74 protein-coding genes and 1 tRNA gene are annotated in these 85,481 nt (G+C 69.0%); 32 read left to right on the top strand and 43 right to left on the bottom strand.

Annotated features, from left to right (window positions below; translation table 11 throughout):
- Positions 1-479: acetoacetate decarboxylase (locus tag BWR60_RS28975; protein WP_179221994.1), on the bottom strand; the 479-nt coding region annotated here is incomplete at its 3' end.
- Positions 480-724: 245 nt separating this feature from the next.
- Between BWR60_RS28975 and BWR60_RS28970 the strand changes: the two genes are divergently transcribed.
- Positions 725-892, top strand: a complete 168-nt coding sequence (locus tag BWR60_RS28970; protein ID WP_088155561.1) for a YdcH family protein — start codon at positions 725-727, stop codon at positions 890-892.
- A gap of 80 nt (positions 893-972) precedes the next feature.
- Here the strand turns inward: BWR60_RS28970 and BWR60_RS28965 are convergent, their stop codons facing one another.
- Positions 973-1,566, bottom strand: a complete 594-nt coding sequence (locus BWR60_RS28965) for a DUF1013 domain-containing protein (RefSeq protein WP_088155559.1) — start codon at positions 1,564-1,566, stop codon at positions 973-975.
- Positions 1,567-1,712: 146 nt separating this feature from the next.
- Positions 1,713-2,714, bottom strand: coding sequence for an NAD(P)H-quinone oxidoreductase (locus BWR60_RS28960; protein WP_088155557.1), 1,002 nt, complete (start codon positions 2,712-2,714; stop codon positions 1,713-1,715).
- A 191-nt stretch (positions 2,715-2,905) separates the two neighbouring features.
- On the opposite strand from BWR60_RS28960, the gene BWR60_RS28955 reads away from it, so the two are divergent.
- From BWR60_RS28955 to BWR60_RS28945, 3 genes are all read left to right on the top strand, one after another.
- Entirely contained in the window at positions 2,906-3,088 is a 183-nt protein-coding gene (locus BWR60_RS28955) for a DUF1192 domain-containing protein (RefSeq protein WP_088155555.1), read from the top strand.
- 55 nt (positions 3,089-3,143) lie between these two features.
- Complete coding sequence (locus BWR60_RS28950; RefSeq protein WP_088155553.1) at positions 3,144-3,926, top strand: 3-hydroxybutyrate dehydrogenase; 783 nt, start codon at positions 3,144-3,146, stop codon at positions 3,924-3,926.
- Positions 3,927-4,103: 177 nt separating this feature from the next.
- Positions 4,104-4,565 carry an Hsp20 family protein gene (locus BWR60_RS28945; protein ID WP_088155551.1) on the top strand — a complete coding sequence of 154 codons (462 nt, stop codon included), beginning with the start codon at positions 4,104-4,106 and terminating at the stop codon, positions 4,563-4,565.
- 335 nt (positions 4,566-4,900) lie between these two features.
- Here BWR60_RS28945 and BWR60_RS28940 read toward each other — a convergent pair whose 3' ends face one another.
- A complete protein-coding gene (locus BWR60_RS28940) occupies positions 4,901-6,796 on the bottom strand; it encodes a propionyl-CoA synthetase (protein WP_088155549.1) in 1,896 nt (631 codons plus the stop codon).
- Between the two features lie 167 nt (positions 6,797-6,963).
- On the opposite strand from BWR60_RS28940, the gene BWR60_RS28935 reads away from it, so the two are divergent.
- Together BWR60_RS28935 and BWR60_RS28930 are read left to right on the top strand one after the other, a co-directional pair.
- Complete coding sequence (locus tag BWR60_RS28935; protein ID WP_088155547.1) at positions 6,964-8,583, top strand: acyl-CoA synthetase; 1,620 nt, start codon at positions 6,964-6,966, stop codon at positions 8,581-8,583.
- 79 nt (positions 8,584-8,662) lie between these two features.
- Positions 8,663-9,313 (top strand): peptidylprolyl isomerase, encoded by a 651-nt coding sequence (locus tag BWR60_RS28930; protein WP_088155545.1) that lies wholly within the window; start codon positions 8,663-8,665, stop codon positions 9,311-9,313.
- A 13-nt stretch (positions 9,314-9,326) separates the two neighbouring features.
- Here BWR60_RS28930 and BWR60_RS28925 read toward each other — a convergent pair whose 3' ends face one another.
- Positions 9,327-10,271 carry an NAD-dependent epimerase/dehydratase family protein gene (locus tag BWR60_RS28925; RefSeq protein WP_088155543.1) on the bottom strand — a complete coding sequence of 315 codons (945 nt, stop codon included), beginning with the start codon at positions 10,269-10,271 and terminating at the stop codon, positions 9,327-9,329.
- A 110-nt stretch (positions 10,272-10,381) separates the two neighbouring features.
- Here BWR60_RS28925 and BWR60_RS28920 point away from each other — a divergent pair, with 110 nt between their 5' ends.
- On the top strand, positions 10,382-10,963 hold the full coding sequence (locus BWR60_RS28920) for a TetR/AcrR family transcriptional regulator (protein WP_218823729.1): 582 nt from the start codon (positions 10,382-10,384) through the stop codon (positions 10,961-10,963).
- A 3-nt stretch (positions 10,964-10,966) separates the two neighbouring features.
- Here BWR60_RS28920 and BWR60_RS28915 read toward each other — a convergent pair whose 3' ends face one another.
- Positions 10,967-12,307, bottom strand: a complete 1,341-nt coding sequence (locus BWR60_RS28915; RefSeq protein ID WP_218823728.1) for an MFS transporter — start codon at positions 12,305-12,307, stop codon at positions 10,967-10,969.
- Between the two features lie 189 nt (positions 12,308-12,496).
- Here BWR60_RS28915 and BWR60_RS28910 point away from each other — a divergent pair, with 189 nt between their 5' ends.
- Positions 12,497-12,985: a MarR family winged helix-turn-helix transcriptional regulator gene (locus BWR60_RS28910; RefSeq protein ID WP_230983215.1), complete on the top strand. Its 489-nt coding sequence runs from the start codon at positions 12,497-12,499 to the stop codon at positions 12,983-12,985.
- Here the strand turns inward: BWR60_RS28910 and dinB are convergent.
- Together dinB and BWR60_RS28900 are read right to left on the bottom strand one after the other, a co-directional pair.
- On the bottom strand, positions 12,982-14,226 hold the full coding sequence (gene dinB / locus BWR60_RS28905) for a DNA polymerase IV (RefSeq protein ID WP_088155539.1): 1,245 nt from the start codon (positions 14,224-14,226) through the stop codon (positions 12,982-12,984). The genes BWR60_RS28910 and dinB overlap by 4 nt on opposite strands.
- A gap of 217 nt (positions 14,227-14,443) precedes the next feature.
- Positions 14,444-14,854 (bottom strand): DUF2000 domain-containing protein, encoded by a 411-nt coding sequence (locus BWR60_RS28900; protein ID WP_088155537.1) that lies wholly within the window; start codon positions 14,852-14,854, stop codon positions 14,444-14,446.
- A gap of 101 nt (positions 14,855-14,955) precedes the next feature.
- On the opposite strand from BWR60_RS28900, the gene BWR60_RS28895 reads away from it, so the two are divergent.
- The gene (locus BWR60_RS28895; protein ID WP_179221993.1) at positions 14,956-15,792 is read left to right on the top strand and encodes an AraC family transcriptional regulator; all 837 of its coding nucleotides are present in this window, start codon (positions 14,956-14,958) and stop codon (positions 15,790-15,792) included.
- Here the strand turns inward: BWR60_RS28895 and BWR60_RS28890 are convergent.
- The 5 genes from BWR60_RS28890 to alkB form a co-directional block, all read right to left on the bottom strand.
- Complete coding sequence (locus BWR60_RS28890) at positions 15,789-16,175, bottom strand: hypothetical protein (protein ID WP_088155533.1); 387 nt, start codon at positions 16,173-16,175, stop codon at positions 15,789-15,791. The two genes, BWR60_RS28895 and BWR60_RS28890, sit on opposite strands and share 4 nt — an antisense overlap.
- Positions 16,176-16,241: 66 nt before the next feature.
- A complete protein-coding gene (locus tag BWR60_RS28885) occupies positions 16,242-17,372 on the bottom strand; it encodes an NAD(P)/FAD-dependent oxidoreductase (RefSeq protein WP_088155531.1) in 1,131 nt (376 codons plus the stop codon).
- The gene (uxuA, locus tag BWR60_RS28880) at positions 17,369-18,556 is read right to left on the bottom strand and encodes a mannonate dehydratase (protein WP_088155529.1); all 1,188 of its coding nucleotides are present in this window, start codon (positions 18,554-18,556) and stop codon (positions 17,369-17,371) included. The genes BWR60_RS28885 and uxuA overlap by 4 nt, the downstream gene beginning before the upstream one ends.
- A gap of 13 nt (positions 18,557-18,569) precedes the next feature.
- Positions 18,570-19,343 carry an SDR family oxidoreductase gene (locus BWR60_RS28875; RefSeq protein WP_088155527.1) on the bottom strand — a complete coding sequence of 258 codons (774 nt, stop codon included), beginning with the start codon at positions 19,341-19,343 and terminating at the stop codon, positions 18,570-18,572.
- A 45-nt stretch (positions 19,344-19,388) separates the two neighbouring features.
- Positions 19,389-20,042, bottom strand: a complete 654-nt coding sequence (alkB, locus tag BWR60_RS28870; RefSeq protein WP_088155525.1) for a DNA oxidative demethylase AlkB — start codon at positions 20,040-20,042, stop codon at positions 19,389-19,391.
- Positions 20,043-20,196: 154 nt separating this feature from the next.
- Here alkB and BWR60_RS28865 point away from each other — a divergent pair, with 154 nt between their 5' ends.
- Positions 20,197-20,844: a glutathione S-transferase family protein gene (locus BWR60_RS28865; protein ID WP_218823727.1), complete on the top strand. Its 648-nt coding sequence runs from the start codon at positions 20,197-20,199 to the stop codon at positions 20,842-20,844.
- A 152-nt stretch (positions 20,845-20,996) separates the two neighbouring features.
- On the opposite strand, the gene BWR60_RS28860 is transcribed toward BWR60_RS28865, so the two are convergent.
- On the bottom strand, positions 20,997-22,844 hold the full coding sequence (locus BWR60_RS28860; protein WP_088155521.1) for a chloride channel protein: 1,848 nt from the start codon (positions 22,842-22,844) through the stop codon (positions 20,997-20,999).
- 130 nt (positions 22,845-22,974) lie between these two features.
- Here BWR60_RS28860 and BWR60_RS37315 point away from each other — a divergent pair, with 130 nt between their 5' ends.
- Both BWR60_RS37315 and BWR60_RS28855 read left to right on the top strand, forming a co-directional pair.
- Positions 22,975-23,148 (top strand): hypothetical protein, encoded by a 174-nt coding sequence (locus BWR60_RS37315; protein ID WP_179221992.1) that lies wholly within the window; start codon positions 22,975-22,977, stop codon positions 23,146-23,148.
- 75 nt (positions 23,149-23,223) lie between these two features.
- Positions 23,224-23,376, top strand: coding sequence for a DUF3309 family protein (locus tag BWR60_RS28855; protein WP_088155519.1), 153 nt, complete (start codon positions 23,224-23,226; stop codon positions 23,374-23,376).
- On the opposite strand, the gene BWR60_RS28850 is transcribed toward BWR60_RS28855, so the two are convergent.
- The 4 genes from BWR60_RS28850 to BWR60_RS39070 form a co-directional block, all read right to left on the bottom strand.
- Positions 23,336-23,977 (bottom strand): demethoxyubiquinone hydroxylase family protein, encoded by a 642-nt coding sequence (locus BWR60_RS28850; RefSeq protein WP_088155517.1) that lies wholly within the window; start codon positions 23,975-23,977, stop codon positions 23,336-23,338. The two genes, BWR60_RS28855 and BWR60_RS28850, sit on opposite strands and share 41 nt — an antisense overlap.
- Before the next feature lie 5 nt (positions 23,978-23,982).
- Positions 23,983-26,439, bottom strand: a complete 2,457-nt coding sequence (hrpB, locus tag BWR60_RS28845; RefSeq protein WP_088155515.1) for an ATP-dependent helicase HrpB — start codon at positions 26,437-26,439, stop codon at positions 23,983-23,985.
- An 8-nt stretch (positions 26,440-26,447) separates the two neighbouring features.
- Entirely contained in the window at positions 26,448-28,223 is a 1,776-nt protein-coding gene (locus BWR60_RS28840) for an SLC13 family permease (RefSeq protein ID WP_088155513.1), read from the bottom strand.
- Between the two features lie 77 nt (positions 28,224-28,300).
- The gene (locus tag BWR60_RS39070; protein WP_144445797.1) at positions 28,301-28,606 is read right to left on the bottom strand and encodes a hypothetical protein; all 306 of its coding nucleotides are present in this window, start codon (positions 28,604-28,606) and stop codon (positions 28,301-28,303) included.
- Positions 28,607-28,742: 136 nt separating this feature from the next.
- Between BWR60_RS39070 and BWR60_RS39065 the strand changes: the two genes are divergently transcribed.
- Together BWR60_RS39065 and lysS are read left to right on the top strand one after the other, a co-directional pair.
- Positions 28,743-29,234, top strand: a complete 492-nt coding sequence (locus BWR60_RS39065) for a hypothetical protein (protein ID WP_144445798.1) — start codon at positions 28,743-28,745, stop codon at positions 29,232-29,234.
- A gap of 171 nt (positions 29,235-29,405) precedes the next feature.
- On the top strand, positions 29,406-30,917 hold the full coding sequence (lysS, locus tag BWR60_RS28825) for a lysine--tRNA ligase (protein WP_088155507.1): 1,512 nt from the start codon (positions 29,406-29,408) through the stop codon (positions 30,915-30,917).
- Positions 30,918-31,390: 473 nt separating this feature from the next.
- Here the strand turns inward: lysS and BWR60_RS28820 are convergent, their stop codons facing one another.
- The 4 genes from BWR60_RS28820 to BWR60_RS28805 form a co-directional block, all read right to left on the bottom strand.
- Entirely contained in the window at positions 31,391-32,038 is a 648-nt protein-coding gene (locus BWR60_RS28820; protein WP_088155505.1) for a hypothetical protein, read from the bottom strand.
- A gap of 165 nt (positions 32,039-32,203) precedes the next feature.
- Complete coding sequence (locus tag BWR60_RS28815; protein ID WP_088155503.1) at positions 32,204-35,443, bottom strand: error-prone DNA polymerase; 3,240 nt, start codon at positions 35,441-35,443, stop codon at positions 32,204-32,206.
- A gap of 462 nt (positions 35,444-35,905) precedes the next feature.
- The gene (locus BWR60_RS28810) at positions 35,906-36,397 is read right to left on the bottom strand and encodes an Lrp/AsnC family transcriptional regulator (protein ID WP_088155501.1); all 492 of its coding nucleotides are present in this window, start codon (positions 36,395-36,397) and stop codon (positions 35,906-35,908) included.
- 28 nt (positions 36,398-36,425) lie between these two features.
- Complete coding sequence (locus tag BWR60_RS28805; RefSeq protein WP_088155500.1) at positions 36,426-37,148, bottom strand: haloacid dehalogenase type II; 723 nt, start codon at positions 37,146-37,148, stop codon at positions 36,426-36,428.
- A 258-nt stretch (positions 37,149-37,406) separates the two neighbouring features.
- Between BWR60_RS28805 and BWR60_RS28800 the strand changes: the two genes are divergently transcribed.
- The gene (locus BWR60_RS28800; RefSeq protein WP_088155498.1) at positions 37,407-38,657 is read left to right on the top strand and encodes an aromatic ring-hydroxylating oxygenase subunit alpha; all 1,251 of its coding nucleotides are present in this window, start codon (positions 37,407-37,409) and stop codon (positions 38,655-38,657) included.
- Positions 38,658-38,871: 214 nt separating this feature from the next.
- The gene (locus BWR60_RS28795) at positions 38,872-39,945 is read left to right on the top strand and encodes a hybrid-cluster NAD(P)-dependent oxidoreductase (RefSeq protein WP_088155496.1); all 1,074 of its coding nucleotides are present in this window, start codon (positions 38,872-38,874) and stop codon (positions 39,943-39,945) included.
- A 157-nt stretch (positions 39,946-40,102) separates the two neighbouring features.
- On the opposite strand, the gene BWR60_RS36600 is transcribed toward BWR60_RS28795, so the two are convergent.
- From BWR60_RS36600 to BWR60_RS28745, 11 genes are all read right to left on the bottom strand, one after another.
- On the bottom strand, positions 40,103-40,879 hold the full coding sequence (locus BWR60_RS36600; RefSeq protein WP_144445796.1) for a hypothetical protein: 777 nt from the start codon (positions 40,877-40,879) through the stop codon (positions 40,103-40,105).
- 12 nt (positions 40,880-40,891) lie between these two features.
- Positions 40,892-42,475, bottom strand: a complete 1,584-nt coding sequence (locus BWR60_RS28790; protein ID WP_088155494.1) for a PAAR domain-containing protein — start codon at positions 42,473-42,475, stop codon at positions 40,892-40,894.
- Entirely contained in the window at positions 42,465-43,652 is a 1,188-nt protein-coding gene (locus BWR60_RS28785; RefSeq protein WP_088155492.1) for a tetratricopeptide repeat protein, read from the bottom strand. The genes BWR60_RS28790 and BWR60_RS28785 overlap by 11 nt, the downstream gene beginning before the upstream one ends.
- Positions 43,653-43,699: 47 nt before the next feature.
- Positions 43,700-44,392 (bottom strand): hypothetical protein, encoded by a 693-nt coding sequence (locus BWR60_RS28780; protein WP_144445795.1) that lies wholly within the window; start codon positions 44,390-44,392, stop codon positions 43,700-43,702.
- Between the two features lie 85 nt (positions 44,393-44,477).
- Positions 44,478-46,580 carry a type VI secretion system Vgr family protein gene (locus BWR60_RS28775; protein ID WP_088155488.1) on the bottom strand — a complete coding sequence of 701 codons (2,103 nt, stop codon included), beginning with the start codon at positions 46,578-46,580 and terminating at the stop codon, positions 44,478-44,480.
- A gap of 294 nt (positions 46,581-46,874) precedes the next feature.
- Positions 46,875-47,456, bottom strand: coding sequence for an NAD(P)H-dependent oxidoreductase (locus BWR60_RS28770; protein ID WP_088155486.1), 582 nt, complete (start codon positions 47,454-47,456; stop codon positions 46,875-46,877).
- A 179-nt stretch (positions 47,457-47,635) separates the two neighbouring features.
- Positions 47,636-49,042 carry an FAD-binding oxidoreductase gene (locus tag BWR60_RS28765; RefSeq protein ID WP_088155485.1) on the bottom strand — a complete coding sequence of 469 codons (1,407 nt, stop codon included), beginning with the start codon at positions 49,040-49,042 and terminating at the stop codon, positions 47,636-47,638.
- Entirely contained in the window at positions 49,039-50,367 is a 1,329-nt protein-coding gene (locus BWR60_RS28760; RefSeq protein WP_088155483.1) for a cytosine deaminase, read from the bottom strand. The genes BWR60_RS28765 and BWR60_RS28760 overlap by 4 nt, the downstream gene beginning before the upstream one ends.
- A gap of 1 nt (position 50,368) precedes the next feature.
- Positions 50,369-51,229 (bottom strand): ABC transporter permease, encoded by an 861-nt coding sequence (locus tag BWR60_RS28755; protein ID WP_088155481.1) that lies wholly within the window; start codon positions 51,227-51,229, stop codon positions 50,369-50,371.
- Positions 51,226-52,005, bottom strand: coding sequence for an ABC transporter ATP-binding protein (locus BWR60_RS28750; protein WP_088155568.1), 780 nt, complete (start codon positions 52,003-52,005; stop codon positions 51,226-51,228). Before BWR60_RS28750 ends, BWR60_RS28755 begins: the two co-directional genes overlap by 4 nt.
- 22 nt (positions 52,006-52,027) lie before the next feature.
- The gene (locus BWR60_RS28745; protein ID WP_088155479.1) at positions 52,028-53,050 is read right to left on the bottom strand and encodes an ABC transporter substrate-binding protein; all 1,023 of its coding nucleotides are present in this window, start codon (positions 53,048-53,050) and stop codon (positions 52,028-52,030) included.
- Positions 53,051-53,330: 280 nt separating this feature from the next.
- Between BWR60_RS28745 and BWR60_RS28740 the strand changes: the two genes are divergently transcribed.
- Both BWR60_RS28740 and BWR60_RS28735 read left to right on the top strand, forming a co-directional pair.
- Positions 53,331-53,720 carry a RidA family protein gene (locus BWR60_RS28740; RefSeq protein ID WP_088155477.1) on the top strand — a complete coding sequence of 130 codons (390 nt, stop codon included), beginning with the start codon at positions 53,331-53,333 and terminating at the stop codon, positions 53,718-53,720.
- A 167-nt stretch (positions 53,721-53,887) separates the two neighbouring features.
- Positions 53,888-54,685, top strand: coding sequence for a creatininase family protein (locus BWR60_RS28735; protein ID WP_088155475.1), 798 nt, complete (start codon positions 53,888-53,890; stop codon positions 54,683-54,685).
- Here the strand turns inward: BWR60_RS28735 and BWR60_RS37810 are convergent.
- The 7 genes from BWR60_RS37810 to BWR60_RS28700 form a co-directional block, all read right to left on the bottom strand.
- Positions 54,662-54,784 carry a creatininase family protein gene (locus BWR60_RS37810; RefSeq protein WP_144445794.1) on the bottom strand — a complete coding sequence of 41 codons (123 nt, stop codon included), beginning with the start codon at positions 54,782-54,784 and terminating at the stop codon, positions 54,662-54,664. The genes BWR60_RS28735 and BWR60_RS37810 overlap by 24 nt on opposite strands.
- Before the next feature lie 353 nt (positions 54,785-55,137).
- Positions 55,138-56,400 carry an adenylate/guanylate cyclase domain-containing protein gene (locus BWR60_RS28725; RefSeq protein WP_179221991.1) on the bottom strand — a complete coding sequence of 421 codons (1,263 nt, stop codon included), beginning with the start codon at positions 56,398-56,400 and terminating at the stop codon, positions 55,138-55,140.
- Positions 56,390-56,770 carry a gamma-butyrobetaine hydroxylase-like domain-containing protein gene (locus BWR60_RS28720; protein ID WP_230983214.1) on the bottom strand — a complete coding sequence of 127 codons (381 nt, stop codon included), beginning with the start codon at positions 56,768-56,770 and terminating at the stop codon, positions 56,390-56,392. The genes BWR60_RS28725 and BWR60_RS28720 overlap by 11 nt, the downstream gene beginning before the upstream one ends.
- 13 nt (positions 56,771-56,783) lie before the next feature.
- Positions 56,784-57,017 (bottom strand): Trm112 family protein, encoded by a 234-nt coding sequence (locus tag BWR60_RS28715; RefSeq protein WP_088155467.1) that lies wholly within the window; start codon positions 57,015-57,017, stop codon positions 56,784-56,786.
- Between the two features lie 26 nt (positions 57,018-57,043).
- A complete protein-coding gene (locus tag BWR60_RS28710) occupies positions 57,044-57,703 on the bottom strand; it encodes an LON peptidase substrate-binding domain-containing protein (RefSeq protein ID WP_088155465.1) in 660 nt (219 codons plus the stop codon).
- On the bottom strand, positions 57,700-58,617 hold the full coding sequence (trxA, locus tag BWR60_RS28705) for a thioredoxin (protein WP_088155566.1): 918 nt from the start codon (positions 58,615-58,617) through the stop codon (positions 57,700-57,702). Before trxA ends, BWR60_RS28710 begins: the two co-directional genes overlap by 4 nt.
- Positions 58,618-58,677: 60 nt before the next feature.
- The gene (locus BWR60_RS28700) at positions 58,678-59,289 is read right to left on the bottom strand and encodes a prolyl-tRNA synthetase associated domain-containing protein (protein ID WP_088155463.1); all 612 of its coding nucleotides are present in this window, start codon (positions 59,287-59,289) and stop codon (positions 58,678-58,680) included.
- Positions 59,290-59,456: 167 nt separating this feature from the next.
- Here BWR60_RS28700 and BWR60_RS28695 point away from each other — a divergent pair.
- The 9 genes from BWR60_RS28695 to BWR60_RS39060 all read left to right on the top strand — a co-directional run bounded on the left by BWR60_RS28695 (position 59,457) and on the right by BWR60_RS39060 (position 69,785).
- Positions 59,457-59,531 (top strand) — tRNA-Gly (locus tag BWR60_RS28695).
- A gap of 623 nt (positions 59,532-60,154) precedes the next feature.
- Positions 60,155-60,529, top strand: a complete 375-nt coding sequence (locus BWR60_RS28690; protein ID WP_088155461.1) for a ParB/Srx family N-terminal domain-containing protein — start codon at positions 60,155-60,157, stop codon at positions 60,527-60,529.
- Between the two features lie 288 nt (positions 60,530-60,817).
- On the top strand, positions 60,818-61,972 hold the full coding sequence (locus BWR60_RS28685; RefSeq protein ID WP_088155460.1) for a tyrosine-type recombinase/integrase: 1,155 nt from the start codon (positions 60,818-60,820) through the stop codon (positions 61,970-61,972).
- A complete protein-coding gene (locus tag BWR60_RS28680; protein ID WP_218823726.1) occupies positions 61,944-63,716 on the top strand; it encodes a site-specific integrase in 1,773 nt (590 codons plus the stop codon). Before BWR60_RS28685 ends, BWR60_RS28680 begins: the two co-directional genes overlap by 29 nt.
- The gene (locus BWR60_RS28675; protein WP_088155458.1) at positions 63,713-65,578 is read left to right on the top strand and encodes an integrase; all 1,866 of its coding nucleotides are present in this window, start codon (positions 63,713-63,715) and stop codon (positions 65,576-65,578) included. The genes BWR60_RS28680 and BWR60_RS28675 overlap by 4 nt, the downstream gene beginning before the upstream one ends.
- Complete coding sequence (locus BWR60_RS28670) at positions 65,562-66,020, top strand: hypothetical protein (RefSeq protein WP_088155456.1); 459 nt, start codon at positions 65,562-65,564, stop codon at positions 66,018-66,020. Before BWR60_RS28675 ends, BWR60_RS28670 begins: the two co-directional genes overlap by 17 nt.
- 120 nt (positions 66,021-66,140) lie before the next feature.
- Complete coding sequence (locus BWR60_RS28665; protein WP_088155454.1) at positions 66,141-67,706, top strand: chromosome partitioning protein ParB; 1,566 nt, start codon at positions 66,141-66,143, stop codon at positions 67,704-67,706.
- Positions 67,707-68,032: 326 nt separating this feature from the next.
- Positions 68,033-69,337 (top strand): DNA cytosine methyltransferase, encoded by a 1,305-nt coding sequence (locus tag BWR60_RS28660; RefSeq protein ID WP_218823725.1) that lies wholly within the window; start codon positions 68,033-68,035, stop codon positions 69,335-69,337.
- Positions 69,327-69,785: a very short patch repair endonuclease gene (locus BWR60_RS39060; protein WP_088155452.1), complete on the top strand. Its 459-nt coding sequence runs from the start codon at positions 69,327-69,329 to the stop codon at positions 69,783-69,785. Before BWR60_RS28660 ends, BWR60_RS39060 begins: the two co-directional genes overlap by 11 nt.
- A 109-nt stretch (positions 69,786-69,894) precedes the next feature.
- Here BWR60_RS39060 and BWR60_RS28650 read toward each other — a convergent pair whose 3' ends face one another.
- Both BWR60_RS28650 and BWR60_RS28645 read right to left on the bottom strand, forming a co-directional pair.
- On the bottom strand, positions 69,895-76,008 hold the full coding sequence (locus BWR60_RS28650; protein WP_088155450.1) for a DEAD/DEAH box helicase: 6,114 nt from the start codon (positions 76,006-76,008) through the stop codon (positions 69,895-69,897).
- Positions 76,005-79,259 carry an STY4851/ECs_5259 family protein gene (locus BWR60_RS28645; protein ID WP_144445793.1) on the bottom strand — a complete coding sequence of 1,085 codons (3,255 nt, stop codon included), beginning with the start codon at positions 79,257-79,259 and terminating at the stop codon, positions 76,005-76,007. Before BWR60_RS28645 ends, BWR60_RS28650 begins: the two co-directional genes overlap by 4 nt.
- A gap of 521 nt (positions 79,260-79,780) precedes the next feature.
- Between BWR60_RS28645 and BWR60_RS28640 the strand changes: the two genes are divergently transcribed.
- From BWR60_RS28640 to BWR60_RS37800, 5 genes are all read left to right on the top strand, one after another.
- Positions 79,781-81,481, top strand: a complete 1,701-nt coding sequence (locus BWR60_RS28640; protein WP_088155446.1) for a hypothetical protein — start codon at positions 79,781-79,783, stop codon at positions 81,479-81,481.
- A complete protein-coding gene (locus BWR60_RS28635; protein WP_088155444.1) occupies positions 81,478-82,836 on the top strand; it encodes a hypothetical protein in 1,359 nt (452 codons plus the stop codon). Before BWR60_RS28640 ends, BWR60_RS28635 begins: the two co-directional genes overlap by 4 nt.
- 602 nt (positions 82,837-83,438) lie before the next feature.
- A complete protein-coding gene (locus tag BWR60_RS37805) occupies positions 83,439-83,696 on the top strand; it encodes a hypothetical protein (RefSeq protein ID WP_218823723.1) in 258 nt (85 codons plus the stop codon).
- 339 nt (positions 83,697-84,035) lie between these two features.
- Entirely contained in the window at positions 84,036-84,410 is a 375-nt protein-coding gene (locus BWR60_RS28625; RefSeq protein ID WP_088155442.1) for a hypothetical protein, read from the top strand.
- Between the two features lie 15 nt (positions 84,411-84,425).
- The gene (locus tag BWR60_RS37800) at positions 84,426-84,689 is read left to right on the top strand and encodes a hypothetical protein (protein WP_218823722.1); all 264 of its coding nucleotides are present in this window, start codon (positions 84,426-84,428) and stop codon (positions 84,687-84,689) included.
- Positions 84,690-85,254: 565 nt separating this feature from the next.
- On the opposite strand, the gene BWR60_RS38375 is transcribed toward BWR60_RS37800, so the two are convergent.
- Positions 85,255-85,481: transposase (locus BWR60_RS38375; protein ID WP_230983213.1), on the bottom strand; the 227-nt coding region annotated here is incomplete at its 5' end.

The raw sequence follows: 85,481 nt of genomic DNA, 5'->3' as shown, positions 1-85,481 counted from the left end.
TTCGCCTCCGCCGCCGGGTCCAGGGTGCGGTGCTTGTAGCCCATGGTGCCGGTGGCGATGCGGATCGAGCCGTAGTTCAGCGTGCCGACCAGCGTGTCGGTCTCCACCGCCAGGGTCGGCTGGGCCAGCTTCTTCGGGAAGCCCCACAGCTCGCGCCCGCCCGCGATCGGCGGGTGGTCGTTCAGGAACATCTGGTGGGTGTAGCCGCCCAACTGCCCCTGCCAGCGCACCGGGATCACCTGGCCGCTCTCGGTATAGTCGCCGAAGCCGGTCGAATCCGGCATCCGGATGAACTCGTAATTCACCACCGGCTCGGCGATCTCCAGCGGCTCCGGCACCACCCGGCGCAGCGCCTCGGGGTCGGTGCGGTAGCGGATGATGAAGTACTCGCGGTTGACGAAGCGGTACGGCCCCGGCGGGAAGGCCGGGCTGGTCAGCGGCATGGCGAAGGCGGTCTTCCGCACGGTCTCGGCATCCATCGCACTGCGTCCTCGCTATTGTGCAGTGCACAAGACTAGCCGAGCGGAGCGGCAAGAGGAGTCGGAAACCGCGCCGTTAAGGAAATTTCATGTCGCGGGAAACGGTATGCCCAAGACCGGCGACCGAATGTCTCGCCCAGGTATCAGGAATAGAAGCCTCGTTGACTTGCAACCGCCATCGGGGCGTAACATGTGTGAAAAGGAGGGGCTGAACCACTGTCCAGCTTTTAACAGAGGAGCGAGAGATGGCCGTCGCAGAGCGTATTGAAGCGCTTCGGACCAAGCACGCCGCCCTGGATCGCACATTGGAAGAGGCAGTCCACCGCCCGCTACCCGACGAGATCGAGATCGTCCGGTTGAAAAAGGAAAAGCTGAGACTGAAGGATGAGATGGCGCGATTGGATCACGCCTGACGGAGAGATCATGGATCTCCGAATCCAAAAGGGCGGTGCCGGGGGGCGCCGCCCTTGTCGTTTCAGACCCCGAGTCGCGCTCAGTCCTCCTGGGTCTCCTCGACGTCCTCGTCGAAGCTGACGGTCGGGGTCGGGATCGCGCCCGGCGGCAGGTTGGCGCGGGCCTTGGTCAGGGCCGCATCCAGCTCCATGTAGGAGCAAAGACCCAGCATCACCGGGCTGCGCGGCTTCAGGTTCGGCGAATTCCAATGGCTTTTGTCGCGGATCGCCTGGATGGTCGGCTTGGTGGTGCCGATCAGCTTGCAGATCTGGGCATCCGACAGCTCCGGATGCTCCTTCAGCAGATAGGCGATGGCGTCCGGCTTGTCGCCGCGCTTGGTCACCGGCGTGTAGCGCGGGCCCTTGGAGCGGGCGACCGGCTGCGGCATGTCCGACACCGCCATGCGCAGGCGGGCGCTCGGGTCGGCCTGGCACCGGTCGATCTCGGCCTGGGTCAACTGGCCGTTGACGATCGGGTCCAGCCCGACCATGCCGATCGCGACCTCGCCATCGGCGATCGCCCGGATCTCCAGCTCATGCAGCCCGCAGAAGGCGGAAATCTGGTCGAAGCTCAGCGATGTGTTCTCGACGAGCCAGACGGCGGTCGCCTTCGGCATCAGCGGTTGCTTGTTCATCCTCTCGATCTCCTCTGCGCAAAGCGATCCCGCCGCGACCGGCCTTGGGGCCGGCCTGTCCTCTCGCACTCGCGCTTAAGGGAGGGGAGCGGGGTCGGCGCGGCGCCGCCCTAAGCTGCTGGACCTAGGGATGTCGCGCCCGCAAGTCAAGCGAGGAGTACGATCTTGCCGACATGCGCGCTCGATTCCATCAGCGCATGGGCCTCCGATGCGCGGGCCAGCGGGAAGGTGGCGTGGATCACCGGCCGGATCCGCCCGGCCTCGATCAGCGGCCAGGCCTCGGCCTTCAGCGCCGTGGCGATGGCACCCTTCTCGGCCACGCTGCGCGGCCGCAGCGTCGACCCGGTCAGGGTCAGCCGCTTGGCCATCACCTTCTGCAGGTCGATCTCGACCTTCGAGCCCTTGAGGAAGGCGATGCTGACCTGCCGCCCGTCCACCGCCAGCGCGTCGATGTTGCGGGCCACATAGTCGCCGCCGACCATGTCGAGGATCAGGTCGACGCCGCGGCCGCCGGTCTTCTCCTTGACCACGGCCAGGAAGTCCTGCTCGCGGTAGTCGATCGCGACATCGGCGCCGAGGTCGAGGCAGGCCTGGCATTTCTCGGCGCTGCCGGCGGTGGCGAAGACGGTGGCGCCGCGCGCCTTGGCCAGCTGGATCGCGGTGGTGCCGATGCCGCTCGACCCGCCATGTACCAGGAAGCGCTCGCCCGCCTGCAGCCGGCCGCGGTCGACCACATTGGTCCAGACGGTGAAGAAGGTTTCCGGCAGCCCCGCCGCCTCGGCCGCGGACAGGCCCTTCGGCACCGGCAGGCATTGCGGCGCCGGGGCGACGCAGAACTCGGCATAGCCGCCGCCGGCGACCAGGGCGCAGACCGGATCGCCGACGCTCCAGCCCGAGACATCGGGGCCGAGGGCGGCGACGGTGCCGGCGACCTCCAGCCCCGGCAGCGGGCTGGCGCCCGGCGGCGGGTTGTACATCCCCCGGCGCTGCAGCACGTCGGGCCGGTTCACCCCGGCGGCCTCGACCTTGACCAGGATCTCCCCGGCCCCGGGAGCCGGCACGGGCAATGTCGCCGGCTTCAGCACCTCGGGCCCGCCGGGGGCCTCGATCACGATCGCGGTCATGGTCTCGGGAAGCACGCTGGTCATCGGCTCTCACGCTGTCTACGGGAGGGGCCGGATGATGGCCGAAATGTCATGCAGCCGTCATCCGGGCGTCGGATGGAGCGGCCTAAGGTCGCCCGTCGACAGTGAAGGCGCTCCGGTGCTCGACGCTCCGGGCTTGCCGATCCTCGCGCCGCCCGCGAGGATTGTCCATCCGCTGCCGAAGGAGATGGCCGATGGATCCGGAAGATCTCGAACCGCGCCACCGCAAGGCGCCGCCGAAGCCGCTGGACGGCTTGTCGGTCGCCGAGCTGGAGGAGTATGTCGCCGAGCTGGAGGCGGAGATCACCCGCGCCCGCGGCGTGATCGCCGGCAAGCAGAGCCACAAATCGGCCGCGGATGCGCTGTTCAAGCGCTGAGACAGTGAGCGCCCACGAAGACTCCACCCTCCCGTCATCGTTAAGGAACGGACCCATGTTGAAGGGCAAGGTCGCGATCGTCACCGGATCGACCAGCGGCATCGGGCTTGGCATTGCCAAGGTGCTGGCCGGCCAGGGCGCGGACATCGTGCTGAACGGCTTCGGCGACGCCGGCGAGATCGAGGCGATCCGCAGCGGCATCGGGCGCGAGCATGGCGTGCGCGCGGTGTACAACGGCGCCGACATGTCGAAGGGCGACGCGGTGCGCGGGCTGGTCGCCGCCACGGTCGAGCAGCTCGGCCGGGTCGACATCCTGGTGAACAATGCCGGCATCCAGTTCACCGCGCCGGTGGAGGAGTTCCCGGCCGAGAAGTGGGACGCGATCCTGGCGATCAACCTGTCGGCGGCGTTCCACGGCATCGCCGCGGCGATCCCGGTGATGAAGAGCCAAGGCTGGGGCCGGATCATCAACATCGCCTCGGCCCACGGCCTGGTGGCGTCGACGCACAAGGCGGCCTATGTCGCGGCCAAGCACGGGCTGATCGGGCTGACCAAGGTGGTGGGGCTGGAGAACGCCGGCAACGGCATCACCTGCAACGCCGTCTGCCCGGGCTGGGTGCGGACGCCGCTGGTGGAGAAGCAGATCAGCGCGATCGCGGCCGAGAAGGGGATCAGCCAGGAGGAGGCGTCGCGGCAGCTGCTGGGCGAGAAGCAGCCGTCGATGACCTTCGTGACGCCGGAGCAGCTGGGCGGCACGGTGGCCTTCCTGTGCTCGGACGCGGCCGAGCAGATCACCGGCACCAGCGTGTCGGTCGACGGCGGCTGGACCGCCCAGTAACCGGAGGTTCAGCCGGCAGTTCCGGCCGGCGGGGGCGCCGCGCGGCGCCCCTTGAACCGGGTTTCATCCTCCCCAGATACAGTTTCGTGGCGGCGCCCAGCCGGGGTCGCCACGATCGCAAACCGCGGCGCGACCATGACGGTGCGTCGCCCAGGTATCGCTCAAAGGAGGATATCCATGCGTACCCTTGACCTGTCCCCGCTGTTCCGCTCGACTATCGGCATCGACCGCATGTCGCGGCTTCTCGATTCCGCGCTGCAGTTCGACACCGCGGCGCCGGCCTATCCGCCCTACAACATCGAGAAAACCGGCGAGGATTCCTACCGCATCACCATGGCGGTGGCGGGCTTCGGCGAGGACGACCTCGAGGTCGTGACCTCCGAGAACACCCTGACCGTCCGGGCCAAGGCGACCCCCGACGAGGAGGAGAAGAGCCGGGTCTTCCTGCATCGCGGCATTGCCGGCCGGGCCTTCGAGCGGCGCTTCCAGCTCGCCGACTACATCAAGGTCAGCGGCGCGACCCTCGTGAACGGCCTGCTCAACATCGAGCTGGTCCGCGAGGTGCCGGAGGCGCAGAAGCCCCGCACGGTGAAGATCGCCGTCGGCCAGGGCGAGGCGCCGAAGCAGATCGCCGCCTGATCGCTCTCGGCCTGATGGCTTCGGATGGGGGCGCCGCCGCCGCGGCAGCGCCCCGTCTCCGGAGTGGAGAGACAAAAAAGAGGGCCGCTTTCTGCGGCCCTCGTTTTTTGAAGCCTCGCCTGCTCAACTCGAGCATTGCGCGACGATAAGAGCCATTTTGCCGCGACGTCAAGCACTCGTTTGGGTCAGAAAAACCCTTTGTTTTGAAGGGTTTTCAGTTGTTCGGCCGGTTCCGGTGAGCACCCCCGGAACAGCAAGAGTGCTAAATGATCTTAAAAATGTAATATTTATGGGGGGTTGCCGTCCGGGCTTTAGATCGGATGAAAGCGGGAACGTTACCCGCTTCCATACCCCGTTCGCCGAAGCGTCACGCGGATTTCATCGAGGATCGCCGGGTCGTCGATCGTCGCCGGCACCGCGAAGGGAAGCGAATCGGCGATTCGGGCCATCGTCCCGCGCAGGATCTTGCCCGAACGGGTCTTCGGCAGGCGGTCGACGATCATCGCCGTCTTGAAAGCGGCGACCGGGCCGATGCCGTCGCGGACCCGCTGCACCGCCTCGGCCAGGATGGTCTCGTGCGGCCGCGCCACCCCCGCCTTCAGCACCAGGAAGCCCAGCGGCACCTGGCCCTTCAGTGCATCCGCCGCGCCGATCACGGCGCATTCCGCCACATCCGGGTGGCCGGCCAGAACCTCCTCGATCTGCCCGGTCGACAGCCGGTGGCCGGCGACGTTGATGACGTCGTCGGTCCGGCTCATCACGAAGACATAGCCGTCCTCGTCGATATAGCCGGCGTCGCCGGTGGTGTAGAATCCCGGATGGGCCGTCAGATAGGCGCTGCGGAACCGCGCTTCGGCCTGCCACAGGGTGGGGGCCGCGCCGGGCGGCATCGGCAGGCGGCAGACCAGGTCGCCGATCTCGCCGGCGGCCAGGTCCTGCCCGTCCGGCCCCAGCACGCGCACGTCCCAGCCCGGCATCGGCCGGGTCGGCGATCCCGGCTTCACCGGCATCGGCTCCAGCCCCAGCGGGTCGGCGCAGATCGGCCAGCCGGTCTCGGTCTGCCACCAATGGTCGACCACCGGCACGCCCAGCAGCCGCTGGGCCCAGGCCAGCGTGTCCGGATCGCAGCGCTCCCCGGCCAGGAACAGGGCCCGGAACCGGGACAGGTCATACTTGGCCAGCAGCCGCCCCTGCGGGTCCTCGCGCTTGATCGCGCGGAAGGCGGTGGGGGCGGTGAACAGCACGCTGACGTCATGGTCGGCGATCACCCGCCAGAAGGCGCCGGCATCGGGCGTGCCGACCGGCTTGCCCTCGTACAGCACTGTGGTGCAGCCGGCCAGCAGCGGCGCGTAGACGATGTAGGAGTGGCCGACGGCCCAGCCGATGTCGGAGGCCGCCCAGTACACCTCGCCGGCCTTCACGCCGTAGACCGCGCCCATGGTCCAGGCCAGGGCCACGGCATGGCCGCCATTGTCGCGGACGATGCCCTTGGGCTGCCCGGTGGTGCCGGAGGTGTAGAGGATGTAGAGCGGGTCGGTCGCCGCCACCGGCACGCAGGCGGCGGGCTTGGCAGCCGCCTCCAGCGCCGCCCAGTCATGGTCGCGGCCGGAAGTCATCGCCGCCTCGCATTGCGGCCGCTGCAGCACCACCGTTGCCGGCACGGTGTGCTTGGCCAGGCCGAGGGCGGCGTCGAGCAGCGGCTTGTAGGGGATGACCCGGCTGGCCTCGATGCCGCAGGAGGCGGTGACGACCAGCTTCGGCGTGCAGTCGTCGATCCGCGATGCCAGTTCGGGCGCGGCGAAGCCGCCGAACACCACCGAATGCACGGCGCCCAGCCGGGCGCAGGCCAGCATGGCGATGACCGCCTCGGGCACCATCGGCATGTAGACCACCACGCGGTCGCCGGGGCCGACGCCCAAGGCCCGCATCGCGCCGGCGAAGCGGGCGACGCGGCCGGTCAACTCGGCATAGGTGAAGCGCCGCACCGCGCCGGTGACCGGGCTGTCGTAGATCAGGGCAATGCGGTCGCCATCGCCGGCGGCGACGTGGCGGTCCAGCGCGTTGTGGCAGGTGTTCAGCCGTCCGCCGGTGAACCAGCGGTAGAGGGGCGCGTTGCCGTCGTCCAGCACCCGGTCCCACCGCCGGTCCCAGTCGATCGCGGCGGCGGCCTCGCCCCAGAACCCCTCGGGATCGTCGAGCGCGCGGCGATAGGCCTCGGCATAGGCACCCATGGCGTCCTCCCCTGTTTGTTGCGAGCGTAACGCCGTCAAGTCGACAGGGCGAGGGGCTGCGGGTGTCGCGTTCCGGCCACCGCCGGCCGCGGTGGGCGGAGCCCGATCCCGCCGTTCCGCTGGACGCTCGGCGATGCCAGAATGTCTCCGCACCAGGGGGCCCGCCGATGCCGCACGCTTACGACACCGATCTCGACCGCAACCCGGCCAATCACGTGCCGTTGACGCCGGTCTCCTTCCTCGGCCGGACGGCCCTGGCCCATCCCGACCGGACGGCCGTGGTCTATGGCGAGGTGAAGCGGAACTGGCGCGAGACGGCGGAGCGGTGTCGCCGCCTGGCCTCGGCCCTTGCCGGCCGCGGCATCGGCAAGAACGACACGGTGGCGGTGATGGCGCCGAACATCCCGGAGGCGTTCGAGGCGACCTATGGCGTGCCGATGGCCGGCGCGGTGCTGTGCGCCCTCAACACCCGGTTGGACGCCGCGGCCATCGCCTTCCAGCTGCACCATTCCGGGACCCGGATCCTGCTGGCCGACCGTGAATACGGCCCGGTGGTGCGGACGGCACTGGCGCAGCTCGACAGTCCGCCGCCGGTGGTCGACATCGTCGACCCGGCCGTGGCGGGCGACCCGGTCGGCGGCCTGACCTATGAGGATCTCCTGGCCGAGGGCGACCCGGCCTGGGCCGGCGTGATGCCCGGCGACGAATGGGACGCGATCGCGCTCGGCTACACCTCCGGCACCACCGGCGACCCGAAGGGCGTGGTCACCCATCACCGCGGCGCCTATCTCAACGCGCTCGGCAATGTCGTGACCTGGGGGATGCCGCACCATCCGGTCTATCTCTGGACCCTGCCGATGTTTCACTGCAACGGCTGGTGCTTCCCCTGGACGGTCACGGCGATGGCCGGCACCCATGTCTGCCTGCGCCGGGTCGCCGCGCGCGACATCTACGCCGCCATCGCCGACCACGGCGTCACCCATCTCTGCGGCGCGCCGATCGTCATGAGCATGCTGCTGAACGCCCCGGCCGGGGAGCGGCGCGACTTCCCGCAGGCGGTGCAGATGATGACCGCGGCCTCGCCCCCGCCCGCCGCGGTGCTGGAGGGCATGGCCCGGCTCGGCATCGAGGTTACCCATGTCTACGGCCTGACCGAGGTCTACGGCCCCGCCGTGGTCTGCGACTGGAAGCCGGAATGGGACGCGCTGCCGGCCGGGGAGCAGGCGCGGCTGAAGTCGCGCCAGGGCCTGCCCTATGTGGTGCAGGAAGGGCTGATGGTGGCCGACCCCGAGACCCTGGCCCCGGTGCCCGCCGATGGCGAGACGCTGGGCGAGGTGTTCATGCGCGGCAACATCACCATGAAGGGGTATCTGAAGAACCCCTCGGCCACGCAGAAGGCTTTCGCCGGCGGCTGGTTTCACACCGGCGACCTCGGCGTCATGCACCCGGACGGCTATATCGAGCTGAAGGACCGGTCGAAGGACATCATCATCTCCGGCGGCGAGAACATCTCGACCATCGAGGTCGAGGGCGTGCTGTACCGCCACCCGGCGGTGCTGGAGGCAGCGGTGGTGGCGCGGCCGGACGACAAATGGGGCGAGACCCCCTGTGCCTTTGTCACCCTGCGGCCGGGCGCCGAGGCGACGGCGGAGGAGATCATCGCCTTCAGCCGCCGGCACCTGGCGCATTTCAAATGCCCGAAGACGGTGGTGTTCGGCGACCTGCCCAAGACCTCGACCGGCAAGATCCAGAAATTCGTGCTGCGCGACCGGGCACGGGCGCTGTAGGCCGCTCGGGCGGGGCTTGACCGCGGGCTGCCGCTCCATCCAACTGCGGTGATCATCATGTCTGCCGCAGGGGGAGGATATGACCCGTTCGAACGATCGGCCGGAGGGCTCCGCCGCCGGGCCGGCCCGGCGCACGGTCCTGGCCGGGCTCGCGGCGCTGCCGCTGGCGCCGGCGCCGGGATGGGCCGCGACCCCGGCGGCTCCGCGGGTCGTGGTCTCGACCGCGCTCGGGGATTTCACGGTCGAGGTCTATCCCGACCGCGCCCCGCTCTCCGCCGCCGATTTCCTGGCCTATGTCGACAGGGGGTTGCTCGACAACCAGTCCGTCTATCGCATCGTCTCGATGGCGAACCAGCCCGACACCGTGCCCGCCAAGATCGAGGTGATCCAGTTCGGCTGGCGCGCGCCCGACGGCAATGACGACGCGCCGCCGCCGGTGCCGCCGATCGCACATGAGCCGACCAGCGTCACCGGGCTGCGGCACAGGGACGGCACGCTGTCGATGGCGCGGCTGGCGCCCGGCACGGCCAGCAACGCCTTCTTCATCTGCATCGGCGACCAGCCGGAGCTGGATTTCGGCGGCCGCCGCAACCCCGACGGCCAGGGCTTCGCCGCCTTCGGCCAGGTGGTCGACGGCATGGATGTGGTGCGGAAGATCTTCGCCAGGGCCGAGGCGGATGACCGCCTGGCCTCGCCGATCCCGATCCTGAAGGCCCGCCGGTTGCCCTGACGGGCGCCTCCGGTCAGGCGGTCGCCGCGGCCTCGACGCAGCGGCGGATGCCCTCGGCATAGGGCGTCTTGCGGATCGGGCCGATCAGGGCCTGCAGGGCGCTGTCGTCCATGATCACCGGGTCGGTCTGCAGGTAGTGCATCTCGACCAGCTCGCGCATCAGCGGGTCGAACAGCCCGGCCAGGCGCAGCATGGTCTTGCCGGCGACCATCAGCCTCGGCGTGCGCCGGGCCGTGGCGAAGGCCAGGGCCGCCGCCTCGCGCTGGGTGATGGTGCCGGGGCCGGCCAGGTGCCAGACCCGGCCCCACGCCTCCTCCCGCGCCGCCAGGGCCGTGACCACCGGGCCGATATCGGGGACGAAGGCGAATTCATGCGGCCGGTCGATCGGGCCGACCATCCTCGCCCGCCGGCCCGTCGCCGCGGCCAGGAACAGGTCGTGCAGCAGGCTGCGCTCCACCCCCGGGCCGTAGAAATCCGGCAGGCGCAGCACCGCGCCGCGGATCCGGCCGGCGGCGTCCGCCTCCAGCACCAGATCCTCCTGCGCCTTGCGCATCTGGCCCTTGAAGGTGTGCGGCTCGCGCGGATGGTCCTCACGCACCGGCCGGGCGCGCGGGCGGCCATAGGGATAGACCGTGCCGACCAGCAGCAGCCGGGCCACGCCTTCGGCCACGGCGCTGTCCAGCACCTGGCGCATCACCACCGGATGCAGCCGGAACTGGTGATAGGGCACGCCGACCAGATGCACGATCGTGCCCATGCCGCGGGCAGCGGCGCGGACCGAGGCCGGATCGTCCGGATCCCAGGTCGCGATCTCGGCCAGCGGGTCGGCGCCGAACTCCCGCTCCAGCGCCGGGCGCGACCGGCCGACCACGCGATACGGCCGGCCTTCCGCCCGCAGCGCCGCGGCGATGCTGCGGCCGATGGCGCCGGCGGCGCCGAACAACGCGATCCCACTCATCCACGCAGCCCCATGAACGTCGATCTGTGAATGAACAATGTTCACTGAACGATGTTCATATACGCATTGACGGCGGCGGGGTCAATCGGCCAGCATCCGGCATGGGCACGATGGAACGACGGGCGCGCGACAAGGCGGCGCTGCGCGGGCGCATCCTGGACGCGGCGCGCGAGATCGCGCTGCGCGAGGGATTCGAGGGGCTGACCATGCGCAAGCTGGCGGCCGCGGTGGAATACGCGCCGGGCACGATCTACCTGCATTTCGCCGGCCGCGACGCGATCGCGCGCGAGCTGTGCCTGGAAGGCTACCGGGCGCTGTGGACGGCGCTGGAGCCGGCGGCTGCCATCGCCGATCCGCGCGCCCGGCTGGCGGCGCTGGCCCGGGCCTTCGTCGGCTTCGGGCTCGAGCAGCGCGAGCTGTACCGGCTGATCCTGATGGAGGATCCGAAGCTGCTGGACCCGCTGTACCGGGACCGGCCGATCGACGACCCGGACGGCCCCGGCACGCGCGCCTTCCTGGCGCTGGTCCAGGCCTTCGCCGATCTCGGCGCGGCGGGGCCGGACCGGCGGGCCGAGGTGCTGCTGGCGACGCTGCACGGCATCGTCAGCCTGAAGCTGACCTGCGACCGCTTCCTGCGCACCCCGGCCGACGATCTGGTCGAGGCGGCGCTGGAGCGTGAGGGCGCCACTTAGAGGCTAGCGCGGCCGCTCCGCCAGGGCGGACGGCGTCGGCGCGGTCTCCGCCTCCACCGCCGCCAGGTCGGCGCCGCGGGTCTCGCGCGACAGCAGCACGCACAGGATGCCCGGCACCGCCATCAGCGCGGCGTAGATGGCCACGGATTGTGGCGTGCCGGTCCAGCCCAGCAGCGCCGTGCCGATCAGCGGCGCCACCGACCCGCCGACCACCGAGGCGACCTGGTAGCTGACCGACATGGCGGTGTAGCGCACCCGGGTCGGGAACAGCTCGGTGAACCAGGCCGACATGCTGCCGACGATGATGCCGTGGCAGGTCAGGGTCAGCAGCGTCACCCGCAGTACCGTCTCCGGCACCGTCCCCTGCGGCAGCGTGAACAGCCAGGCGGCGGCGCCGATGCCGGCGACCAGGCCCAGCAGCATCACCGGCCGCCGGCCGATCACGTCGGAGACCCAGGCCGCCGCCATGATCACCGCGACCTCCAGGATCGAGCCCCAGAACAGCGCGTCCGACCCGACGCCGCGGGCGAGGTTCAGGAACTGCACCACCAGCACCAGGAAGAAGGTGGTGAACAGGTAGAACAGCGTGTTCTCCGCCGCCTTCACCAGGAACACCTGGCCCATCGGCCGCCAATGGCTGCGCACCGCCTCGGCCAGCGGCGCCGCCGGCACCGCGCGGCGCTTCGCGGCCAGCTCGGCGAAGACCGGCGATTCCTCGATCCGCCGCCGCACCCACAGGCCCAGCAGTACCAGCACGATCGAGAACAGGAAGGGCAGGCGCCAGGCCCATTCGGCGAAGCCGGCCTCGCCGTAATGCGCGGTCAGGGCGCCGATGGTGGCGGCGGCCAGGACATTGGCGGCCGGGCCGCCGATCATCGGGAAGCTGGTCCAGAAGCCGCGCCGCCTGCCGGGCATCGATTCGGCGACGATCAGCAGCGCGCCGGTGGCCTCGCCGCCCACGGCGATGCCCTGCAGCACGCGCAGGGTGACCAGCAGGATCGGCGCCAGCACCCCGGCGGTGGCATAGGTCGGCAAGAGGCCCATGGCGAAGGTGGCGGCGCCCATCATCAGCAGGCTGACCACCAGCGCGTTCTTGCGGCCGATGCGGTCGCCCAGCGCGCCGAACAGGATGCCGCCCAGCGGCCGGGCCAGGAAGCCGATGGCGAAGGTGCCCAGCACCGCCATGGTTCCCGCCAGCCGGTCCTCGCCCGGGAAGAAGGCCTTGTCGAACACCAGCACGGCGCAGAAGGCGAAGATGAAGAAGTCGTACCACTCGATGATGGTGCCGACCGCACTGGCGAACAGCAGGCGCACGCGCTCCGCGATCGAGGTCGTCTGGGCCATGGATCCTCCCCTCATCCTTTGGTTCCGGCAGTCCACCCCTGCCGTGCGCCGGGCTTGCCGCCGCCGCGCCCTTGCGTATGGTCGGACATTCCGCCGGCCGCGCCCGTGGCGTGGCGGCCGGATTGTCTTGAAGGCAAAATCAATCTCGTTTCATATGAAACGAATGTCAAGCGGGCGGGGAGGCCGGCGATGCGGGACCAGGCGGTGCGGATGGCGCAGTTCGATCTCGAAGCGTTCCTGCCCTACGAGCTGTCGGTGGTCAGCAACCGGGTCAGCCGCACCTTCGCCCGGCGCTATGCCGATGCCTTCGGCCTCAGCATCCCGGAATGGCGGGTGATGGCGATGGTGGGCCGCTACGCGCCCCTGTCCTCGAACCAGATCTGCGAGCGCACGGCGATGGACAAGGCCAAGGTCAGCCGCGCCGTCAGCCGGCTGATCGCCGCCGGCCATCTCAGCCGCGGCACCCATCCGGCCGACCAGCGGCTGATCCAGCTCGACTTCACCGCCGCCGGCCGCCGGGTCTATGATTCGATCGTGCCGCTGGCGCAGGAGATCGAGGCCGAGCTGATGGCCGCCTTCGAGCCCGGCGAGCGCGAGGTGCTGCGCCGCCTGCTGCGCAAGCTCGATTCGCGGGTCTCCAGCCTCGGCACGCCGGCGGATGCGGCCGGGGAGGACTAACTGAGATCCTTTTCCGCCAGCTCGCGGAAGGCGTCGGGGACGGAGCGGGCGCCGCCGAGCGCGACCGAGCCGTAGCCGACCGCATCCCAGCCGAAACGCTCGCGGATGCGGTCGACCGCCCGGTCGGCCAGCCAGCGCGCATTGCCCTTGCGGCTGCCCGGCCGCCGCCGCTCGTCGGCCAGCCCCAGCGGCAGGTCCAGCTGCATCGCCGGCTCGTGCTCGAGATGCGAAACTGAAATGGCCAGCAGCGAGATGAAGCGTTCCCGCGGATGGTCCGCCAGCACCGCGCGCACCAGCTCCTCCGCGATCTCGGCCAGGATCGTGGTGGCGGAGACCGGGGCATCGAGCGTCACCGACCGGGTGACGGCGCGCAGGTCGGCGAAGCGGACGCGCACCGTCACGGTGCGGCCGGGGCGGGACTTGGCGCGCAGCCGGGTGGCCACCCGGTCGGCCAGGTGCCGCAGCGTCGGCACGAACACCCGCTCCTCGGCCGGCTTGCGGCCCAGCGCCGACTGGGCGCCGGCCGATTGCGCCCGGCGATGGGTGCGCACCTCGCGCGGGTCGCGGTTCCAGGCCAGCGCCGCCAGCTTCTCCCCCGCCGCATGGCCCAGCAGGCGTTCCAGCGACCGGCCCGGCATCGCCGCCAGCTGGCCGATGGTGTGGATGCCGCTGTCGGCCAGCCGTGCCTTGCTGACCGGACCGACGCCCCACATCAGCTCCACCGGCAGGTCGTGCAGGAACGCCAGCTCGGCCGCCGGGTCGACGGCGACCAGCCCGTCCGGCTTGGCCACCTGCGAGGCGATCTTGGCCAGGTGCTTGGTGCGGGCGACGCCGATCGAGATCGGCAGGCCCAACTCCGCCCGCACCCGGCGGCGGATGGCGGCGGCGATCTCGGCCGGCGGGCCGAACAGATGGGTGCAGCCGGCGACGTCGGCGAAGGCCTCGTCGATCGAGATCCGCTCGACCAGGGGCGTGAAGTCGCCCAGCACCCCGATCGCGGCGTCGCCCAGCCGCTGGTACTCCTTGAAATGGCCGCCGACGAAGATCAGCCCCGGGCACAGCTCCCGCGCCCGGCGGCCCGGCATGCCGCCGCGCACGCCATAGGCCTTGGCCTCGTAGGAGGCGGCCAGCACCACCCCGCCGCCGACCGCGATCGGCTTGCCGCGCAGCGCCGGGTCCAGCAGCTGCTCGACCGACGCGTAGAAGGCGTCCAGGTCGGCATGGAGGATGGTCGCGTCCATCGCGCCGGCGGTCCGCCGCGTTGTTCTGAGCGGGAACAAATATAGAACAAAATTGGCGAATGATCAAGCTGACGGAGCTATTTTCCCTTTCTGTCATTGCCGGGCTTGACCCGGCAATCCAGGGGCCACCGAGAACCGCTCTTGAAAGCCCCTGGATCCTCGGGTCAAGCCCGAGGATGACAATTGGAGGCTGGCCTTCGTCCGATTTTCCTCGTTCCTACGGATGCAGCGACAAGCCCTTCAGCACGCGGTCGACATCCTTGCGGTCCTCGTGCAGGGCGAAGCCGACCAGGTCCAGCGCGTCGCCGGGCACGGCCTTGACCGCGGCGCGGTTGGCCTCGTCGTAGCCGGTGGCGAACAGCTCGGCGGTATAGATCGCGATGCGCAGATTGCGGGCCAGCGCCCTTGCATGCGCCGCCTTCAGCGCCTCGGCCGGGCCGGCGAAGACCAACACCGGCTGGCGGAACATCGGCAGGTACAGGTTGCCCGACCCGTCCTCATAGGGCGCGCCGACCAGCTCCGGCTTCGTGCCGGCCAGGCCGCTGACGGTGAAGGCGGCGACGTTCAGCTTCTGCCAGACCGGCAGGTCGTCGCGCAACGCGACGGCGATCTTGGTGTCGAATCGCATGCATCCTCCTGTGACGCGAGGACAGTAGGGGCGGGGCCGGCGGGCCGGCTTGTACGATCGTGCTGTGGCGGCGGCGCCTGGCGCGGCCTAAAATGCCGGCCATGGACAGCGGTGAATGGGTCACGGTCGGGCTGGACCGGCGCTTCGGCGTCGAGCGGTTCCGCGCCCATTTCACCGCCCATTGCTACGAGCGGCACGCGCACGAGACCTATGCCATCGGCCTGACCGAACAGGGGTCGCAGAGCTTCCATTGCCGCGGCGGCACCCACCGCACCCGGCCGGGATCGGTCATCACCTTCAACCCGGCCGAGATCCATGACGGCCACGCCACCGGCGCCGAGGGCTTCCTGTACCGGATGCTCTATGTCGCGCCGGAGACGGTGGCGGCCGTGCTGGACGATGCCGGCATGCGCCCGCCCTGGGCGCTGGCCTTTCCCGACATCCTGTCCGAGGATTCGGTCCTCGCGGCACTGATCGCCCGCACGGTCGATGCCTTCGCCGAGCCCGGGGCGACGCTGGCGCGGTCGGAGGCGCTGGCGGCGATGGTGGTGGGTTTGGCGCACCGCCGGGCCGGGGCGTCGGCGCCCGGCCTGTCCCGCCCCGCCGATGCGGCGCTGGCGCGGGTGCGCGACCATCTGCACGCCCATCTCGGCGACGACGTCACCGCCGACGACCTCGCCGCCGTGGCGGGCTTGAGCCGCTTCCATATGTCCCGCGCCTTCACCCGCCGCTACGGCGCGGCGCCGGCGACCTATCTGCGCTGGATCCGGCTGGAGCGGGCGAAGCGCCTGCTGGCGGCGGGCGAGGCCCCGGCCCAGGTGGCCGCCGAGACCGGCTTCACCGACCAGGCGCATCTGACCCGTCGCTTCAAGGGCGCCTACGGTGTCACCCCCGGCGCGTTCCAGCGCGCGGCGCGAGGGGCGAACCCCGGTCTCTAGCCCGGCTTGCAGCAGCCGGACAGCAGTTTGTCGCCATCGAAGAGCGCGATCTCGTAGACGAAGCCGCCCTCGCCGTCCGACATGTCCTCGACGCAGGCATTGTTGATGATGACGGCACGGAGGGAGCCTGCCGGCCCGAAGGTCGTCCCCGCCATCAGCGTCGTGTTCCGGCTCGGCTGCAGCGTGTAGCGGGAGGTGATTTCCCGGCCGTCGCCATCCGAGAAGCGGGCGTTCCCGCCGGCGTCGAGCGTCAGGCTCCAGAACGGCTCGGACCCGCCGCAGGACAGGGGTGCGGCCGGCGTCTCGACCGGAGGTGCGGCCCAGGCGACCGCCGGAGCGAGAAGGGCGACGCCAGCGGCGAGCAGGACGGCGGCAGGTCTCATCGAGCATCCCCTCGCAGACACGGTCAGGCTCGATAGGGCCCGAGGAATGCGGCGAGATTGCGCCGGCTACGCGCCCGCCAGCCCCAGCCGCTGCACCACCTCGTCGGCGATCGACAGGCTTGAGGTCAGGCCCGGGCTCTCGATGCCGAACAGGTTGACCAGGCCGGGCACGCCATGCCCCTCCGGCCCCTGGATCACGAAATCCGCGGCGGCGGCGCCGGGCGGGGTGATCTTCGGGCGGATGCCGGAATAGTCCGGCTGCAGGGCCCCGTCCGGCAGCGCCGGCCAGTAGCGGCGGATGGCGGCGTAGAAGCTGTCCGCCCGTGCCGGGTCGACGCGGTAGTCGAGATCCTCGACCCATTCGACATCGGGGCCGAAGCGCACCCGGCCGCCGAGATCGATGGTGGCATGGGTGCCCAGGCCGCCGGGCACCGGCACCGGATAGATCAGGTGGCGGAAGGGCGGCCGGCCGGACAGGCCGAAATAGTTGCCCTTGGCCAGGAAGGGCTGCGGCACCGACGCCTCCGGCACCCCGGCGATGCGGCGGGCCACCGCCGGCGCCGACAGGCCGGCCGAGTTCACCACCCGGCGGGCCAGCAGCTCCATGCCGCCATCCTCCGTGGCGACCTGCAGGTGCAGCCCGTCCGGCGTCACCGCCGCGGAGTCCAGCCGGCTGTGATACGCGATCATCGCGCCGCCGGCCTCGGCATCGCCCAGCAGCGCCAGCATGAAGCCGTGGCTGTCGACGATGCCGGTCGAGGGCGACAGCAGCGCCGCGGTGCAGGCGATCTCCGGCTCCAGCGCATGCGCCTCGTCCGCGGTCAGCGGCCGCAGCGCGTCGTCCTCCCCGGTCAGGCCGTTGGCGCGGGCGCCGGCCTCGATCCGCGCCAGCGTCGCCGCCTCCTGCTCGTCGGTGGCGACGATCAGCTTGCCGCAGCGTTTCGCGGTGACGCCATGCTCATCGCAGAACCGATAGAGAGCCCGCCGCCCGGCGACGCAGTGCCGGGCCTTCAGGCTGCCCTGCGGGTAGTAGATGCCGGCATGGATCACCTCGCTGTTGCGGGCCGAGGTCTCGGTGCCGAAGGCATCCGCCGCCTCCAGGATGATCACCTCCTGCCCGGCCAGGGCCAGCGCCCGGGCGACGGCCAGGCCGACCACCCCGGCGCCGATGACGACGGCATCGACCGTGTCGGTCATGCTGCGCCGCGCAGCTGGCCGATCGCGCGGGCGACGCCGCGCAGCTCGGCCAGCCCCTTCAGCCGGCCGATCAGCGAATAGCCGGGATTGGTCTTCTTGTTGACGTCGTCGGCCAGCAGGTGGCCGTGGTCGGGCCGCATCGGGATCTCCCAATCCGCCCGGCCGGCCGCCCGGCGCGCCCGCTCCTCCGCCATCAGCGCGTCGATCACCGCCACCATGTCGGCACCGCCCTCGAGATGCTCGTCCTCGAAGAACGACCCGTCGGCCTCCACCGTCACGTTGCGCAGATGGGCGAAGTGGATGCGGGGCGCGAATTCGCGTGCCATCGCCGCCAGGTCGTTGTCGGCGCGCGAGCCGTAGGAGCCGACGCACAGCGTCAGCCCGTTGGCCGGGCGGTCGACCATGGCCAGCACCGCGCGGGCGTCGGCGGGGGTGGAGACGATGCGCGGCAGGCCGAACAGCGGGAAGGGCGGGTCGTCCGGATGGACGGCCAGGCGGGCGCCGGCCGCCTCCGCCACCGGCACGACCGCGCTCAGGAAGGCCTTGTAGCTGGCGCGGAAATCGTCGGCGGTGATGCCGGCATAGGCGGCCAGGCGGCGCTCGAACCCGGCCCGGTCGTTGACCGCGCCGGCCACGCCCGGCAGGCCGGCGATGATGGTCTTCTCCAGCTCGGCCTGCTCGCTCTCGCTCATCGCCGCGGCACGGTCGCGGGCGCGGGCCAGCACCTCGGGCCGGTGGTCGCCCTCGGCGCCCTTGCGCTTCAGGATGAAGGCGTCATAGGCGGCCATGTCGACCGCGTCGAAACGCAGCGCATAGCCGGTGGTGGGCAGCCGCCACAGCAGGTTGGTGCGGGTCCAGTCGACCACCGGCATGAAGTTGTAACAGATGGTCGTCACCCCGGCCGCGGCGACGTTGCGCAGCGACTGGGCGAAGATCGCGGTCGCCTCGGCCGCGCCGGCGCCGCCGATCTTGATGACGTCCGGCAGGGGGATGCTTTCGACCACCGACCAGGCCAGGCCCGCGCCCTCGATTACCGCGCGGCGCTCGGCGATCTCCGCCGCCGGCCAGACGCTGCCGTCCTGGCGGTGATGCAGGGCGGTGACGATGCCGCTGGCCCCCGCCTGCTTGACATGGTCCAGCGTCACCGGGTCGTTCGGCCCGAACCAGCGCCAGGTCTCCTTCATCGTCTCCCGCCCCTCATCGCGTGTTGATCTTGTTGCGGCCGACCAGCGGATACTGTTCGACCTCGTACACTTGGCCGGTGACCGGCGCCGACCGGTCGGACAGCCAGAACACCGCGTGCTGCGCCACCTCCTCCGGCCGAAGGATGCGGCCGGTGGGGGCGAAGGCCGGCGGGATGTGCTCGGCCCAATCCTCGGACTGGCCCTCGCGGCGCTGGATGGCACGCTCGGTCTCGGTCAGGGTCCAGCCGACATTGAGCTGGTTGACCCGGATGCGCTCGGCCGACAGCGCGTCGCCCAGGTTGCGCGTCATCGTCATCAGCGCTGCCTTGGACATGGAATAGACCAGCAGGTTGTCCTGGCCGCACAGGGCGTTGACCGAGCCGATATTGACGATGGCGCCACCGTTGCCTGCGGCGCGGAAGGCCCGCACCGCCTCGCGGCACAGCAGCAGCGGCGCGCGGGCGTTGACGGCGAAGATGGCGTCGAAGGCAGCCTCGTCGGCCTGCTCCAGCGTGGTGCGGGCCAGGGACGCGGCATTGTTCACCAGCCCGTCGATCCGACCATGGGTGCGCAGCACGGTGTCGATGATGGATGCCGCAGCATCGGGCGCAGTCAGATCGGCCAGCACCGAGGCGACGCCGCCGAGATCGACGGCAGCCTGGGCCAGCGCCTCCGCCTCGATGCCGTGCAGCACCACGGTGGCGCCCTCGGCCTGCGCCGCCCGGGCGATCGCCAGGCCGATGCCGGAGGATGATCCGGTGACCAGAATGACCTTGCCCTGAAGCATCGCGCCGCCTGCCTCCAACCAACCGACCCGACCTTCATAGCGGCATCACAGGGCCTTCCGAAAGGTCAGGTTGATCCGCTGCCGGCCCAGAATCGCATGGCTGCCGTCCGGCAGCGGGGCGATGCCGTGGAAGGCCAGCCGCGCCGGGCCGCCCCAGACCGCGACGTCGCCATGCTCCACCCGAACCCGGCGGGTCGGGTCGCTGCGCTGCAGCCCGCCGAACAGGAAGGTCGCCGGCAGGCCCAGCGAGACCGAGACGATCGGCGCGCCGGTGTCGCGCTCGTCCCGGTCCTGGTGCAGCGACAGCCGCGAGCCGGGCTCGTAGCGGTTGATCAGGCAGGCATCGGGCGCGAAGGGGCCGAAGCCGGCCTTGACCGAGGCGGCGTCGGCCAGCGCGGCGAAGACCGGCGGCATCGTCGGCCACGGGCGGCCGGCGATCGGGTCGTCGGGGTCGTAGCGATAGCCGCTGCGGTCGCTGACCCAGCCGACCGTGCCGCAATTGGTCATCGCCACCGACATGCGGTAGCCGCCGGGCGTGACCAGGTGGCGGAACGGCGCGGCGGCCTCGACCGCCCGCACAGCCGCGACCAGCGCGTCCGCCCGTTCGCGGGCGAAGCCGCGCAGCAGCACGGCGCCTTCGGCGAGCGGTTCCTCGTCAGGACCCGGTCCGGGCAGGCTGTCGAACAGATCGGCCGTCATGCTCCGGCTCCTTCAACACCATCAGGTCTGCACGGATCTACAGGACCGTTTCGCCCGGTGCATTCCATCCCTTGCGGTCAAATTGGACGCAAGAAGCGGAGTGGCGGCACGGCCGGGCGGCGAGACACTGGACCATCATCGCTGAGGCCCGAGGATGCCCATGATCACCCTCTACGACTACCCGCCGTCGCAGAACGCCTACAAGGTCCGGCTGCTGCTGGCCCAGCTGCAGCGGCCCTACCGCACCGAGATCATCAGCATCTTCGAGGGCGAAGGCCAGCGGCCGGAGTATCTGGCGATCAATCCGACCGGCGCGGTGCCGGCGATCCGGCTGGACGACGGAAGGGTGATCGCCGAGTCCAACGCCATCCTGTGGTTCCTGGCCGAGGGCACGCCCTATCTGCCGGAGGACCGCTTCGCCCGGGCCAAGGTACTGCAATGGCTGTCCTTCGAGGGCGACTATGTGCAGGCCACCGTCGCCACGCTGCGGCACTGGGTCATGACCGGCAAGGCGGCCCGCCGCCCCGCCGCGCTGGTTGAGGCCAAGCGCGAAGGCTCGCTGAAGACCCTGGCGATCCTGGACCGCGAACTGTCCGGCCGCGCCTGGCTCGCCGGGCCGGCCTACGGCATCGCCGACATCGCCGTCTTCGCCTATGTCCACCGGGCGGAGGAGGCGGGGCTGCCGCTGGCGGACTTCCCGAACGTGACGGCCTGGATCGACCGGGTGCGGTCGCAGCCGCGCTTCCTGGCCGAGACCTTCCCGTACTCGATTGATCCGCACTCGGCGAACGAGCTGCCCTGAGCCCATCCGATACTGCTACTGGCGTGGCCGCCTGACGGCGATTTTTCCGCTTCCGGTGCTCACGGACTCAAACGTCCGCTGCGCTCCGGTTCTCAAAATCACCGCCATTCGACTCACGCCAGCGCAGTCTCGGACGGGCTCAGACTGAGCCCTTATTCGGTCGAGCGGAACCAGCGCTCGCCGGTGTCCTCGGCCCGGCGGCGCTCCAGCTCCTCATTGTAGCGGCGCAGGGCGTAGGCCTCGCTGACATAGCCGATGATCCGCCGCTCCTGCGCGTCGCTGACCACCGGCAGGGTCTCGGTCTCCGCCGCCTGGAACAGCTCAAGCGCCGTGCGGACGGTCTGGCCCGGCAGCAGGATGTAGGCGGCGGCGTGGCGCAGTGCGCCGATCTCGGCGGTCTCCGCCTCGGCATCGTGGTCGGAATTGTGCGCGTCCGACACCTGCACCACCCCGGCGGCGCGGCCGTTGGCGTCGGTGACGAAGACGCGCTGGGTCGACCCCACCGGGAACTGCTTGCGGAAATCGGCCACCGTGGTCGTCTCCGGCACGCTGCGGGCGTCGCGGCGCATCAGCCGGGCGACGGTCAGGTCGCGGATCCAGCCGACATCCTGGGCGCCGCGGATCGCCTCGCCGCGCAGGTGGAAGCGCCAGGTGGCGAAGGAGTAGCCGAACAGGTGCCGCACCACTGCCGCCGCGACCACCACCCCGACCATCACGCCGATGGTGACGGAGAAGTCGCCGCTCAGCTCCAGCGCCAGGAAGGTCATGGTCAGCGGCCCGCCGATCACCGCGGCCGCCATCGACGCCATGCCGACCAGGGAATAGGCCAGGTGCTCGACCGGATGGCCGGGCAGGGCGAAGGCGGTCAGCTGGGCCAGGATGCCGCCGAACAGCGCGCCGGTCAGCAGCGAGGTGAAGAACAGGCCGCCGCGGAAGCCGGCGCCGAGCGAGATCGCTGCCGCCGCCGTCTTGGCGATCAGCAGCAGCACCAGAGCGGTCAGCGGCGGCGCCAGGGTCAGGTCGGCATAGAGCGCGCCATGGCCGGAGCTCAGCACCTCCGGGAAGCGCAGCGCCATCAGCCCGACGATCAGCCCGCCGACGGCGGGGCGCAGCAGCTGCGGCAGGGCCAGCTTGCGCATCGCCCGCTCGGTCCAGGTGACGCCCTGCATCATCAGGATGCCCAGGCCGGCGCAGGCCAGGCCGATCACCACGAAGATCGCGTAGTCGGCGGCGTGCAGGCCGGTGGTCCAGGTCACGGTCAGGAACGGGCCTTCGTCCAGCAGCACCCGCTCGACCGCCGTGGCCGCCAGCGCCGCCGCCACCACCGGCGCAAGCGTCGCCGCGGTGTAGGCGCCCATGATCAGCTCGAAGGCATAGAAGGTGCCGGCCAGCGGCGCGTCGAAGGCGGCGGCGATCGCGGCCGCGGCGCCGCAGCCGACCATGGTGCGCAGATCGGCCCGGCGCAGGCGGAAGATCTGGCCGATGCGCGAGGCGAAGCCGCCGCCGATCTGGGTGTAGCCGGCCTCCATGCCGACCGAGGCGCCGACGCCGCTGGACATCAGCGTGGCGCCGGCGACGACGAAGCCGTCGCGCAGCGACATCCGGCCGCCATAGAGGGCGTTGGCCTCGATCGGGTCGACCGGCGGGCGGGGGCGCCAGCGGCTGATCGCCCACATCACGCCGCCGAATCCCAGGCCGCCCAGCACCGGCACCAGCACGGTCAGCAGCGGGCTGGTGTCGATGCTGGCGCTGAGGCGCTGGCCGCCGGGCAGGTCGAACAGCAGCTCATGCATCAGCTGCAGGCCCCAGCGCAGGGCGACGACGCCGAGGCCGACGATCACCCCGATCGCCACTGCCAGCAGCGGCAGGGCGACCTCGTTGGCGCGCACGGCGCTGCGCAGCCGGGTCCACAGATGCAGGCGCTGCAGCTGCCGGCGCACCAGCGGGCCGCGCCGGGCGGAAGAGGTGATCGCGTCGTTTTCGGCCTGGGGCGTGGCCATGGTCGCCGCCGTGTCGGGAGATCCTGTCCTTGTGGCCGAGCCCGGGCGGCGGCGCAAGGGATGCGGGCTCGACGAATGGTCGCAACTGGGTTCTAAGGAACGCAGGGGGCGATGCCATGGGGATGACACGATGGTTCTGATCGGTTGCTTCCTGCCCTTCATCCTGGCGCTGGTCGGCGCCGTGGCCGGCCACCTGCTCGGCAGCGGCAGCGTCGGGCTGTGGGGCATGGGCATCGGCTTCGCCGCCGGCCTCGCCCTGGCCGCGGTGATCGGCGCCCTGGCGCTGCAGTCCAAGCGCGACTGACCGGGCCTGCCGCCGGAACTGAAATTTCCCGGCCGCTATTGAGAGAATCAGCGTGAACAACGGTGAGGTGCCGCGATGGGCACCATTCTGCTGATCATCCTGATCGTCCTGCTGGTTGGCGCCTTCCCGTCCTGGCCCTACAGCAGCGGCTGGGGCTACGGGCCGAGCGGCCTCTTGGGCGTGATCGTCATCGTCCTGCTGATCCTGGTGCTGATGGGACGGATATAGCCCTGGCCATGCGGGCAGAGTCGCCCCAGGTCGACAGCCAGATCAGGAGATCGGTGATCGCGGCGATCGCCGCGTAGAGCCGGCCCTGCGCATGGCCGGGCCCCAGCTGGGCCTCGGCCATGCGGAGATGGTCGATCTCCTCGACATTGATGTCGCGGATGATGGCGCCGACGCCGTCGTCCTTGCCGGCGAGGAAATGCAGCTGGTCGCCCAGATGGCGATGCACCGCGGCCTCGACCGCGGCGGTGCAGATCCAGACCATGCGCCGTCCGGCCAGGGCGGTGGCGAAGCCCAGCACGAAGCCGCCCAGGCTCCACAGCCGCATCACCCGGCAGGGGCGCGAGTTGCGGGTCGGCATGGCGCTGCGGAACAGGCGGCAATGCCGGATCTCGTCGGCCCGCATCGCCTCCAGGCGTGGCACCAGGTCCGGCCACAGCCGGCGGGCGACGGCGATCTGGGCGCCGTAGATGCGGATGGCGCCGGACTCGCCAGCATGGTTGACGCGCAGGATCCGGGCGATGGTCAGCCGGTCGCGGCGCGAGACGCCGGCTGTCGGGCTGGCGGCGAGGGCGGCATCGAGCGACGCGTCGTCGACGGCCATGGCGCTCAGGTCCCCCGCGGCTTGGCCCGGGCCGTGGCCGGAGCGGCCAGCGGGTCGTCGGGCCAGGGGTGGCGCGGGTAGCGGCCGCGCATGTCCTTTCGCACCTCGGCATAGCTGCCGGCCCAGAAGCCGGCGAGGTCGCGGGTCACCTGCAGCGGCCGGCCGGCGGGGGACAGCAGGTGGATCGCCACCGGCACCCGGCCACCTCCGACGCGCGGCGTCTCGGCCTGGCCGAACATCTCCTGCAGCTTGACCGCCAGCACCGGCTGGGCCGGGTCGGCATAGTCCAGCGCCGCGCGGCGGCCGCTGGGGATCGGGATCGTGGCAGGCGCCAGCGCGTCCAGCGCGCGCTGGCGCTCCCAGCCCAGAGCCGTCGACAGGATCTGCGCCAGGTCCAGCCGATCGAGATCGGTCCGCCGGCGCATGCCGCCGAGATGCGGCCCCAGCCACTCCGCCAGCGTCTCCGTCAGCGCCGCATCCGACCAGTCGGGCCAGGCCTCGCCCTCCACCGCCCGGGCGAAGCCGGTCCGCCGGCGCAGCGCCACCGCGCCGTCGCGCCAGGGCAGGGCGTCGAGGCCCAGCCGCCGCACCCCCTCCAGCAGCGCCGCCGCGACGGCGGCCGGGTCCGGGGTCGGCAGCGCCGCATCGGCCAGCACCAGCGCGCCCAGCCGGCGCTGGCGGCGGGCGGCGACGGCCTGCTCGGCCGGGTCCCAGGCGACCGTCTCGACCCAGGCGATGCGGTCGCCCAGCACCGCCTCCAGCGTCGCCTCGTCCAGCGGCGCGGCGGCGAGGATGCGCGCCTCGCGCCCGGCATCGTCGGTCTCGGCGACGGCGAGGGTGTCCGCGCCGGCCAGCGGATCACTGTCCCGCAGCGCGGCGCCCCGGCCATTGGCCAGCAGGAAGCTGCCGCGGCTGCCGGGCCGGCGCCTGGCGACGCGGTCGGGATAGGCCAGGGCCAGCAGGGCACCGGCGTCTTCCGCCCGGCCGCCGCCCTTCAGGTCGAAGCGCCGGGCGATGTCGCGCGCGGCCTCGCGCAGCCGGGCCACGCCGGGGTCGCCCCGGTCGCGATGCAGGAGCTCGATCGAGCTGCGCAGGTCGGTCTCCGGCGAGGGCCGCCGGCCCTCCAGGATCGCCGCCAGCTCCGCCGCCGTGCCGCCGACGCCCTCGACCCTGGCGCGCAGCACCATATGGGCCAGGCGCGGATGCAGCGGCAGCCGGGCCATCGCCTTGCCATGCGCCGTGGGCCGTCCGTCGGGACCGATGGCGCCGAGATCGGCCAGCAGCGCGCGGGCCTGCCCCAGCGCGGCGGCTGGCGGCGGGTCCAGCCAGGCCAGGTCGGCCCCGTCCACGCCCCAGAGCGCCAGCTCCAGCGCCAGCGGCGCCAGGTCGGCGACCAGGATCTCGGGCGGGTCGAAGGGCGCCATGGCGCCTTCGCCGGCCTTCGCCCACAGCCGCCAGCACACGCCCGGCTCGGTGCGGCCGGCGCGGCCGCGGCGCTGGTCGGCGGCGGCGCGGGCGATGGTCACCGTCTCCAGCCGGCTCATGCCCGTGCGCGGGTCGAAGCGCGGCGCCCGGGCCAGGCCGCTGTCGATCACCACCCGCACGCCCTCGATGGTCAGGCTGGTCTCGGCGATGTTGGTGGCCAGCACCACCTTGCGCGTGCCGGCCGGCGCCGGGCGGATCGCCTGGTCCTGCGCCGCCGCCGGCAGGTCGCCATAGAGCGGCGCCACCGCCACGCCGTCGCCCAGCCCGGCCAGCTTCGCCTGCACCCGTCGGATCTCGCGCGCGCCGGGCAGGAACACCAGCAGGCTGCCCGTCTCCCCCGCCAGCGCGTCGCGCACCGCCCGGGCGACGGCGTCCTCGATCGGCTCGCCGGGCCGCGGCGGCAGATGGCGGGTCTCGACCGGCCAGGCCCGGCCCTCCGAGGTGACGACCGGCGCGTCGCCCAGCAAGCGCGCCACAGGCCCGCCGTCCAGCGTCGCCGACATCACCAGCAGGCGCAAATCGTCGCGCAGCGCCGCGGTCTCCAGCGCCAGGGCCAGGCCCAGATCGGCGTTCAGGCTGCGCTCGTGGAACTCGTCGAAGATCACGGCGCCGACGCCCTCCAGCGCCGGGTCGTCCTGCAGCATCCGGGTCAGGATGCCCTCGGTCACCACCTCGATCCGGGTGTCCGGGCCGATCCGGCGGTCCATGCGGATGCGGTAGCCGACGGTGTCTCCGGCCTTCTCGCCGAGCAGCGCGGCCATGTGGCCGGCGGCGGCGCGGGCCGCGATCCGCCGCGGCTCCAGCATGATGATCCGGCCGCCCCTCAGCCAGGGCTCGTCCAGCAGCGCCAGCGGCACCCGCGTGGTCTTGCCGGCGCCGGGCGGCGCCTGCAGCACGGCGCGCCCGCGCTCCGCCAGGGCGGCGCGCAGCGGCGGCACTGCGGAGTCGATCGGGAGAGGGGCCAAGGGCGGCGGCATTGGCTTGGTCACGCGGTGAAAGGCCAGACGATCGGGATCAGCAGGACCGAGACGGTGATGATGACGGCGTCGAGCGGCAGGCCGACGCGCCAGAAGTCCGACACCTCATACCCGCCCGGGCCCATGATGAGCGTGTTGTTCTGATGCCCGAAGGGGGTCAGGAAGTCGCAGCTGGCGCCGATGGCGACGGCGATCAGGAACGGGTCGGGGCTGAGGCCCAGCTGCTGGGCGATGCCGATCACGATCGGCGCCATGATCACCACCGTCGCGGCGTTGTTCAGCATCGGGGTGACGGCCATGGTCGCGGCCAGCACCACGGCCAGCACCAGATGCGGCGGCAGGTCCCGGGCCAGGGCGGCGATGCCGTCGGCCATCAGCTGCGCCGCGCCGGTGGTCTCCAGCGCGCCGCCCACCGGGATCATCGCGCCCAGCAGCACCACGACCGGCCAGTCGATCGCGGTGTAGAGGTCCCGCAGCGGGATGGCGCGGACGGCCAGCATGCCCATCACCGCCAGGGCGAAGGCGATGGTGGCGTCGACGGCGCCGGTCGCGGTGGCGGCGATGGCGGCGACGAACAGGGCCAGCGGCAGCCACAGGTTGCGGCTGCGCAGGGTCAGCCGGCGCTGCGCCAGCGGCAGGCAGCCCAGCGCCTGCAGCGTGTCCGGCAAGGTGTCGGCGTCGCCCTGCAGCAGCAGCACGTCGCCGGGCTCGATGGCGATGTCGCGCAGCCGCTGCTTCACCGGATGGCCATGGCGCGAGACGGCCAGCAGGTTGACCCCATGGCGACGGCGCAGGTCGAGCGCGGCCGGGCTGGACCCGCGGATCCAGGCATTGGCCGGCACCACCGCCTCGGCGGTGACCAGGCTGCCCAGGCCGCCGGCCTCGGGCGGCCGTTCGGCCGCCAGCACGATGTCGCCGTCGCCCAGCGCCTGCTCCAGCGCCTGGGTGTCGGCCTGCACCATCAGCAGGTCGCCGGGCGCCAGATGCTCCAGCCGGATCAGCCCGGCGACGCGGCGCTGGCCGCGGACGAGGCCGAGCACGACGATCCGGCCTTTCTGCGCCTCCTCGAACGCCATCACCGACCGGCCGGCCATCCTCGACTTCTGGGTGACCTCGACCTCGGTGGCGTAGCGGCTGATCTCGAAGCTCTCCTCCTCCGCCTTCCGGCCGCGGCGGCTGGACGGGATCAGCCGCCAGCCGATCAGCAGCATGTAGGCCAGGCCGGCGACGGTCAGCGGCAGGCCGACCGCGGTGAAGTCGAACAGGTGGAACGGCTCGCCCATCGCCTTCTCGCGGAAGGCGGAGATCAGCAGGTTCGGCGGCGTGCCGATCAGGGTGACGGTGCCGCCCAGCAGGGTGGCGAAGGACAGCGGCATCAGGATCGCCGAGGGCGAATAACCGGATTTGCGCGCGCCCTGGATCGCCACCGGCAGCACCAGCGCCAGCGCCCCGACATTGTTCATGAAGGCCGAGATCAGGGCGCCGAAGCCGCACAGCACCGCCATCTGGGCGAAGCGGCCGTCGGCGACGCGCGCCAGCGCCGCGACCATGCGGTCGACCGCGCCGGACAGGGCCAGCGCCCGGCCGATCACCAGCACCGCGGCGACCGTGACCACGGCCGGGTTGCCGAAGCCGGAGAAGGCGTCGTCGGCCTTCACCAGCCCCAGCAGCACGGCGGCCAGCAGCGCTCCGACCGCGATCAGGTCGAAGCGGATGCGGTTCCACACGAACAAGGCCAGCGTCGCGGCCAGCAGGGCGACGATCGCGATCTGGTCCTGGGTCATCCGGCCTCTGGTCCGTTCGGCGGTCTGGGACTGCTATCTACACCCCGGCGCGCCGGATCGTGCCCGTCATGCGGGCATCAGTAGCCGAGCGTCACCATCGAGTAGATGTCGGTGCCCATCTCCACCGCCTCCAGCGCCGGGCTCTTGCGGCCGCCGGTGACGGTGCCGCGCACGACCAGGGGCCGTCCGGGGGCCAGGCGGCTGCGGTCGGGGTCCATCGCCGCGGCGAGGGACGGAGAGAAGCGGATCAGGGTCTTGTCCCGCAGGATCGCGCCCTCGGGACGGCCGGACCCGTCGGTCAGCACGAAGTCGATCAGGCCGCTCTTCTCGGTCAGCATCGGCCGGGCCGGGACATAGACGGTGGTGGCGGGGGCCTGGGCCACCACGACCGGCGCCTGGGCCATCACCACCGGTGCCGGGGCGGCGCGGGCCGGGGCCACGGGCGCCGGCTGGACCGGGCGCGGCGGCACGGTCGTGACCGGAGGGGCGGCGCCGCCGCGCGGCCGGCTGGTGGTCGATATGAGCACGATCGCGCCCCAGGCGGTGCGGCGGATGCATGCCGACCTGGCCGCCGCCGGCACCGACCTGCTCGACGCCCCGGNGGCCACCACGACCGGCGCCTGGGCCATCACCACCGGTGCCGGGGCGGCGCGGGCCGGGGCCACGGGCGCCGGCTGGACCGGGCGCGGCGGCCACGACGCGGGGCGGAGCATAGGTGACGGCCGGCGGCGGCGCCACCGGGGCGGGGGCGGCGGCGACCACCCGCGGGGCGGTGTAGGCCGGCGGCACCGGCTTCGGCCCGGGCAGGGGCTCGGTCCTGACCGGCGTGGCCCGCTGCGCCGTCTCCGGCTCGGTCGAATACGCCCAGGGGGTGACATCGGTGCAGGCTGCCAGGCCGACCGTGGCGACGGTCGCGACCATCGCCATGCGGGACATGCTCTCTCTCATCTCGGACGCCCTCACTGCTCGGCCGCCGGTCGGTGCTGCGCCGGCTTCAATACGGAAGTATGACTCTGATTTCTCATAAACAGATGTGAAACAATCGGATACCGAAATTGATCACCCCCTGAGAGGAAGAGGGGCGCCATGCGCGGAAGCGGCTTGCACCCCCGGAATACGGCGGGTAGAGGACGCGATCCCGGTCTGTCCGTCTTGTCGTTCCCTGCCCTGGAGTGCCCTGCCATGTCCGACAGCGTCGAGAGCGTCCGTGCCCCGCACGACGATGCCGACAACCCGCTGAAGACGCCGCGGCTGGAGAAACTGCGGGCGCTGCGGGAGAAGGGCATCGACCCCTACCCCTATCACTACGAGAAGAATGCGGACGCCGCCGGGCTGCAGGCGCGCTATGCCGAGCTGCCGGCCGAGGCGGAGAAGCCGGAGGATGTGGTCCGCATCGCCGGCCGCATCCGGGCCTACCGCAACAGCGGCATGTTCATCGACCTGCACGACGTCAGCGGCAAGATCCAGGTGTTCTGCCACAAGGACTATGCCGACCCGGCGACGCAGGAGCTGGTCGGGCTGCTCGACATCGGCGACCTGATCGGCGTCGAGGGCTTCATCCGCCGCACCAAGCGCGGCGAGCTGACCATCAACGTCCAGCATGTCGACCTCCTGGCCAAGACGCTGCTGCCGCTGCCGGAGAAGTATCACGGCCTGACCGATGTCGAGGCGCGCTACCGCCAGCGCTATCTCGACCTGATCATGAGCGAGGAGAGCCGCGAGACCTTCCGCGCCCGCAGCCGGATCGTCGCCGACATCCGCCGGCTGATGCAGGACCGCGGCTTCCTCGAGGTCGAGACGCCGATGCTGCACCCGATCCTGGGCGGCGCCTCGGCCAAGCCGTTCGTGACGCATCACAACACGCTCGACATGGATTTGTACCTGCGCATCGCGCCGGAGCTGTACCTGAAGCGGCTGATCGTCGGCGGCGTGTCGGAGCGGGTGTTCGAGATCAACCGCAACTTCCGCAACGAGGGCATCTCGACCCGGCACAATCCGGAGTTCACGATGCTCGAGCTGTACCAGGCCTATGCCGACTACACCGACATGATGGCGCTGGCCGAGGACATCTTCGCCACGGCGGCGAGGGCAGCGACCGGCGGCACCACGGTGACCTTCGGCGAGCACAGGATCGAGTTCGGCGGCCAGTACCGCCGCGCCCCGATGACCGAGCTGGTGAAGGAAGCGACCGGCGTCGACTTCCTGCAGATCCAGGGCGCCGAGGCCGCGCGGGAAGCCGCCCGGGGTCTCCAGCTCAAGGTCACCGGCAAGGAGAACTGGGGCCAGGTGGTGGAGCTGGTGTTCGGCGAGACGGTCGAGCACACGCTGATCCAGCCGACCCATGTCACCGACATGCCGAAGGAGATCTCGCCGCTGGCCAAGGCGCACCGCACCGACCCGCGCCTGACCGAGCGGTTCGAGACCTATGCCAATGGCTGGGAGCTGGGCAACGCCTTCTCCGAGCTCACCGACCCGCAGGACCAGTATGAGCGCTTCGCCGCCCAGGTCGCGGCGCGCGACGCCGGCGACGACGAGGCCCAGATGATGGACCGCGACTACGTCACCGCGCTGGAATACGGCCTGCCGCCGACCGGCGGCATGGGCATCGGCATCGACCGGCTGGTGATGCTGGTGACCAACTCGGCCTCGATCCGCGACGTCATCCTGTTCCCGACCCTGCGGCCGCGGAAATAGGGGGGCTCCCTCCTTTTCCAAGGAGCGCGAGGTTATCGGAAGAACGGCTTTCGCGTGACCTCTCCCGCCTGGCGGGAGAGGTCGGGCTCGCGTTAGCGAGACCGGGTGAGGGCTGGTCCCGGCCTCGACAAAACCTCCTCACCCGGAGGCGCAAGCGCCTCCGACCTCTCCCGCAAGCGGGAGAGGCAAAACAACGATTCTGGTCTCTGACTCTCCAACCCAAGCCGTCATTGCGAGCGCAGCGAAGCAATCCATGCAGCAGCTTGCACGGGACGATGGATTGCNGGCGCAAGCGCCTCCGACCTCTCCCGCAAGCGGGAGAGGCAAAACAACGATTCTGGTCTCTGACTCTCCAACCCAAGCCGTCATTGCGAGCGCAGCGAAGCAATCCATGCAGCAGCTTGCACGGGACGATGGATTGCTTCGTCGGCTTTGCCCCCTCGCAATGACGGTGAGGGGAGGCGACGCAGCGATCAGCTGCTGTCCGGTTTCGACGGCGGTGGCGTAAGCCGGCCGGCGATGGACTCATCCGCCGGTCGAGGCCAGGCCTCGGCAGGCTCGGCCGTCTCCGCCACGACCTCGACGGTCACCGCCTCATCCGCCCATCCCGGCGGCAGCCAGGACGGGTCGGGCGGGAGGCCGATCCTGCGGCTCACCGCGCGCACGAATTCCTCCGGCGACAGCAGGTCCAGCTGCACGTCGAGAACCTCGTCCTCGGTCAGCCTCTCCCGGACCAGCAACCGGACGCGTTCGGCGTCTTCCGGCTCGGCGGGCCTGGCGATCGCCTTCACCGCGGTCTCGACCGCCTGCTCCCGCTTCGCCCGGCGGCGTTCCTGCTCACCGGATGCGATCCGCGCCTGCATGCGCAGGTAATAGTCACGCCGGATCCGCTCGGTCATGGCGATCGACAGGCGCACCGAGCGGGAGAGGCGGGACTGCATCAGCGGATAGTCCGGCATCTCGGCGCCGCGCAGGACCCGCTCGTGCTCCCGCACGGTGGCCCGCATGGTGCGGATGTCGAGATCCACCACCTCGCGCAGCCGGTCCAGCGCCCACTCCGTCCAGTGCAGGTCGGTGTCGCGGGGCTTGATCGGACCAGAGTCGGGCTGCGCCATGTCCATAGAACATATCATGAACTATATCGATGCGATCGCGCAATGAACATGATGTTTACTGCGATCGCATAGCCCACCGCCGTCATTGCGACCCCGGCTTCGCCTCCTCGCAATGACGGCAAGGGGGGCGTTGAGAAAAGCTCCCGCAAGCGGGAGAGGCACCGCGTCGGGTCACTTGAAGTCCCGGCTCTTCAGCGTCACCCGGTGGCCGCGGCCGGCGGCGGCGCGGGGGCGGCGCTGGGCCTCGGGGTCCAGCACCACCTGGTCGGTGCCGCGGGCCAGCACCGGCAGCTGGTCGGTCCAGTCGACGAAGCGCTCGGCCACCACATGGATCACCTGGTGCTCGCCCTCGCCGACCTTCTGCACCCGGCCCTCGCAGGCCAGCAGGCGGCCGGCATAGACGGCGCGGCGATACTGCTCCGACACCTGCGACCAGACCACGATGTTGGCGGCGCCGCTCTCGTCCTCGACGGTGACGAAGATGGTGCCGTTGGAGGTCTGCGGCCGCTGCCGGAACAGCACGATGCCGGCAATGCGGATGCGGGCGCCGTCGCGGGTCCCGTCGTCGCGCAGGCTGCGCGCCGGGACGATGCCGAGCCGCGTCAGCGCCGGGCGCAGCAGCGCCAGCGGGTGGCGGGTCAGCGACAGGCCGGTGGTGGCGTAGTCCTCCAGCACCTCCAGCCCCGGCGGCAAAGGCGGCAGCTCCGCCGCCGCCTCCTCGAACAGCGCCAGCTGGTCCGGGCGGGCGGCGAATAGCGGCAGGGCCTCGCCCTCCACCCCGGCCACGGCCCACAGCCCCTGCTGCCGGTCGAGCCCCATCGAGCCGAAGGCGGCGGCCTCGGCCAGCCGGTTCAGGGCCCGGGACGTGACGCCGGCGCGGCGGGCCAGATCGGCCGGCGCGGCGTAGCCGGCGCCGCGGCGCTCGACGATTTTCTTGCCCTCCTCCTCGTTCAGCCCCTTCACCAGCCGCAGGCCCAGGCGCACGGCGTGGTCCTGGCCGCCGGTCGGCTCCAGCGTGCAGTCCCAGGCGCTGCGGTTGACGTCGACCGGCCGGATCTCGACGCCGTGCTCGCGCGCGTCACGCACCAGCTGGGCCGGGGCGTAGAAGCCCATGGGCTGGGAGTTGATCAGGGCGCAGCAGAACACCTCGGGATGGTGGTGCTTGACCCAGGCGCTCTCATAGACCAGCAGGGCGAAGGAGGCGGCATGCGCCTCGGGGAAGCCATAGCTGCCGAAGCCCTTGATCTGGTTGAAGCAGCGCTCGGCGAAATCGCGCTCATAGCCGTTGTCGACCATGCCCTCGATGAAGCGCGTCTCGTAGCGATGGATCGTGCCCTCGTTGCGGAAGGTGGCCATGGCCCGGCGCAGCCGGTCGGATTCGCCGGGCGTGAACCCTGCGGCGACGCTGGCCAGCTTCATGCCCTGCTCCTGGAACAGCGGCACGCCCAGCGTCTTCTCCAGGACGCTGCGGATCTCCGGCTTCGGATAGGTCACCGGCTCGATCCCGTCGCGGCGGCGCAGATAGGGATGCACCATGTCGCCCTGGATCGGCCCCGGCCGGACGATCGCGACCTCGATCACCAGGTCGTAGAACCTTTTCGGCTTCAGCCGCGGCAGCATCGATTGCTGGGCCCGGGATTCGACCTGGAACACGCCGATCGAATCGGCCCGGCTGAGCATCTCGTAGACCTCGGGGTCCTCGCGCGGCGTCATGCCGAGGGCCAGCGGCTGCGGGTATGTCTCCGGATAGTGCTGGTTCATCAGGTCGAAGCAGCGCTTCAGCGCGGAGAGCATGCCCAGCGCCAGCACGTCGACCTTGAGCATGCCGACCGCGTCGAGGTCGTCCTTGTCCCAGCAGATGACGGTGCGGTCGTCCATCGCCGCGTTCTCGATCGGCACCATCTCGTCCAGCCGCCGCCGGGCGAAGACGAAGCCGCCGGTGTGCTGGCTGAGATGGCGGGGGAAGCCCATCAGCTCGACCGCCAGCCCCAGCGCCAGGCGCAGCCGGGGATCGGCCGGGTCCAGCCCGGCCTCGCGCACCTGACCCTCGTCCAGCCCGTTCATGCTCCAGCCCCAGACCGAGCCGGACAGGGCGCTGATCATGTCCTCCGACAGGCCCATCGCCTTGCCGACATCGCGCACCGCGGCCCGGGTGCGATAGCAGATCACGGTCGCGGTCAGGGCCGTGCGGTGGCGGCCGAACTTCTCGTAGATGTGCTGGATCACCTCCTCGCGCCGCTCATGCTCGAAATCGACATCGATGTCGGGCGGCTCGTTGCGCTCCTCGCTGACGAAGCGCTCGAACAGCAGGTCCATCTGGATGGGGTCGATGGCGGTGATGCCGAGGCAGTAGCAGACGACGCTGTTCGCCGCCGAGCCGCGGCCCTGGTTCAGGATGCCGATCTCCTTCCGGCTGGCAAAGGCGACGATGTCGGCCACGGTCAGGAAGAAGGGGGCGTAGTCGCGCCGGCCGATCAGATCCAGCTCGCGGTCGATCTGGGCCTGCACCTTCTCGGGCACGCCGCCGGGATAGCGCCGGGCCGCGCCCTCGCGGGTCAGCTGCTCCAGCCGCTCCTGCGCCGGGATGCCGTCCGGTGTGATCTCCTCGGGGTACTCGTAGGCCAGCTCGTCCAGGCTGAAGCGGCAGCGTTCGGCGATCTCGACCGTCCGCTCCAGCGCCTCCGGGTGGTCGCGGAACAGCCGCGCCATCTCCTCGGGCCCCTTCAGGTGCCGCTCGGCATTGGCCTCCAGCCGCCAGCCGGCATCGTCGATGGTGCAGTGCTCGCGGATGCAGGTGACCACGTCCTGCAGCCGCCGCCGCTCCGGCACGTGGTACAGCACGTCGTTGGTGGCGACCAGCGGCACCCGCACCCGCCGCGCCAGCTCGGCCAGGTCGGCCAGGCGGCGGGAATCGTCGCCGCGGTAGCGGTGGCTGGCGGCCAGGAACAGGCGCTTCGGCGCCTCGGCCCGCAGCCGGGCCAGATGGTCGGCGAAGGCGTCGTCGATCCGGTCCGGCGGCAGCGCCACCAGGATCTGCCCGTCCAGCCAGGGCGGCAGGTCGGCGAAGGCCAGGTCGCACTGCCCCTTCCTCGCCCGCCGGTTGCCGATGGTCAGCAGCCGGCACAGCCTGCCATAGGCGGCGCGGTCGGTCGGATAGCACAGCAGGCCCGGGGCATCGATCAGGTCCAGCCGGCAGCCGACGATGTAGGGGATGCGGCTGGCCTTCTGCCGGTCCTCGTCGCGGTTGGCGATGACATGGCCGCGCACGATCCCGGCCAGGGAGTTGCGGTCGGTCACGGCGATGGCCGACAGGCCCAGCAGGATCGCCGTCTCCACCAGCTCCTCCGGATGCGACCCGCCGCGCAGGAAGGAGAAGTTGGTGGTGACCTGCAGCTCGGCATAGGCGGTCATGGCGGGGCCGCCTTTCGCCGGGATCCCTTACCAAGTCCCCCCTCCCCTTGCGGGAGGGGGRYAGGGGGAGGGGNGCCGAAATCCTCCCGGATCTCATCCTCGGCCCGGTCCGCGACGCAAGGGAAATGAACGCCTCTCGGCAGATTCCGTCGGCGTCTGAACATCCGGCCATGCAGATTCCATCGCGGTGGCGCGCCCCTGCAGCAGCGCGCAGCACCGGGCGGTGGCGGCCCTCATCCCCGCAAGCGGGACCTTTTCAGAATGGAGCTACCCCGCTCCTTTCTTGTCCCCCCTCCCCTTGCGGGTGGGGGGCAGGGGGAGGGGTCTGCGCGCGTCCGCGCGCGAATGGGCAAAGGACAGGTTTCGCCGCCGGGGCCAGATCACTAAGTTTCTGGCCGGCTCTGGCGTTGAAAACCCCCTCCCCCTATCCCCCTCCCGCGAGGGGAGGGGGGACTCGGAGAACTACTCCCCCCGCAGCAGCGTCTGCAGCGGGGCGGCCTGGCGCAGGATCGGCGACTTGATGACGATGTAGCTGAAGTATTTCTCGATGCCGAGGCGCCGGTCCAGCAGCGCCTCCATCACCTGCTGGTAATGGGCGATGCTGCGGCACAGGAAGCGCAGCAGGTAGTCGTAGCCGCCGCTGACCATGTGGCATTCCAGCAGCTCCTCGACCGTCGCCAGCCCGGCCTCGAAGCGGATGAAGTCCTCGCGCCGGTGGTCGCTCAGCGTCACCTCGGTGAACACGGTCACGGTCTCGGTCAGCTTCGCCAGGGCGATGCGGGCGCCGTAGCCGATGATGTAGCCCGCCGCCTCCAGCCGCTTCACCCGCTGCAGGCACGGGCTGGGCGACAGGCCGACCGCGTCGGCCAGCGCCGCGTTGGTGATCCGCCCGTCGGCCTGCAGCCGGGCCAGGATGGCGATGTCGATCCGGTCCAGCTTCGGCGCGCCCGCCATCCTGCCCTCGTCCGCTCGGCCGCGGGACTCAGCCCCGCAGCGCCTCTTGGTGAGCTTTTGCCAGTTCCGCCATGCTGGTGAAGCGGAAATCGACCCTGGGCTCGGTCGCCGGCTTCATGGTGGCGCCGAAGCCGCCCTCGGCGTGGCGGCGATGGATCCAGCAGGTGGCCAGCCCCGCCGCCGTCGCCGGTTCGTGGTCGTGGAACAGGCTCTCGGCCGTGTGCAGCACCTCGCCCGGGGCGATGCCCATGCCGCCCAGCTTTTCCAGCATGTAGTCGAAGTTGCGCGCCGCCGGCTTGTAGCTGCCGATGTCCTCGGCGGTGAAGACGGCGTCGAACTCGACCTGCAGCCGGACATTGCTGAGGGCGAAGCTGGCATTGTCGACATTCGAGAGGATCGCCAGCTTGTAATACTTCTTCAGGTATTGCAGCGCGCCGGCGGTGTCGGCGAAGGCCGGCCAGTCCTTGATCGACCGGCCATAGGCCAGCGCCTCCTCCCAGCTCGCCGCCACGCCCCATTCCTCGGCCAGGCGCTTGTAGACGATGGCCAGCAGCTCGCTGTAGCGCCGCGCCGGGGTCCAGCGCTGCTGCGCCGATTCATGCCGGGCATGGGCCTCCAGGATCTGGTCACGGGTCAGCTTCGTTCCGGCGCGGGCGGTCAGCGGCGCCAGCGCGTTGACCATGCCGGTCTCCCAGTCGATCAGCGTGCCGTAGCAGTCGAAGGTCAGGATCTTGAAGTCGGTCAGCTTCATGGCGGATCTCCGGTGTCGATGCGTCGATGATGCGCCGCCGCTGCCGGCAGGGGCTGCGCAATGCGCCCCGGCGGCGGCAGAGGCTGGCGCGGTGTGGCCGTTCCGCAGCAGAAAATGCCGAGTCGATCGGACGACCGTTGCCGTGTCGCGCTTGCGTCATGGCGTGTCGGCTGCGGAGCGGGTGGCCCCCCCGAGTCGCGCGATGGTCGGGGACGGACGGCGATGGATCCCGTCCGGAGCCGCAGGAGAGTGGTGGAGATGGAAGCGCGTTCGGCCATGGCGATGGATCTGATGTCCCGGGCGCCGGGCTTCAGCCTGAAGCGGGACTTCTACACCAGCCCCGCCTATCACGCGCTGGACCTGGAGCACATCTTCTACAAGGAGTGGCTGTTCATCGGCCATGCCTGCGAGGTGACGCGGCCGGGCGACTTCCTGACCGTGCAGATCGGCGAGTATCCGGTGATCGTGGTGCGCGGCCGCGACCGCGCCATCCGCGCCTTCCACAATGTCTGCCGCCATCGCGGCTCGCGCCTGTGCACCGACGAGCGCGGCTCGCGCCCGCGGCTGGTGTGCCCCTACCACCAGTGGACCTACGACCTCGAGGGCAAGCTGATCTTCGCCCGCGACATGATGGACGACATCGACCCGGCGCAGTTCGGGCTGAAGCCGGTGGCCTGCCACGAGGTCGGCGGCTGGATCTTCCTCTCCCTGGCCGAGCAGCCGCGCGACTTCGAGCCGCTGCGCCGGATGGTCGAGCCCTATATGGCGCCGCATCTGCTGTCCGAGGCCAAGGTCGCCCACAGCTCGACCATCATCGAGCGCGGCAACTGGAAGCTGGTGATGGAGAACAACCGCGAATGCTATCACTGCTCCGCCAACCATCCGGAGCTGTGCCGCGTCTTCTCCGACCAGCCGACCCTGACCAGCGGCCAGAAGGGCATGGAGGAGGCCCCGCAGATCCTGGAGCATTGGCAGAGCTGCGAGGCGATGGGCCTGCCCAGCCGCTACCAGATCTCCGACGACATGCAGTACCGGGTGATGCGGGTGCCGTTCATCAACGACGCCGACTCCATGACCATGAGCGGCCGGCCGGCGGTGAGCCGTCTTCTCGCCGACTTCCCGACGGCGAAGCTCGGCTCGATGCTGCTGTACCACTACCCGAACAGCTGGAACCACCTGCTGGCCGACCACGCGCTGAGCTTCCGCATCCTGCCGATCAGCCCGACCGAGACCGAGGTCACCACCAAATGGCTGGTGCACAAGGACGCGGTTGAGGGTGTCGACTACGACCTGCAGGCGCTGACCGAGGTGTGGGCCGCGACCAATGACGAGGACCGCCGCATCGTCGAGGAGAACCAGCGCGGCATCCTGTCCCCGGCCTATGAGCCCGGCCCCTATTCGAAGCTGCATGAGGGCGCGGTGATCCAGTTCGTCGACTGGTACGCCGACGCCATGTCCCGCCGGCTCGGCGGCGGCACCGCCGCCACCCCGATCCGCGACGTGGCGTAGGGAGCGTCGGCTTGAAAGCGGGACTTGCGATTTCCGCGTTGCCTCTCCCGCCTGGCGGGAGAGGTCGGGCTCGCGCAGCGAGACCGGGTGAGGGCTGGCCCAGGCCTCGACAAACTCCCCTCACCCGGAGCCGCCAACGCGGCTCCGACCTCTCCCGCAAGCGGGAGAGGCGATGCGTTGTTCGATTGCGCCGGTCATTCTCCGGGAGATCGTCATGCCCGGCCCGCTGACCGCCACGCCGGCGCTGTGGAACGCCAAGACCGCGCGGCTGCGCTGCATCGGCATCCGCGAGGAGGCGCCGGACGTCCGCACCTTCCGCTTCGAGGCGGAGGACGGCAGCTGGTTCTCCTACCGCCCGGGCCAGTTCGTGACGCTGGAGCTGCCGGCGGGGCCGCAGCCGGTGCTGCGCACCTACACCCTGGCCTCCACCCCGTCGCGGCCGCACCACGCCAAGATCACCGCCAAGGTGCAGCCGGGAAGCGTCGCCACCCGCTGGCTGTTCGACAAGCTGAAGGTCGGCGACGCGCTGACGGCACACGGCCCCACCGGCCGCTTCTCGCTGCTCGACCATCCGGGCGAGCGCTATTTGTTCCTGTCGGCCGGCAGCGGCGCCACGCCGATGATGTCGATGGCGCGCTGGCTGTTCGACACCGCGCCGCAGACCGACGTCGTCTACGTCCATTTCGCCCGGCGGCCGCAGGACCTGCTGTTCCGGTCCGAGCTCGGCTACATGGCCGAGGTCGCGTCCGGCCTGCGCCTGCGCTTCGTCGTCACCGGCGCGCCGGCGGGCGAGGGCTGGTCCAGCGGCCGGCTGGAGCACGCCTTGCTGTCCGCCCTGTGCCCGGACGTCGCCGGCCGCACCGTGTTCTGCTGCGGCCCGGACCGGTTCATGGACGCGGCAAGGCATGTGGCGGGCGAGCTCGGCGTGCCCTCGGTGCGCTGGCATGAGGAGAGCTTCGGCGCCACCCCGGCGCCGGTGCCCGCCGCGTCCCCGATTGCGCCGCCGGCCGAGCCGGCGGGGGAGGGGATGCAGGTCGCCTTCACCCGCTCCGGCCGCAAGGCCACGGTGCTGCCGGGCCAGACGGTGCTGGAGGCGGCGGAAGGCTGCGGCCTGCGCATCCCCACCGCCTGCCGCCAGGGCCTGTGCGGCACCTGCCTGGTGCGCAAGCTGAAGGGCGAGGTGCGGATGGAGCATCTGGGCGGCATCGCCGACGAGGAGATCGCCGAGGGCTGGATCCTCGCCTGCTGCTCCCAGCCCGAGACGGCGCTGGTCGAGGTCGAGGTGTAGGTCGCGGCTGCCGGCGGCAGGGCCGCACCGGCGGTGGGTGAGGCCGGGCTGCGGTCTTTGGCGACGCGCAGCGTGGCCAGGGTCTTCACGTCGCGGATCTGGCCGATGATGCCGCTGCGGCTGGACCGTTCATTTGCCGAGCGTTGCGGCATTGACTTCAGTCGTCATCTTCGTTTCCGGCAGCATCAAGCGTATATTTTCGAGCCTCTGCCAGAGTTGTCCTCTTGTTCCACTCCGGATGGCAATTTCCAATCATGCCTTCTACGTCGGAGATCGCGGCGTCTATTGCCGACATCTCTCGCCCGCCGATATAGACAGCCGGGGGTCGAGCTCGATCGGCAACAATGGTGATCAGTTTGTTTTCGTGGCGGAAATACAGCCGGTTGCCTTTGCTGAACCACTGCCGGATATAGCCGTTCTCTGCCAGGCGCCGCGACAAGGCGTCGATGTCCGACGGCTCGGGAACCGCGCGTATCAAGGCCCATCCACCTGTCGCGCATTGCTCGTACATGAAGGCATGGGAGAAGCACATGGCCGGCAGGCTCTCGAATGCCAGATCTCCTGCCTGTCCATCTTCAAGAAAGACAATTCTCTGCCATTCCGCATCCGGCGATGGAATCACCCCGAACCCCTCGAAATCGAGGCCAACTGCGATTGGGATGCATTGGTCAAAGCTGTGCTCCGGATCGTCCTCCAAGGCATCCTCGCAATAGGAGACAATGTCTCCAATCACTGTTGATATTCTCTCGGAGTAAAGTAATCCACCATCCATATTTCCCATGAATTTCAAAAATTCATCATAGCCGCTTGGTAACGTTCTGCGCAAAATCGTGGTCAATTCCAAAATATCGGAAATGGACGCTGGCCGAATTCCAGTAAGGAATTCGGGGTCGAATTTTTCGATCGTCTCTCTTAGATTTTCTGTCCATGGCATGACGAGAGATTCCTAGCCGTGACCGCGAGCATATTCGGAGATCGTATGTTTGTTTAAGTCGCAGTTTTCACATGGGTGCATCTGATTCTCCGCGCCGGGCCAACGCTCGTCCTCTGGAAAATCGTATTTCTTGAGATTGTCTGGAAGTTCGTCTCCGGGGAATATGGTCTCGTGCCCGGTGATCGGGCTGTCCGATGCATGAGCGGCAGATGCCGCGCGAGGCTCGGCGCAGTTGGTCGGAGGGAGGTTGCGTCCCGGGGCGTTGCCGAGACGTCCAGCAAGCTCGGGATCGGTGCGGCCTCTCACCCGCCAGACAGGGCCGTTGACGGCACCGGCATCGCGACTGGCCACACGTGCGCCGTCGACGACGAAAGGCTCGGACGGTCTGCCCAATGGGAACTGCCTGTTCAATATGTCCTCGACGTATGGAGCGGCACGCCTCCCCGCCCTACCGGACAGACCCACCGAACGGCTTCCATCGGCGTGAGTGTAGAGATCTATGCATCCGGGGTTGAGCTTCTTGGGCATCTTAATTCTGCCGAACAGCTGCATCCGCTCGCCATTGACGGTGTCGAGCGCCTGACGCACCTGCCCGGCAGCGTGATAGGCCTCCGGGGTTCGGGGCGGCCAGGAACTCTCCGGCGCGGCCTCCAGCGCCGGCCTTCTGGGGGCCGGCGGCAGCGCCCGCGGCGGCGGCCGGACCGATGGCGGCTTGTCCGCCCGCGCGGCGGCCCGGGCGGCCCGCGCGCTCTTCACCGCGCCCGCCAGTTTCCCCAGCCCCTTGAACGCCCCCTTCATCGCCGCGCCGATGGCGAAGGCTGTCAGCGACGGCATCGGCACGCCGCCGATGATGACGTTCGGGCTCGCCGTCACCGTGGTGCCGATCGGTACGCCGAGCGGCGGGTCGCTCGGCCCGACCTTGAACGACGAGAACACGCAGTGCTTGGTGATGTCGACGCCGATCCGCGCCGCCCGCATCCCCTCGATCCAGACGGAGGAGGAGCCGAGGAAGATCTCGAACATCGGGAAGTAGCCGCCGCACCAGATCCCCAACCCCATGTCGAGGCAGCGGCCGGCCGGCATGCCGTTGATCAGCACCGTGCCCGCCCCCGACAGGAACGGGATCGGGATCACCGGGCCGAAGCTGGGCAGCAGGATCGGCGGCGCCGGCGGTATCAGGTTCGGCGGATGGCTGTGGGCATGCGGCAGCCCGATGGCGAAGTCGAGGATCCGCACCGCCGGCAGCGCCGGAAACGGAATCGCCGAGAACGGGATCGAGATCAGCTGCTCGAGCGATGTCAGCGCGCCGAACACGGCGCCGGTCGTGGCCAGGGCGCCATCGGCGTCCTTGATCGCCTTCAGCGCGTCGCCCAGCTCGCCCGCCTGCCCCTTCAGGGCCCCCGGAATGTCGCCGACCGGGGTCGAGCTGATATGGCTCAGATCCATCGAGCTGGTGAAGCCCTGCTGGTCGAAGCCCTCGCCGGTGTGGGTCCAGACATCCAGCGGGTTGTACTCGCCGGCCGCGGACTGGGCCGTGTGCGCCGCGTTGCCGCCGCGGGCGATGGCCCCGCCGATGTCGTCCGGGTCAAGCGCCATGGCCGGCCTGCCCCAGCTGGTCCAGCTTGGCGCGGATGTCCGCGAGGCCGGCCTCCCGCACATCCTGCAGGGCCGGGTTGGTAATGCCGTCATACAGGCCCTGCGCATAGCGCCAGACCCGGGCGGCCTCCTCCGGCCGGTCCTGCTCGCGATACATCGCGGCGAGGTTGTCGCAGACGAAGGCCTCGCCGGGCCGGTTGCCCTGCGCCTGGAAGAACCGGCTGCCGACGCGCAGCGCCTCGAAGGCCTGCTCGAAATGGCCCAGCCGGTGCAGCGCGACGCCGAGATTGGTGTAGACCATCGGCGCCAGCTCGTTCAGCCTGTGCGCGACGCAGAGGTCGCAGGCCCGCAGGAACGCCTCCACCCCTTCCTCAGCCCGCCCCGCGGCCAGCAGCGTGTTGCCCAGGCCATAGGCGCCGACCGCCTGCTCCAGCGGCTCGCCGGCCGCCTCGGCGGCCTCGAGCTGCTGCCGCTGCAGCGCCTCGGACCGCGCATAGTCCCGGTTCGAATAGGCGAAGCCGGCCGCCATCATCAGGGTCCGCCGGCGATCCGACGGGGATGCCGGAGGCTGCTCCAGCATGGCGTTCACCCGCCGCTCCATCTCCTGCGGCGAGCACCAGAAGGTCTGCACGGCAGCCCGCGGATGGTCGGCGGCCGATAGGACCAGGGCCGGCGAACGCCGCTGGTCGAGCATCACGAATTTCAGCCGCGGGCTGCCGGCCTTGTCGGCCAGGAAGGCGACGGACCGGGTGAAGCCCTCAGGATCCTCGACCGCTTCCGGATCGATCAGGAAGGCCAGGCTGCCGATCTCCTCGGGCAGGCTCTCGGCCAGCCGCTCGGCGCGCCGGAGGAAGCGCCACGGCGCGGACAGTTCCTCGTCCTCATCCGCCGGGCCGCCCGCCACGCCGGCCTCCGCCAGGGCTTCCGCATGCTGCTCGACCTGCGCATCCAGGGCGTCGAGCAGGCCTTCGAACCAGCCGACGGGGTCGCGGAAGGGGGCCCGGTGCGCGATCACCAGATGACGAAACTCCTCCTGCTCCTCCAGCCCTCCCAGCAGCCGCAGGAAGATCCCCCGCATCTCCGGGTCGACGAGGACGATGCGGACCACTGCGTCCGGCTCGTCCAGGAAGTCCTCGATCTGGTCCAATTGCTCGGAGAAGAACGCGGTCAGCGGCATGCCGGGGCCCTCGCGTCGTGATCATCCGCGCTGCCGAAGCAGCGGTCTCAGCCGTCGGTCCGCCGGATCCTGCGCGGTCGCCGGGTCCTCTCATCCAGCGCGTCGGCGGGGACGTCCTGGGGCGACGCCGGGCCAGGCCTCACTGTCTTCTCGCCCAGCGCGGCGGCAGCGGTATCCTCCGGCGATGCCGCGCCGGGCTCCGAAGGCTTTCCGCCCGAGGCTTCGGCCACGATGTCCTCGGGGGATGCGGGGCCCGCGGGCTTCTTGTTCAAGGCATCGGCGGCGATGTCCTCCGGCGACGGGGCGGCGGCCGGCCGATCCTTCCGGCCCGGAGCCTCAGGGCCGTCCGCCTGTGCCGGTTCCATCGCGGCGGCGGCCGCCTCGGCCGCCGCTGCCGCAGGGGGGGCGGGCGCCTGCGGTGCCGCCGCGCCGGGCTGCCGCATGGGCGCCGCGCCGGCCGGCATCCCCGGCAGGGACGAGAGGGCCTGCGGCATACCGCCCGACGCCGGCAACCGGCCGCCGAAGCGAGCCGGCCGGGCCCGCGGCAAGATGGGGAAGGGAACCAGGTCGGGAAGCGACGGCAGCATGCCGCCCGCCAGCTCGCTCAGCCCGGCGGCGGGCAGGGACGCGGCGGCCTGGCCCGCCGGATCCTTGCCCGCCGCCGGCGCAGGCCCGGCCATCTGCTCCGTCAGCGGCCGGACCGTCTTGTTGGTGGCCTGATGGAGCGCGATGTCCTTCATGCCTTGGGCTGCCGCCATGGCGGGGGCGGTGATTCGAGTCCCGGCAAACACCATCTGGGTGGTCCTCCCTTGCGCTGCGGGCCGGTCAGTTCAGCCGGATCAGGGGGCCTTTCTGCGAAATGCCCTCGCCGTTCATCTCCAGGCTCGAACCGGCCGCCAGCTTCTTGATGTGGGTTCGGCCGCTGCTCACGACGCCCTCGTGATCGATCTGGACGGAATTGTCGTCGGCCTGCCACGCACAGACGAGGGTCTTGGAGTGAATTTGGACGCCCTCCTTGCTCATGTGGATCTGGTGGTCGCCCTCGCCGGCCGCGTCCTGGGTGACGGTCACGCCCTTGGTGTAGACCCCGTCGTCGGTGAGCGAGACGAAGTTGGCCGTATCGCCCTGCACGGCCTCCACCTTGGCGGTCGAGCGGATCTGGACGCCGGCATCGCTTAGCTGGATCGCATGGCCGCTGCCGAAGGAGATGGTGATGCCGGTGGCATCCATCCGGATCATGCTGCCCAGGTGCTGCAGCACGATGTCGGCCGGCGTCATCGTCGTCTGCGATGCCTGCACCGTGGCCATGTGCAGCGTCTGGGCCGCGGCCGTATAGGCGTTGCCGATGGTCAGCAGCTTGTTGTTGTTGACCATCTCGCTGGCGTCCTTCTGGGCGTGCAGGAACACCTCCTCGGCGCCCGCCTTGTCCTCGAAGCTCAGCTCGTTGAAGCCGGAGCCGCCGGGGCTCGACGAGGTCTTCAGCGAGGTCCGGGTCTTGTCCCCGGGCAGGGACAAGGGCGGCATCATCTCGCTGTTCGGCACCACGCCGACGACCATCGGCTTGTCCGGATCGCCCTCGACATAGGCGACCAGCACCTCCATGCCGATGCGGGGAATGGTCTGCGCACCCCAGTTGCGGCCGCCCCAGGGCTGGCTGACGCGCAGCCAGCAGGAATCCCTTTCATCCCCCCTGGCATAGCGGTCCCATGGGAAGCGGACCTTGATCCGGCCATACTGGTCGGTGTGGATCTCCTCCCCCGCCGGGCCGACCACGATGGCCGTCTGCACGCCGTCGATCCGCGGCTGCGGGGTCCGCTGCTCGGGCGTGTAGCGCACGGTCGCCGGGATCGCGACGAAGCGGTTGGCGTAGCGGGGCGGCTCGCCGCGGCTGTTGCTGTAGGTCGGGTCCTGCGCCATGTGCTGCACCGAGACGACGGCGTAGTCCGCGTTCTCGGCCGCCGCCGGATGGGATTGCAGGGCGAATCTCTGCCCCGGCTGGATGCGCCGGTTGCAGCTCTCGGCCTGGACCGTCTCGAACTGGGCCTCATGCGCCTCGATCCGGCGCTTGGTGACGGCGTCGGCGCGGTCGCGGTCGGTGAAGCGGCCGCCCCAGTGATACATCTCGAAGGGCTTGTTCGAGCCGATCGGCGCCACCGACGGCTGGTCCTGCATCTGCGGCGCCCGCGGCGTCTCGAAGTTCCAGTCGGCTTCCACCAGCCGTCCGGGCAGGAAGCTGTAGCGGCGGGACCACGCCGTGATGTCGTTCAGGTCCGCGTCGCTGGTGCCGTAGCGGATGGACGGTTCCTCGCCCGGCGCCCAGGCATGGGCCCCGTCCGCGACGACCAGCACATGCCGCCCCGCTTCCCCCTCCTGGCCCGGCTCGTGCCGGAACCACCAGGCCCAGCCTTCCTCCTCCAGCAGCCGGAAGATGAAGCGCAGATCGGTCTCGTTGTACTGGACGCAGTATTCCCGCGGCGTCTTCGGGCCGACCACGCCCGAGAAGTCGACATCGTGGATGCCCGCCTCGTCGAAGATGGTCTCGAGGATCTGCTGCGTCGTCTTGTGCTGGAAGATGCGGCAGTCCGAGGTGTGCCCGAACAGCCAGAGCCAGGGATGGGCCGTGACGACATAGGCGCGCATTCCGTCGCCGAGGGTCGGGCCGGCCTCGAGCGCGCCGACCACGCCCGACCACTCCCGCCGGGCGCCGCCGGGCAGCTCCAGCGTCCAGGAGACCGGCAGGCCGACCAGCTCCGACGGCGCCACGTCCTGCCGTTTCGAGCGGACGCGGAGCCGGAATGAGAACAGCGAGCAGACCTCCTCGCTGCCCGTCATCTCCTCGAGCAGGAAGACGTCGGGGCCGAGCGGTGTCTCGATCGCCAGAAGGCGGCCGGCCTGGGTCAAGGTCTCGGCATAGTCGTCAAGCGTCATCGCGCACTTCCATGTCGGACACGGAATGGGATTCCTTGCGAGCGGCGACCCTAGCAAATTGGGACGACAGATTCCAGATACTGATTCGTAAGAAAATACATCCCGACAATACTGCGATTTATCTATCTACATGGATGTATATGGCATTGTGTTATTAAGGTGTCCTTCGAAGGGCGGGAATTTGGAATATCGAGGTCATCTGGATTGTACTGATCCAATGGACATGGATGCCGTCGCCGGCGATCGCGGCGGCGGCCGCGGGCTGCTGGCGGGGGGAGGTGCGGCGGTGCGGGGCTAGAGGCGGCCGGCCGCCTCGACCACCCGGGCCAGGAAGCGGTCGCGGTCGGCGTCGGTGGCGCGGTTCATGCCGTAGAGGGCGAGGTAGCGCACCGGCGCCCAGGGGCGGATCAGGCCGCGCAGCCAGCGCCGCACCAGCTTGCGCGGCGGGTCACCCATCAGGCGGGAGGCCCAGCGCGTGCCGCCATAGGAGACGATGGCGGTCAGGCTCCGGATGTGCTGCAGGTTCGGATACGCCCGGCCATCGCGCATGACGAAGGACACGCCGGGCAGCATCACCCGGTCGAACCAGCCCTTCAGGATCGCCGGGAAGCCGAAATTCCACACCGGCGCCATGATCACCAGCGCCTCGGCCCGCAGCAGCCGGTCGACATGGCTTTCGACCGGAAGACGGTTGATCGACAGGTCGTGGTAGTGCAGCCGCTCCTCCCGGGTCAGGATCGGGTCGAAGCCCTCGGCATAGAGGTCGCAATCATCGACCTCGTGCCCGGCCCGGCGCAGCGCGTCGACCATCGCCCGGTGCAGCGCGGCGTGGAAGCTGGTCTCGACCGGATGCGCGAACAGCACCAGGACGCGCATGGGTCAGGTTTCGCCAGGTGGAGAGGCCACCCCCTCACCCGAAATCGCTGTGCGATTTCGACCTCTCCCCGGGGGAGAGGTAAAGGGACGCCGCATCTGTTTCCCTCTCCTTGGGGAGAGGGAGGGGCCCATTCGCGTTGGCGAATGGGAGGGTGAGGGGGACGGCACCGGCCCGGCCATCACCCCGTCGCCTGCAGCCCCGGGAACAGGTAGATGCGGCCGGAGTTCAGGTCGTAATCCGGGTCGTCCCAGCCGATCATCTTGCCGGGGTTCAAGAGGCCGCGCGGGTCGGTCTCGCGCTTGAATTCCAGCTGCACCGCGTCGGTGCGCTTCATCCCGCCCTCCTCCAGCGTGTAGCGGTGCGGGTTGAAGATCAGGCAGCCATGGTCCTCATGGATGCGGATGATCTCGTCCAGCCGCTCCTCCGTGGTGAAGCGCACGATCGGCAGGCCGGAGCAGGTGACGTTGCCGTCGAAGCGGATCACCTCGAGATGGCCGGGCACCTCGTCGCCGAAGATCCTCGTCATCTCCTCGACCAGGCGGAGATGGTCGGGGAAGGGATACAGCACCTGCAGGTAGGTGATGGTCGGGTCGATCTTGATCGCCCGCAGCGTGGTGTGGTTCCAGGTCAGCTCGTACAGCGGCGGCAGGCCCCGCTTCTCCTCATCGGTCGCGGTGTCGGCGCGGAACAGCACCTCGCCCTTCGACCGCTTCATGAAGGCCTCGAAGCCGCCCATGGCGAAGTCGGCCACCATCAGCAGCGCCACCGACTGGTCGCGGCGGATGAATCTCTGGTGCTTCTGGAAATAGTCATGCGGCACCGGCGCGGCGACCGGCGCGATCTCCTTCAGCAGCAGCCCGTCGGCGCGGCCGATCTCCTCGCAGAAGCGGACCGCGTCCATCCAGTCGTCGAAACCGACCACGACATCCACCCACTCCGGCGCCGCGGTCAGCGGGATCTCGACCTCGGTGATGATGCCGTTGGTGCCATAGGCGTGCAGCGCCTTCAGCAGGTCCTCGCCGGTCAGGTCGAGGATGCGCGGCTCCGCCTCCATCGTCACCAGCCGCACCCGCATGACGTTGCCGAGGTTGCGCAGGCCGCCCCAGCGGATCGACCCGACGCCGCCGGAGCCGCCGGCCAGGAAGCCGCCGATCGTCGCCATCCGGTAGGTCGACGGGAACAGCCGCATCTCCTGCCCGGCCTTGGCCCGGGTCTGGACGTCCATCTGGGCCAGCACCGCCCCGGCCTCGGCCGCCACCGCGCCGGGGCGGATGGCGGTGACCTTGTTCATCCGGGCCAGGTTCAGCACCATGCCGCCCGACAGCGGCATGGCCTGGCCGTAATTGCCGGTGCCGGCGCCGCGCGGCGTCACCGGCACGCCATGGGCGTAGGCCGCCTTCAGCGCCTGCACCACCTCCGCCTCCGAGGTCGGCGACACGACGATGTCGCCGGTGACATGCTCCAGCTGCCGCTTCAGCACCGGCGAGTACCAGAAGAAATCCTGGCTCTTCTGCTTCACCAGCACCGGGTCCTCGGTGACCCGCAGCCCCTCCAGGTCGCGCTTCAGCGCCGACAGATCGGTCATGCCTTGCCTCCTTCGGGCGCCAGCAGCGCGTCCAGCTCGCGGTAATCCGGCAGGGTGGTGTCGATCGCCCGGCCGTTCCGGACCACGATGCGGTCGGCCTGGGGGCGGGACAGCAGCTCGGTCCAGCTGCGGGCGCGCAGCAGCACCAGATCGGCGCCGCCGCCCGCTGCCAGCCGGCCGAGCTCCGGCCGGCCCAGCACTTCGGCCGGGGTCGCGGCGATCGCCCGCGGCCAGTCGCCGACCGGGTGGTCGAGATGCAGGATGCGCGTCGCCTGGGTGTAGACCTCGAGCGCGTCGAGATCGCCATAGGCGTAGAACGGGTCGCGGGTGTTGTCGGAGGACACCATCACCGGGATGCCGCGGGCCTTCATCTCATGCAGCAGCGTCACCCCGCGCCAGCGCGGCGTGGCCTCGGCCCGCCGATCCTGCAGGTACATGTTGCACATCGGCAGCGACACCACGGCCAGGCCGGCCTCCGCCACCCGGTCGAGCGTGCGGTCGATCACCTCCTCCGGCTGCCGGGCCAGGGAGCAGCAATGGCCCACCAGCACCCGGCCGCGGAAGCGGTGGCGGATCGCGGCCTCGGCGATCAGCGCCAGCGTCCGCACCGCCGGATCGGCGGTCTCGTCGGCGTGGAAGTCGAGGTCCAGGCCGTGCTCGACGGCGTGGCGGAACATCCGCTCGATCCCGGCCTCCAGCCCGGCCACTGGGTAGGTGACGGCGCCCAGCATGCCGCCATGGGCGCGCAGCGTGCGGCTGAGATCGTTGTAATTTGCATCGTCCAGCAGCCAGTCGATGGCGACCAGGGCCGCGCCCTGCAGCTCGATCCGCCCGGCCCATTCCGCGCGCAGGGCGGCGAAGACCGGCCAGGAGATGCGGTATTGCTGCGGGTCGCTGTCGATATGGGTGCGGATCATGCGGGTGCCATGGGCGAAGGCGCAGCGCAGGCTGAACTCCATCCGCGCCCGCACGTCTTCCGCCGACCAGTGGGCCGCCTTATCCGCCCGGACGGTGGACAGCGCGCCGTCGAAGCTGCCGTCCGGGTTCGGCGCTCGCGGCCAGATATGGCCCTTGTCGAGATGGGTGTGCGCCTCGATGAAGGCCGGCCACACCATGCCCCGGTCGAGGTCCAGCGCTGGCAGGCCGTCCGGATCCGGGCTGCCGGCCGGGCGGATCGCCACCAGGGTGGCGCCGTCGATGGTCAGGTCGGCCAGGGCCAGCCCGTCACGGTCCGGCCGCAGTTCCACGCCTTCGACCAGGCTGATGGGCACCGTGGCATTGGTCAGGCGGTAGCGCCGGGAATCCGGCAGGCGGGCAAAACCCATCTCAGTTCTCCCGCCGGATGGCGCTTTCGTGCCAGCGCCGCAGCAGCAGATGCGACACCAGGCTGGTCAGGGCGAAGATCGCCAGGCCGGTCAGGGTGATCAGCAGCAGCGCCGCGAACAGCCGCGGCACATTCAGCCGCCGCCCGGCCTCCAGGATGCGGAAGGCCAGGCCGGACTGGGCGCCGGCCGACCCGGCCGCGAACTCCGCCACCACCGACCCGATCAGCGCCAGACCGCCGCCGATGCGCAGGCCGGTGGCGAAATAGGGCAGGGCGGCCGGGATGCGGAGGTGCAGCAGCGACTGCCAGCGCGAGGCGCCGTACAGCTCGAACAGGTTCAGCAGGTTGTGGTCGGTGCTCTTCAGCCCTTGCGTCATGTTCGACAGGATCGGGAAGAAGGCGACGATGAAGGCGCAGATCAGCAGCACCGATTCGGTCGACGGCGCATAGATGATGATCAGGGGAGCGATCGCCACGATCGGCGTCACCTGCAGCACCACGGCATAGGGGTAGAAGGCCAGCTCCAGCCAGCGCGACTGGATGAACAGGATGGCCAGGGCCACGCCGCCGACCAGCGCCGCGGCCAGGGCGGCGAAGGTGATGGTCAGCGTCACGGCGAGGGCGGAGGACAGGATCGGCCAGTCGCCGACCATCGTCGCCGCCACCTCGGTGGGCGCCGGCAGGATGTAGCGCGGCACCTGATAGGCCGTGACGTACCACTGCCACAGCACCACGAAGGCGCCGAAGGCGACCACCGGCACGGCGATCCGCGCCGCCAGCGCCCGGATGCGGCCGGGGTCGGCCCGCCGGGCCTCGGCGATCGCGGCCTCGTCCTCGCCGGTCTGGAGCTCGATCTGGGTCATCCGGCCGCTCCCGTGATCGCCCGCATCAGCGCGTCCGACACGGTGCGGCAGCGCTCGTTGTACGGCGTGGACATCCGGTACGCGTTGCCGCGCGGGTAGGGCGCGTCGACCGCCACCTGCTCGATCACCCGGCCCGGCCGCGCCGCCATCACCACGATGCGCGACGACAGGTAGACGGATTCGAACACCGAATGGGTGACGAAGACGATGGTCCAGTTCTGGCCCTGCCACAGCCGCAGCAGGTCGTCGTTCAGCTTGATCCGGGTGATCTCGTCCAAGGCCGCGAAGGGCTCGTCCATCAGCAGCAGCTTCGGTCGGGTGACCAGGGCGCGGGCGATCGACACCCGCATCTTCATGCCGCCCGACAGTTCGCGCGGATAGGCGTCGGCGAAGCGGTCGAGGCCGACCATCGCCAGCGCCTCCATCACCCGGTCGCGCGCGGCGGCGCGGGACAGGCCCTTCAGCCGCAGCGGCAGCCAGACATTCTTGAACACGGTGGCCCAGGGCATCAGCGTCGGCTCCTGGAACACGAATCCGACCTCGCCCTCGGTCGCGCTGCGGCCGCCACCCGGCCAGCGGATCGCGCCGCCCGAGGGGGCGCCGAGCCCCGCGATCAGCCGCAGCGCCGTCGATTTGCCGCAGCCGGACGGGCCGAGCAGGCTGACGAACTCGCCCTCCCGGATGTCGAGCGACATGGCCGACAGGGCCAGGGTGCCGCTGGCGAAGCGCTTCGACACCCCATCCAGCGACACCAGCACCCCGGCGGATCCGGGCATGGTCAACGCGGCCGAATCCACCTCAGCCGCCAGCCAGCTTCTTGTAGAGGTCGAGGCCGACCCCCTTGCAGACGAAGCGGGTGGTGAAGGCCTTGCTGACATCCAGCCCGGCCTCCAGCACCCCGGCCTTGACCATGCTGTCGTAGAAGCTCTGGTACCGCGCCGGGGTCATGCAGCCGATGCCCTGGGTCTCGGCCTCGCCGGCGATGACGATATGCGCGGCCTTCAGCTGCTCCCGGCCATAGGCCAGCTGGGCGTCCGTCATCTCCGGATTGTCCTTCTTGATCAGCGCGTTGGCCGCGGCCGGATCGCCGAAGAGATAGTTGTACCAGCCGATGATCGAGGCATCGACGAAGCGCTGCACCAGCTCCGGGTTCTGGTCGATCATCGCCTGCTGCGCCGCGATGGTGGTGGAGTAGGCGCCGTAGCCGTTGTCGGCGAGCAGGAAGACCTTGGGCTTCCATCCCGCCTGCTGCTCGATGTCCCGCGGCTCGGAGGTCAGATAGCCCTGCTGGCCCGACTTCGGGTCGGCGATGAAGGGGGCGGGGTTGAAGGTGTAGGGCTTGTACTGCTCGTCCCGGAAGCCGGGATAGGCCGATTTCAGCCAGCGGTAATAGGTGTCGTAGCCCTCGCCGGACAGGAACAGCGTGTCCAGCTTGGCCAGGTCGGCGATGGTCTCGATCCCCTGGTCGGGATGGGCCATCAACACCTGCGGGTCCTTCTGGAAGATGGCGGCGACATTGATCACCGGCACGCCTTCCTTGACCGAATCGAAGGCGTCCAGCGTGCCGCCCATGAAGAAGTCGATCTGGCCGGCGACGAGGCGCGCCCGGTTGGCCGCCTGCGGCCCGCCCATGACGATGGTGACGTCCAGCCCGGCCTTGGCGTAGGTGCCGTCCGCCAGCGCCTGGTAGTAGCCGCCATGCTCCGCCTGGGCCAGCCAGTTGGTGCCGAAGCTGACCTTGTCCGCCGCCGAGGCCGCGCCCGTGGCCAGCCCCGCCGCCAGGCCGAAGGCGAGAGCGAGGACCCGTCCGAAGAGTTGCATGAAGCCGATCCCCTGTGTCGTTTCTTTGCCGCGGCGCCAAGGACGACAGGATGCAACGGCCGTGCCACCCGTCCCCGGTTCCGGGGGCGCCGCGGCCGGCCGAGGATCCGCGGGATGCTGGTCCCGTCGGGCGCCCGGAAGGCGGCGCGCCGCGGCCGACGCCCATCCCTCCGGTGCCCAACAACTGGGCAGCCTAGTCCAGTTTTCCGGCATGCGGCAACCTTGCGCGGGCCCGCCGCCGGCCCTACGGTTTGCTGCCTTTCGCGGGAGACGAATCCTGATGTCGCGCCCCATCACCCCCGCCGGAATCCGGCCGCCCTTCGCCCGCTACAGCCATGCTGTCGAAGTGCCGGCGGGCAGCCGCCTGGTGGTCTGCTCCGGCCAGCTCGGCATCGGCCCGGACGACGCCGTGCCGCCCACGGTCGAAGGCCAGGCCGAGCTGTGCTTCGCCAATATCCGGGCGATCCTGGCGGCGGCGGGGATGGACCTGTCGCACATCATCCGCATCAACGCCTTCGTCACCGGGCGGGAGCATCTGAAGGGTTACATGGCGGTGCGCGACCGAATCGTCGCCGACCCGCCCCCGGCCTCGACCCTGATGATCGTCTCCGGCTTCTCCCGGCCCGAGTTCCTGGTCGAGGTGGAGGTCATCGCCGCCGGCCCCGCCTGAGAGCGTTTGGAAATGCTACTGGCGTGGCCGTCTGATGGCGGTTTCTCCGCTTCCGGTGCTCACGGACTATAACGTCCGCTGCGCGCCGGTTCTCGAAACCACCACCAGCCGACTCACGCCAGCGCATTTCGAAACGCTCTCCGATCTGCTCTTTGAAAGGACCGCCCATGCTGCCGAAGCGTTACTGGCACGAGATGACGACGCTCGACTTCCGGGACGGGGGCGCGGAGGGCTGGATCGCGGTGCAGCCGGTCTGCGCCATCGAGCAGCACGGGCCGCATCTGCCGGTCTACACCGACACCTGCATCGCCGAGGGCATGGTACGGCGGGTGCTGGAGCTGCTGCCGGCCGACCTGCCGATCACCTTCCTGCCGACCCAGGCGGTCGGCAAGTCGAACGAGCACATCGCCTCGCCCGGCACCCTGACCCTGTCCTGGGAGACGCTGACTCAGCTGCTGATCGAGATCGGCGAAAGCGTGCGGCGGGCGGGCGTGCGCAAGCTGATCCTGATCAACTCGCATGGCGGCAACGTGCCGATCCTCGACGTCGTGGCGCGCGAGCTGCGGGTGCGGCACGGCATGCTGGCGGTGCATTCGGCCTGGTCGCGCTTCGGCAACCCGGATGGGCTGTTCCCGGCGGAGGAGGCGGCCTACGGCATCCATGGCGGCGACATGGAGACCTCGGTAATGCTGCATCTGCGCCCGGATCTGGTAAAGATGGACTTGGCCGAGGATTTCCGGTCGACCCAGCTGCAGTTCATCGAGGAGTTCGCGCATCTGCGGGCGCATGGCATCTCGCAGTTCGGCTGGATGGCGCAGGATTTGAACCCCGGCGGCGCGGTCGGCAACGCCGGCAACGCCACGGCCGAGAAGGGCCGGCAGGTGGTCGACCACCAGGCCGCCGCCTTCGTCGCTTTGTGCCGCGACGTGCACGGCTTCGACCTAGCGCGGCTGTGGACGGAGTGAGCTGACGGCGGCCTGGTGGTCGACCACCTGCCGGCCCTTCTCGGCCGTGGCGTTGCCGGCGTTGCCGACCGCGCCGCCGGGGTTCAAATCCTGCGCCATCCAGCCGAACTGCGAGATGCCATGCGCCCGCAGANGTTCAGCACGCCGCACAGATGCTCCAGCCGGGCGGCCTCGTTCACCGCCGGGCCGATGGTGGTCAGCCACCGCTTCGTCGAGGCCCTGGCGGCGCCGGAGCGCTTCCGCTGCCTGGGCCTGCAGACCCTGCGCGGGGTGCGGGCGCCGGTGGAAGTGTTCACGCCCGCCTGAGGGGCCGGAGCCCCCCCTCACCCGAAATCGCCGTGCGATTTCGACCTCTCCCCAAGGAGAGGGAACAGGGCAGCGGCTCCTTCACCTCTCCTTGGGGAGAGGTCGAAATCGCACGGCGATTTCGGGTGAGGGGGGGCTCCGGCCCCTCAGGCGGGCGTGAACACTTCCACCGGCGCCCGCACCCCGCGCAGGGTCTGCAGGCCCAGGCAGCGGAAGCGCTCCGGCGCCGCCAGGGCCTCGACGAAGCGGTGGCTGACCACCATCGGCACGTTCAGCACGCCGCACAGATGCTCCAGCCGGGCGGCCTCGTTCACCGCCGGGCCGATGATGGTGAAGTCCAGCCGCTGGCCCGACCCGACATTGCCGTACAGCACGTCGCCGACATGCAGCGCCACGTCCAGCGTCATCACCGGCGCCTCCGCCGCGGCCCGCCGCACATTGATCGCGGCGATCCGCTCCAGCGCCTCGGCCGCGGCGGCCAGGGCCCGGCCGCAGGTCTCGGCCGGATCGTCCTCGGCGAAGGCGAAGGTGGCCAAGAGGCCGTCGCCCATGAATTTCAGCACCTGCCCGCCGCGGTGCTCGATCGGCGTGGCCAGCGCGTCGAGATAGTCGTCCAGCATCGCCACCAGCTGGTCGCGCGGCATGGCATCGGCCAAAGCGGTGAAGCCGCGCAGGTCGCCGACCAGGATCGCGGCCGAGATGGTCTCGACCGCGCCGCGGCGGATCTCGCCGCGCAGCACCCGCTGCCCGACATCGCGGCCCAGATAGGTGCTCAGCACCGTGCGGAAGGCCGCCAGGTCGATGCTGATGCGCACCGCGGCGCCGAACACCGGCATCATCTCGTCCAGCGCCCGAACCTCGGCATCGGTGAAGCCGCCGGGCCGGTCGGTCGCCAGCGTCACCGTGGCGCCGGTGCGCAACGGGTGCAGCGCGCCGTCGAAGCCGAAGGGGATGATGAAGCACAGATAGTCGGTGGCGCCGGCGTCGCGGAACTCGGCCAGGATCGGGAAATGGTCCACGCCCTCGCCCCGCTCCAGCCGGTAGCGGGTCAGCGGCACCAGATCGTCGGCCCGGGCGGCGGCGGGGTCCCTCGCGGCCTCCCGCGCGGCCACCACCGCCGCGTAGATCGGGCTGGGGCTCGACAGCTTGCCCCAGGAGCCGTGGCCGTACGCCTCGCTCTCCCGGCCGCCGTCGCGGGTCCAGGTCAGGCCGAAGGCCTCCATGTCCGGATGCAGCGTGGTGGCCGACAGATAGGCCCGCCACACCGGGATGCCGGCGGCCAGCAGCCGGTCGGCGAAGCCCTCGGCGACATCCTGCACCGTCCCGGCCAGCAGCGCCTGGTTGCCCAGCCAGCGCCGCAGGACGGTGAAGGCGGCGGCGGTCCTCGGCGCCAGGCCGTCAGCGGTCACGCGACAGGCCCCGGGCCTGCAGCGCGTCGAGATAGCCGCGCCACAGCTCGTCCTGGCGGCTGGCGAGCTCATGGAGGTAGGTCCAGGAATACAGGCCGGTGTCGTGGCCGTCGTCGAACACCAGCCGCACGGCGTAATGGCCGACCGGCTCGATCGCGGTGATCGCGACATTGCGCTTGCCGCCGACGATGGTCTTCTGCGACGGGCCGTGGCCCTGCACCTCGGCCGACGGGCTCTCGACCCGCAGCAACTCGGCCGACAGGGTGACGTGCAGTCCGTCGTCGAAGCGCAACTCCAGCACCCGCTCGGCCCGCTTCAGCCGGATCTCGACCGGCCGGGCGGCGCTGCCCGTCAGGGGCGGGCTCCCCATCGACGACATGGGATCAGCGCCGCGCGTCGGGGTCGAGCGGCCGGGCCTCGTCGATCAGCATGATCGGGATGCCGTCGCGGATCGGATAGGCCAGCCGCGCCTGGTCCGAGATCAGCTCCTGCGCGCGGGCGTCGTAGCGCAGCGGCGACTTGGTCAGCGGGCAGACCAGCATCTCCAGCAGGCGCGGGTCCACCGCCGTGGGGCTGCTGGGGGCCGGGGCGCTGGCGGAATCGGGGGTATCGGTCATGGCACGGGGTCCGGGAACAGGGGCCGTCAGTGGCGCACGCGGCCGGCATGGCCGCCATGGATCGCCATCCGGATGATCGATAGCATGACTCGGGTGCGCTCGCAGAGATCCTTCGCCTCCAGCAGCGCCTGCTTCTCCTGCGGCTCGAACGGGCAGATCATCGCCAGCGACGTGACCAGCCGCTCATCCGGGGTCTGGCCGATCGCCTCCCAGTCGGCGGACAGGCCGGCGATGCGGAAATAGTCGGTCAGCGCCCGGTCCAGCCCGGCGCGGTCGATCTCGGCCGCGGTCGGCTCGGCCATGTCTGCGGAAAAGCCGGCCCAGCCCGGCCGCACCCGGCGATAGCCGCGCCGCTCCTCCAGCTCCGTCTCGACCCGGAACCGGCACAGCCCGGTCAGGGTGATCAAGTAGCGGCCGTCATCGGTCTCGTCGAAGCTGGTGATCCGCCCGGCGCAGCCGACGGCGTAGAGCGGCGGCGGGGCCGCGCCCCACTGGCCGGGGCGCGGCTGGATCATGCCGATCATCCGGCCGCCGGCCAGCGCGTCCTCGACCATGGCGAGGTAGCGCGGCTCGAAGATGTTGAGGGGCAGGAGGCCGCGCGGCAGCAGCAGGACCCCGGGCAGGGGGAAGACCGGCAGGTCGGTGCCGAGGTCCTGGAAGGCTGGGGCGCGCGGCCGCCGGCTCATGAAAACAGGAGCGAGGACAACCGGCGCCGGCCGGACAGGGTCAGCGGGTCGGTCGGGCCCAGCGCCTCGAACAGCTTGACCAGCTGCTTGCGCGCCGCCTGCTCGTTCCACTCGCGGTCACGGCGGAACAGTTCCAGCAGCTCGTCCATGGCCGCGTCCTGCTCGCCGGCGCCGTACAGGGCGGTCGACAGCTCGTAGCGCGCCTCGTGGTCGTTCGGGTTGGCCTCCAGCCGCTGGCGCAGCCCGGCCAGGCCGGCGAGGGCGACGGCACTCTGCTCAGCCAGCTCCAGCGCGCTCTTCGCCGCCAGCACGTCCGCATGGCGCGCCATCTCGGGGGTGAGGCTGTCCAGGAACTGCTTGGCCTGCTCGGTCTCGCCCAGCGCGATCAGGCAGCGGGCCAGGCCGGCCGCGGCGGCGGCGCTGTCCGGCGCATGCGCCAGCACATGCTGGTAGATGCCGGCCGCCTCCTCGACATTGCCGCTGTCCAGCACGCTCTTGGCCTCGGCCAGCAGCTGGTCGACATGGTCGTGGTCGTCATGCCCGGCCAGCTGCACCAGCTTGTCGATGAAGCTCTTGACCTGGCTCTCCGGCACCGCGCCCATGAAGCCGTCGACCGGGCGGCCCTGGTAGAAGGCGTAGACCGTCGGCACCGACTGGATGCGCAGCTGTGCCGCCAGGGCCTGGTTCTGGTCGATGTCGACCTTGACCAGCCGGACCTTGCCGCCGGCGGCCTGGACCTGCTTCTCCAGCAGAGGGCCCAGCGTCTTACAGGGGCCGCACCAGGTGGCCCAGAAGTCGACGATGATCGGCACCTCCATCGAGGCGTCGATCACGTCGGCACGGAAGCCGGCGGTGCTGCTGTCCTTGATCAGCGGTGCGGCGCCGCCGGAAGCGGAATTCAGAAGGGCGTCCATGGCGTTGTCCCAGGTCTGGTATTGATCTGTGCCGAAGCCCGGCGGCGGCAAGCGGCGGCGTCAGCCGCCGGCCGGCGCATCCTCCGCCGGTGGTGTAAGAGTCGCCGGCTCCGCCGGCAGGGTGACGGGGTCGAGATCGACGATATGGGGGTCGTGGCCGCAGCTCGCAATGAAGCCCAGCAGGCCGGCCGGCTCGATCGCCGTGGTCATGGTGTTGACCAGCGGGTGGAAGTGCAGCGTGCCGTGCCGCATCATCTCGGAATCCAGCACGATGGTCACCCGCCGGGCGTCGTCGTTGATGATGCTGAAGGGCGTGACCGAGCCGGGGGTGACGCCCAGCGCCGCCATCAGCCGGTCGGGCGACCCGAAGGACAGCCGGCCGGCGCCCAGCAGCTCGCCCAGCGCCTTCAGGTCGACGCGGCGCTCCTCCTCGCAGACGACGAGCCATTCCTGGCCCTTCTTGTTGCGCAGGAACAGGTTCTTGGAGTGCCAGCCGGGCAGCAGGCCGCGCAGGTGGCGCGATTCCTCGACGGTGAACACGGCCTCGTGCTCATGCGTCGTCACCGCGACGCCGAGCGAGCGCAGCCGGGCGAACAGGTCGGCGGGGGTGGCGCGGGGCCGGGTGGCGGCGGAGCCGGACGATTCGGGGGCGGTGCTGTCGGGCGCGGTCATGCCGGGTGTTATACGAGCCCGCGGCGGCGCTTCCAAGCCCGCCCCCGACGGTCCCGCGCGCCCGTCCGGCGCACCCCTGAAAATTTCCGCATTTAGGTGCTTGCAAATCCCGCGGCATCGGATATAACCCGCCACCTCGACGGCGCTGCGGTGCCGACGACGCCAGAGCGGGCGTAGCTCAGGGGTAGAGCACAACCTTGCCAAGGTTGGGGTCGAGGGTTCGAATCCCTTCGCCCGCTCCAATTTCTTCCAGGAAAATCAGAGACTTAGCAGGCGTCCGGTAGGGCGTTTTCTGCTTCCCCGGCCTCGCTTGCAGAAGCGGGGAAGCAGGGGGGAAGCAACTGAACGCATGTTGCAGCGCACCCTGATGCCGCTGTGATGTCGGCTGTCTACGAGTCCGACTCGTCATTTCTCCTCCATCAATCCAGTCGAAGAGTCACGTGCACGGCCCGTCTGGGCGACGCAACGCCGACGCTCATGTGCATTCAGAGTGTGACCTAGGCCTAGGGCAGCGTCCACCGATCTGCCTCTGCCAGAACTCCCTCATATGCGGATGTCCGGATCTCAGGACATGCGGCGAGCGGGACGGCATGACCTCGACAATAGGGCTTGGAGCATACCGTCCCGCTCCGACCTTTCCCGACGGCGCGGGGTGGGCGTCGCTTGCCTGTAGGCCCGCCGCGCCGGTCCGCAACGCGCTCCGCGCGTCCTCCACTCCGTTCCGGCCCTGGCGCTCACCCCGGCATCGTTCAACCGCCCCGACTAGGTGCGGACCGCCTCCCTCGGCGGGCCTGCCGGCCGCTCTCCGCCGCCCACCCCGCTGTGTCGGGCAAAGGCGCGGTGGTTTTGCCAATGGAGAGCGACCATGACGACGATCATTCGCGATATCCCGCTGTCGAAGCTCGTCCCCTCGGCGCACAACGTCCGCCGGACCGGACGGGAGAGCGGGATCGAGGAACTGGCGGCGAGCATCGCCGCGCACGGCCTGCTGCAGAGCCTGTCGGTCCGGCCGGTGCTGGACGGGGAGGGCGCTGAGACTGGCAAGTATGAAGTAGTTGGCGGCGGTCGGCGCCTCGCCGCCTTGAAGCTGCTGGCCAGGCGAAAGCAGGCCCAGAAGTCCGCCCCCGTGCCCTGCGTCGTCGTCGAAGGCGAGGGCGAGGAACTGTCCCTGGCCGAAAACGTGGTGCGCGAGAACCTGTTAGGTTTTGTCTCAGAACTGTCCTTTGAGGGGCGGGGATAACGCCGGCCACACTGGGCTTGTCCAGGTAGCGAACAGGAGGGACCCGCGCGCGACGCGCAGTGCCCCCACTAGCGACGGAGCGGCGCGCGTGGGAGGTGCCTGTTTGCCCACCTGGGCAAGCCCAGGGGGTNCCAGCATCCGGTTGCGCCAGGCCGCGATCTCCGGCTCGCCGACATCCCGCCACCCGAAGTCACGAGAGCCTATCCGTCCTCTTTGGCCGAGGGGCTGTGCTGCCAAGGGGACTGTCTGCCCTGGATCACTGCGCGGGGAGCGCGCCACGGAGGACAGATGGCCCGCATCGTGAGAGCCCTTCCGGGATATGGCGAGATCCCGGCAGGGCTCCCCATCATCGTCGACGAGGGGATGGCGATCATCGAGCCGGCCTTCGCCTTCCTGTTCGAGCTGGCGACCGTCCCGGGCCGCTCGCATGCTGCCGAGACGATCCGCACCTATGGTGAGCATCTCCACGACTGGTTCGACAGCCTCGAACAATCCGGTGTCGGGTGGCGGGATGTCGGCGAGCCGGAGATCGCGGCCTGGCGCAACCGGATGCTGGCGCGCCCGAGTCCGCACACCAAGCGGCCCTATGCGCGCTCGACCATCAACGACCGGGTGCGCACCGTCTGCCGCTTCTACAGCTGGGCCCATGACCGCGGGTGGATCGATGCTCTGCCGTTCCACTTCGCCGACGTCCGGATCGGCCAGCGCCGCGAATCCATGCTGGGCCATCTCGAGCTGCGGCCCGGCGTCGTCGCCGCCAACGTGCTGACCGTCTCCGAGCCGGAGCGGCTGCCGCGCGCCTTGCGGGCGGACCAGTTGCGCCGCGTCTTCGCCAGGCTCGCGCCGCCCTATGACCTGATGGTGAGCTGGGCGCTGGTGACCGGCATGCGCCGGAAGGAACTGTGCGCGCTCAACGTCTACCAGATCCCGGAGACCGCCCATCTCGAAGCCGACGACCATCCATTGGTCGGGGTCGGGCTGGCGATCACCAAGGGCGATCGGCCGCGTGTCGTCTATCCGCCGATCCGGCTGCTCGACGCCACGCACCGCTATATCGATGAGGTGCGCGGCCCCCTGATCCGCAGGCTGCGCCACGCCGATCGGACCTGCCGGCCGCCCTCGGCGCTGTTCCTCACCTGCCACGGCCTGGCCGTCAGCCGGGCCCGCTTCACCGCCGTCATGAGCGCCGCGTTCGCGGCTGCGGGCGTGGCCGGGACGGGGCACTGGCTGCGCCACACCTTCGCGATGACGATGCTGGCGCGGCTCCAGCATCAGGCCCGGGCGACTCCGGATATCAACCCGTTGAAGGTGGTGCAGACGCTGCTCGGCCACAGCTCGATCAGCAGCACCGCCATCTACCTGCGCTGCGTGGAACTGCACAGCGCCGAACTCGAGGAGAGCGTCGCCTATCTCTATGGCGCGCTGGTCGGCGATGGCCGCTAGCCGCGCACGGATCGACCGCCGCCTGGCGGTGCCCGAGGACATCTCCAGCGTCGTGGTCTTCCGCGATCCGTGGGGCGAGATCGCCAAGCGGTTCGAGCTGAGCGAACTCGGCTTGCCGGCCGACGTCACGATGCTGCTCGGGGCGGCATTCAAGGGACATCATGCCGGCTCCAGCCATGACACGCAGCGTGGCTGCTGGCGCGCGCTCAGGATCTTCGCGACCTTCGCGCACGAGGATGGCGGGATTGCGAGTGCGGCGGATCTCAGCTCGGCGATGGTCGGACGCTATATGGCGTGGCTCGACCGGCAGCCCGGGCAGCGGGGCGGTGGCTGGTCGGCACCGAGCCGGGCCAATCTGCTCTCGGCGCTGCGGCAGCTCATCGACTGGACCAAGCGGCATGCACCCGAGCGGCTGCCGAGCCGGATCGACTTCCCCTACAATCCCTATCCTCTGTGCAATCCCGAGCCCCGTCGCAAGCTCGACGAGGCGGTGCTGAAGAGCATCCTGCAGGCGGCCTATGAAGAGATCGACGAGGCCTGGGAGCGGTTCGAGACCGGGCGCCGGATCCTCGCCACGCGCGCCGCGGTGGAGGGTGCCGACGCCGAGCTCTGCCGGTTCGTCCGGACGATTGCAAAGGCCGGCAACGGCGTCGTGCCTGCGGCGAAAGACACGGGGATCGGAGGATCGACCTTCAATCGGCGGGGCGGCCTGCGCGCGCTCGCGGGCTATCTGCACCTGACGCTCGACCATCTGCCGGCGTTCTTTCTCGCCGTCGCGATCCAGACCGCCGGGAATCCGGACGCGCTGCGTCGGTTGCGGCGCGACTGCCAGAGCCCGCACCCGCTCGACGAGCACCGGGCGATGATCGATTGGGGCAAGCCGCGCGCCGGCATGAAGGTGAAGCGGGCGCAGCGGCGCTCGTTCGATCGACGGCGGCCCTATGCCGCCCCCAATCTGATCGATCGGCTGCTCGCGATGACCGCCCCGCTGGCGGCCCAGGCGCGGCCGCAGGACCGCGAGCTGCTGTTCCTGATCAAGAGCGAGAAGACGCACGGGGTTGGGGTCGTGGTGCCAGGCACGCTGGCCAGCGGCATCAAGCGGTTCATCGTCCGCGCCAATGCCCGGATCGCGATCTGGAACCGCGCCGCGCCCGAGCGGCGTCGCGAGCCGCTACCCGACTTCGCCGCCGCGTTCCTGCGCGGCAGTGCGGCGACCCGGGTCTACACGGCGAGCCAGGGCGACCTGATCGCCGCGCAAGCGCTGCTCAACCATGCCCGCATCGACACCACCGAGCGCTATGTGCGCAGTCCCGACGCCAGGCGCCTGCAGACAGAGACCATCGCGCGGGCGCAGGCGCTGATGATCGGGTGGATCACGGGGGAAGCCAACGACAAGGCCGACGCCGCGCCCGAGCCCATGCGCGTGACGGTGCCGTTCGGCCACGACTGCCTCAACCCGCTGGCCGGCGACAGGCCGGGCCGGCCATGCTCGCGGCTCGGCGCCTGCCTCAGATGCCCTGGCCTGGTGGTCCCGCTCGACGCCGAGCATCTCGCGCGCATCCTGCAGGCGATCGAAGTCCTGGAAGCGGCGCGGCTGACGCTCGATCCGGCGCGCTGGGCGCTGATCTACAGCCCGAGCCATCGCATCCTGGTCGACGACATCCTGCCCGACTTCCCGGGCCATCTGCACGAGGACGCGCGGTCGATCCTGGCGACCCTGCCGGCGCTCCCGGTGCTCGAATGATCGCCGCATCGCCTCATGGGGCGTTCGCGCCCGGCGTCGCCGTCTCATCACGCTCGCGCTTCGGTGACACCATCTGGCACCTGGATGGTCTGCGTCCCGGAAGCAACCGCAGCGACTTCTCGCTCGACTGGGACTTTGCTGTCGCCGTGGGGCGGTTCACCGATCCCGGCTTCGCGAGCTGGCGCGAGGCGGCCAAGACCTTCCTGTGGAGCGTGAAGGTCGATCCACCGCCGGGGCGCAGGCATCTGCATGATGGCACGCTCGTCACCCTGTTCAAAGGCTTGAGGCTCCTGATCCGCTGGATGGCCGACCAGGGCCATCGCCGGTTCGCGGACCTCGATCGCGGTGCGGGCGAACGGTTCCTGGCCGCGATGGCCGATCGACGCAATCCGAAGGGCGACCCGATCGCGCCGTCGACGCTCGACCACTATCGCGGACTGCTCATCCTCATCTACCTGCAGGGCGCGCGTTATCCGGCCGTGGCGATCGGCGACCCGTTCCCCGGCATCACCGGCATGTTCCGGAAGCGGGAGCGGGGATGGCTGCCCTACACGCCCGATGCGATCGCGGTGCCGCTGGTCTCGTCGGCGCTGCGCCTGATCGGACCGGCGGCCGACGATGTGATCGCGCTGCACCGGCAGGCCCAGGACGCCTATGACGCGGCGCTCGGCTCGGGCCTCAGCCCGACCAAGGCCGGCTTCAAGGTGGTCGACGCGATCGCGGCCTTCCGCTTCGCCACGCTGCCCGGCGAGGATGCCCCCTGGCAGGCGGCGCCGGTCACCAGCACCAAGCGGGTGCGCCAGCTCGTCGACCGCCTCTACGACGCCTGCTTCGTGGTGATCGCCTATCTGGTGGGCGCGCGGGTCTCCGAGATCCTCGGGCTGCAGGTCGGGTGCGTCGAGCATCACGACTCCGCCGCCGGGGACGAGCGGTTCGCCTATCTTGCCGGTCGGATCTACAAGACCGCGCGCGGATATCATGGCGATGCGCATCGCTGGGTGGCGCCCGAACCCGTCGTGCGCGCGATCGCGTTGATGGAGCGGCTCTCCGAACCCTTGCGCCGTCGATCGGGCCGCAACGATCTGTGGCTGATGACGTCGAGCACGGGGCTGATGGGGCCGGCGGTCGAGATCGACCTGCCGATCGCCGGGACGATCATCCGCCGGCTGAACGAGCTGTTCGCGCCGTTCATCGGCCTGCCGCTGCACGAGGGCGAGCCCTGGCACCTCAACACCCACCAGGGCCGCAAGACCTTCGCGCGGTTCGTCGGCAAGCGCGATCGCACCGGGCTCCACGCCCTGCAGCTCCATCTCGGCCATGTGACCCGGGCCATGACCGACCGCGGCTATGTGGGCACCGACTTCCATCTCGACGAGCTGATCGACGCCCATGCGCAGGAGGAGACGCGGGCGGCGCTGGAGGAGATGCTGACCGCCGCCGCGCTCGGCGGGAAGGCCGGGCGCAGGATCGCCGCGCGCTCGCGGTTCCGTGGCCGCACGCGCGACGGCGACGTTCAGGCCTATGTCGACTTCCTGATGGCGGAAACCGACCTCCGGCTCGGCGTCTGCGACTGGGGCTACTGCGTCTATCGTCCCGAGACCTCCGCCTGCTTCGGCGGCGAGGCCGGCCCCAACCCGGCGCTGCGCACCGAGACCACCTGCTCGACCTGCGCCAACTTCGCGGTGACCGCCAGGCATCGGCCGGTCTGGGAGGCGCGGCGCGCGCGCAACCTGAAGCTGCTCGACCAGCTGGCGCTCGACGCCGGCAGCTGCGCGCTGGCCGTGGCGCGGATCGCCGAATGCGACCGCATCCTGGAGGAGCTCGATCACGGCAGGGAGGACCGGCATGCCAAGCCCCTATGAGAAACGGCTCAGGGCGAGCCGCGCCCGCCTATGCGACGCGCTCGAGCGGCTCGTCCAAGGGCGCCCGATCCATCCGCGGCACCAGGATGGCTACCGGCTTACGGTCGCCGCCCTCGCCCGCGAGGCGGACGTCGGTCGCAACGCGATCTACACCAACCACCGCGCCATCCTCGACGAGCTCCAGGCCGCGGCTGCCGCTCCGAAGCCGCCGATCAGCTGGCAGGACAAGCTCGACGAGCTGCGCGCGACGATCAAGGCGATGAAGCAGGACGAGCGGCGCATGGTCAGCGAGAACGCGCTGCTGTTGCAACGCGCCCGCTCAGCCGAGGCCGAAGCGCAGCGCTACCGCCGGCTTCATGCCCGGCTCGTCGCCGAACGCGATGCCGCGCTTCGCGCAGTACCGATCACCACAGCCGCACGAAAGACACCGCCGCGGGACTGAGCCAGGAAAGCTGGCGGATATCCGCCAGACAGCGCCACGCAGGACACTTGCCACCTGACCTAAGATCCCCATCCGGCCGACCAGTTCGAGGCCTTCAAGCGCCTTGTGGACGAGCACGGCTTGGGGGCGGAAGAGATCGCAGCGCGCTTCGGCGTGACGCCGCAGGTGGTGCGCCAGCGGCTGCGGCTCGGCGCCGTCAGCCCGAATCTGATGCAGGTCTATCGTGAGGGCGGGCTGGCGCTGGACCAGTTGATGGCCTTCGCCGTCACCGAGGACCATGCCCGCCAGGAGGACGCCTTCACTCGCCTGTCCTGGAACCGGGAGCCCGGCTACATCCGGCGGATGCTGACCGAGGGGCATGTCTCGGCCCGCGACCGCCGGGCCATCTTCGTCGGCGCCACCGCCTATGAGGAGGCGAGCGGGACCATCGTCCGCGACCTGTTCACCGAGGACGGTGGCGGCTGGTTCGAGGACGCCGGCCTGCTCGACCGGCTGGTGCTGGAGAAGCTGGAGCGGGTGGCAGGGGACATTCGCGCCGAGGGCTGGAAATGGGTCGAGGTCTACATCGACCATCCCTATGCCCATGGCCTGAGCCGGACCTATCCGCAGCCGATGGAACTGCCGCACGAGGATCAGGCGCGGCTTGACGCGCTGTCGACCGAATGGGACGAGTTGGCCCAGCAGTATGACGGGATCGGCGATCTGCCGGAGAAGGTGGCCGCCCGCCTCGATGCGCTGAACGCCGAGATCGAGCGGCTGTCGGCGCAGCGACATACCTATGATCCCGACGTGGTCGCGCGGGGCAGCGGCTTCGTGGTGCTCGGCCCCGATGGCACGCCCCGGATCGAGCGCGGCTTCATCCGCCCGGAGGACGAGCCGCCTATGGAGGAGGAGGCGGACCCCGCCACCGACCATGAGGATGCCGCCGCGAACGAGGTGGATGCCATTCCAGACGAGGATGACGACGGCCAGGACGACACCAAGCCGCTGTCGGACAGCCTGGTCCGCGACCCTACGGCTCATCGGACGCTGGGGCTGCGGGTTGCTCTCGGCGACAACCCGGACGTGGCACTGCTCGCCGTCACCCACGGTCTGGCCGCGCGGACCTTCTACCGGGGCGAGGACGACGGCACCTGCCTCGACATCCGCCCGAACTCGGCGTTCCTGGGCGGCCATGCCGACGGCATCGCCGACACCGCGGCGGCACAGAAGCTCGGGGAGCGGCACGCCGCCTGGGCGGCGCAGATGCCGGCGGACTTGGTCGATCTGTGGGGCTTCATCGTCGCCCTTGACCATGACAGCCGCATGGCCTTGTTCGCCCATTGCGCGGCTCTGACCGTGTTTGCGATCAGGATTCCGTGGGATCCGCGGCCGAAGGCGCTCGCCATGGCGGATGAGTTGGCACAAACGCTGGGCCTCGACATGACCGCCTGTTGGTCGCCCACCGCGCGGAGCTATTTCGAGCGGATCACCAAGGCGCATATCCTCGCCGCCGTGCGCGATGGCGCTTCCGAGGAGGCCGCGGAGCGGATGAAGAGCATGAAGAAGCATGAGATGGCCGAGGCGGCGGAACAGCTTCTGGCCGGGACCGGATGGCTGCCGGCGCTGCTCCGGACGCCGGAGATGAAGCCGGACGCGGGTACCGGCTCGGCCGAGGGCGAGCGATACGCCGACGCCGCTGAATAGCTATCTGGCCGGGGCCGCTCAACGGCCTCGGCCTTCTACCTGCGGTCGGCCTGCCGGTGCTTCCCACTGCTGACCGGATTGTCCCCTTTGCCGACGTTCAGAGGCGTTCCGAGATCCTCCAGAGCGGACATCCTCGTCGACCTAATTGGTCCCGAAACCGGAAGTGCTTCAGGACCTTTCGACGAAACACTGATCTTGCTAGATCGGCCGCCGTCAAACCGGCAGAGTGATTCGATGTTGGGCCCTGAAATCGTACGGCTCGCTACGCAGCGGAGCGGTTGGCGCGGGACGGCTTTGCCGGCCCTTCCGCGTGCATGGCAGTAAGCGTGAAGCTCAGCTTTGCCACGAATGGTTCATCGTCCCCGACGAACGCCCCATCCGACCGGTCGTTTGAGTTGCGTGAAGGCGAACCGTCGCGTATCGCCGGTCGCTTGGCCGAGCTGAGCATGCAGGTCGGACCGGAAATCACCGTGGCGGCTCGCACCTCCTATGCCGTGACCGGGCTCTTCGCGGGCGTCGGTGGTCTCGAAGAAGGATTTCGCCGCGCCGGACACGAGACGGCGATGCTCTGCGAATACGATGAGGCGGCCCGCTATGTGCTTGCGCAACGGTTCAAAGGTGCGACCCTAAAACAGGACGTGAGGCGCTTGAAGACGCTTCCGGCAGGGGGAATTCTGACCGCGGGCTTCCCCTGCCAGGATCTCAGCCAAGTTGGCCGCCGACGCGGAATTGAAGGTCCCAATTCCGGGCTGATCGACAAGGTGCTCACGCTCCTCCGCAAGGCAAAGCAGCCGCCGAGATGGCTACTGCTCGAAAACGTCCCGTTCATGCTGAAGCTCGACAAGGGACATGGCATTCGCTGGCTGACAGGACAGCTTGAGGAGATGGGTTTCAACTGGGCTTATCGTACGATCGATGCTCTCGCCTTCGGCTTGCCGCAACGGCGTCGGCGTGTGCTGCTGCTCGCCTCGTTGCAATACGATCCACGCCCAGCGCTCCTAGGGGAAGACCACTCTGCGCCAGCGAAATGCGCACGCGATGGTCATGCTTGCGGCTTCTATTGGACCGAAGGGAACACCGGGCTGGGCTGGGCGATCGACGCAATCCCGCCGTTGAAGAGCGGTTCGGCGCTGCACATCCCCTCGCCGCCGGCGATCTGGCTGCCTGAGGCCCGCGCAATCGTGACGCCGGCGATTGAAGACGCTGAGCGGTTGCAGGGCTTTCCGGCGGGCTGGACGGATGTCGAAGGCTACGACCCGAAGGCCAAGCGTAGGCGTTGGCGGATGGTCGGCAACGCGGTTAGCGTCGAGATGTCCGAGTGGATCGCCAACCGTTTGGCGATGTCGCATCCAGTCCATGACACCGGCGAACTCGTTGAACTGCCGGAACAGGGAGGCTGGCCGAGTGCGGCCTGGGGGCAACCCAACGGGCCGCGTAGCCGCGCCAACGTCTCTGAATGGCCAGTCGAACGGCCACGCCAGCACCTCGCGGCGTTTCTTGAGCATCCGACGGCACGGCTCTCGAACAAGGCGGCGGGTGGGTTTTTGAAGCGGCTGGTCGCCAGTTCGCTTCGCTACGAAGTCGCGTTTCGCGCCGATCTTGAGCACCATATCGCGCTCCATGAGGGCTGAGCGTGGGCAGGACGCGGTCGCGCCAGCGACCCGGCGGCGGATGCAGCGCACGGCGCGACGCGATAATCCTCACGAGCGCGCTCTGCGCGCGACGCTCCATAGGCGTGGCTTACGATTCCGATTGCATCAGCGGATTGTCGAGGGAACCAGGAGAACGGTCGATCTAGCATTTATGGGGGCACGGGTTGCGGTGCTTATCGACGGATGCTTCTGGCACGGCTGCCCGGCGCATGGCACTTGGCCGAAGAACAATGCGACGTGGTGGCGGGCGAAGATCGAGGCGAACATTGCGCGCGATCGCGACACGGATGCGCGCCTTCAACGTGGCGGCTGGCAGGTTGTACGGGTTTGGGAGCATGAACCGATCGAAGAGGCTGCCAGGAGGATCGAACGCGTCGTGCGTGACCGCAAACCGCCTAAGGTAAAGAACCCGTCCGAGCGGGGATAGGGAGGCAGCCGCACTGGCGGGCGGCAAGGTGCCGAGAGGAGCGGAAGCGACACGACGAAGCCGGCCGAACCGCGATCGCAGACCAACGCATCCCCAACGCTTCGCTCGATCAATCGAGGCGGATCGCGAAGAATGTTCCGTCAGGGCCGTTTGCGATCGAGAAGGGCTTTTCGATCTCGACGAGCTGGTCAGCAGAGGTGGCTAACGGGTCAAACGCATCGCTGCTCGCCGCCGACCAGGATCCGACACCCTGATCGAAGAAGATCGTTCCAGATCCGCGTTTCGTCGCGAAGTCGAGGCGTCTGCGATGCGGCACGTTTTGACCGCGTATCAGCCTCGCGCTCGGCCCGATCGTAGCCAGTAAGTGTTCGAACACCACGTCGCGATCCGCCTCGTCCGGCCAGTCGTCCTTCAGTCGCTTGCCGATTCTGGGACGTCCGCTTTTGCGGTTCGCATAAGTTTCCACGTTGATCCGCGTGCTCGCATCCGCGATTCCACGGAACGTCTCAACGATCAGACGGATGACAAGGGGGCTGAACAAGTACCGGTCTGAGTAGCGTATTTCGGTGCACGGTTCGGCGAAGACGTCTGCGAGCGCTACGTTGCGAGCCATCAGCGCCGCTCGCAACCGCGAACCGAAGCCCGCCGCTGGTCCGTCGAACTCCGTGCCAATCTCGAAGATCGTCTCGCGGATGCGTTCGGCGAGCAGTGAAGACACGTCGAGAAAGTCGAGCAGCTCTGGTCGGTCTCCACAGGGACCACGAACGACAGGCGCCTCGGACGTCCCACCCCAATCTGCGCCGATCGATCCAGCGAGTGAATCGAGTGAGCGCCAGGCCTCGATCCGGTCGGGAGTCCTCACAAGCGCAAGGAGGTCTATGTCGCTCGCGGGCAGTGCGGCAATGCGGGCGCGCGCGCGTTGGATCCAGAGCGCAACGCGTCGGCGCGTCACCGCGTCCGCGCGTTCCAGGGAATCGCGTTCGATCTCCATCACCACGTCGCGGTTGCGCGCACCCCAGCGCTCAGCGACCGACGTCATCGGCCACGTCTCGAAGTCCCACTCGACGGGATCGCCGCGCAGCACAACAATGAGCGAGGCGTCGGGACTCGACGCCATCTGCTCGTCGAGTGCTTGGGCAAGCGGCGCCGGTTCGTAACATGTCGCGCGGCCGAACAGACGATGCGTTATCGGGAGTTCGAGGCGATTCGCGGTAACCTCGAGGAGCGCGAACGCTCCGGCGCGATCAGTTCCGTCCGCCACGTGCTGGGTATCGGGTGCTAGGACGCAGCGGGGGCAGGCCCGCGCCGCTTCCGGCTCGCCGCACCGCCCCGCTCGAGTGCAGTCGAGAAAGGTGCACGCCTCGCGCAGTAACGCGACGGGATCGCGCGCGATCGTCGAGGAAAAGCCCGCACCGCCGCTCGCTCGATCGAACACGACCGCGCTCCAATTTGCCGCGCCATGCGGATTGGGAGCGGGGGGCGCGGCGAATCCCATCTCGTCGGCGTCGATGCCGAGCCTGTCTGCGACGGCCTCCCGCAACGCAAGCGCGACGGTGAGCGCCACCTCACGCGAGGTGCAATCGTAGAGTTGGACCTCACACAGGTCGGTTCTGATCTCGTGGCCGAGCGAGACGTGGCGGGTGACCGCGTAGGGCGCGAACTCTGGGGCTCCGGTGCAGGTCTCGTCGTCGATCGCCGTCGGCGCGCCACGCAGCGGCTTGTGTCCCGCAAGACCGGGACCGCCCTGCGCAGTCGATTCCGATTCGGCGCGACCGCAATGCAGGCACAGGGCGTAGCCGTGGCCATGATCGCCCGGGTTGAACCAGAAGACCGTGCCATCCGCACTGGCGCGTACTCGCCCGACCGTTGGATCAGGGAGCGAACGCCAGACCGCGTCGCGCGTCGACACCCAGGGATCGACGACCTTGGCGGCACCGACATTCGAAGGATCGTCGTGAATCTTGAAACGGACATCGACCGAGAACCCACCGGGCGCGAGGTAACGGACGTAATGCTGTGCGTCGGAGCCGCATTCTGCACATCGTGCGCGCTCGAGCGCTGAAGGTTTCGAATTGAGGGCACCGCAACTCTGGCAGGACCACATGGTGCGCAGGCTCTGGATCTCGCGTAGACCAGCCTGTGACGCGGGTCGCTGCCAGTTGAGGGTGACTCCAGCGGACTCTCGCACAACGCCATCGACGACGATCCCCCGACCGGGAGCGTATTCGTAGATTCCAACCTCGCGCGAGCGCGAGGGATAGCCGCGGCCGAAGCTCTTCTCGGAAAGCTCTGCGTCGCCAGCCGCAGCAGCGTGCTGGCGCGCGGATTTCTCGCCCGCCGTTTCCGTTATGAATTGGACGACGTCAGTTGGAAAGCCGTAGGAGGGTAGGAAGCCGCGCCCTGCCAGTTCACCCAACAGGAAGCCGCGCTCCAGCCGGCTGCGTTGGATCTCGCGCGCGCGATTGGCGGCGGCCAGTTCGACGTCGCCCACACCGACGTCCTGACCAGTCGAGGCGAGCGCTTCCCATTCGGCGCGGATCTCAGAGGTGATACGCTCCATGCGTGAGCGCAAATTCTCGACGAGATCGAGGCCGGGCAAGATCGGGGTGCCGGAGAGCAGGGAGTGTAGTTCGTCACCGAGCGCTGCGTCGTTGGGCGTGCGGTCGAGCCAGCTGAGGAAGCTCGCCACTGGCGTTGGATCGCTGTAGGTGGCGCTCGCGTCGACGAGCCCGAAGAACGCGCCGTTGGCGAGTTTGTGAAGCTCGGTGCCCGAATCCGCGAGGAATCGAGCGAGTAGCAGCGCGGCGGCATGGCGCGTCGCGATGGTGGGACTCTCAAGGCTGACCCTAGGGGTGCGGGCTTGACGGCCCAGATAGGCAAGTGGGTTGGCGATCGTCATGCGATCGAGTGGCTTGTCCTTGCAGAGGGTTAACCCGACGGCGATCGGTTGACGCGCGCGTCCGGCGCGGCCGACGCGCTGGCGATAATTGGCGATTTCGGGCGGCGTGTTCGTGTTGAGCACCCCCTCAATGCTGCCGATGTCGACACCCATCTCCATGGTCGTAGAGCAACCCAGCACGTTGATACGACCTTCCTTGAATTGGCGCTCGTAGCGGCGCAGCACCGAACTGGGCTGTTGTGCCGAGTGTTCCGCAGCTCGCAGCCAGGGTGAGAGCTTCGCCGCACGATCATTCTGATCGGTCCACCGCCCAGCTTCGCGCAGCCGAACCACGCGCTCGTCCTCGCCCATCCAAGCGTCGAGTGAGGCCTCCGGGACGGTGTAACCGCTCTCGTCGCGTCGCCACACGAAGGGAAGAAGCGGCATGACGATCGGCTCGGCGACCGGATGGACACCGTCGACATCATAGGGGCTCAGTCCCTTTAACGTCGTGTCGAGCACGCGGCGCGTGGTTGGGCACCAAAAGGCGCTCTCGACCCGCGCTACTGAGAGCGCTCCGAGCCGCATGCGAAACCCATTGTCGGTCGTCGCCATGTAGCGCTTGAGCGCCGTCCAGGCGTCGTCGAACAAGGCACCGACTTTGTCTCGGTCGCCGCTCACCTCGGGATCGAGCATCAGCGCCTGAAAGACGAGCCGCACAATGCGTGTTAGGCGCAGCCCATAGGGATTGGGCCAAAGGCGAATGTAGCGGCTCGACCGCTGTCCCGGCGCCCAGGGGATGATCTCAATGTGGCTCTGTCGGCGATCGATCCAGTTCAACCACCAGCGATCGAAATGGAGCGCGACGTTGGTGCGAACGAAGTGCGTGACGATCAGTCTCAAGAGGTCGCGCCAGTCACCTTCGGACAGACCGACAGCGTGCGCAGAGGCGGGGATTAGCACATTTGCGTCGTCGATACCCGGTAGCTCATAGCGGAACAGACCAAGGGTCTCGGCCGAGTTTGCGCGTACTGGCCGGCGCATTGCCTCGCGATAAAGGAGGAACTCAGCGAGTATGGTCGGATCCTCGAAGCGCGGATCGCGATTGGTTGTGGTCCAGAGCGTTCGCAAGAACGTGTTGACCGTCGTGTGGCGGGAGAGGTGCGAGACGAGCTCGGACCATGGCCGTGCAGTCGTTCCCACGAGCGCGGCTCGGCGACCTTCGAGCTCCTTGAGGATGGCAGCATAGGTCGTATCGCTGGAAAGCCCGCGCATTGCCGCAATCTGTTGGTCGAGCTTAGCAATCTCGGCTGGATCGTGCGCGTTCCGTTCCTGCACGAAGTGGTAGAGGAACCCTCGCACGAAGCCACGCTCGGACGCGATCTGGATATTGGCGGCATGACGCGCAGTGCCCTGCCGAGCGTCAGTGAAGGTGATGAGGCGCCGGCCGTTGCAGGGCAACGGCTGGTCACCGTGTGGCTCAGGAGAGAGGTCGGCCAGGAAGCCAGGTGTAATCTGCGCCATCAGGAACGGAGCGCCCGCATTCGCGGGACGCAGGGCGCCGCGGGCAGGATCGAAGCTTGCCGGAGCATCGCCACAACCGCAACATGCCGAGAGATCGGCCGAAGCGCCGAATACAATCGACTCGTCTTCGCCGTCGAGAATACCGGTCTCGCGCTCAACTACGAGGTGGCGCAATCCCGCGCTGAGTGGGAGATGGAGATAGCGGCGCGAGACCCGTGTCGGGGCGACGGGAGGGGTGGGGCTTGAATGGGAGTCCTCGACACCTTCCTCATCGTCGGTGACTTCACGCTCCAACGTCTGTTCGAAGTCGTCAATTTCAGCGGTGTCACTCCACGACGTGATCCGCGAACCGCCGTCAACTTCTTCCGCGCGCAGTGCGCCGTCACCGCACAGCGTGCACACGGCCCATTCAAGTACGATTGATTTGCAGTGAGGACAATTTCCACGGGACTCGAAAAATACTGCACCGTACGCCCAGTCCGAGCGGGCATCTCCCCCTGGTCTGCCACTGCAGTTCGGGTTGATGCAAGCCCACACACCGGCGAGCGTGCGATGGAAAAGATGGACGCGGGTCGGCAAGATCGAGTCGTTGCCCGAGGCGACCATGGCTTCGGTGGCGTTGGGATCGCGTGCCCTCGCCGCCTCGACGAGCAGGCGCGTGGGTCTTGCGTCAGCCTCCACGGTGGTCTGTGCGATTTGCGACCATTGCTGCCAACTGAATACGCCGCCGCTTCGCAGCGTCTCACGTGCGTTGCGAAGCCCCGGTGAAGCGGCCAGACGAGCGCCACTCTCGGCCGCATCCATCTCGGAAAGTGCGTCGAGCGCGACCAAGCGTTCGTCCAACACTGGGGCGGGTGGGAGCGGCGCGCGCTCACCTTCGACAACGCGGATGCGTTCCACGGGAGCGCCCGACAGATCGCCAAGGAAGCGGGCAAGCTCGTCGCGGGCGTTGGGCCCTCCGATCGTCGCCGAGGTAGCGATGTAGCGCAGATCTTTGGGCTCCCGTCCGAACGCCAGCGCGACACGTCGTAGAAGGAGCGCAATCTCGGCCGCCTGGGCACCCATGTAGGAATGCGCCTCATCGAGCACGACGAAGTCGAGCGTGCCCTGGGATGCTGAGAGAATCGGCGCATCGTTTTGCCGGATCAGCATGTATTCGAGCATCGTGGCGTTGGTCACGAGCACGGGCGTCGGCGAGGCGCGCAGCGCAGTGCGGTCCCCGACCCGCCAGGGTGTCGCGCGACGCGTCTCCGCGCTTGCCGTCTCAGGTGTCTCGCCGTTGTAGAGGGCATAGCGGAGTGCGCCACCGAACGGTGCGAACCAGCGCGAAAGGCGTTCTTCCTGGCTGCTGATCAACGCATTGAGCGGGTAGAGCATGAGCGCACGTACCCCCTCGAGAGGGTGCCTGCCGCCGTCGGACAAGCGGACCAGACGATCGAGGATCGGCACGAGGAAGCATTCGGTCTTGCCCGAACCCGTACCACTTGACACGATAACCGATGCGGGCTCGTGCGCGGTCAGGGCCTCCCAGGCCGCCGCCTGATGCGCGTACGGCGGGAAGGACACCGCGCGTAACGCCTCGATGGTTCTGGGATCGAGAACGTGGCCGGGAAGGCCTTCCCAACCATCCGCGAGCGGCAGCCAGGGAAACGCTCCTTCGACGAGCGGTTCGGCGAGCAGCGATCCTGGCGCTCCTGCGGACGCGCCCCAAGTATCGCGAAGATGTTTTGCGAGCGTTCGCGACCTAGGTTTCAGCATCCCCAAGATGGCGTCGGCTGCTTGCTCGGGCAACCGGCTCATCATCCGTTCGAAGTCGATCATGCCGCATTTCCATTGGTAAGAGCGATGCGGTGCAGTGTTTCGTTCGTGCGCATTGGGACGATCACCTCGAAATATTCCGGGTCGTAAAGCGCCGCATCTCGGCAACGGGCGAGTTCAATAGGTTGGAGGGGATGGATGCCGGCGGCATGATCCGCCACTGCGAATGGGGCGGCGATAATGTCTGCGAAAGCGGGATCGAATGTCGTCCAGCGCATGTGTTGCGCTGCGACCGTCTTGTCCGACAGTGTGCCGCGCGGCGGCGGATGGTCGCTGTCAGCGTGGCGCGTGATCATTCGGCCGATCTCGGTACGGGCGTCGGCTCCGCGGTCGATTCGCAGGAACGCGGTAGATGATCCGGTGGTTGCCAGACCGGAAGCCGCCATCGTCAAGAATACCGCTCGCGCATGTCCGCCGAGCTCGGTTCGCAGGGTGGCGATCTCGCTGAGCGCGGTCATGACAAGACGATCGGCGACGTCGAGTTCGATTCCGACCTCGCGGAGCCGACCGCGAACCGCGCCTAGCCTCGCCTCGAATGCCACAAGCCATGCTTCGATGGTCGTCGCACACCACAGGAAGGGCAAGTCGCGTTGTAGGTCGAGGAGCGCGGCGCGCTCCTCGAGGCTGTCGCAGCCAGCGAGCAAATGAACAGCGATTGCTGGCGCCGATTCAAGTGCGCGTAGCGCGTCGATGCTCGACAGAGGCAGGCGTTCGCGCCGCGCGAGCACGAGGAGATCAATCAACAAGCGAACGTCACCGCGGGACATGTTCGCTGGATCGGCATAGGCATCGGCGAAGGCACGTGCGCGGGGCAGGGCCGCGTCGATCGAAACTGCACGAACCAAAGGCGTCGCATCCCTGTTGGGCGCCCTGCCCGCAGGGACGACGCGTGGGCGGACGATCTCGCCGGTCCGGCGGCTGCCGAACACCAACCAGGGCCCGTTCGGCAGGGCGGGTTCGAGCTCAGCGCGCATTGTCGCCTGGCTCGCCGGCGCGGTCACTGATTGGACGCCGGCGGACGGATCGACGAGCGAGACTGCGCGCAGGTTGAGTGCGTGGATCGATGCGAGCGCCGCGAATGCGCTGATCCGCGGGACGACGAACGGATCAACCTCTTCTGCATACCAGCGCACTTCCGCGAGATGTTCGTTGGCGCCGAGTGCGGATAGGATGACGCGCGCGTCGAGTGTCGCCGAGCGACCGAGTAGCTGACGGATCGTATCGCGCAGTGCAGAGAGCGGGATATCGCCGGTCACTGGGCGCGAGATCGCGAGTGGAGGAGCGTCTTTCGCGCGCAGTTCCATAAAGAGTGTAACCTCGCGAGTCGCGAGAATTCGGTATCCCCCGAGTCCGTCGAGCGCGAAGTTCGCTCGCGTGTTCACAAGCCTGTTGCGTTCGTCGATCAATCGCAGCTCGTAGCTGGGGTCTGCGAGGGTCAAGGCGACTTCGGTTTCCCAGCGCGCGCGGACCGTCACGATCGGCGTCCCCGACGGCGCGCCAAGATCGATTACGTCGACGCCGTTCTCGGATCGGATCCTGAGTGGCCGGGCACCGACGGCTGCGAGCATTGACGCGCCGAGGTTAGATATCCGCAACTCACGGCGCGTCCGGTCGAATGCGATCTTCATTCCGGCCGGTACGACATCAGCGGGAACAGCGTGACGGATCTCGCTTTCCTCGATTACGGCGATCTCGATCGCCCCAGCGGGCGTTGCTCCGTCGAGGGTGCGCCACGATCCACGGCCGCGCGGTCGCCAAGCGAGCGATTCCCGTCGTGGCGCGATGATATGACCGTCCTTCTCGATCCACAGGCGCGGTATGCCGCAATAGACCGTCTCGCGCACGTTCGCGATGAGTTCGCCTACTAGTATTGGCCGCGCATCGAGGGCTCGTTCAGCCTTTGTCCGCCAGCGCCAACGCGCACCGCTGCCCTCGAACGTCGCAGTGCCCGCGAACAGGACGATCCGACGGCCCGACGCCGGGCAAACTCCGATGTCTTGCGACCCATCAGAGAACGCGATTTTCGGCAAGATATCTGGCCGAACTGCGATCACGAGCACGGGCTTGCTCGTCTGGCACGAAGAGCAACCGATCACGCGCAGAACGCGGGGACGTTGAGCGTCGTCCAGCTCGGCGATGTCGAGCGCAACAACAGGCGCGTCGAGCGCTAGCCCGCCAGGGGGGACGAAATCGCCTATGGTGGTGTGACTAGCCTGCACCAGCAGCCGTGCCTCGCGTTCAAGCGCGAGCTCGGCGTCAAATTCGGTCACGAAGGACCTCAGCTCGTGTACGAGGCCGTCCTCTGCGTCATAGGTCTCGATCGCGGCGATCGCGGTCAGCTCCTCGGAGAAGGGAGGACGCGGGAAGATCCTCAGGCGACGCCCTTCGCCGATCGCTTGCGCAATAGAGGCGGGAACACGGCGTAAGTCGAGTGTGCCTTCGAGAACGAGCGACGCTCGTGCCGTCCATTCGTTCTCGCCGATGCGGACGAGGGTTCGCTCGACGTCGAGCGCCCCGCGATCGCCCTCACGGAGCCTAACCATGCGTTCGACGAGCGTACGCACGTCGTCCTGCTCAACGTCGAAGGGAAGGGCGTCCCGCCACCCGGGATCGTGCGCGTCGAGAAACGTTACGGGATCACCGCCCCGTGCCTCAATGGGGATCGTCTTGCGGAGATCAACGATTGCGCCACACAACTCGATCGCCGGTTCGATGAGGGCCTGGGCGAGCCGGTCGGACACGCGCCAAGCTTCCGCGCCGACCGCCTGGTCGACGTGGAAGCCGCGCTCGGCGCACAGCACGGCGTGCTTGAGCCACGCAGAGATCCGCGGATCGTCACGAACCGCTGCGACCGGAAAGCCGCTCTCGCGGACGATCGCGAGCAGGCGTTCGCCGCCGCTTGGCAAAGGGCGGCGCCACATGAGGAGGCCGTGCCAAACGAGATCCTCAACATCGCAATATTGCACGCGGCGACCCTGGCCGTAATCGAGACCAATGCTCCGCAATGGCCGGATCCAATCCCAATGCCCGCCGCCACGTTCGCGACGGAACCACTCGGCAACGTGCGCGACGATCAACGCCGCGCCAGCTCTGTCGCCGATCACGTGAGAAACGTGCCGCCGAAGGAGAGCGGCAGTACGGTCATACTCGTCCTTCGTAAAGCGATAGGCGTGAAGCGGTCGACGGTCCGGCGTGTCGAGACCGCGCGCTGCGAGCAATGCACTGAACCCACTCGTGAGCTCGGAGTGATTCATAAACGCGTGCCCCCTTTCCCGAACTGCATATCGCCCGATCGAATTCGAGAGGAAAGTCTCAACGCCCCCTTGGAGATTGGCCGGTGATGGATGCGCAACCAAACAGGTTCACAGCCGCATACGCGGTCGGCTTCAAATGGCCCATCGAAACAGTTCCTGAAATAAAGTTTAACTGCCGCTAGGAAAGCAATGTCCCGGCTTTTCGTCAAATCGATTCATCTCGTCGGCCGATTGCTCACCGATCCGAGCGGATCTCGCCAAATTGTAGGTAGCCGGAGATTGCGTGTCTTTGTGTTCGGTTTGGAGATGTGAGCGAAGAGCCGCTTTGTGAGGCGATCCTGCTGGGTTCGGCTGCCCCGAAGTGGGGCACAGTGGCATGTTGGAGCGATGTCCCTTATTGGGGTGGCGGCCCAATGTCCGCTTACGGCGGGACGAGGACGGCTTGGTCGCAATGCGGATTCGCCCATTGGCATAAGGGGCGCTGTTATTTTGATGGACTATACCCTGCTGTGAGGCCAGACATGACCCTCAATCCGGCGTTGGATCGGCTCCATGCGGCGATCGCCGACCAACGCCGGCAGGCCGACGAATGGCGCAAGCCGAGCGCGCTGATCACCTTCGAAGCTGTTCGGGCGCTCGATGATCTGTTCTGCCGTGAGCTGTTCGAGGAGGGGCGCCGTGCGCCGGCCGATGCCTATCGGACAATTCTGACCTGGGGCGGCAACCAGGCTCTGCAGCGCGTACTGCCCACAGTGCTTGAGACTCGACCACATCGTTTCCTCGCCAGCTCGTCGAACTCAGCCATGAAGATGGACGATTTCCTGTTCGAATGCGCCGCCTTGCAACTGGGTGAACGGTACGCGGCGTGGTTGCGTGACGGCTTGGTTGAGGGGCGCGTCCGGACCTTCCCAAAGCCAGACGAACCGGGCAACTCCGACGTCATCGAGCTGACGAGCGTGCAGGGGCGCGCGCACGACGAGGAAATCGGCCGCAATGGTCTGCGGTGGGCGAGCGCGCGGACCGCGGCCATCCGCTCGGCGGACGAGCGGCGCCTCCGGCAGCGGCACCGCAAACTCTATCGCGAACTGTCGGATCGGGTGTTCGCTGTCGATGATTGGACCATCGGCTACCGGTCGACCCCGAATATCGACGCCTACTTTGCAGAGTGGGCCCGCCTTTACTTGGAGCGGTTCTACGCCCAGGATCTACTTGGCGCCGACGATCGCATCGGCGGGCGACCGTTCTCCGCCTACATGGCCGTCCTGACGGTCTTATCGGCGCGGGCTCACAAACATATTGCGTTTGCTCAGATCCTTCTGCGCAAGAGGCCCGAGCTGTCGCTGCGCAACCTGCTTACCGGCGTGACCGGCTACGACCGCCTGTTGAAGGCCGTAGCCGGCCTCTTGGACGCGGATGAGCGGGAGGTAGCGGAGATCCTGGAGACCTTGACCCTTGGGCCGAAGAACGCTGCGGTTCATCTCTCGGAGACCGGCACCTGCTGGGCGCCTCTAGTGCGCACGACGGAGGACTCCATCGTGCTACCGATCTACGGACTCGACATCAATCCGATCCTGTTTCTGCTGACCGATCTCAGAAACCGGTACTCCAGCGACTGGGCGGTGATGGCGAATCGCCGCGAAGGGCGTTGGATCCGGGAGCTGGCCGAGCAATTCAATTCGCCGCGGTGGGCCTTCAACGACAAGAATCTCAAGCTGAAGCATGACGGCAAGGACGTGACCGACATCGACTTCGCGGTGTTCGATCGTAGGGATGGCGACCTCGCGCTGTTGCAGCTCAAATGGCAGCAGCCCATTGGCACCGACGAACGCCAGCGGCGCAACGCGGGACACAATCTGACCGGCGAATGCAATAAGTGGATCGAGCGCGTGACGGGATGGATCGCGATCTACGGGCTGGAGGAGCTTGTGCGCCGACTGGGCTTTTCTCCAGCGCCCGCGCCGCGGCTCCACCTCGTTATCCTGGGGCGCTATCACGCGCACTTCACCGGCTCGGGCGTTCGCGATGGTCGAGCGGACTGGTTCGATTGGCAGCACGTCCGTCGAGCGCGTCTTGAAGGGCCTCGTCGTTCGCTCGCACAACTCCTAGATGCGGTCGCCCGCGAGACCGCGGCGTCCGCCGCGGCCGCCCAGAAGGAATCCAACATGCTGCCGATCGGAGACGCTGGAGTAATCTTGAACCCTGATCGGATGCCGGATAGGTGACCGACTCCCGCGACAATGGCCTACTATGGATTGCCCAGCGTTACGGCCAGGAATGGTGCGACGAGGACGTGCAGGCAGCTGTTGGTTGGCTCGTCTCACTCGTCCCCGGTTCGGAGTGGAGGCCGCGCGCTGCTGCGGTCGAGGCGCGATTCCAGGCGGCAAAGGCGAATTGGGCCGACGGTCGACGGGTGCCACTCTTCGAACCAGCCGATGCAGTCGCCTGGTACGTCCACCAGGCGAGCAGATATGCAGATCCGCTGCTTCGGCCAGACTTCTTTTTGCCGGAAGGTTTCCGCATCGCGCCCCTCTTTAGGCGCATCGGGCAACTGCTGCCGACGTTGAGGACGATTGAGGGCGCGGAAGCTCGTGCAGCCCGACTTATGACCGAGAACACCTCTCAACCGGACGATGGCATCTACGAGCTGTTGGTCGCGGGCGCCTATGCTCGCCGGGGCTGGAGCACGGTGCGCTTCGTTCCCGAGGCACCGGGCATCGAGAAGCGGCCCGACTTGCTGGTCGACCGCCGCCGCTCAAGTTGGGCTGTCGAATGCAAGAGGGCAGGCAGATCCGGTTACGCTCGGGACGAGCGACTCGCTGGCGAGCGCATGGCAGAGGGTGCGCATGCTCTGTCACGTAGCGTCAATCGACCTCTCGTGATCCTTGTGCGGTTCACGGAGGAGTTGCATCTGCTCGAGAAAAAATATCTTGCAGGAAAGGTCGAGCGCTTCCTCGATACTAAGGTTCCTTATGAATGGAAGGACGAAGGCGGACAGGGCGTGGTCATGGACGTCATATGGAGCGCGCTGCACAGCGTCATGGTCCATGACGACATTTATTTCGGATCGAGCCGGATGGCCGAATTGCTCCTTGGTCGGTACGATCAGATGATGGACTTTTCGATGGCGGGCGATTGGACGCCGGCTCAGGGTCGGCCGCTCCATGCGACGTGGGTGGATCACGTTAGCCTCGTCGCCTGGAGAAGCACCTCGGACGAAGCGGCCAGGCGTAAGGCGATGCACTTCCGCGGGCTCGTCGCTCGGGCCTCGGCCCAGCTCCCCGGCGACCGTCCAGGCGCGATCCACGTGGGCTACGAGGCGGTGGGTGGCAATAGCGAGGACGGCCGCAGGCACCAACTCAATCGCCGCGAGATGCGTACCTTCGATCCTGCGATTACGGGCCTACGAATGGTGTACGGCAATTATTTCATGAATGAGCTCGTCACCTCGAGGAACGAGAGCGCGGCCGTGACCGAGACCCTCGCGTGGTATCCCGTCGGATCAGCTAGATCGCTGCATCCCCTTCCGGGCCACATGCTTTTCATGGACGAGAATGGCAAGCCTGGGTCGCACCTCTAGAGCAAGTTCGGGATCGGTGGATGACCGCGTCGCCGCCGCGAGGTAGGCCGACATCGGCGGGTGGGTGGTAAAGAGGCGGATATCGGAAAGAGCGATTCCCGATCTCCACTGCTTGTATCAAGCCGAGGCGGTCAAGTCCGCTTCGGGTAACTCATTGCGGTGTCCGGTTTCGGGAGCCATCCAGGGCGCCGGGCTGGCAAGGAACAGCTGTTCTCAGCCAGATTGGGTCAGGTCCGGTTTGGAGGAGCCCCCGGCAACGTCCGCATGTGGCGCGACTGAGCCATCGCTGCCTGGCAGCAGGATCGGCGCGGATCGGAAACGCGTGGCACAATGAATTCGATCCGCATCCCTATCGCGGTCGATCCGGCGACCATCGCAGCGACTAGACGAGGCCGGCGTCGGGCGGGCCATGCCGGCCGCCAAGGGCAAGGCCTGACCGAAGCTTGGGAGGATACGACGATGCTCAAGACATATAGTGGCAGTTGCCATTGCGGCGCGATCCGGTTCGAGGCGGATCTCGGCACCGGGACCGGGAACTGCAGCTGCTCGATCTGCACTAAGACCAGACTGGGTCGGTCGAGGCCGGCCCCAAGCGCTTCCGCATGTTGGCGGGCGAAGCCGAGCTGACCGACTATCGGGGACAGTCACCCGTGGCGCACCACCCGTTCTGCCGACATTGCGGGGTGCGCGTCTTCAAGCGCGTGGACATGCCGAACCTGAGTGGCAGCCCCTACCACAACATCAATGTCGCCTGCCTCGATGGCGTCGACATCGACGAGCTGATGTCTGCGCCAGTTACCTATTACGATGGCCGCAACGACGACCGGGGGTCGATTCCGGCCGAGATACGACATCTGTGACCCGCAACCGCCTTCGGCCGCACCAACAGGACGAAACGCCGAACCCATTTCGGTCAAGATGTGGAGCCAACGCCATCGGCGTCCAATGCAAGCTGCCGCTGCATCGTCCGCGATGAGGCGCACGCTTGAGATTTCGGCAGCCGGGTGGTGGCTTCCGTCGCGTCGGGGTCATGTCCGCTGCGCAGAGCCAGCCGCGAGGCGGGTTTCGAGCGCGCTCCCAGGCAGCGGGTTGAAGAGCCCGCGCCGGGCGTCCACTATCGCCCGGCGGCTCCGTCAAATCGCGGATCGGCCGTGCCGGGCAGCCGGAACGGCCATCCGACTTGGAAGGGGGAGGACCAAATGAGCGCCCTGATCAGGATCGACTTCGCGGGCGGCACCGCAACAAGCGGCAACGTCTCCGTAGTACTGACCGACTGCACCGTCGCCCCAAGCGCTCAGAATGGCGTGGTCGTGGCCATGGCTTCGGCATTGACCAACATCAGCGTCCTCAGCGATCAGGTGACGATCGCGACGACAACTGGTGCCCAATTCAATGGATCCGTCGCCATCGCTATCAGCTGGGTCGAAGGGGGCCAACCGTCGGTCGCGCTGGACAATCTGCAGATCGGCGGCGGTAACCCAGCGACGGTGACCTGGTCCACTTCGGGCGGTCCAGAGACCCAGATCCTGGCCTCGGGCGATCCTCTGGCGCTCGTCGGCATCGTCAACGATTGAGCGTGGAGTGGACACATGGCGCTCAAACGGATGGACAACATCGGAATCGTGTTCGATGACCTCGGAGGGACGATCGATTTCTTTCGCGAGCCCGGCCTCGAGCTCGAAGGCCGGGCCACGATCGAAGGAGACTGGGCCGGACGGGCCACCGGACTGAGCGATCAGCGCGTCGAGATTGCCATGATGCGCACGCCGGATGGTCACGGCCGGCTCGAGCTGTCCCGCTTCCTCACGCCGCCTGCCGTCGCGGATCACCGCAACCCCCGGTTAACGCTCTAGGCTACCTCCGCGTGATGTTCGCCGTGGATGACATCGACGAAACGCTTGAAAGGCTCCGGAATCGCGGCGCACAGCTCGTAGGCGAAGTCGTCCAGTATAAAGATGCGTATCGGCTCTGCTACGTCCGGGGGCATGAAGGGCTTCTCATCGGGCTCGCCCAAGAACTCAGCTGAGCGCAATACGACGACAATGACGAAGGCCCCAAGCTGCCTGGGGAAGCCCGTTCCGGGCAAATGACGATCCAATCTGTGCGCAACTCGCTGAATGTCCGGTTGCGGACGCTGGCGCCAGGACCGGTTCCAGGCAACCTCATCCGGACATCTGACCCGGGAAGTGCCGAGGGACATGCCAATTCGGTCAATGTCCGGAATGGGTGCGCCTCGGCGATGGCCGGATATGGCGCCCTCCCGTCGGGGCAGAGCCCGCGCGAGGAGCAAATTGCTTTCCAGCGGGCGATGCTCGTGAACTCTGGCAGACCGCGATCATTAGGACTGGGTGTGATGCGGAGGTCTGGCACCGCGAACGGCGCCGGACGGGTGGCGCCGTCCTTTAGAGCGGGATGAATTTATCTGAGGTCATAACCGGCCTGGGCGAAGAAGTTGCGGCACTGTGGCGGGGTGACAGTGTCGAGGATGGAGGCGATAGCGTCGCAGATAGCGTCGGGGTTGCGTCGAGCGGCCTTGCGCAGGAGGTGCTTGAGCTTGGCGAAGAGCATCTCGATCGGGTTGAGGTCGGGGGAGTATTTCGGCAGGAAGAAGAGCTTGGCGCCGGCGTCGCGGATGGCTTGGCGGA

The sequence above is a fragment of the Inquilinus limosus genome (genome assembly GCF_002195995.1).
GTDB lineage: Bacteria > Pseudomonadota > Alphaproteobacteria > DSM-16000 > Inquilinaceae > Inquilinus > Inquilinus limosus_C.
Note: the sequence above shows the minus strand (reverse complement) of the source record. Positions and strands in the feature narration are given on the sequence as shown.

Excerpts from the sequence above, each read along its gene's own strand:
- BWR60_RS28755 (WP_088155481.1), bottom strand. The coding sequence starts at position 51,229 with ATGACCCAGATCGAGCTCCAGACCGGCGAGGACGAGGCCGCGATCGCC.
- BWR60_RS28965 (WP_088155559.1), bottom strand. The coding sequence starts at position 1,566 with ATGAACAAGCAACCGCTGATGCCGAAGGCGACCGCCGTCTGGCTCGTC.
- BWR60_RS28900 (WP_088155537.1), bottom strand. The coding sequence starts at position 14,854 with ATGCGATTCGACACCAAGATCGCCGTCGCGTTGCGCGACGACCTGCCG.
- BWR60_RS28970 (WP_088155561.1), top strand. The coding sequence starts at position 725 with ATGGCCGTCGCAGAGCGTATTGAAGCGCTTCGGACCAAGCACGCCGCC.
- BWR60_RS28800 (WP_088155498.1), top strand. The coding sequence starts at position 37,407 with ATGGAAGCGCGTTCGGCCATGGCGATGGATCTGATGTCCCGGGCGCCG.
- BWR60_RS28690 (WP_088155461.1), top strand. The coding sequence starts at position 60,155 with ATGACGACGATCATTCGCGATATCCCGCTGTCGAAGCTCGTCCCCTCG.
- BWR60_RS28805 (WP_088155500.1), bottom strand. The coding sequence starts at position 37,148 with ATGAAGCTGACCGACTTCAAGATCCTGACCTTCGACTGCTACGGCACG.
- BWR60_RS28810 (WP_088155501.1), bottom strand. The coding sequence starts at position 36,397 with ATGGCGGGCGCGCCGAAGCTGGACCGGATCGACATCGCCATCCTGGCC.
- BWR60_RS28795 (WP_088155496.1), top strand. The coding sequence starts at position 38,872 with ATGCCCGGCCCGCTGACCGCCACGCCGGCGCTGTGGAACGCCAAGACC.
- alkB (WP_088155525.1), bottom strand. The coding sequence starts at position 20,042 with ATGACGGCCGATCTGTTCGACAGCCTGCCCGGACCGGGTCCTGACGAG.
- BWR60_RS28865 (WP_218823727.1), top strand. The coding sequence starts at position 20,197 with ATGCCCATGATCACCCTCTACGACTACCCGCCGTCGCAGAACGCCTAC.
- BWR60_RS28735 (WP_088155475.1), top strand. The coding sequence starts at position 53,888 with ATGCTGCCGAAGCGTTACTGGCACGAGATGACGACGCTCGACTTCCGG.
- BWR60_RS37805 (WP_218823723.1), top strand. The coding sequence starts at position 83,439 with ATGTTGGCGGGCGAAGCCGAGCTGACCGACTATCGGGGACAGTCACCC.
- BWR60_RS28775 (WP_088155488.1), bottom strand. The coding sequence starts at position 46,580 with ATGACGCTTGACGACTATGCCGAGACCTTGACCCAGGCCGGCCGCCTT.
- BWR60_RS28855 (WP_088155519.1), top strand. The coding sequence starts at position 23,224 with ATGGGCACCATTCTGCTGATCATCCTGATCGTCCTGCTGGTTGGCGCC.
- BWR60_RS39060 (WP_088155452.1), top strand. The coding sequence starts at position 69,327 with ATGAGGGCTGAGCGTGGGCAGGACGCGGTCGCGCCAGCGACCCGGCGG.
- BWR60_RS28915 (WP_218823728.1), bottom strand. The coding sequence starts at position 12,307 with ATGGCCCAGACGACCTCGATCGCGGAGCGCGTGCGCCTGCTGTTCGCC.
- BWR60_RS28670 (WP_088155456.1), top strand. The coding sequence starts at position 65,562 with ATGCCAAGCCCCTATGAGAAACGGCTCAGGGCGAGCCGCGCCCGCCTA.
- BWR60_RS28910 (WP_230983215.1), top strand. The coding sequence starts at position 12,497 with ATGCGGGACCAGGCGGTGCGGATGGCGCAGTTCGATCTCGAAGCGTTC.
- BWR60_RS28790 (WP_088155494.1), bottom strand. The coding sequence starts at position 42,475 with ATGGCGCTTGACCCGGACGACATCGGCGGGGCCATCGCCCGCGGCGGC.
- BWR60_RS28770 (WP_088155486.1), bottom strand. The coding sequence starts at position 47,456 with ATGCGCGTCCTGGTGCTGTTCGCGCATCCGGTCGAGACCAGCTTCCAC.
- BWR60_RS28780 (WP_144445795.1), bottom strand. The coding sequence starts at position 44,392 with ATGAAGGACATCGCGCTCCATCAGGCCACCAACAAGACGGTCCGGCCG.
- BWR60_RS28820 (WP_088155505.1), bottom strand. The coding sequence starts at position 32,038 with ATGGACATGGCGCAGCCCGACTCTGGTCCGATCAAGCCCCGCGACACC.
- BWR60_RS28840 (WP_088155513.1), bottom strand. The coding sequence starts at position 28,223 with ATGACCCAGGACCAGATCGCGATCGTCGCCCTGCTGGCCGCGACGCTG.
- BWR60_RS28650 (WP_088155450.1), bottom strand. The coding sequence starts at position 76,008 with ATGATCGACTTCGAACGGATGATGAGCCGGTTGCCCGAGCAAGCAGCC.
- BWR60_RS28680 (WP_218823726.1), top strand. The coding sequence starts at position 61,944 with ATGGCGCGCTGGTCGGCGATGGCCGCTAGCCGCGCACGGATCGACCGC.
- BWR60_RS28875 (WP_088155527.1), bottom strand. The coding sequence starts at position 19,343 with ATGCTTCAGGGCAAGGTCATTCTGGTCACCGGATCATCCTCCGGCATC.
- BWR60_RS28745 (WP_088155479.1), bottom strand. The coding sequence starts at position 53,050 with ATGCAACTCTTCGGACGGGTCCTCGCTCTCGCCTTCGGCCTGGCGGCG.
- BWR60_RS28675 (WP_088155458.1), top strand. The coding sequence starts at position 63,713 with ATGATCGCCGCATCGCCTCATGGGGCGTTCGCGCCCGGCGTCGCCGTC.
- BWR60_RS28700 (WP_088155463.1), bottom strand. The coding sequence starts at position 59,289 with ATGACCGCGCCCGACAGCACCGCCCCCGAATCGTCCGGCTCCGCCGCC.
- BWR60_RS28885 (WP_088155531.1), bottom strand. The coding sequence starts at position 17,372 with ATGACCGACACGGTCGATGCCGTCGTCATCGGCGCCGGGGTGGTCGGC.
- BWR60_RS28920 (WP_218823729.1), top strand. The coding sequence starts at position 10,382 with ATGGAACGACGGGCGCGCGACAAGGCGGCGCTGCGCGGGCGCATCCTG.
- BWR60_RS28750 (WP_088155568.1), bottom strand. The coding sequence starts at position 52,005 with ATGCCCGGATCCGCCGGGGTGCTGGTGTCGCTGGATGGGGTGTCGAAG.
- BWR60_RS28925 (WP_088155543.1), bottom strand. The coding sequence starts at position 10,271 with ATGAGTGGGATCGCGTTGTTCGGCGCCGCCGGCGCCATCGGCCGCAGC.
- BWR60_RS28960 (WP_088155557.1), bottom strand. The coding sequence starts at position 2,714 with ATGACCAGCGTGCTTCCCGAGACCATGACCGCGATCGTGATCGAGGCC.
- BWR60_RS28895 (WP_179221993.1), top strand. The coding sequence starts at position 14,956 with ATGGACAGCGGTGAATGGGTCACGGTCGGGCTGGACCGGCGCTTCGGC.
- BWR60_RS28955 (WP_088155555.1), top strand. The coding sequence starts at position 2,906 with ATGGATCCGGAAGATCTCGAACCGCGCCACCGCAAGGCGCCGCCGAAG.
- BWR60_RS36600 (WP_144445796.1), bottom strand. The coding sequence starts at position 40,879 with ATGCCATGGACAGAAAATCTAAGAGAGACGATCGAAAAATTCGACCCC.
- BWR60_RS28720 (WP_230983214.1), bottom strand. The coding sequence starts at position 56,770 with ATGGGGAGCCCGCCCCTGACGGGCAGCGCCGCCCGGCCGGTCGAGATC.
- BWR60_RS37810 (WP_144445794.1), bottom strand. The coding sequence starts at position 54,784 with ATGGCGCAGGATTTGAACCCCGGCGGCGCGGTCGGCAACGCCGGCAAC.
- BWR60_RS28940 (WP_088155549.1), bottom strand. The coding sequence starts at position 6,796 with ATGGGTGCCTATGCCGAGGCCTATCGCCGCGCGCTCGACGATCCCGAG.
- dinB (WP_088155539.1), bottom strand. The coding sequence starts at position 14,226 with ATGGACGCGACCATCCTCCATGCCGACCTGGACGCCTTCTACGCGTCG.
- uxuA (WP_088155529.1), bottom strand. The coding sequence starts at position 18,556 with ATGAAGGAGACCTGGCGCTGGTTCGGGCCGAACGACCCGGTGACGCTG.
- BWR60_RS28850 (WP_088155517.1), bottom strand. The coding sequence starts at position 23,977 with ATGGCCGTCGACGACGCGTCGCTCGATGCCGCCCTCGCCGCCAGCCCG.
- BWR60_RS28890 (WP_088155533.1), bottom strand. The coding sequence starts at position 16,175 with ATGAGACCTGCCGCCGTCCTGCTCGCCGCTGGCGTCGCCCTTCTCGCT.
- BWR60_RS28765 (WP_088155485.1), bottom strand. The coding sequence starts at position 49,042 with ATGACCGATCTGTCGGCGCTGAAGCGCGACCTGGAGGGGCTGCGGGTC.
- BWR60_RS28645 (WP_144445793.1), bottom strand. The coding sequence starts at position 79,259 with ATGAATCACTCCGAGCTCACGAGTGGGTTCAGTGCATTGCTCGCAGCG.
- BWR60_RS28760 (WP_088155483.1), bottom strand. The coding sequence starts at position 50,367 with ATGGGTTTTGCCCGCCTGCCGGATTCCCGGCGCTACCGCCTGACCAAT.
- trxA (WP_088155566.1), bottom strand. The coding sequence starts at position 58,617 with ATGGACGCCCTTCTGAATTCCGCTTCCGGCGGCGCCGCACCGCTGATC.
- BWR60_RS28625 (WP_088155442.1), top strand. The coding sequence starts at position 84,036 with ATGAGCGCCCTGATCAGGATCGACTTCGCGGGCGGCACCGCAACAAGC.
- BWR60_RS28640 (WP_088155446.1), top strand. The coding sequence starts at position 79,781 with ATGACCCTCAATCCGGCGTTGGATCGGCTCCATGCGGCGATCGCCGAC.
- BWR60_RS28930 (WP_088155545.1), top strand. The coding sequence starts at position 8,663 with ATGACCCGTTCGAACGATCGGCCGGAGGGCTCCGCCGCCGGGCCGGCC.
- BWR60_RS28860 (WP_088155521.1), bottom strand. The coding sequence starts at position 22,844 with ATGGCCACGCCCCAGGCCGAAAACGACGCGATCACCTCTTCCGCCCGG.
- BWR60_RS28950 (WP_088155553.1), top strand. The coding sequence starts at position 3,144 with ATGTTGAAGGGCAAGGTCGCGATCGTCACCGGATCGACCAGCGGCATC.
- BWR60_RS28715 (WP_088155467.1), bottom strand. The coding sequence starts at position 57,017 with ATGACCGATACCCCCGATTCCGCCAGCGCCCCGGCCCCCAGCAGCCCC.
- BWR60_RS37315 (WP_179221992.1), top strand. The coding sequence starts at position 22,975 with ATGGTTCTGATCGGTTGCTTCCTGCCCTTCATCCTGGCGCTGGTCGGC.
- hrpB (WP_088155515.1), bottom strand. The coding sequence starts at position 26,439 with ATGCCGCCGCCCTTGGCCCCTCTCCCGATCGACTCCGCAGTGCCGCCG.
- BWR60_RS28935 (WP_088155547.1), top strand. The coding sequence starts at position 6,964 with ATGCCGCACGCTTACGACACCGATCTCGACCGCAACCCGGCCAATCAC.
- BWR60_RS28945 (WP_088155551.1), top strand. The coding sequence starts at position 4,104 with ATGCGTACCCTTGACCTGTCCCCGCTGTTCCGCTCGACTATCGGCATC.
- BWR60_RS28740 (WP_088155477.1), top strand. The coding sequence starts at position 53,331 with ATGTCGCGCCCCATCACCCCCGCCGGAATCCGGCCGCCCTTCGCCCGC.
- BWR60_RS28815 (WP_088155503.1), bottom strand. The coding sequence starts at position 35,443 with ATGACCGCCTATGCCGAGCTGCAGGTCACCACCAACTTCTCCTTCCTG.
- BWR60_RS37800 (WP_218823722.1), top strand. The coding sequence starts at position 84,426 with ATGGCGCTCAAACGGATGGACAACATCGGAATCGTGTTCGATGACCTC.
- BWR60_RS28710 (WP_088155465.1), bottom strand. The coding sequence starts at position 57,703 with ATGAGCCGGCGGCCGCGCGCCCCAGCCTTCCAGGACCTCGGCACCGAC.
- lysS (WP_088155507.1), top strand. The coding sequence starts at position 29,406 with ATGTCCGACAGCGTCGAGAGCGTCCGTGCCCCGCACGACGATGCCGAC.
- BWR60_RS28785 (WP_088155492.1), bottom strand. The coding sequence starts at position 43,652 with ATGCCGCTGACCGCGTTCTTCTCCGAGCAATTGGACCAGATCGAGGAC.
- BWR60_RS28685 (WP_088155460.1), top strand. The coding sequence starts at position 60,818 with ATGGCCCGCATCGTGAGAGCCCTTCCGGGATATGGCGAGATCCCGGCA.